Raw genomic sequence first — 112355 nt, 5'->3', positions numbered from 1 at the left:
CTGATCGAGCAGGACGGCGGGCAGGCCTTCCCGGTCTGCGCCGAGCTCGGCGTCCCGGGGGACGCCGAGACGCTCTACGGCCGGTTCGACGAGGCACTGGACGAGCGCGGGGCGCACCCGGGGTTGGACATCCTGGTCAACAACGCGGGTATCAGCCTGCCGGCCGACATCCACCGGGTGACCCCGGAGATCTTCGACCGGCTGGTCGCGGTGAACGCCAAGGCTCCGCTGTTCCTCGTCCAGCAGGGCCTGTCCCGCCTCCGGGACGGCGGCCGGATCGTCAACATCTCCTCGGTGGCCACCAGGGTCGCCTTCCCCGAGGGCGTGGCGTACGCACTGACCAAGGGTGGGATCGAGGCGCTGACCCTGGCGCTGGCCAAGGAGTTGGGCCCGCGCGGGATCACCGTGAACGTGGTGGCCCCCGGGTTCGTGGCCACCGACATGAACGCCCATCGCCGGACGAGCCCCGAAGGTGTGGCGGCACTGGCCGCGTTCTCGGCCTTCGACCGGCTCGGCGACGCCGCCGATGTGGCGGACATCGTCGCCTTCCTCGCCTCGGACGACTCCCGCTGGATCACCGGCCAGCGCATCGACGCCAGCGGCGGATCCCGGCTCTGAGCCGACCCGGAGTCCGTCCGGTCATTCCGGCCGCTCCGGCCGCTCCGGCCGGTCCGGCGTCAACTGCCCTTCAGTACCGGGCAGTCTGCTGGAGTGGCGGGTGGATCCGGTCGACCGCATCGGGCGCACCGAGCGTGTGGCTGGGAACTTCGCACGCACATGCGTCGAACTCGTCTTCTGGTAAGGAAACTTCGGACGAGAGCGAGGTCGAGAGCGAGGCCGCTGCAGGTCACAACCCGGCGGCCCCATGACAGCTGGCAGCGCCGTCACACGGCGAGCGGCACCCGCGCGGCCACCGAGACGGTCATGGTGAAGACGCTCTCTCCGAACTGCTCCCCGCGGATCACCAGGCGCTGGCCGGACGGGTCGTCGCCCGCCACCTCGTCGGCCGTGATCCAGCAGGGTGCCTCGAACTCCACGTACTTGGTGAAGGACGTGTCGAGCGAGGTGATCATGTCCGCTTCCGGTGCCATCACCCGGGCCGCCTGACGGGCGGCCTCCATCAGCACCATGCCGGGGATGTGGTCGCCCGGGTGGTCGAAGAGCACCGGGTGCCGGCTGTCGGCGCGCAGTTCCCAGCGGTTGGCGAGCCCGGTCGGGGAGAGGACGACGTCGAAGCCGATCCGCCGGCCGACGAGGGCTGGTTCGATCGGTGCGGGAAGCACCGTGCCGGGCCGGGCGGTCAGATGGTCGCCGCGGAGGCGGCGGTAAACGGCCGGTGTCATGAAACTGGCCTTCAGGCCGGCGCTGGCCACCTGGGCGCCGTCGCGCAGGAACTGGGCGTCGTAGCGGAGACCGGTCAGCCTCCGGCCGCTGTGGCGCAGATCGGACGCGGTGACCATCAGCTCCAGGTCAGCCGGTGTCCTCCGGACCTCCAGTCCCTCGAGGTCGGAGTCGAAGCGCATGGTCTCCAGCAGGAAATAGCTGTCCATGGGTACGTCGAGCTCGGCGTGAGCAAGTAAGGTACCGACCTGTCGGATGGTTTCCGCAATGAGAAGGGGGTCATGGTGAAAACCGTCGGGAGACGTGAAGAAACTGTGACCTCGGGGCCACTGGGCCGAAGCACTGAAGTGCGTGTCGTCCAGTCGGTGCCAGCGGGTCAGCAGAACCTCGGCCACGGCGGCGCGGTGTACCAGTTCCCTGGGAACAGTGCTGGTGAAGTGCGCTTTTCCCGAGGGTGTCCGGTTGGCTGCGGAGCCGAACGGCGGCTTGGACAGTGCGCAGCCCGGGGCTGCGGCGATGGACGGCGACTCGATCATGTCCCCTCCCCCGAGGATCACGAAGAGCGTGGTTCAGGGCCCCGTTGGCCCTGGCGTCACAATACAGGCCAGCCGGTTTATTTGTGAGTGCTTCGTCCTTCAATCTTGTGAACGAGGGGCGGGACGTAGCAGTGGTACGACAGGAGAGTCCTGATGGCACAGCAGGAGCGCGCGATCCGCACGCGTCAGATGATCTTGCAGGGGGCTGCGGAGGTCTTCGACGAGTTCGGCTATGACGCGGCCTCGATCAAGGAGATCCTGGCCCGCGTGGAGGTGACCAAGGGGGCGCTGTACTTCCACTTCCCCTCCAAGGAGGCGCTGGCCCGGGGGGTGATCCAGGAGCAGACCCTGCATCTGCGGGTGGCGGAGAACGCCTCCAAGCTCCAGGAGCTCGTGGACATCACCATGGCGGTCGCGCACGCCCTGCCGGAGGACGCCATGCTGCGGGCCGGGATCAGGCTCGCGGTGGAGCGCGGATCGGTCGACTTCGGCGACAGCAACCCGTTGCTCGCCTGGACCGAGATGCTCGGCGGGCTGGCCGAACAGGCGAAGCGGCAGGGCGAGTTGCTTCCGCAGGTCGACCCGGTGGAGACCACCGAGCTGATCGTCGGAAGCTTCAACGGCATCACGATGTACTCGCAGGTGGCGTCCGGGCTCGCCGACGTGGAGAAGCGCGTCTCGGTCCTCTGGCAGCACCTGCTGCCGTCCGTCGCCACGCCGTCGGTGCTGGCTCGGCTGGATACGGCGCCGGGCCGGGGCGCTCGCGCGCTGCTCTCCGCGAAAGAGGCCGACGGAGAGCCGGCCGAGTAGGGTGCCGCTCGACGGGGTGCGGCCCTCCCGGCGCCGCGTCCCGTCAATGGGTTCACACTCCGTGTGCGGCCGAGGAGTTGGGATCTTTCCAGGCGCCCTGGCGGGGCTGCTCAAGCGGGCCCGATTCGGGGCCTGGAGATTCTGGCGGAAACAGACCGTCCGGTATTGAACCGGAGGCGTTCAGTCGGTCGAGATGCTCGGGCAATACCAGTGCCGGTAGGACCGCCCACCACATGCGGGTGATCGTCTCCCGGTCGAGCCACCGGGTCTCCTGCCGGGCCAGCAGTCCGACCCCCGCCGCCGCGGCGCCGAGCAGGTCGGCCGCCACCTCCACCGGGGCCCCGGCGCGGATCTCCTGCCGCCAGGCCGCGCGCCGCAGCAGCAGCCGCACCATGCGCACCCAGCTGACCTGCGGCGACGGGCAGACGGACCGGTCCAGGCCGGGGTCGCCGGTCAGTCGGAGGCCGGCCCGGAACACCACGTCGTCGTCGATCCGGCGGGCCACCGAGTGGCACAGGTCGATCAGGTACTGGACGGTCGGGCCGCCGGACGTGCGGGCCTGGCGGACGCACTCGCGCAGCCCGTCCCGGGAGCCTGCCAGCACCGCCTCCGCCAGCTGTTCCTTGGAGCCGAAGTGGAAGTACAGCGCGCCCTTGGACATGCCGGAGAGCCTGGTGACGTCCCCCAGGGCGGTCATGGTGTAACCGTCGGCGTCGAAGGAGGCGGCGGCGGCCTCGACCAGTAACTGCCTGGTGCGTTCTGCCCGTTCCTGGCGGGGCATGACCTCTCCCTCGTGCTGGGTGGTCGGGCTGCGGGTGTGCGCGGCAGACCGGGTTGCCATGGACCCGCCGTTCCGCTGCCCCGCAAACGGCCGGGCGGTCGCGGGAGGGGGCAGGTGTGCGTGGACCGCAGCTTAACAAACCAACTGTGCGGTATTGCGCTTTCGGGGACTTCATCGCAACTCGGCAAAGCCTTCGGCAGGAGTATTTAAAACCAACCAGTCGGTACGGTATTGTCCGTGGGTCAGCATGACACCACGGTCTCCGGCGCGGCGTCCGGAGGGGCGGGTGGACGCAACCGCAGAAGAGGGGACGCGGGCTGTGGATCGGATCGAGAAGGATGTTCCGGACCGGATCTGGGGGGACGTGGCGGACGACTTCGTCACGGACTTCTCCCGCCGGATGCTCGCCTCGCTGAAGCGCCGTGACCAGCGGGCCCGTGGCGAGTGGTACATCGCCGGGCTGCTGTCGGTGCCGGGTCGGAAGTCGATGCGGGCGCTCGCCTCGGTGGCCGGCCGGGGCGCGGCCGAGCAGAGTCTGCACCACTTCATCAGTGACTCCTCGTGGGACTGGCAGACGGTCAGGCACGCGCTGGCCCGCCACCTGGACCGCGTGGTGCTGCCGCAGGCCTGGGTGCTGAGCTCGATGGCGGTCCCCAAGGCGGGTGCGCACTCGGTCGGCGTCGAGGAGTCCTTCCGCACCGACCTGGGCCGGGTGGTCAACAGCCAGCAGGCGTACGGCGCTTGGCTGGCCAACGAGGACCTGAGTGCCCCGGTGAACTGGCGGCTCTTCCTGCCGCAGGGCTGGCTGGACGACCAGGAGCGCCGCAGACGCGCCAAGATTCCGGACGAGGTCGCCGGCGCCAGCCCCGAACTGTGCGCCGTGAGCGCGGTGGTGGAACTCACCGGCACCGACTGGGGGCTGCGGCGCAGGCCGGCCGTGCTGGACGCCCGCGAACTGGACACCGCCGTACTGGTCGAGGAGTTCACCCGGCGGGGCGTGCCGTTCGTGATGCGGATCGGCGGTGCCACCCGGCTGATCGGCTTCGAGCCCGGGTTGCCCGGGCGAGGTGAACGGATGTTCCAGGCACAGCAGTTGATCGAATGGGCGAAGCGTTTCTCCCAGCCGGCGGGCTGGGTCGACCCCGACTACTCGATCACCCGGTCGATCCTGGTCGGCGGCACCCGGGTGACCATGCCCTCGATCCGCCGACACGGCGCACCCGGGATGCCCGAGCGGGCGCTGACCCTGGTCGGCGGCTGGGCCGGCGCCAAGGGGCAGCCGGCCGAACTCTGGCTCTCCAACATGGCGGAGGTGCCGCCGGTGGCGCTGCTGCGGTTGGGCCGGCTCACCCGCCGGGTGGCCAAGGACTTCACCGGGGTCAGCGCGAAGGTCGGCATGCGCGACTTCGAGGGGCGCAGCTACGCGGGCTGGCACCGCCACGCGACCCTGTGCTCGGTCGCGCACGCGATCTCGGTGCTCTCCTCGGCCCGGCGCCAGGGTTTCGACCACTCCCAGGAGCTGTCGGCGTAGCGGAGGCGGGCGGCAGGAGCGATCGAGAGAGCGAGGGGCCCGGCGGCGGGCCGGTTCGGCTCGTGCAACACGCCGGTTGAGCTCGTGCGACGGGCAGGTTCAGCTCGTGCGACGGGCAGGTTTCAGCCCGTACGACGGGCCAGTTCGGCCCGGCCGGCCGCGCGCATGGCGTCGAGCGGCACATCGCTCCGCCCCGTGATCAACTCCACCTGCCGGGCAGCCTGGTGGACCAGCGCGGACAACCCGTCCGCCACCGGGTTCCCGGCGAATCCGGCGGCCTTGACGAGCCGGGTGGACCAGGCGGAGGGGACCACGTCCAGTACGGCGGCCCGGGAGCGCATGATCACGGCTGCGTACCGGTCCGCCACCCCGGGCGGCAGGGTCGAGATGACCAACTCGGTGCCGTGCAGCAGCTCTTCGAGGCGGTCGAAGGTGTGGATGTCCACGGCCATGCCCAGCCGTACGGCCGCCGAAGCGGCTTCGGCCGCGCGCCGGCGCTCGCGGACGACCAGACCGGGTCCCCGGACGCCGAGGTCGCGCAGGGCGGCGAGGGCCGAGGAGGCGGTGGCGCCGCCGCCCAGCACCAGGGCCGAGCCGGGGTCGGCCACCCCGGCCTCGCGCAGGGCGAGGACGATTCCGTGCGGGTCGGTGTTGTCCCCGAAGGTCCGGCCGTCGCGGAAGACCACCGTGTTGACGCCGCCGACGTCCAGGGCGAGGTCGGTGACCTCGTCGATCCAGGGCAGGGCGGCACGCTTGAGCGGCATGGCGAGGGCCACTCCGGCCCAGTCGCCCGTCCCGGCATCGAGCATCCGGTGCAGCATGGTCTCGTCGCACTCGACCGCCTCGCAGTCCCAGTCGAGGCCCATGGCGGTGTACGCGGCCCGGTGCAGGGCGGGGGAGAGGGACTGGCCGACCGGCGAGCCGAGCACCGCCGCACGGGCCGCCGGCCGGGTCGGCCCCGAGTGCTCCGCCACCGGGTGGTGATCCGCGCGCATGGTCGATGGACTCCTCTGGCAGAGGCGGGGACGGAGACCGGTCGGGTACGACCCGCCGTCTCCATCGGTGTTGCTCAGCTTAGGCAGCCGACCGCGCCGCGCAGGGAATCCGCAGGAACGAAGTCAGCTCCGCCGCCGTCGGGTCGGAAGTCCCGCCGTACTTCGTCAGATCGCGAGGCCCTTCCCCGGGGCGGCACGCCGAGAAGCTGCCCGCGCCGTGCGGAGTGCCCGGTTGCCGGAGCGGGGGCGGGAGGGGCAGAGTTCGCCCCGGACCGGATGCCGGGTACGCGTCCGGGCGGACCCGAGGAGCGGAGGCTGTCATGGCTGATCTGGCGGGACGGCTGTTGGAGGGGCTGCCTGAGGCGGCCGTCGTGCTGGACCCGGACGTGACGTCCGCCTACAGCCACGACATGGCGGGATTCTGCGCGGCCGGCGAACCCGCCGTCCTGGTCCTCCCGGAGACCGTCGAGCAGGTGCAGCACGTCCTCCGCACCGCGACCGAACTCCGGGTGCCGGTGGTGCCGCAGGGCGCCAGGACCGGCCTCTCCGGCGGCGCCAACGCGGTGGACGGCTGCATCCTGCTCTCCATGGTGAGGATGAACCGGATCCTGGAACTTGACCCGGTCAACCGGATCGCCGTGGTCCAACCCGGCGTGGTGAACGCCGAGTTGTCACGCGCCGCCGCCGAGCACGGCCTCGCCTACCCGCCGGACCCGTCCTCCTGGGAGTCCTGCACCATCGGCGGGAACATCGGAACCGGCGCGGGCGGCCTGTGCTGCGTGAAGTACGGCGTGACCAGCGAGTACGTCCTCGGGCTCGACGTCGTGCTGCCGGACGGACGGCTGCTGCGCACCGGTCGCCGCACCGCCAAGGGGGTCGCCGGCTACGACCTGACCCGGCTGCTGGTCGGCTCGGAGGGCACCTTGGGCGTGGTGGTCGAGGCGGTACTGGCCCTGCGGCCCGCGCCCGCGCCGCAGTTGGCGCTGGCGGCGGAGTTCCCGAGTACGGACGCGGCCTGCACGGCGGTCTGCGAGGTGATGGCGGCGGGGTTCGTCCCGTCCCTGCTGGAGCTGATGGACGCCACCACCGTCCGGGCCGTCAACGAGATGGCCAGGATGGGACTGCCGGACGCCACCAAGGCGCTGCTGCTGGTCGCCTTCGACGGTCCGGGCAAGGCCGAGGACCTGGCCGCGGTGGCCGAGCTGTGCCGGGCGGCCGGTGCGGGCGAGGTGGTTCCGGCGGAGGACCGGGCCGAGTCCGACCTGCTGCTTGAGGCCCGTAGGCTGGCACTGCCCGCACTGGACCGGCTGGGCACCACGATGATCGACGACGTCGCGGTACCGCGCTCCCGGATGGCCGAGATGCTGCGCGGGGTCGCCCGGATCGCCGACCGGCAGCGGCTCACCATCGGCATGGTCTGCCACGCCGGGGACGGCAACACCCACCCCGTGGTGGTCTTCGACGCCACCGACGAGGCACAGTCCGCCCGGGCGCTGGAGTCCTTCGACGAGATCATGGCACTCGGCCTGGAACTCGGTGGCACCATCACCGGGGAGCACGGCGTCGGTCTGCTCAAGCGCGACTGGCTGGCTCGCGAACTCGGTCCGGTCGGGATCGAGTTGCAGCGGCAGATCAAGGCCGTCTTCGACCCCTTGGGCATCATGAACCCGGGCAAGACCATCTGACGGTCAGCGGATCGTCCGACGCACGGAACGCCGGTGGGCGGTACCGGACTCCGGCACCGCCCACCACCACGTTCACGTCAAGTCGCGCCCGGCCGTGCGGACCCACCGCTCGCGCCGGCCGTACGGACCCACCGCTCGCGCCGGCCGTGCGGCCTACCGCCGACCCGCCAACGTCGCGCCCACGCTGGCGATCACCACACAGGCGATCCCGGCGAGTTGTGCCACCCCCAGCACCTGGTGCAGCACCATAAGCCCGACCAGCGCGCTGACCGCCGGCTCCAGGCTCACCAGCACGCTGAACACACGCTGCGGCAGCCGTCGCAGCGCCGACATCTCCAGCGCGTACGGGATCACCGGCAGCAGCAGTGCCACCCCGGCCACCGCGAGCAGCAGCGGCCAGGGGCTGTCGGCCTCGGAGAGCCCGTGCCAGGCCGGGCCGATCCCCACCGGCAGCATCACCAGCGCGCCGACGGTGATCGAGACCGCCAGCCCCTCGAAGCCCTTGAAGGCCGCGCCGACCTTGTCGGTCAGCAGGATGTAGCCCGCGTAGCAGGCCGCGGCGGCGAAGGCCAGGCCGAGCCCGGCCGGGTCCAGGCCGCCCGAGCCGCCGTCCCCGCCGCCCTCGGCGCCGACCAGGGTCAGCAGCGCGACCCCTCCTCCGGCCAGCAGCGCCCAGACCAGGTGGCTGGCCCGCCGGGCGAAGGCCAGCGCGACGGCCAGCGGCCCGAGGAACTCGATGGTGGCCGCCGTCCCCATCGGCAGCCGGTCCACAGCACCGGCGAAACACAGCGTCATGCCGGCGGAGACCACGCCGAGCAGCCCGGCCGAGGCGAGGTCGCGCCGGCTGCGGCCGCGCAGCCGCGGCCGGGTGAGAGCGAGCAGGATCACCGCGGCGGCCGCCAGCCGCAGGAAGGTCGCGCCGCTGACCCCGAGCGGCCCGAAGAGCGGTCGGGAGAACGCGATGCCGAGCTGGACGGCGAACATCGCGGTGACGCAGAGCAGCGGCGCCGGAACGTTCAGCCGGCGCCGCAGGGGATGGACGGACGAGGGGCCGGGCGAGACCTGGACAGCGGTCTCGCAGGTACTGGCTGTGGACATGGGACGAGTGTGACGTAATACCCGAACCACGTCCAAACTCATTACAATGCTGTTTCTCGGCTGCGGACAGCCGTCACGGACGGGTGAACGGCCATCACCCTCCGGCGCGGCGGAGCGGCCGGTCGATGACGGGTCAGTATCAAAGGACGGTGCGCTACCTCCGTCCGGCCGCGCTATCGGCGGCTTCCCTCGTTCTGCTCCTCGCCACCGACCGAAACGTCCCGCCACCGGGCCAGCGGGTGTTGGACGCCCAGGCGGTCGCCGCGGTCACCCGCTCGGTGGGCGGACGTCCGGCAGCCGGGCGTCCGCCGGGGCCGCCGACCGTGCTCCAGGAGACCGGCCGCGGCTCGGAGGCGCTGCCGAAGCGCTACTTCACCGGCGCCGGCTTCGACGCCTGCAGCGCTCCGCCGCTGGACGCCATGGAGCTGTGGCACATCGCCTCCCCGTACGGCGCGGTCGGCATCTACAGCAGCGGAAGCCAGCGAGCCTGCGACCAGTCCAGGCTCACGGCGGACTGGGTCGCCCGGGTCCGCGCGATGGGCTGGGAGCTGGTGCCCACCCACGTCGGCCTCCAGGCGCCGTGCGCCAAGATCAAGAGCAAGCCCAAGCGGATCGACCCGGCCCGGGCCATCCAGCAGGGCGGCGAGGAGGCCGCCGAGGCGGTGCTCAGCCTGCAGGCGCTCGGCCTCGGCCAGGGCAGCCCGGTCTACCTGGACATCGAGGCGTACCCGCCGGGCGACCAGGCCTGCAGCCAGGCGGTGGTCGACTTCACCCTCGGCTGGACCCAGACGCTGCACTCCGCCGGGTACCACTCCGGCTTCTACTCCAGCGTGAACTCCGGGGTCGCCGACATCATCGCCGCCAGCCGGGCGGGCAGCGCCCCGATGCCCGACGTCATCTGGTACGCGCGTTGGGACGGACGGGACGTCACCGACGGCCAGGACGCGCCGCCTGACGACATGTGGACGCGGCACCAGCGCATCCACCAGTACCGGGGCAGCGCCGACGAGACGTACGCCGGTACGACCCTGAACGTCGACCGCGACCAGCTGGACGGCCTGGTGGCGGTCGGGCCGTAGGCCTCCCGGCGGCCCGGTGGTCACTCCATAGCGCGAACTTCCCTGCCGGGCTCACTCGTTCGACGGAAGCGCGGCTTGGTCACTCCGATCCCGCGTGGTCGGGTGTGAGGCATGACCGCCACCGGGCTCCGCAGGCTCGCCGCCTCCGCCGCTGTCGTCCTAGTCGCCGCCACCACCCTGAGCATCTCCCCGGCTCCCGCCGTCCCCGCGGCCGAGAGCAGCTTCTTCCAGCTGAACGTCGTCCGCGACGCGGACGACTCCGCCGGCGAGGACTACTTCCTCACCTGCAAGCCCGACGGCGGCGGCCACCCCACCCCGGAACGCGCCTGCGCCGCCCTCACCATCGCCGAGGGGGACATCAACCGCCTCGCCGGCGACCGGCACCGCATCTGCCCGGACGTCCAGGACCCGGTCACCGCCACCGCGTACGGCGACTGGAACGGCCAGCAGGTCACCTGGCAGAAGACCTTCCCCAACCTCTGCCACCTGCAGCGCGCCACCAGTCCGGTCTTCTGACGGCCCGGCCGGTGCGCAGGGGCGCCCCACCCTCGGGGGGAGGGGCGCCCGGCACATCAGCCGGTCCTCATTGCCCTGCGGGTGCAAAACTGGAGCGGCTACTCACTCTGGCGGGTGAGGTCTGGGTGCAGCGGCACGTCAGGCGTTCTGAGTGTCGTCCCCGTCGTTCGGCATCTCCTCCGGGACCTGCTCGCCTCGATGGCGCTCGATCCCGACACCCCGTGCCTGCTCCTCTCCGAGCTGCTCGGCAACGCCCTCCGTCACGGCGGCGCTCCGGCGATCGTTCTCGAACTGCGCAGCGGCGCACTGCGGATGGCCGTCGCCGACCCGTCGCCGACGCCCGTCGCGCCGCTGCCGGGAAGCGCGAGCGGGGAGAGCGGCCGGGGCCTGTTCCTGGTCGAGGCGCTCGCGGACGAATGGGGTGTGGAGTCCGACGGCCGGTACGGCAAGACCGTCTGGCCGGCGGTCTCGGTGGCGCCCGGGTGAGCGACTCGTCTCATCCGGGGCCCATTTGCTGACATCGGGACGCAAGCACGCCAGAATCGGGCGGAGCCGGATTTGCTACCAATCAGTAGCGGACCGTGAGTTCAGAGCTCGCCCGGTCAAGGAGGACCCCCTTGTACAGCACCATGCAGGACGTACCACTCACCGTCTCCCGGATCCTCGCGCACGGATCCACCATCCACGGCCGCTCGACGGTGACCACCTGGGACGGGAACCGCCCGGTGGTCCGCACCTTCGCCGAGGTCGGGGCCCGGGCCGCACAGCTCGCGTACGCGCTGCGCGACGAGCTCGGGGTCTCGGGCGACCAGCGAATAGGCACGCTGATGTGGAACAACTCCGAGCACCTGGAGGCGTACCTGGCCGTGCCCTCGATGGGTGCGGTGCTGCACACGCTGAACCTCCGACTGCCCGCCCAGCAGCTGGCGTACATCATCAACCACGCCGCCGACCACGCGATCATCGTCAACGGCAGCGTGCTCCCGCTGCTGGCCGGCGTGCTGTCGCAGCTCAACCCGACGCTGAAGCACATCGTGGTCAGCGGCGACGGCGACCGCTCGCTGCTGGCCGGCTTCGGCGGCACCGTCCACGAGTACGAGGAGCTGATCGCCGGGCGGCCGGCCGAGTACCCCTGGCCGGCCGACCTGGACGAGCGCGAGGCGGCGGCGCTCTGCTACACCTCGGGCACCACCGGGGATCCCAAGGGCGTGCTCTACAGCCACCGCTCGGTCTACCTTCACTGCCTGCAGGTCAACTCCGCGGACACCTTCGCGCTGACCGGCCGCGACACCGTGCTGCCGGTGGTCCCGATGTTCCACGTGAACGCCTGGGGCGTGCCGCACGCGGCCTTCGTGTCGGGCGCCGACCTGCTGATGCCGGACCGCTTCCTCCAGCCCAAGCCGCTGGCGGAGATGATCACCCGGGTCCGCCCGACCGTCAGCGCCGCCGTCCCCACCATCTGGACCGGCCTGCTGGACGAACTCGACCACGGCGACTACGACACCTCCTCGCTGCGCATGGTGGTCATCGGCGGCTCGGCCTGCCCGCCCTCCCTGATGAAGACCTTCGAGGAGCGCCACGGCATCAACGTGGTGCACGCCTGGGGCATGACCGAGACCTCCCCGCTCGGCACCTTCGCCCAGCCGCCGGGCGGACTGACCGCCGAGCAGGAGTGGCCGTACCGGATCTCCCAGGGCGTCTTCCCGGCCTCCGTCGAGGCCCGCCTGACCGGCCCCGGCGGCGAGCGGATGCCCCACGACGGCGTGGCGGCGGGCGAGTTGGAGATCCGGGGGCCGTGGATCGCGGGCGCCTACTTCGGCGGCGCCGGACAGGACCCGGAGCGGCCCGACGACAAGTTCAGCGAGGACGGCTGGCTGCGCACCGGCGACATCGGCACCATCACCCCGGACGGCTTCCTCACCCTCACCGACCGGGCCAAGGACGTCATCAAGTCGGGCGGCGAGTGGATCTCCTCAGTCGAGCTGGAGAACCACCTGATGGCCCACCCCGAGGTCGCCGAGGCCGCCGTGGTCGCCGTCCCGGATGAGCGGTGGGGCGAACGCCCGCTCGCCACCGTGGTCCTGCGCCCGGGCGCCACCGTCGCCTTCCCGGCCCTGCGCGCCTTCCTCGCCGAGCGGGTCGCCTCCTGGCAGCTCCCGGAGCGCTGGGCCCTGGTGGACTCGGTGCCCAAGACCTCGGTCGGCAAGTTCGACAAGAAGGTCATCCGCGCCGACTACGCCGCCGACCAGCTGGCCGTCACCGTCCTCGGCAAGGAGTAGGGCGAGGGTCCGCGGGGCCGGCCGTACACGCGGCCGGCCCCGCGGGTCGGTACCCATTGCAGGACCGTCCCGGTGCACGGGAGACCGCGTCCGGGGCCGCGCACCGCCGCGGCGGGGCCGCCCGCGCGGGCTTCCGCGTTCCGGTCGGTCCCGGGCCTCCGGGCCGCTGAGCTACCGGCCAGCCGTGCTGACCTCGCCCATCGCGCCGATCCGCGCCAGCAGGTCGACGATCCGGGACTGGACGTCCTCGGTGGTGGAACGCTCGGCGAGGAAGAGGACCGTCTCGCCGGTGCGCAGCCGGGGGAGTTCCTGCGGGTCGAGGTCCACCGAGGTGTAGACGACCAGCGGGGTGCGGTACAGCCGGTCGTTGGCGCGCAGCCAGTCGAGCAGACCGACCCGGCGGCGGCGGATCTGGAGCAGGTCCATCACCACCAGGTTGGGCTGCACGCTGCTGGCCCGGGAGACCGCGTCGCTCTCCGAGACCGCGTGCTCGACGTGCATGCCGCGCCGTTCCAGACTGCCGATCAGCGCCGCCGCGATGTCCGGGTCGGACTCGACCAGCAGGACCCGCGCGGCGTGGTTCTCACTGTCGCGCGGGGCCAGGGCGCGCAGCAGTACGGCCGGGTCGGCGCCGTACGCGGCGTCCTTGTTGGCCTGGCCCAGACCGGCGGTGACCAGGACCGGGATCCGCTGGTTGAGCGCCGCCGTACGCAGCGACTGGAGGGCGGTGCGGGTGATCGGCCCGGTCAGCGGGTCGACGAACAGGGCCGCGGGGTAGCCGGAGACCTGGGAGTCGACCTCCTCGCGGGAGCGGACGATCACCGGGCGGTAGCCGCGGTCCTGGAGCGCGGTCTTGGTGGACGGGTCGGGCTCGGGCCAGACCAGCAGGCGGCGCGGCCCGCCGTCCACGGCGGACGACACCATGGTCGGGTAGTCGGGCATCGAAGCCGGCTCCCGGCCCGCCTCCTCGGCGCTGGAACGGGCAAGTTCGGCCACCGGGCGCGGGGGCGTACGCGGCTCGACGTGCGCCGGCGCGTCGGGGGCGCTCGCCAGCGCGGGCAGCGCGGGACGCGCACCGTCCGCCGCCGCGCCCGGCGACTGCGGCGAAGTCTGCACCGGGGACTGGGCGGGTACCGGGGGCACCTGCGCGAACGCCTGCGGGAAGGCCGAGGCGAACCCGCCGAGCGGACGCGGCGGTGCCAGCTCGCCCAGCCCGCTGCCCACCGGCTGCGCCTGACCGCTGCCGGCCCGTTGGTCCGGGGTCTGCGATCCGGGCGCCTGCCCGGTGTCCCGCTGCCCCACCGTCGCCGGCAGAGCGGCGCCCGCCTCGGGGCCGCCCTGCTGCCCGAACGGCACGGGAAGCGCCGACGGGCCGCGCGTCTCGGCGTCCTGCTGCCCGAACGGCGCGGGGAGGGCGAGACGCCCGCCCGGGGCCTCGGGCGCGGCGGGCGAGGGCTGGGCCTGCGGAGCGGCCGGAGCGGGCTCGAGCGCGATCGGCCGGCCCGGCTCCACCACCGGGGCGGACGGGGCCGCGACCGGGTCACCCGCCGGGGCGGACGGGGCCGCGACCGGGTCACCCGCCGGAGCGTCGGGCTGCGGCGGCACGGCCAGCCTGCGCCGGCGCCCGGTCGGCGCAGGCGTGGCCGGTACCGGCGGTGCCTCCGGGCTCGCGGGCAGGGCGTTCTCAAGGCCGGGGTACAGCGGCGTGCCGGGGTCGGGTACGCCGGGCAGGGACAGCGCTCCCGAGGACTCCTCGCCGGCGGGCGTGGCGCGCCGACGGCGGCCCGTGCGGCCCGTCTCCTCCTTGGCCGGTGCGGCCGGGGTCGGCGTCGCGGGCGCGGGAGCGGCCGGGGATCCCGGCGCCGCGTCCGCAGTGGGCCCGCCGGGGCCCAGAGCGATCGGCCCGCGCGCACCGCCGTCCGCCGCCCGGCCGCCCGCGCCGTCACCGGCGGAAGCACCGGCCGAACCGCGTTCGGCGGCAGCGTCCTCGGCGCGTGCGTCACCGCTCGCGGCCGAGCCCGTGGCGGCATCCGCACCGGCCGCGGTGCCCTCGCCGGCGCCGCCCGGCGCGGGCGGGACGTCCGGCAGGTCGGGCAGCATCGCGGTGTCGGTCTCCCTGGGGACGCTCCGCCCACCGTCGGCCGTCGACTTCGCGGCCGCCCGCGCGACGGCCGCCGGGTCCAGCGACAGCTCCACCACGTACGTCGTCCCGGCCTGGCCGGGCAGTTCGTGCCGCTGCAGGACGCCGCCGTGCCGCTCGACGGTGCTGCGCGCGATCGGCAGGTGCACGGGGCTGCTGACGCGCGCGGGGCCGCGCACCTCGATGCGGGCCACCTCGCCGCGCTGTGCGGCCGCCAGCACCACCATCGGCGAGTCGCCGCCCACCGGAGGCAGCACGGGCATGCCGAGCTGGCCGCCGCCGGGCGCGCCGTCCTCGCCGTCCGTTCCGGCCGCCGCAGCGGCCGCCACCTGGTGGCCGATCCCGCTGACGTCGGCCACCAGGTGGGCCAGTGCGCGCGCGAAGCGCTCCCGGTCGGCGGTGACCTCGACGGCGGCGGCGTGCACCGAGTAGCGGACCCGGTCGGGCCCGACCAGGTCGCCGGCCAGTTCGACGGCTCGCTGGACGACCTTGTCCAGGCCGATCGGTGCGCGCTCCAGCGTCCGCTTGCCGGCCTCGACCTCGCGTTCGAACTTCTGGTGTGTCAGCACCCCGTCTATCAGGGTGCCGAAGCGGCGGCACTCGTCGGCGAGCCGGCGCAGCGTCCAGTTGGCCTCGGGCCAGAGCTGTCCGGCCGGGTCGGCCGCCAGTGCGTCGATCCGGCGGTGCAGGGCGGTGAGCGCGCCGCCCAGCTCGCCCTCCAGGACCGCCGTGAGGTGCTCGTTGCGGGCGATCAGGGCGAGTTCCCTGGTCCGGTCGGTGAAGGTCATCACCGCGCCGACCAGCTGCTCGCCGTCCCGGACCGGCGCGGTGGTGAGGTCCACCGTCACCGGGGTGCCGTCCTTGCGCCAGAGCACGGCGCCGCGCACCCGGTGCTTGCGGCCGGAGACCAGGGTGTCCAGCAGCGCCGAGCCCTCCAGGGCCAGCGGGTTGCCGTCCGCCTGGGAGTGCTGGATCAGCGGGTGCAGCTCGCGCCCGCCGAGCTCGCTGGCCCGGTAGTCGAGGATGTGCGCGGCGGCCGGGTTCACCAGGACCACCCGGCCGTCCAGGTCCACGCCGAGCACGCCTTCGGCGGCGGCCCGCAGGATCATCTCGGTCTGCTTGTGCTGCCGCCGCAGCTCCGCCTCGACGCCGAGCCGGCTGGAGAGGTCGCGGACCAGGAGCAGCAGCAGGTCCCGGCTGCTGGTGGGGTCCCGGTACGGCTCGAAGCCGTACGCCGCGCCCGCGCCACCGCTGCCCGCGCCGTCGTCGGTGAAGTCGTTGCCGGAGACCTCGACCGGGAAGGTGCTGCCGTCGGTGCGCCGGGCGGTCATCCGGACCGGGCGGTCCAGGCCGTCCGGTTCGGCGGCCGCCGGGCGCATCGAACCCGGGATCCGGCTCGGGTCGAACTCGGGCAGCAGATCCAGCACCCCGCGCCCGACCAGCGAGGTCCCGGGGGCCTGCATGGCCTGCACGGCGGCTCTGTTGGCGTCCACGACGGTGCCGTTGCTGTTGACCAGCAGCAGCGCGTCGGGCAGGGCATCGAGTATGGCGGCGAGGCGAGCAGCGCCTCGGATCGGCCTGCTGCTCACGTCGACAGGTCTCCTCACGGCTTTCGTCACTGACGGCTGTGCCGTCGCGGCGTACGACTCGCGGCTCGCGCTCTCCTCGGGGGGCTGAAGTATCTCATTCTTCTTTGCGCTCTGGATGACCTGCCTAGTAACGTAAGCGGTGGTTGGTGTCGGAGCCCCTGGCTGTGGCATCATCGCATTCGCACGGAGTGCATCCGGTCCGCCGGTGCAGTCCATGTGAAGGAGGCTTCGCCTAGTCCGGTCTATGGCGCCGCACTGCTAATGCGGTTTCGGGGTTATTCCTGATCGAGGGTTCAAATCCCTCAGCCTCCGCCACCGGAAGGGCCCCGTCGGCAGTACGCCGACGGGGCCCTTCGTGCATCCCGGGGCAATGGATTTCGTCCCAGGTCGCAGGTCATGTAATGTTGTCCCCGCAACGCCCCGCAGGCCCCGGCCGACAGGGCGAGCGCTCATAGCTCAACGGATAGAGCACTTGACTACGGATCAAGAGGTTGCAGGTTCGAATCCTGCTGAGCGCACCAAACCGCCGCGAAGGTGCCCCCTCGGGGGTATCCCTAGCGCTCATAGCTCAACGGATAGAGCACTTGACTACGGATCAAGAGGTTGCAGGTTCGAATCCTGCTGAGCGCACCAGTCGAAGGCCCCGGACGAGAGTCCGGGGCCTTCGTCGTTCCGGAGGAATTCTTCAAGATCCACTCCGTCTGCCCGGGCCGGCTCAGCCCAGCTCGGTGCGGTTGATCCAGGGCACGTCGCGCTGGTCGAGGAACCAGTCGGACGAGGTCAGCGGCCGGCTCCGGTTGAACGTCGGCGGCACGGGGTCGTGCCGGATCAGCTCGGGCTCGGCATCCAGCGCGAGCAGCAGTTCGGCCACGGCCGGCGCCAGGTCCGACGGGCCGCTGAGCCGGATGTCGTGCCCGGCCCAGCCGCCGCACCGATGGGCGCCGTACCGGCACAGTCCCTCGCGCAGCAGTTCGACGGCCTCCTCCCGGTCGGCGCCGTCGGCGGGTGCCGCCAGCACCACCTCCAGCCAGGAGTGTCGGGCCACCAGGGTGCGGACCGCGTCCAGGTCGTACTGGTCGGCGTCGTCCCGGGCGGCGAGGAAGACCGTGGCCCAGGCGGGGGAGCCGGGCCGGGCCCAGGCGGCGCGCTGCTCGACCAGCGACTTGATCTGCGCCCAGCCGGTCCCGCCGGCCACGGCGAGCAGCGGCCGCAGGGAGTGCGGGTCCAGCACGGCGTCGCCGACCGGCGGCCCGAGCAGCAGCCGTTCGCCGGGCACCACGTCGTTGACCAGGGCGGTGCTGAGCAGCCCGTCCGGCACCCGGCGGATGTGCAGCTCCAGCGTGCCGTCGGCGCGGGGGGCGTTGGCGATCGAGTACGGCCGCCAGACCCGGGGCCGCCGTGGCGAGCAGAGCGAGAGGTACTGCCCGGCCAGGAAGGGGTACGGCCGGTCGGGGCACAGGGTGAGCCGCACGATGTCGGGCGCCGCGCGGTGACGTGCCGTCACCACGGCCTCCCAGCGGGCCGGCGCCCCGTCCGGCAGCGCCCGGGTGGCCCGCAGCATCGTCTGGGAGACCACCGTGTAAGCCTCGGTCCAGGCCTTCTCGATCTCCGGCGTCCAGGAGTGGCCGGAGCAGTGTCGGATGGCGGCGATCAGGCTGGCGCCGACGGCGGGGTAGTGCTCGGCCGAAGCCTGGAACTTGCGGTGGTCGCGGCCCAGGGCGCTCAGGTAGTCGGTGAGCCGCTCGCCGCTGTCCAGCCGGAGCACGATCTGGGTCAGCGCGGCGAACAGGCGCTCGCGCTGCTCGGACAGCTCGGCGGGGAAGAGCTCCCGGACGCCCGGATTGTGCGCGAAGAGGTGGGCGTAGAAGTACTTGACCAGGTGGTCGGCGCGGCGCTCGACGACGGCGAAGCTGGCCCGGAGCACCGCAGGGTCCAAGGGCACCGCGCGGCCCTCAGCCGGCGGTGCCGGTCGGCGCGGGGCCCGCCGCCGGCGCGCCGCCCATGACCTCGGTGGCGACCTGGTGCACCGCGTCCCGGGAGGGCGCGGTCCGAGGCGTCCGCGCCTCGCCGGCGGGGTGGTGTGCGACGGCGGGGCAGCGCGTGATGGCGGGGGAGGGCGCGACGGAGGGGAAGTGCGCGATCGCGGGGTGGTGCGCCTGGAGCGCGCTGTGGCCCGCGTGCCGGGCGTGCAGGATGCCGGTGAGTGCTTCGGAATCCTCCCGCCGGGTGAAAGGCGCGCGGTGGGCGGCCCGCAGCCGGTGCTGCCGCTCGTCGGGGTGCGGCACCAGGGGCCTGCGGACTTCGGGAGACCACTCGAAGGGACGGCGGTGGATGCGCACGGCCGCCTCGGGCCCGTGCGGCTCCACCAGGGCTAAGTCGCTGGTGAGGAGAACTGGGTCAGTCGTCACGGCCGCTGACTCTACTGAGCCTCCAACCGATTCGAACAGGTCGAGTTGACGGAGAGTCGACCATTGGGCGTGAAGCTCGGTCGTCTGCGGACGAGATGGCCGGAACGCATCGCTTCCGGCGGCTGGGGGTCGGTGGGAGAGTGGCCGCCGACCGGGTGGCAGCGGGCGGCCATCCAGGTGTCGAGGTATGACGAACGCTCGATCGTGATTCCTTTTTGTCGGATGTTATGGGCTTGTCAAAGCCGTCCTCGGACCGCCGGTTGCGACGGCGGACCGGGTAAGGAGAGCCGGATGAGCCGACAGTCCCCCCAAGCCGCCGCGACGTCCCACTCGGGCCGGTGCGGACCGACCGGGCCCGGACCCCGTAGAGCCGCCAGAGCCAGTGCCGTGACCCTGGCCACCGCCCTGCTGCTGGGCTGGAACTCGACGGTCGGGTCGGGTATCGCCCGAGCGCAGCAGGACCCGGACGCCTGGACCGGCCAGGGCCGTGCGGTGCTGCCGTCGGGCCGCACCGTGGAGCTGGAGTTCTCGCGCGCGCCGGGCGTGAGCTCCACCACCGCACCCGGAGTCCTCGCTGCCCGCACCCCGACCGGCCACGGCATGGCCGCTGTGACTCCCGTGGCGCTGGCGGCTCGCGCGATTCCCGATGCGCGAGTGGATCGGGCGCGGCGTCCGAAGGCGAGCCCGAGTGCGGATGCGGGTCGGGGGTCGCACCCGGACGGGGGTCGGGAGTCGCACCCGGACGGGGGTCGGGAGTCGCACCCGGACGCGGATCGGGGGTTGTATCCGGACGGGGGTCGTGAGTCGCACCCGGACGCGGATCGGGAGTCACGCCCGGACGCGGATCGGGAGTCACGCCCGAGTGCGGGACGGGAGTCGCACCCGAGCTCGAACACCGGTATGGCGAAGGAGCCGTCGCCGGTGCGGCCGGACGCGTCGCCCGGTCGGAGCGCGGATGCTCAGCTGCTGCCGATCGCCATCCCGTCCGAGCCGGCTGTACCGTCCGCACCCACGGCGCCGGCTGCCGTCCTCCCCAAGTCGGCGGGGGTCGTCGGCACGTCCTCGGCCGGGTCGTCCGTGCCGCCCGGGGCCGGGTCCGGGCCGGCGGCCGGCGCCGTCCCCGGTGGCCCCGTGCCCACGCCGGCCCACGCCTCGGCCGTGCCGACGGCCGCGATCCCGCCCGTCGCCTCGGCTTCTGCCGCGCCCGCTTCCTCGGTCGCGTCCCCGGCCGCAGGGCAGTCCGGCGGGCAGTCCGGGGCGAAGGCGGCTGCGGGCGAAGCTCGGGAGTCCGAAGAGCGGCTGGTCCGGGCCCTCGCCGGTCCGCCGGACGCCCCGCCGGCGCTCGTCACGCACCGCACGTCCATGGACGCCTGGCGCAGCGCGCTCTGTACGGCCCTGTTCTTCCTCATCGCCGTAGGTCTGCTGGTCCGCCGGGGCCTTGGTCGGGCAACCGGCCGCCGCCGGCACGGGTGGTAGGCGGGCGGCCTGCACCAGCGCGGCTGTGACTGGGTCTTCAGGGTGACAATTTATCGGAAATGCTCAACTATGCCGGATATGTGCCTAACACGGCATTTTGATGGTCTGTCAGAGAAGTCTGCGTCCGGCGCCGCCCGGCAGATCCGGGCAGGCCCGTCGCGCGACACACCGACCCTGAGGATCCGTGCATGGACGTCACCCGCGATTCTTCGCCACGACCCGACCCCCGGCTGCCGGGCAGGCCCGAGCCGCCGTCGGGCGCCGCTCAGTTCTACCGGGCCATCGCCGAGGCGGCCGCCCGGCCGCCGATCGAGTCGGGCCGGAACCCGGCCGAGGACGAGCTCGACATGGCCGACACCCTGCCGCTGGCCCGGTACCCGGCAGCGGACGGCGCCGACCGGCGAAGGCTGGCCGGTTCGTTCGCCGCGCTCGGCCCCCTGGCGGGGCCCGCTCTCACCGCCCAGCCGGCCGATCTGGCCGACCCGGCCGTCTCGTCCGGCCCCGACGCGCTGGACGAGACGGATACGGCGCGCCGCCCGCCCAGGAGCGACCAGTGGCCGTGCGAGTACCGCGCCCGTACGATTCCCGGCTGGATCGCCCTGCTGGTACTGCTCTCCTCCGCCACCGCGCTGGCCGTGCTGCTCGTCCGGACCGGCGTCCTGCCGACGCTCCCCGGACTGCCGGACCTCCACGGCGGGCACACCGGGTTCGGCATCGTCGAGTGGGCCGCCGCCTCCGCCGCCGGCCTGATCGCGACGTTGGCCGCCTGCGGCCTGCTGGCGAACGCGGGCGGCCAGACCCGGGTGCTCACCCGCTGGGGCCGCTACCGGGGCACCGTCCGCCGGACCGGGCTGGTCTGGGTGAATCCGTTGCTGAGCCGCCGCGTGGTCGACGGGAGGCTGCGCCACTGGCACAGCGACCCGGTCGACGTCACCGACCGGGACGGTACGCCCATCGTGGTGAGGCTGCTGATCGTGTGGCGGGTGAAGGACACGGCCCGCGCCGTGATGGCCGTCGCCGATCACGAGCTGTACCTGCGCGAGCAGGTGCACGCCGTGCTCACCCGTACCGCCAGCGCGCTGCCGTGCGACCGTGACTCCGTACCCGGTCCCGCGCTGCGTGACGGGGAGTGGTTCGCCGGCAAGCTGACCCGGGCGCTGGCCGCCGAGGTCGCACCGGTCGGCATCGAGGTGTACTCGGTGCAGCCGCTCGCCCTCGACTACGCGCCCGAGGTCGCCGAGAGCATGCGCCGCCGCCGGCTCGCAGACCTGGACGCGGACCTGCGTACGGTGCTCGTGGACGACGCGGTCGAGGCCGCCACGCTCGCGGTCCGGCGGCTGGAGCACGCCACCGCGCGCGAGCTGGACGAGGCGACGCGCCGGTCGCTGATGGAGCAGCTGCTGGTTGCCTTCGTGGCACCCGCGGGGGTCACCGCCCCGGTGCCGGGCCCGGCCTTCCGGGCCGAGCGGAAGGAGGCGAAGCCCTAGTGGGGGCGGCCGCCGCACTCCCGGCCGACGTGGCCCGCGCCACCCGTGCGGCGGCGATTCTGCCAGCCGAGGACCGCTGGGTCGGCCGGCACCGGCGGCCCTTCCCACGGCGTCCGGAGACCATTCCGTGCCCCTAGGGGCTGCGGTCCGCCGCCGGAAAGCCCCTTGCCCGTCCACAGGCTGTGGACAGGCAAGGGGAGGGCGTCGCCCACGGCCTGCGGGACTCAGCCAGTCAGGCGGAGACGGAGTCCAGCAGTGCCAGCTCATCCGCCGTCAGCCGCAGCCGCGCCGCCGCCAGCAGCGGAGGCAGCTGCTCGACCGTGCGCGCACTGGCGATCGGTGCGGCGACGGTCGGCTGGGCGGCGAGCCAGGCCAGCGCGACCGAGGCGAGCTCGGCGCCGTGCGCCTCGGCCACCTGGTCCAGTGCGGCCAGCACCTTGGGGCCGCGCGGGTCCTCCAGGTAGCGGGCGGCACCCTGCGAGCGGGCGCTCTCCACCGCGCCGCCGTCCGGCCGGTACTTGCCGGTGAGGAAGCCCGAGGCGAGCGCGAAGTACGGCACGGCCGAGAGGCCGTGGGCCGCGACGGCCTCGGCCAGCGGGCCCTCGTAAGTGCCCCGGGAGACCAGGTTGTAGTGCGGCTGGACCGCGATGTACGCGGCCAGGCCCTCGCGGGCGGAGAACTCCAGGGCCTCGGTGAGCCGCTCGGCGCTGATGTTGGACGCGGCGACGTGCCGGACCTTGCCCTCGCGGACCAGGGCGTCGAGCGCGGTGACGAACTCCTCGACCGGGACCTCCAGGTCGTCCCGGTGGGTGTAGAGGAGGTCGATGTGGTCGACGCCGAGGCGGCGCAGCGACTCCTCGGTGGCGGACCTGATGTTCGCCGCCTTGAGTCCGCTGGCCTCCGGGTGCGCACCGACCTTGGTGGCGATCACGACGTCCGCGCGATTGCCGCGGCTGCGGAGCCAGTTGCCGATGATGGTCTCCGACTCGCCGCCGGTGTTGCCGGGCACCCAGGCCGAGTAGACGTCGGCGGTGTCGACGAAGTTGCCGCCGCCGGCCGTGTAGGCGTCGAGCACGGCGAACGACTGCGCCTCGTCCGCCGTCCAGCCGAACACGTTGCCGCCGAGCGACAGCGGGGAGACGGCCAGGTCCGACGTGCCGAGGGTCACCCTGTGGGGAGCGTCACTGTGATTGTCGGTCATGACCGGATTCAACCCGATTGCCACGCGCTTGCATTCCAACCCGGCCACGTCTTCACGAGCTTGTCGTACGCGCGCCCGACGAGTGGCCGTCAGCCCGGGGTGACGGGCTGGCATGCCCACTACCGGGGGTCCGGGGTGTCCTTTGACCTCGCGGGTTGGCTAGAGTCCCTGCCATGGCTGACAACGACTACGACCCCGCCGGTAGCACCCAGATGTTCCGGGCGTTCGTGGAGGAGACCCCCGCTCCCCAGGCCCCGGGTTCCGTGTCCACCTACGGCAGCGCCTCCAGCAACAACCGCAGCGGTCTGATCATCGGCGGCGTCGTCGTGGCGATCGCCGTGGTGGCCGCAGTGATCTGGCTTGCCGTCAAGTAACCGCACCTGCCGTCGGACGGTTGCGACGGCCTGTTCCCCGTGCCTGGCGGATGGTCCCAGCGGGGCCGCCGCCAGGCATCCAGTTCCAGCCGCCGGACCGGGGCGCTGACACCCGGTACCCGGTGTCCGGCGAGCCAACTGTGCCGCCGTCAGCTCACGTCCGCCCGAGCGGCAGCGGTCCGTCCGTTCCGGCACGCGACAGCGGCCGTACCCGCCCGGCGGAGGCGGCGTGCCGCCCGCACGCGCCGGACTCCCCTCCGGCTCCCGGCGTCCGCCTGGAGCGGTCCACCGCGCTCCGGCACCGCCCCGAAGTCGCCCAATACACTGATCGGGTCGTACGAATTTTCGTACTCCGTCCCCACCAAACCAACGCCCGCTCTCGTACCGCTCACCCGTACGACCGTGCCTCCGGAGGACAGCCCGTGACCCAGCAGACCACCGAGACCGCCCGCAGCCTCGGCCTCAAGGGGGCGGCCAACGCCCGCGACCTCGGTGGCTACCGGACCCGGGACGGCCGCACCCTGCGGTATGGCGTCGCGCTGCGCGCCGACGCCATGAACCGCACCACCGAGGAGGACCGGGCGATCCTCGCCGCGGCCGGCCTGCGCAGGGTCGTCGACCTGCGCAGCCTGGACGAGGTGCGCGAGTCCGGGCCCGACCGGATCCCCGGCCTGCCGGTCGCCGAGCTCGACGGGGCCGGCGAGTCCGCGCTGCTCGAGCCCGTGCCCTCCGCCGAGGCGGACGGCCCGGCCCTGCACCACGTGCCGGTCTTCGCCGCCGACTTCGACATATACATCGCCATGCGCCAGGCCCTCGCCGACTGCGACGCCGAGCGGCAGCGGGCCATCCTCGGCGACGGCAAGGCCGAGCAGATGATGATCGGCCTCTACCGCTGGTTCGTCACCTCGCCGGTGGCCCGGGAGCGCTTCGCCGGCGTGCTGCGCCTGCTCGCCGCCCCCGACGGCGTGCCGATGCTCTTCCACTGCTCGGCCGGCAAGGACCGCACCGGTTGGGTCGCCGCCCTGGCCCTCACCGCCCTCGGGGTCGACCGCGACACCGTGTTCCAGGACTACCTGCTCACCAACGAGCGCTCCGCCGCGCTGATCGAGCACATCGTGGACAGCTTCGGCACCCGCGGTCTGATGAAGGAGCCCAGCCTGCTGCTCCCGGTCTTCCTGGCCGAGCGGGTCTACTTGGAGACCGCCTTCGCCGAGGTCGAGGCCGGCTGGGACTCCTTCGAGCACTTCTGGCGGGACGGCCTGGGCCTGGACGACGAAGTCCAGGTCGGCCTGCGGCACAACCTCCTCAGCGACTGAGACCGATCGGCGCGCGACGCCGCGGGCCCTATTGCCGATCGGTCTAAGCAGCGGGACCGGCCGCCGGGCGGTCAGCTCTCGCTGATCAGCCCGGCGCGCAGCTGGGTCAGCGTCTTGGTGAGCAGCCGGGAGACGTGCATCTGCGAGATGCCGATCTCCTCGCCGATCTGCGACTGGGTGAGGTTGCCGAAGAACCGCAGCATGATGATCCGCCGCTCCCGCGGCGGCAGTTTGGCCAGCAGCGGCTTCAACGACTCCCGGTACTCGACCCCCTCCAGCGCCAGGTCCTCGTAGCCGAGCCGGTCCGCCAGCGGGCCCTCGCCCTCCTCCTCGCCAGGCGTGGAGTCCAACGAGCTCGCGGTGTACGCGTTCCCGACCGCCAGGCCCTCGACCACGTCCTCCTCGCTCACCCCGAGGAAGGCGGCCAGCTCGGTCACGGTGGGGGAGCGGTCCAGCTTCTGGGAGAGCTCGTCGCCGGCCTTGGTCAGCGCCAGCCGCAGCTCCTGCAGGCGCCTGGGCACCCGGACCGACCAGCTGGTGTCCCGGAAGAAGCGTTTGATCTCGCCGACCACCGTCGGCATCGCGAAGGTCGGGAACTCCACCCCGCGCTCCGGGTCGAACCGGTCGATCGCCTTGATCAGTCCGATGGTGCCGACCTGGACGATGTCCTCCATCGGCTCGTTCCGGCTGCGGAACCGCGCCGAGGCGTACCGCACCAGCGGCAGGTTGAGCTCGATCAGGGTGTCCCTGACGTAGGTGTGCTCGTCGCTGCCCATCTCCAGGGCGGCCAGCCGCTGGAACAGCGAACGGGAGAGCGTCCGGGTGTCCAGCGCCCGGCCCTCGGGGACGGCGGCGGGCAGCGGCGCGGGCGCGGGCCCGGACGCGGCGGGCTCGGGCACCGGTGGCGGATCACTCTGCAACACGGGAAACTCGGCGACCGTGGTCGTGCCCTGGATCTCGGCAGCGCCCAGCTCTGCGGACATGCACCCACCCCCTCGTGACTGACAGTACAACGGGCACTACCGAGCGACAGTTCCCGGCTGGGCGGCCCTCCAGCTCCATACCGGAACACGCGTCTCGGCAAACCCGACCGTCGCAAGATGTCACGTCGCAGTAACGCGCAGCAACCCCCCGGCGGGGTTCGGTTCACTCCTCCCAGGAGTTTCCGGTCCGCAGCCGGGTCAGGATCCTCGACAGTAGCCGGGAGACGTGCATCTGCGACATGCCCAGTTCGGTGGAGATCTGGGACTGTGTCAGGTTGGCGAAGAACCGCAGCATGATGATCCGCCGCTCCCGTTCGGGGAGTTGGACCAGCAGGTGGCGGACCATGTCTCGGTGCTCGACGTCGGTCAGTGCGGAGTCCTCGTAGCCGAGCCGGTCCAGCAGGGCGAGTCCGCCCTCGTGCTCCTGTGCGGCCTCCAGCGAGGCGGCGTTGTAGGCCCGCCCGGCGTCCAGGCAGGCCCGGACGTCCTCTTCGGGAATCCGCAGGTTGGCGGCGATCTCGGGCACCTTGGGCGCCCGGCCGTGCAACACCGTGAGCTCCTCCATGGCGCCGCTGACCTGCACCCACAGCTCCTGCAGTCGGCGCGGTACGTGCATGGTGCGGACGTTGTCCCGGAAGTAGCGCTTGATCTCGCCGAGGATGGTCGGCAGCGCGTACGTCGGGAACTGCACCCCCCGGGTCGGGTCGAACCGGTCGATGGCGTTGATCAGTCCGATGGTGCCGACCTGGACGATGTCCTCCATCGGCTCGTTCCGGCTGCGGAACCTGGTCGCGGCGTAGCGCACCAGCGGAATGTTGATTTCGATCAGCGCGGCCCGCACCCGCTCGCGCTCCGGCGCGTCCGGTGGCAGTTCGCTCATCCGCTCGAAGAGGACCCGGGTCAGCGTCCTGACGTCCACCGAGCCGCGACCGGCGCCCGGCCGACCGTCGGAGGACCCGGGTGACCCCTCCTCGCCGGCCTCCGGCGCGCTGTCCTGGGTCCGCACGGAACGTCACCCTCCCTTGATCGACTATTCCGGTCCGAGCCACTGCTGCGCGGTCCTTGGGTCGTCCTCACCACCTCGCCAGGTCCGGCAAAACCGGTCATAGCATCACAAGTCGCTTGCAGTCCGGGCAAGCACCACATTTAGGCGTGTTGGCGGATCATTGGGGAAGGTTGTCGACAGTCGAAGGCCCCCCGGACTCAGTGGCGGCCGGGGGGCCTGGGGATCGTACGGGTACGATCGGTGTTGTCGTCGGGGCCTCAGACCTCGATGTCGGCGATCACCCAGGTGGCGAACTCGCGCCACTGCGCCGCCGCGGCCTGGTGTGCCTCGTGGGTGAGGTAGGCCTGCAGCGCGTCGCGGTCGGCGACCAGGCTGTTGATCGCGTAGTCGTAGGCGATGTCGCGCTCGGTGGTGTTCCAGCCGCACTCCCACTCGCGCAGCTCGGGGATCAGCGGACCGAGTTCCTCGAAGGCCTTGGCTCCGGCGAGCACGCGCTCGTCGTCCTTGCCGACGCCTTCGTTGAGCTTGAAGAGGACCAGGTGCCGGATCACAGTGCCGCTCCTAGCGGTCGAGGTTGGTGAACCCGGTCACCGTACCGGCCCTGGCTCCGGCGGTGCAGCAGGGGGCGGGCCGCGGTCACTTCACCAGCCCCGTCATGAAGGTCCCCACCGCCTTGGCGGCGTCCGAGATCCCCACGAATCCCGACTGCACCAGCTCCGCCGCCCTGGTCGGCGACGTGATGATCGTGTAGACCACGAAGATGAGCAGCAGGTACATGCCGATCTTCTTTGCCTGCGCCATCGCCCCGGCCCGCCTCCCTGCTATGGGCCGCCGGCCTTTCCCCGGGCGCCCCTCCGCTACCTGTTCGGCAGCTTATCCACCGGACGGCCGATCGGGTGAGAGACGCGTTCGAGCGGTGGGACGAAGGTCCCGGCGACAGGGGTCTTTCTCCGGGTGCCCGGGCCCCGGCCGTGCAGCACGATGGGTGGAGCACCGGGGATCTGGCAGGAATCCCGCGGTGCATGGATCCGGAGCTCCCCGCTGTGGGACCGGGTGCCGAGGCTTCCCCGAGTGGCACCGGTTGTGGGACTCCGCCGGGGGGAGCGGCCTCGCCCCCCCCGGCGACCGCTCCCCCCTCGAAGGCCGGTAGCGGTCGCGGAACGGCTCCGCACTCCCGGGCAGTGGTGGTCACCCCCCCGGACGAGCGCGGAGCCGTTGCCGTGCCGGTCGTCAGCTCGTCGTACCGGCTTGGTCGTCGACGGCGGCTCAGGCCTCCGGAACGCCCTGGCCGTGCACCTGGTCCCACGCCTCGGACACGTAGCGCTCGCGCTCGGTCAGGGACAGCGAAGGGAAGTACTCCTTGAGGCGCTCCACCACGACCTGCTCGGGCTCGTTGCAGTCGTGCAGCAGGAATGCGGCCTTGTGAACGATCTGGCTCTCCATCAGCGGGTTCCTCCTGTGTGCACGCCCGCCCTGTGCCGACGATGCGGGGATCAGCATAGAACCCTCGGATGTACGACAAAGGGCCCGGGCTGCTCTCAGCCCGGACCCTTTGCCAATTCATGGCGGTAGCGGTGGGATTCGAACCCACGGTGGAGTTGCCCCCACACACGCTTTCGAGGCGTGCTCCTTTGGCCGCTCGGACACGCTACCGAGGGGAACTCTACCGGACGGTCCCGTCAGGAACGAAATCCGTGTCGGCGGAGGCCTCAGCGCTGGGTGTCGAAGAAGGCGCGCAGCTGCTCGGCGCACTCCTCGGCGAGTACCCCGGGGATCACCTCGGGGCGGTGGTTGAGGCGGCGGTCGCGGACCACGTCGAAGAGCGAACCGGTCGCCCCGGCCTTCTCGTCCAGGGCGCCGTAGACCACCCGGTCCAGCCGGGAGAGCACGATCGCCCCGGCGCACATGGTGCACGGCTCCAGGGTGACCACCAGGGTGCAGCCGCCCAGGCGCCACTCCCCGACCTTCTCGGCGGCCTGCCGGATCGCGACCATCTCGGCGTGCGCGGTCGGGTCGCCGATCGCCTCGCGCTCGTTGTGGCCACGCCCGATGACCGTTCCGTCGGGGCCCAAGACGAGGGCCCCGACCGGTACGTCGCCGGTGGCGGTGGCCAGCGCGGCCTCGGCGATGGCGAGGCGCATCCGGTCCGTCCAGCGGTCGCGTACCGGATCGGGGCGTACGGGGGCCGGGAGGGGAGCGATCTGCATGGCACCAGTGTCGGGCACCGGCGGGACGGTTACCGCACCGCCTCCAGAACCTCGCCGCAGCCGAGCGCCTCGGCGATCTCGGACAGCGCGTCGCCGGGGACGGCGCCCTCGCCGCTGAGCTCGACCAACTCGCCGGCGGTGATCCCGAGATCGGTCAGCAGCTCGAAGTCGCCGAGCGGGCCGACCGGCACCGCGCCGGATCCGGCGTCCCGGTCGTCCTCCTCCTCGTCCTCCACCTCGCTGCCGGCCTCGGCGTCGGCGTCCTCGTCGTCCAGCTCCGCCACCAGGGTGTCGAAGTCGTCGTCGAAGTCGCTGTCACCGACCCGGTCCACCAGTTCGTCGGTGAGCACCGCGCCGTAGGAGCTGCGGGCCGCGGCAGCGCCGTCGGAGACGAAGATCCGCGGGTCGTCCTCGCCGTCCACCCGGATCACGGCGAACCACGCGTCTTCCTGTTCGATGAAGACCAGGACGCTGTCGTCGTCCTGGGCGGCCTCGCGGGCCAGGTCGGCCAGATCGGCCAGGGTCTCGACCTCGTCTAGTTCTGTCTCGCTCACATCCCACCCGCCATCGGTGCGAGCAAGCACTGCAGCGAAGTACGCCACCAGGGACACTCCCAAGTTGGTCTCGGCTGTAGGCGATCACGGGCGAACGCGGCCTGGCCGCCCCCGCGCCGGAGGCGGTCCGCTGTTCGGACCGTCCCTCCGGCATCGTGACAGAAAGGCTGCCGCTGCGGGGGGTGTTCGGCAGCGCGTCTTCGCAGGTCGTGTCGGAATGGCCGGTCGAGGACGGGCGGAGGGGCCGGTGGCTCCGTCAGATCCGGAAGGTTCGCATCCGCATCGCTTCGCGCATTCGGCGCTCCTTGGTGCGCCGGGGCTGCACCCGCTCGCGCAGCTCGCGCGCCTCGGCGAGTTCGCGTAGGAAGACGGCGCGCCGTCTGCGCCGCTCGGCCGGGGTCTCGGGGGTGCCCTGGGACTCGTCCGTCGAGCCGGGCTCGCCCGCCGCGTCAGCGGCTGATGTTCGCGCCGGATTGCTCTTCATATGGTCCGACCTTCCCAGAAGTGTTCGGTTGATACCACAGGAAAGGTCTCGGCTCCGTCATTAAGCCCGCGCTTCCGGCAAGTCGTACGTATGTGCCCAAGCCCGTTATCGTCGGACTATGCGTCTCCATGTCGTCGACCATCCGCTGGTCGCCCACAAGCTCTCCACCCTGCGCGACGAGCGCACCGACTCGCCGACCTTCCGGCGGCTGACCGACGAGCTGGTCACCCTGCTCGCGTACGAGGCCACCCGGGACGTCCGTACGGACCAGGTGGAGATCACCACTCCGGTCGCCGTCACCAACGGCACCCGGCTGAGCTACCCGCGTCCGCTGGTGGTGCCGATCCTGCGGGCCGGGCTCGGCATGCTGGACGGCATGACCCGGCTGCTGCCGACCGCCGAGGTGGGCTTCCTCGGCATGGTCCGCAACGAGGAGACGCTGGAGGCGTCCACCTACGCCACCCGGATGCCGGACGACCTCTCCGGCCGCCAGGTCTACGTCCTCGACCCGATGCTGGCCACCGGCGGGACGCTGGTCGCGGCGATCCGGATGCTGATCGACCGTGGCGCCACCGATGTCACCGCCGTGGTGCTGCTGGCCGCGCCGGAGGGCGTCGAGGTGATGGAGCGGGAGCTGGCAGGGATGCCGGTCACCGTGGTGACGGCGGCGGTCGACGAGCGCCTCAACGACAACGGCTACATCGTCCCCGGCCTGGGCGACGCGGGCGACCGCCTCTACGGCACGGCGGGCTGAACGTCCCCGAGCTCGAAACCAGTGAGCCAGTCGCACCGCTCTGCGGGGTGCGACTGGCTCACTGGTTTCGGCCGGCCTTCGGCGGGCTTCAGCAGGTGCCCTGGCTCGGGGAGGGGGAGGGCTTGGTCGCGGCCTGGAGGGCGGCGGCGGCCTGGGCCGGCTCCAGGAGGGCTGAGTAGGTGTCGCCGATGACGAAGTCGACAGTGGCGTCGGTCCGGCTGTCCGTGGTGGTGGTCGAACCGGCGCTCTGGGAGCCGAGCAGGGTGGCCGCGCCCATCCCGGCCGGGCCGCTGATCACCTGGACGGTGCCGGGCAGCTTGCGGTCCAGGGCGGCCGGGGCGTTGCCGACCTTGCCGATGGTGAAGCCGCGCTTCTTGAGTTCGTCCGCCGTACGGGCGGCCAGACCGGACTTGTCGGTGGCGTTGTAGACGTTCACCGTGACGGCCTGCGGCTGGGGGACGGCGGTGTTGGTCGCGGCCGGTGCGGCGGGGCTGCTCGCCGGGGAGCCGGAGGCGGCCGCCGAGGGGGCATCGGAGGGCGCGGGAGAGCCGGACGGGGCGGGGGAGCCGGAGGCGGAACCCGAGGCGGCCGCCGGTGCCGCCAGGGCCTTGCCATTCGCGGTGGGCGAGGCGCAGGCCCGGGCGCTGGGCGACTTGCCCTTGCCGGTGAAGATCCCCGCCAGCTGGACGCCACCGAGCGCGATCAGGGCGAGCGCCAGCACCGCGCCGACCACGGCCAGTACCTTGCGGCTCCTGCGGGGTGGACGCCGGAGGCGGGGATAGGACTTACCGGTGACCCGGTACTGCTTTCCCTTCAATCCCTGCGGAGTCAACATGCTCACGGTCAGTCTCCCCCTCTTGCCAGGGCAGGCTCGGTGATTGGTGCGGCCAGCGACGGATCCGTACTCAGCAGACTAGTGCCGGAGCGGCTGCGGAGTACTGGATGATCATCATCTGGAGTACGAGGGCACTCGAAAGGATGTACCGGAGCCCCGAGCGTCGGGGCACCGGCGTGCGACTGATGATCAGGACGCGCGCAACCGGGGTTCGGTTCGCGTTCGATTCCTCGGATTTCCCGAGGTCAGTCCATCTCGAGCACGCGCGCGTGCAGCACCTGGCGCTGCTGCAGGGCCGCGCGGACCGCGCGGTGCAGCCCGTCCTCCAGGTAGAGGTCGCCGTGCCACTTCACCACGTGGGCGAACAGGTCGCCGTAGAAGGTGGAGTCCTCGGCCAGCAGGGTTTCGAGGTCCAGCTGCCCCTTGGTGGTCACCAGCTGGTCCAGCCGCACCGGACGCGGCGCGACGTCCGCCCACTGGCGGGTGCTGATCCGGCCGTGATCCGGGTACGGCCGTCCGTTGCCGATGCGCTTGAAGATCACACGGAAAGCCTACCGTCACGCCGCCCGGGGGCGCAGCAAGCGCGACGCAACCCCGAGGGAGAGGACAGGTGCGATTCGTCGGCTTCTGACTCTTTTGTCGTCCCAGTTGTCGCCTTTCGTCTCCTCGTGCCGCTCGGAGGAGGGCGAAGCGCCGGCGGGTGCCGGGACAGCGCGCGGCCCGGGTGCCGTGTCGGGCACCCGGGCCGCGGGGAGCGGGAGCGGACCAGGATCAGGCGGTGATCTTGCCGGCCTCGACCAGGGCGCGCAGGGCGGCCTTCTGGGTGTAGACGAGCAGGGAGACCGTCACGGCGGCCATCACCAGGGCGAACAGGACGTGCACCAGGACCGAGGTGAGGGCGACGCCGATCACGGCCAGCAGGGCGTGGCTGCCCAGGCGCAGGCCGAGCAGCATGAAGGCGACCTTGCGGGTGCCCTTGCCGCGCCAGAGCATCTTCGCCATCTTGAGCCGCTTGCGCATCATGGTGAACGAGACGGTGAGGTTGACCGCGAGCAGGGCCAGCAGCGCGGGCCAGGCCGCGGGGAAGGCGTGCAGGATGTCGTACGCGCCGGCCAGGACGCCCTCGAAGCCGAAGAACCAGGCGGGCAGTCGCATCTCGGCGACCGTCGGCAGCGGCTCGGCGGCGGGCGCGGGTTCGGCGGCGGGGAGCTGTCCGACGATCACCAGCTGCTCGGCGTCGGTCTGCGGCAGGTCGGTGGCGGCGGTGCTGCTCATGGTGTTCCCCCGGAGACTGTGGTCCCGGCCTCGCGTCGCTCGCCCCGCCGGTGATCACGATTCTGCCGTGCGGCCGGTGCGGCACGACAGGCCGGTGCGTCACCGATCCGGCGTGACGGATGTCATGGGCCGGCCGTGCAGGGCCTGGCCGATCCGGTCCAGCGAGGACAGCCGCATCAGGCCGTAGTTGTAGAACTCGACCTCGGGAACCCCGAGTTCGCGCAGGGTGCGCAGCTTGGCGGCCAGGTTGTCCGCTCCGTCGCAGTCCTCGGCCATCGGGCGGAGGACCACCGCCATCGAGTCGGGCCGCACCCCGTGCAGCGCGAAGGCGGCGACCTGCTCGCGGAGCGCCTGCGGGGTCTTCACGTACCCGAGGGTCTCGATCCGGTGGGTGGCCCCGGCGAGGGCGGGCAGGTCGATGCCGGACAGCCAGCCCCTGCCCGGGCCGGCGGCGTCCATGAAGGTCAGCCGCATGCCGTGCTCGGCAGCCGCCCCGGTCACCTCGGCCGCCAGCGCGGTGACCGAGCGGGCGGCCGCGTCCAGGTACGCCGCCAGCGCGCCGTCGGCCAGCCGGTCCAGGGCGGCGGGTTCGGCGGCGCGGCGCTCGTCCGCGAGGCGGGTGCGCAGCTCGTCCTGGACGGCCTGCCGGACCTCGGCGGCCGGGACGCCGGCCGCGGCGGCGGCCGCCCGGCAGTGCGGGCAGAAGCAGATGCCGAGCAGGGCCTCGGCCACCGGACCGAGCTCCTCGAAGTACCGCTCGTGGTGGTAGCCGTGACGCAGACCGTGGAAGTGCAGCGACTCGGCGCGGATCGCGTCCACGCCGTACCGGGCGAACTCGCCGACCAGGGTGGTCGCGTACTCGCGGACCTCGGGGTTGGCCGGGCACAGCTCGGTCAGGTGGCGGTCGCCGAAGGCGTTGGCCGGAGCGGTGTCGGGGTGGCTGAATCCGAGGCGGTCGTTGTGGCAGAAGACCGTCCAGGCGTGCAGCTTGAGGCCGCGCCGCTGCGCCTCGGCCGCCGCCTCGGCGAACGGGTCGCGCTCGCCGATGGCGGCGGCGGGCAGAGGGGCGAGCCGGCGGCCGGCCCAGCGGGCCGGGTCCGGACGGAAGTAGGCGGCGCCGGGCTCCAGGTAGCGGACCACCCGGCGTGGGTTGTGCGGGAAGACGTCGCGGGCCTGGTGGTAGACGGAGGCCAGGGTGACCCCGCCGACGCCGGCCCGGTCGTTGAGGTTGCCGAAGAAGGTCTCGGCGCCCTCGTCGATCAGGTCGGTGACGAAGGCGAGGACGGACGACTCCACGGGGCGGCTCCGGCGGGGTGGTGCGGTACGGGCTGTCACGCTAGCCGGACTGCCGGGATTGGTCTATACCTAGTCGCCCGATTGGCGGTGCTCAGAGGCCCAGGTCGTCGAGTTCCTTGAGCAGCTGGGCGCGGTCCGGGTCGGCGCTCCTGGGCGCGGCGGCCGGTGCGGTGGTCGCGGCGCTGCGGGTGCGGGGCCGGTCGCGGAAGAGCCAGGCGCCCGCGAGGCCGCCGACCAGTCCGCCCAGGTGGGCCAGCCAGCTGACGCCCGGGGTGCCGGGGACGGCGGTGGTCAGGAGGTAGGCGAAGGAGGCGCCCATCACCAGGCCGATCAGGGAGTCGATCAGGTTCCGGTCGAACAGGCCGCGCAGTACCACGTAGCCGAAGTACCCGAAGATCACGCCGCTCGCGCCGACCGTCACCACGTGGTCGCGCTCGAAGAGCCAGACCGCCGCACCGCTGGTCAGCGCGACCAGCAGGGTGAGGCCGAGGAACTTCTTCACCCCGCGGTACGCGGCGAGGAAGCCGAAGACGAAGAGCGGTCCTGAATTGCCCTCCAGGTGCTGCCAGTTGACGTGGAGGAAGGGAGCGGCGAGGACGTCGCCCAGCCGGCTCGGGCGGTGGGCCACGATGCCGTAGTCGATGGTGAGGCGGTAGTCGTCGGCCCAGTTGGCGAGTTGGACCGCCCAGACCGCGCAGAGCAGGACGAACATCGTGAAGAACGCCCGCCGGGCCTCGGCGATCATCCGGGCGGGGTCGAGTGCGGGGGAACTGTCCGTGGCCATGCCTTCGACTCTACGGCCGACTCCTAGACTGCTGGGTGGTTATTCACCGCCCGACCAGTTGAAGAAGGTGCTGTGATGAGCGTCCGCCCGCCCCTGCCGTACGAGTTCCTGCCCCAGGTCCCATCGTTCGAGCTGACCAGCCGTGATCTGACGGATGGTGCCACGCTCGCCGACACCTTCACCTACGCCGGCGGGAACGAGTCGCCGCAGCTCTCCTGGTCCGGCGCCCCGGCCGGGACCCGGAGCTTCGCCGTCACCTGCTATGACCCCGACGCGCCGACCGGCAGCGGTTGGTGGCACTGGCTGGCGCTGAACCTTCCCGCCGACACCACCGAACTGCCGCGCGGCGCGGGTGCGTCGGACGGCACCCTGCCCGGCAAGGCATCCTTCCACGGCCGCAACGACTTCCCCGGCCACAAGTACGACGGCGCGGCCCCGCCGCCCGGCCCGGCCCACCGTTACGTCTTCGCGGTCCACGCGCTGGACGTCCCGGCCCTCGACGTCACCCCGGACACCCCGGCGGCGGCGATCGGCTTCAACATCACCTTCCACACCATCGCGCGCGCGCTGATCACCGGGGAGTACGCCTCCGGCTGAGGCCGCCCGGAGCACCTCGCCGGCCGCCCCGAATTCCCTTATCCGGAATTAAAATTCGGGGCGGTCCGGGTTTTCCTGGATTTCGTCGGGGCGGAAATGTGCGGGAACTGCTCGGCAGGGTCCGGTAGGGCCCGGGGAAGTACACTGTCGGCGCCGAGCAGCACTACCGAGGAAGTCACAGCCGCCATGTCACTGACCGGGAAGCACATTCTGTCCAGCGATATCTTCGACCGGGACGAACTGGAGCGGCTCTTCGAACTCGCCGACGTCCTGGTTCCGGTGGCCCGGGGTGCGCAGGTGACCCGGGTGCTGGAGGGGGCGGTGATGGCCAGCCTCTTCTTCGAGGCGAGCACCCGTACCCGGCTGAGCTGCGAGACCGCGTTCCTGCGGCTCGGTGGCGCGGTGACCAGCACCACCGGTGCCGAGGTGACCTCGATCTCCAAGGGCGAGTCGCTGGCGGACACCGCCCGGGTGGTCAGCGGCTACTGCGACCTGGTGGTCATGCGGCACCCCGAGGTCAGCTCGATGAACGAGTTCGCGGCGGCCACCAACATTCCGCTGATCAACGCGGGCAACGGCGCCGGTGAACACCCGACCCAGGCGCTGCTCGACCTGTTCACCCTGCATCGCGAGTTCGACCGGCTGGGCAAGAGCATGGACGGCCGCCGGATCGCCCTGGTCGGCGACCTGAAGTACGGCCGTACCGTGCACTCCCTGATCAAGCTGCTCTCCCGGTTCGAGAACCTGACCATCTCCTGCGTCTCCCCGGCCGAGCTGCGGATGCCCGGAGAGCTGCTGGAGCTGGTCGCGAGCCGGGGTCACCGGGTCGAGGAGAGCACCCAGCCGAGCAGTGGCCTCAAGGACGCGGACGTCGTCTACGCGACCCGGCTGCAGACCGAGCGCTTCAAGGACAAGCCGCTGCCGTACAGCGACGAGTTCCGGATCGACCGCGCGCTGGTGGACCGGGTCTGCCTCGACGACACGGTGATCATGCACCCGCTGCCGCGCGACAGCCGTCCGGGTGCCAACGACCTGAGCACCGACCTGAACCGTGACCCGCGGCTGGCGATCTTCCGGCAGACCGACGCCGGTATCCCGATGCGGATGGCGCTGTTCGCCTCGGTGCTCGGGGTGGACCGGCAGGTGCGCACGGCGATGCGCCCGTCCACCTGGTACCGGCCGGAGTACATCGGGCCCGACGACGCGCCGTTCTACCGGCACTGAGGCGAACGGGCCACTTCGACGGCGAGCGCCCTCGGGGGGTGCTCGCCGTCAGTCCGTCTCGTCGTCCTGGGGCGGGGCCTCTTCCATGAGGCGTTCGGCGATGTCGTCGACCCATGCCTGGGCCCAGGCGCGGAGTCCGGTCCGGGCGTCCTCGTCCAGACCGAGGGCGGCGAACTCGCGGTCGTCGATCCAGTCCGCCCGGGCGAGTCGAGCCTGCAGTTCGGTGAGGTCGAACTCGCCCCGGGCGTGCCGGCGTCCGAGCTCCTCCAGTTCCGGGTGGCTCCAGTGCTCGGCGGCCGCGTGCACGTCGACCAGGTCGCGGGCCAGGCCCCGGTCGGCCAGCGCGCGGACCCTGGTGCCGACCACGTCCTCGAGCGCCAGCACCGGCCCGTACTCGGTGTGCACCACGGGACGCCAGAACACCTCCTTGAGCAGCTCGGCCTCGCACCCCTGAGCGGTCACCGGATCCGTCACCGCCAGCCGGGCCGACACCGGCCCCGTCCCCAGCCGTCGTACCGTCCAGCCGCACGCGGTCAGCCCCACGACGACCTCCGCCGCGATCTCCGCCATCGGCACCGGGCTCTCGGTGGCCACCCCCAGGACCTCGGCGGGCCGGTCCACCAGGCCGTGCACCCGCACCGCGCAGCCGCCGCCGAGCGCCAGGGCGTACGGTGCGCCGACCGCCAGCAGGTCCGCCAGCAGCAGCTCGTGCACCGGGCTGAGCCTCATGCCGGGCGCTCCGCCGCGGACGGGCACAGGATGGAGGGGTGGTGCGCGATCATGTCGCTTCCTCGTGTCTGCGGTCAGTGGGTTACGACGCCAGGGCGCAGGTACTGGAGCTCGAGTTCGTGAGCACCGCCGTGTACCGGTACGCGGCGGTGCCCCGGCGGGTCCACCGGGAGCTGCTCGACGCCTCCAGCCTGGGCGGGTACTTCAACCGGGCGATCAGGGGGCGGTACGAGTACCGGAAGGTGACCTGACCCGGGCGGGTCAGGCCTTCCGCCGGCCGGCGGGGGGCTGTTTCGCGGCCGAGGCGGCCTTCGCCTCCCGCTTGGCCTGCTGCTTGAAGGCGCGGACCTGCTCCAGCGACTCGGGCCCGGTGATGTCCGCGACCGAGCGGTAGCTGCCCGCCTCCCCGTACGCGCCGGCGGCCTCCCGCCAGCCCTCCGGCGTCACGCCGAACTGCTTGCCCAGCAGTGCCAGGAAGATCTGCGCCTTCTGTTTGCCGTAGCCGGGCAGCGCGGTGAGCCGGTCCAGCAGCTCGCGGCCACAGGCGGCGTCGCGCCAGACCGCCTGCGCGTCGCCGTCGTAGTGCTCCACCAGGTACTGGCACAGCTGCTGGATCCTCTTGGCCATGGCCGCCGGGTAGCGGTGCACGGCGGGCTTCGCCGAGAGCAGGGCCGCGAAGGCCTCCGGGTCGTACGCGGCGATCCGGTGCGGGTCCAGATCGTCCTCACCGAGCCGCTGCGCGATCGCCAGCGGGCCGGCGAACGCCTTCTCCATCGGGACCTGCTGATCCAGCAGCATGCCGGTCAGAGCGGCGAGCGGGCTGCGGCCGAGCAGTTCGTCGGCCTCGGGCTGCTGCGCGAGCCGAATGGTGTCGTCCATGCCCGCGATTCTCCCCGCCCGCGTGCGGCGCGTCCCCGCTCAACACGCGAGCCGGGGGGATGCGCGGGCGCCACTCGGTATGACCGTGATCACACCCGCATCGGTAACCGAGGTGCAGTCCTCACCACGTCTCTGTGTTCGGGGCGGTCTGTCCCCAGGAGTGAATCGGAGACCGGACTGTGCAAGCTCACCAAGGTGGCGGGACCGAGGAGGAGAAGCCCGGACGGCGGCCGCAGGGTCGGCGGCGGCGGGTGGTGTGGCGGCTGGACTACCCGCGCCGGGGGCGGCAGGGGGTCCGCCGCTGGCTGCCTTCGTGGCGGCAGCTGCTCCTGGTGCTGGCCGTCGGGACGAGCGTGCTGACCGGGTGGGCGACCTGGTTCTACCTGACCACCGAGGTGCCGGACGACCTGAACTCCTTCGCCACCCAGCAGAACAACGTCTACTACTGGGCCGACGGCACCGAGATGGCGCGGGTCGGGGAGGTCAACCGGCAGGAGGTGCCGCTCAGCCGGGTGCCGGAGTCGGTGCAGTGGGCCGTGCTCGCAGCCGAGAACGAGACCTTCTACTCGGATCCCGGGGTCTCCCTCAAGGGCATCAGCCGCGCGGTCTACCGGATGGGCTCGGGCGGTGACACCCAGGGCGGCTCGACCATCACCCAGCAGTACGTCAAGAACATCTACCTGAACCAGCGCCAGGACGTCTCCCGCAAGCTCAGCGAGATCGTCATCTCGATCAAGCTGGACCAGCGGATGAGCAAGCAGGACATCCTGGCCGGCTATCTCAACACCAGCTGGTTCGGGCGCGGCAGTTACGGAATCGAGCGGGCCGCCGCCGCGTACTACGGCAAGGACGTCTCGCAGCTCAACCCGAGCGAAGGGGCCTTCCTGGCGGCCCTGTTGAAGGGTGCGGGGCAGTTCGACCCGACGCTCAGCCCGGAGAACCGCCAGCGGGCCGTGGAGCGCTGGTCGTGGATCCTGGACCGGATGGTGAAGGTCGGCAAGCTCTCCCCGGCCGAGCGCGCCAAGTACACGGTGTTCCCCGAGCCCAAGCCCCAGCCGAAGGCGGCCGGGCTGACCGGCCAGGTCGGGTACCTGGTGGACATGGCCAGGACCTATGTGGAGGGCCACACCGACATCACGCCCGCCCAGTTCGACCTCGGTGGCCACCAGATCTACACCACCTTCGAGAAGCCGAAGGTCACCGCGCTGGCCGCGGCCGTGCAGGACGCCACCAAGGACATCGATCCCGACAGCCGCGACTCGGACAGACTCGTCCGGGTCGGCGCCGCCTCGGTGGCCCCCGACGGGCGGATCGTCGCGCTCTACGGCGGACCCGACTACCTGAAGCAGGGGTTCGACAACGCCAACACCTCGACGGTGCCGGTCGGTTCGGCCTTCACCCCGCTGGTGTACGCCGCCGGCCTCGGCCAGGGGGTGCAGCGCCAGCGCGTCGGCAGCCGCACACCGGTGTTGCCGACCAGCACCTACAACGGCGACAACGGTGTGAACGTGATGACGCCGGAGGGGCCGTACTGGGGACGCGACGGCCAGATCGTGAAGACCGTCAACGACGGCAAGCGGAACTGGGGTCCGATCAGTCTGCGGACCGCGGTGGAGCAGTCCGTCAACGGGCCGATGATGCAGCTGGGCATGGACGTCGGCCTGGACCGGGTGCAGAAGACCGCCACCGATCTGGGCCTGCTCCCGGACAGCATCGGCGAGTTGGTGCCGGCCTTCACCGTCGGCAACTCCACACCGAGCGCGATCAGGACCGCCGACGCCTACGCCGCCTTCGCCGCGGGCGGACGGCACACGGACCCGTACTCGGTGCTCAAGATCACCCGCAATGGCGCGCCGATCGCGCTGCGGCTGCCGACCGCCGTCCAGGCGTTGACGCCCAAGGTCGCCGGTGACGTGGACACCGCGCTCAAGGGCGCGGTGCGCACCGGGAGCGCCAGGGAGGCGGCCGCCGCGGGTCCGGACGCGGCCGGCAAGGCCGGGACCACCGCGGACCGTACGGCGGGCTGGTTCGTCGGCTACAACGGCCAGGTGTCCACGGCCGTCACCCTCTTCCGGGCGGACCTGAAGGACATGAAGCTGCTCTCGCTGGAGGGCCTCGGCGGCGCGAGTCCGGACACCCCGGACTCCGCGCTGCCGACTCGGATCTGGACCTCGTACATGAAGGAGGCCGGCGGCCGCTAGGGCCGGGCCGGCGGATCCTTCCGGCCCGGAAGGATCCGCCGGGGACCGGCCCCGGTCACTTGACCAGGCGGGACCAGTCGGCGGGCTGCCCGGGGTCCAGCTGGCGCAGCTTGTCCAGCACCTTGGGGTCCTGGGCGTCCATCCAGTCGGCGACCTGGCGGAAGGAGACGCAGCGGACGCCGTCCCGCTTGCAGACGCTCTTCATCACGTCCTCGATGGCCTGCATGTAGATGCCGCCGTTCCAGGTCTCGAAGTGGTTGCCGATGAAGAGCGGGGCCCGGCTGCCGTTGTAGACCCGTTCGAAGCCGGCGAGGTAGCTGTCGCGGGCCTCCTTCTCCCAGCCGGCGTACTTCTTCGGGTCACCGTTGGTGCTGTCCCCGGACTGGCTGGCGAGGAAGTTGAAGTCCATCGAGAGGCCCTGGGACGACTTGCTCGGGAAGGGCAGCATCTGGAGCGGGAAGTTCCAGATGCCGTCCTTCTTCGAGGGCCAGACCTGGAACTCGCCCGGTGAGCTGGCGTCGTACCGGAAGCCGGCCGCCTTCTCGGCCGGGAGCAGGTTCTTCTGGCCCTCCAGGCAGGGCGCGCGGCCGCCGATCAGCTCCTTGGTGTAGTCGAAGGGCAGCGGCGCGAGGTCGGTGAAGCCTGTGTTGGTCTTCCAATTGGTCACGAAGGAGACCGCCTGGTCGAGCTCGCTCTTCCACTCCTCGGTGCTCCAGTCCTTGCCGCCCTTGTCGCCGCAGAAGTGGCCGTTGAAGTGGGTGCCGATCTCGTCACCGGCCTGCCAGGCCAGGCGCAGCTGCTCCAGGGTCTCCTTGACGTGGGCGTCGGTGGGGAAGTCGATGGCGGCGGCGCCGACGTCGTGCTGCGGCGGGTGGTAGAGCGCCCGCTTGGAGTTGGGCACGGTGTAGATGCCGCTCAGGAAGAACGTCATCTGGGCGTTGTTCTCCTCGCCCAGCTCGCGGAAGCGCGAGAACAGGTGGTCGTCGTTCTCCAGCGCGCCGTCCCAGGAGAACACCACGAACTGCGGCGGCTTCTCGCCGGGCTTCAGCTTCTCGGGCTTGGGCTGCTTGGGCTGCGGCCCGGTGTCGGAGGTGGAGCCGTCACCGAGCACCTTCACCTTGCCGTCCCAGCTCGGCGAGGGGCTCGGACCGCCGGACGGAGCCCCGCTCTGGACGGGGGCCGGGCTCGGTGAGGCGTCGGCCGCGGTCGGTCTGTCCTTGGAGCCGGAACCTCCTGTGGTGGCCAGGGCGAGGGCCGCGACGACCCCCACCGCGAGCAGGACGGCCGCGCCGCGCGCTGTCCGCACCGTCGCCCCCGTTCTCCGAATAGCGGTCAGATGGTGTTCGGAAATTCAGTCATACAGTGTGAATATGAGAACACTTTGACCCTTATGTGTCGAGGGAGCAGATGCGGGGCGCGGGGGGCGGTCGGCCCGGCCCGGCGGCTACTCGTACGGATCCTTCGGCTCCGGGATCCGGGTCACCTGGGCGGCCGTCAGCAGCGGGATGGTGTCCGGCTCGCCCGCCTTGCCGTCCGGCAGCCAGGTCCCGATCACCTCCACCCAACTGCCGGTCGCTGGTGCGGGGTCGGCTGCAGCGCCGCGGATCTCCACCTTGGACGCCAGCGCGTCGGCCGCGCAGCAGCTGATGGTCAGCCTGGTCAGGTACCAGCCGCCGCCCTTCCCGGCGGTGACGAAGCCGGTGAGCCTCACCCGGCGGCCGCGCAGCGGCGCGGCGGTGTCCCAGACGGCGCGGACGTCGAACGAGCCCAGCGTCATGGTCAACGGGTCCCCGGCCGGCAGTGGCGGGAAGGTGGGCTGGGTGCCCGCGGGCTTGACCGTCGTACTCTCCGACCGCTGCGCGGTGTACGAACCCAGCGCCGGGGGTGCGATCAGCACGATGGCCAGTACCGGCAGGGTGAGCAGCCAGGCGATCCCGGGGCCGCCGTGGTGGCCGTGCCCGTGGTCGTGGTCGTCGCCGTGGCCGTGGTCGTCCGGGGCGGCGTGCGCCTGGTCCGGGTCGGCGCGCAGGGCCTGCACGGTGGCGATCGCGCTCGCCACGCCGAGCAGTACCAGGACGGCGCCGGTGGCGATCAGGTACGGCCGCAGGGCCGCCCGGACGTACCTGAGATAGCTGTCGCTGAACAGCGAGATCCGCAGCAGCGCCGTACCCAGCAGCACCAGCAGGATCGCGCGTACCTCACGCCTCAAAGCAGCCACCACCCGATCAGTGCCGAGGCCGCGATCGCGACCAGGAAGGTGGCGGCCGAGAACCGCCATGCGAACGCCCGGCCGAAGGTACCGGCCTGCAGCGCGATCAGCTTGGTGTCCACCATCGGGCCGACCACCATGAACGCCAGCCGGGCGGCGGGCGGGAAGACGCTCAGACTGGCCGCGACGAAGGCGTCCGCCTCGGAGCAGACCGCCAGCACCACCGCGAGCAGCGCCAGCACCAGCACCGAGACCACCGGCAGCCCCGCCGCGCCCTTCAACACCGCGCGCGGCACCAGGACGTTGAGGGTGGCCGCCGTGATCCCGCCGATCACCAGGAACCCGCCGGCGTGCAGCAGATCGTGCTCCAGGGTGGCGCGGAACACCGCGAACCGGCCGGACCCCGGCGGCACCTCCCGCCGGACCTTCGGCCGCAGCCACTCGGGCCGGCCGAAGCGCTCCCAGAGCAGGCCCATCACCACGGCCGTCCCCAGCGAGGCCAGGAACCGGGCCAGCACCATCTCCGGATGCCCCCGGAAGGCGACCGCGGTCGCGGCGAGCACCACGGGGTTGATCGCGGGCGAGGAGAGCAGGAAGGCCAGCGCCGCCGCCGGGGCCACGCCGCGGGCGATCAGCCGGTCCGCCACCGGTACGGACGCGCACTCGCAGCCGGGCAGGACCACGCCGGCGACGCCCGCGACCGGCACCGCGAGCAGCGGGTTGCGCGGTAGCGCGCGCTGCAGGAAGGAGGCCGGCACGAAGGCGGCGATGGCGGCGGAGAGCACCGTCCCGAAGAGGAGGAAGGGCAGCGCCTGGACGCAGATCGCGACGAAGACGGTGGTCCAGGTCTGCATCCAGGCGGGAGCGGTCCAGCCGCCCGTGAGGCGCTGTGCGAGCAGCAGCGCCGTGATCCCGGCGACCGCCAGTTCCAGGGAGCCGACACGGCGTCTGGTCGCCCTGGACGGTGGGGTGGGCCCGCTTTCGGGCGGGTGCTCGGGCGCGACGGTCGGATCGGCAGCTCGGCTGCCCGGGGTAGCCACGCGCCGAAGTGTAGAGGGCGAATCTTTGCGGGAGTTGGCAGGGTTGCGAGGCGGACGGGCGGCCCGCTGTTGCTCACCGACCGCCGGGTCGCCGCGGGCACACCCGCCGCCGCCCGCCGCCCGCGCGGTGGCCGTGGCCGGCACTCCCACCGCCGCGCCGCACGAGGTGTTCACCGCCGCCACCCGGGGGCTCGACCCCGAGGGACGCGGCTGGACCCCGCGCAGGCTCCGACCGGCTCCGGGACGGCCGGATGCTCTCGGTGGCCGGGGCAGGACGTGACCGCCCGCCCGAGGGCAGGACGGACGTCCGCTACCGCTCCGGAGCCGGCGGGTGCGCCACCCCGGCGCGGTCCAGCAGGTGGTGCATGGCGGTGACGGGTACGGCGGGGTTCCCGGCGGCGCTGCGGGCGGCCTCGACGTCGTGCAGCAGGGTGGTCAGCACCCGGGCCGGGAGCCGGGCGTCACCGGCCGCGGCGCTCCGGATCCACTCCTGCGGGTCGTCGAGCAGCCGCACCACCGAGGCGGCGGAGAGCCGGCTGTCCCGAAGCGCCCGGTACCGGATCTCCGGATCCCGGTCCCGGCTGCGCAGTTCGGCCTCGGCCGCAGTTGACTCCGGCTCGGATCCGGCGGGTTCGGGTGTCCGGGAGCACGGGTGGGGCGGCAGGGCGGCCGACTCCCGCACCCGGGAGTCGGGGTCGGCGGCCAGCGCGGCCAGCAGGTGCACCGGCAGCCCGGGGTGGCGCGCGATCGAGGCCCGGACCCGCGGATCCGCGTCCGTCGCGAGGCTTGCGTAACCGTCCTCGGTGAGCGGCTGGCCCATGGTGGCGGTGAGCACGGCGAGGACGGGCCGGTCCTCGCCCTCGGCGTCCGCCAGCAGCCGGGTCCGGTCCGCGGCGCCGAGGTGCCGGCTCTCCACCAGTCGCCGCCGTACCGTCCACTCGGGGTGTGCCAGCCAGGCGGCCACCACCTCCGGCGGCAGTTCCCGGTCGAGCAGGGCGGACCACAACCGCTCGGCCGGATCCTCCGTCAGCAGCCGCAGCAGGACGGAGGCGTCCGCCGCCGGGTTGCCGGCCAGGCCCTCGAGCCAGGCACGGCGCAGGCGGAAGGGAGCGTTCCGCCAGCGGCCGAAGGACTGCCAGCCGTCCGTCCGTTCCTCCTCGCTCTCGGCGGCCTTCACCCGGGCCTCGGCCTCGAGCCGTGCGCCCAGCCGGTCCACGGCGATCAGCCAGACCGAGTACTCCTCGGTCGTCACGCCCAACAGGCTGTCGCCGTCGGGCGAGAGCGTGACGAACTCCGGTCGGCCGGGTCCGGGGCCCAGGACGCCTGCCAGGTCCCAGCGTTCGGTGAGCCGTACCTTCAGCCAGCCGCGCGGGGCGGCGGGGATGTCGATCAGGAACTCCCCGCCGGGGCCGAGCACTTCGTACTCGGTCGCCAGCCGCCGCCACTGCGCGTTGAGCTCGGCGACGAGATCCGGGTGGTCGCTCCGCACCTCGGCCGTCGGTCGGGCGTTCCCGGCCGCGACCGGGCGCCAAGCCGCCTTCGGCGGAAGCACGTTCACGGTCGCCCCGTCGTCCACGAGCTCCAGACCGGTCCGCCGCAGCAGGTCCGCCAGTTCACCGCTCCCAGCCGTCATGCAGCCCATCCTGCCGCACACCCCGGCGGATGCGGAGCTCGATTAGGTACCGGCTACGCGGTCTTGACGGATGGGCGGCCGTGATGCGGGTCAGGGGCCGGTGGTGCGCTCGCCCCGGTCCGGCTGATAGGCATGGGCTGTGCGCTTTGACACCGTTCCGATGCCCCCGACCGTCGATGCCAGGCCCCGCGACATCCGCGGCTATCCCGTTCCGGCCATCACGCCGTGGCACGACGACCAGCCGCAGTTCGCACTCACCGACTACGGGCGCAGCGCAGACTGCGCGCGGGGGCGGCTGTGTTCGGTCTGCAACACGCTGATGCCGCGCGGACCGGTGTGGCGGGTGGTGGGCGCCACGGAGAGCGCCGCGATCGGCGAGGCGTTGGCCGCCGGCCGGCCGTACCGCAACCTCGCGCCGACCCTGGAGGGGCCGGGTCACCGCGCCTGCATGCTGTACGCCTCGATGGTCTGCCCCTACCTGGCCCGGCCCAACGCGCGGCGCGGCACGTCCGCCGCCCAGCCGGACGAGCTGACCGAGCACGTGGTGCGCGGTGCGATCCGCGGCTCGATGGGCGCGGTGGTGGGCTTCGCCGACTACGAGTACGCGATCACCGACACCCAGGTGCTGTTCCGCTTCGTCGACGTGGTCGAGTTCCTTCCGCACGACAAAGCGGACGCCCACCTGGACGAGCTGAGGGCCGAGTTGACCCGGTCGGCCGGAGACTGATCCGGTCGACCGGGCCGACTCGGCCCAGGTGCCGTCGCTGACTGCCCCCCGGCTCGGTCAGCGACGGAAGGCGGGCATCCCGGCGTGGGTGGACACCAGGGCCGGCTTGGCGGAGCCGTCGGCCGGGACGGTGGCGATGCCGCCGGTGGTGCGGGCCGCGATGGTCCTGCCGTCCGGGGACCAGGTCGGCTGGACGTAGTTCCTGGCGCCGGGGGTGAGGTCCTTGTCGGTCGGGGCCTGGCTGTGCAGGTCCCGCTCGAACAGGTGGTTGTGCCCGTCGACGGAGCGGACGAAGACGACCTTGTCGCCGTCGGGCGACAGCGCGGGCTCGGAGCCCTTGGTCAGCGAGCCGCCCTCCTGGCGCAGGTACTCGTCACGGATGTAGACGTCGCCCGTGCCGGTGTTCGCGTAGACGATGGAGCCGAACTTCCCGCCGGCGCCGGGCCACACGTTGCCGGTCTGCGGCAGCTGCTCCTCGTCCGGGCCGGAGTAGTGGCCCAGGGGAAGCTTGACCGGCTTGCCGTCGACCGCGGTGGCCGACACCTTCTGCAGGGTGGCGACGCCGCCCTTGGTCGCGGCGAAGATGAGGTTGTTCTTGGCCGGGACATGGTTCCGGGCGTCGGCGGCAGCGACCTGCCAGGTCGGGTGCGACCAGATCTGGTGGCCCGAGTTCTCGGCGACGACCACCCGGTGGCTGCCGTTGGCCTTGGCGACGACGAGGTTGCCGTTGGCGCCGTCGATGAAGGCGGCCTTGGAACCGTCCGGGGACCAGGCGAGGTCGCGGACGGGGACGCCGAAGTCGACCTTCTTGCCGTCGATCACGACGTACCTGGTGCCGTTGCTGATTGTCAGGCCCTTGGGCGCGGTGGCGGCGCTCGCGGTGGTGGCCGCACCGACCATGAGCAGGGCGGCGCTGGTGGCGGTGAGAGCGACGGCGACTGCGCTGCGGAGCCGGTAGCGAGTGGACATGAGTGGTTCCCCCCGGGGAAGTCGATGGTGCGGTGATCGGCGCTCGCGGGCGGCGTCCACGGTCCGGCAGGCTTCTTCTTCTGGTCTGCCCGTTCGGCTGTCGCTGCTCTGTGCGATGTGAAAATTCTGTCGGGCGAACGTTCACAATCGATCTTCTATTTGTCACTGCCGTGCAACACCGCTCAACTGGGGTTCGGGACAGGGATCTTGCACTTCACTCGGCACCTGCGTGGCGGACCTCGGGCCCGGACCGGGAGATCCGGCTCAGTCGCGACCCGTCCCGCGTCGGCTCCGGCTTGACCCTGACCCCACGTCAGGGCGCAGGCTGAACCCGACGAGAGGTGGATCGATGAGCTACTCGGTCGGGCAGGTGGCCGGCTTCGCGGGGGTCACCGTGCGCACCCTGCACTACTACGACCGGGCCGGGCTGCTCTCGCCCGGCGACCGCAGCCCGGCGGGCTACCGGCTCTACAGCGACGCCGACCTGGGCCGGCTGCAGCAGATCCTGTTCTACCGGGAGCTGGGGTTCTCCCTGGAGGAGATCGGGTCGATCCTGCAGGATCCGCAGGCCGACGTCCTGGAGCAGCTGCGTGAACGCCACCGGCAGTTGACCGAGCAGGTCACCAGGCTGCAGAAGCTGGTCGAGGTCGCCGAGCACGCCATGGCGGTCCAGCAGACGGGAGTGGAGCTGACGCCGCAGGAGCGGTTCGAGGTCTTCGGTGACGTCGTCTTCGACCTCAGCTACGCCACCGACGCCCATCTCAAGTGGGGCCGCAGCGAGGCGCACCGGGAGTCGATGGCCCGGGCCGCGGCCCACACCAAGGAGGACTGGCGGCAGTTGATGGCCGAGGCGACCGCCTGGCGGAAGCGGCTGCTCGCCGCCTTCGACGCGGGCGCGCCGTCGGACGGTGAGCGGGCCAGGGCGCTCGCCGAGGAGCACCGGCAGCACATCGGCCGCTGGTTCGCCCCCTGCCTGCCCGAGATGCACTGCCGGATCGCCGACGACTACGTCGAGGACGCCCGCGCCTTCGCCCTGGTGGTGCCCCCGGCCGAACAGCGTCCCGGGCTGGCCCAGTTCCTGCACACCGCCGTCCACGCCAACGCCGTCCACGCCAACGCCGTCCACGCCGACGCCGGTCACGCCAGCGCCGTCCACGCCGACGCCGGTAACGGCGAAGCGGGTTGAGTCCGCGCCGGCAGCCCACCCGCAAGGAGAACCGTGAAGATCCTGATCATGGCGGCCGGCTCGTACGGAGACGTCGCCCCCTACACCGGTCTCGGCGCCGGTCTGCGGCAGGCCGGCCACCAGGTCGCCCTCGCCGTGCCCGAGGCCTTCGCGCCGCTGGTGGCGTCCTGCGGAGCGGAGTTCCGCCCGCTGCCCGCCGACCCGTACGGCGGGGGCGGCTCCGCGGAGGGCCGGACGGGCCTGCTGGGCCGCGCGGGCGCGTTCATCCGGGCACTCGGCGAGGGGATCGCCGAGGCTGCCGCGCCGGGCGCGGACCTGCTGCTGCTCTCCACCACCACCGCCCCGCTGGGCCGGCACGTGGCGGAGGCGACGGGCGCCGCCTGCCTGGGCGCCTATCTGCAGCCGGTCGCGCCCACCGGGGAGTTCCCGCCGGTGGTCGGCGGCGGGCGGTCGCTCGGACGGTGGGGCAACCGGGCCGCCGGACGGCTCTCGCTGCACGTGGTGGACCGCCTGCACACCGACGCGGTGCGGCAGCTGCGGACCCGGCTGGGCCTGCCCGCCCTGGGCCCGGGCGAGGCACGCCGAAGGGAGCGCGCCCCCTGGCCGGTCCTGCACGGCTTCAGCCCGACCCTGCTGCCCCGCCCGGCGGACTGGCCGGCGGGCCTAGAGGTGGTCGGCAACTGGTGGCCGCACGATGCGGGCGAGGAGCTGCCCGCCGAGGTCGAGGACTTCCTCCAGGCCGGACCGCCGCCGGTGTTCGTCGGCTTCGGCAGCATGGGCGGCGGAGAGGGCGAACGGCTGACCGAGCTCACCGTACGGGCGCTGCGCCGGGCGGGGGTCCGCGGTGTGCTCCAGTCCGGCCGGGCCGGACTGTCGGCGGCGGGCGACGACATCCTGACCGTGGGCGAGCTGCCGCACGCCCGGCTCTTCCCCCGGACGGCCGCGGTGGTGCACCACGCGGGCGCCGGTACCACCGCCGCCGGGCTGCGTGCGGGCGTACCCGCCGTCCCGGTCCCGGTGATGGCCGACCAGCCGTTCTGGGCCCGCCGGGCGGCGGCCCTGGGTGCCGCGACCGCCCCCGTCCCGTTCCGCGAGCTCTCGGCGGACCGGCTCGCCGACGCGGTGCGGCGCGCGGTCGGCGAGCCGTCGCACCGGGCCCGCGCCCGGGCCGCGGCCGACCGGATCTCCTTCGAAGACGGCCTCGCCCGGGTGGTCGAGGCGGTCGCGGCCCTGGGCTGACCGCGCGCGCTGCCCGGCGTCGCCCTGCCTGCCGGAGCGGGCGCTACCCCGCGGGGAGGGCCGTCGGGCAGAGCCGCTGGGGCCGGCCGCCCTTGAGGGTGGCGTCGACACAGCCGGGCGGGAGGGACCCGTACGCGGTGGTGCCGAAGTTGGCGGTGACCTGGAGTACCGCGTCGCCGAAGGTGGTCTGCTGGACCCGGTGGTCAGGGGTGAGCCAGCGGAAGCCGGTCATCGGCGAGGTGCCGGCGGCCTGGTGCAGGGGCGCGAAGTAGCGCTGCAGCTCGGCCAGCCGCTTGCCCTGGGCGGTGATGGCTGGGCCGTCCAGCACCAGGTTCAACGGGGTGTTGTAGAGCATGGCGAGCAGCGCCCGATCGGTCTCCAGAGCGGGGAACTTGGTGTACGAAAGCTCCCAGCGGTCGAGGTTGACCTGCGAGTCGTGCAGCGCGGTCTCGTACAGCGGGATGCGGTACACCGGGTCGAACATGGCCTTGGCGAGGTCGGGCGGCAGGGTGACCGGCTTGAAGAACGTGCCCGGTGCGCCGGCGGGTGCGTAGCCGCCCCAGGCCGCCTTGTCCCGCTCCAGGGGCCAGAGCCCGTCGGCGACCGGGGTGGCCGAGCCGTGGCTGAACGCGATGACCGGGTTGGCCCAGCTGCCGGCGCTCTCCGAGCCGAGGACCAGCTTGTCCGGGCCGGACAGCCGGCGCATCCGGGCCAGCCGGTTGGCCTGGTCCTGCGACTGGTTCATGGCGTGGGCGGGGCTGTAGTCGTCGAACAACTCGCCCGCCGCGTCGACGTCGAGGAAGTAGCTGTCCGCGCCGTTGGCGGTCAGTTGCGCGGTGCGCTCGGCCAGGTACCGCCGGCCCTCGGCGCTCTGCTCGAAGGCCTGCGAGCTCAGGTAGCAGCCACGGTCGTGGAAGCCCGCCTTCACCTGGCCGCTGTGCTCGTGGACGCAGAAGTCCGGATAGACCGGGGACGGCCAGGAGGAGGTCGGCGCGTCGGAGGTCTTCGGGTCCTGGCCGTTGGCGAACGAGTCGTACGGGCCGACCAGGTAGCCGGCGCGCTTGGCGGCCGCGACCGCCTGGGTGTCCATCGGCTGCCCGTCGGCGTCGTAGCCGAGCCAGAGCCGGCTCAGCCCGAGCGCCTGCAGCTGTGCGACGCCCTGGGCGGTCCGGGCGGTGCCCCAGGTGTAGGCGTGGAAGGCGCCGAGGAGCTTGCCGACCTCCGGGTTGGCGGCGATCTTGCTCTTGAGGGTGACCAGCCGGCCGTGGTCGGTGAGCCAGCGCCGGTAGTCCAGCGCGGGCGCGACCGGGGACGGGTCGGTGAGGGCGAACGTGACGGTGTAGTCGGTGGTGTCCGCGCGCCGGGAGAAGGTGTGCGCGCCGGTGCCGTGCAGCCGCCCGCCGTCCGAGGCGAAGGCGACGGAGCTCCCGGCGGGCTGCGGGACCAGGTAGCTGACGCCGTGGCCGGCGAGGGTGTAGCCCCACAGCGGCATGGTCAGGTCGGCGGTGAGGTCGTAGCTGTGACCTGCCAGACCGGTGGAGTCCGAGTTCCAGAACGGGTCCGCGACCGGTACGCCGAGTCCCTCGCCGCGCGGCAGCTGCACCTGCGAGGCGGCCCGGTCGGTACCGGTGACCGGCCAGGAGAGCGTGGAGCCGTCCCGGGTGCCGTGCACGGTGATCCGCAGCCGGCCCTGCTCCGCGGCCGCCGTAACCGACAGGCCGCGTTCGGGCAGCGTCCAACTCGCGGTCCTGCCGGAGATCTTGACGGGTCCGGGGCGGCCGAGCGGCTGGGCGGCGGGCGCGGACAGGGTCAGCTCGCCGCCGTCGTCGGCCCGTACGCTCACGGCCAGCGAATCGGCCCGCACCTCGGCCGTGCCACCGCTGACGGGTATCTCGACCTGCCCGGCGTCCAGCCGGATCTCGGGTCGGGCGCTCGCCTCGGAGGCCGGCGGCCAGGCCACGCCGCACAGCGTGCCGGCGCCGGCCACGACGAGCGCTGCGGCCAGCGCGGTACGGCGGCGACGCCGCTTCCCCGCCGACTGACGGGATGTCATGGAGTCCATCCCGGAATCGTGGCGCGCCGGGTTAAGAGCCTCCCTTATGAGCGGCATCCCGGAGGGGGATCGGGCTCAACTCGCCGCAGAACAGCCCCGGTCCACCACTCCGGCGCCCGTCCGCTCCCCGCGCTAGGACGCGCCGCAGACCGGCCGGACCCGTCGTCGCGGGTGCGCCGTAGCCTCCCGGGCGTACGCCTGTGGGCCGACGACCCGCACAAGATCGCGTGGCTACCATCGGCCCGTGGATGAAGCCATGCCGCGTCCCCCGCTGCTGGGACGGACGTCGAACGCCGGCCGGCCGGCACTCAGCTGGTGCGCGGCCGTGCTGTTCGCGCTGCTGTGCTACGCCAGCCGGCCGGGCGACCCGCCGCCGGGCATCGATTACCCGGACTCCTGGCTGCACCTGGGCAGCCCAGCCTGGGTGGGGATGTCCGTCGCACTGGCGGCACCCCTCGGACTGGCCCACCGCAGGCCGCTCCCGGTCCTCGGGCTGGTACTGGCCGAGTCGCTGGCGGTCACTGTGCTCGGGCCTTGGCCGTGGCTGCTCCTGCTGGCACTGGCGGACGCCCTGGTCTGCTACCACGCCGCCACCCTTCCCCAGTCGGTGGCGGGTGCAACTCCCAGGCTCCGAACCGGCCTTGCCGCGGCCATCGGGGCGCTGGCCGTCGAGCTCGGCGGCTGGCGGATCCTGAACCAGAGCTGGGATCCACGTCACTGGCTGCCCGTCGCGCTGATGACCTCGGGCATCGTCATCGCCTGGCTGGTCGGGAACTCGGTCAGGCTGGCCGGCAACCTGGTCCGCCAGCGCCGCGAGTACGCCCGGTCGCTGCGCGAGCAGGTGGCGGTTCAGGCGCTGACGGCCGAACGCCTGCGGATAGCAAGGGAGTTGCACGACATGGTCGCGCACAGCATCGGCGTCATCGCGATCCAGGCCGGCGCGGCGAGCCTGGTCATCGACACCCAGCCGGCCGGAGCGCGCAAGGCGTTGGACGCCATCGAGGCGACCAGCAGGGAGACGCTGGCCGGACTGCGGCGGATGCTCGTGTCGCTGCGCCGGGCCGACGACGACCCGGCGGCCGTCCTCCCGACGGCCGGCCTGGAGGCCGTCGACCGGTTGGCCGGGACGGCGGCGGACGCGGGGGTGAGCCTCGACGTGCACTGGCTCGGCGAGCGGCGCCCGCTGGCGCCGGAGACCGACCTGGCCGCCTTCCGGATCATCCAGGAGTCGGTCACCAACACGGTCCGCCATGCGGGCGCCCGGCACTGCCGGGTCTCGCTGGAGTACCTGGAGGGGGAGCTGGCCATCGAGATCACCGACGACGGGCGCGGCGCCGCGCACTCCGGTGCCCCGGCCGGCGCCGGACTCGGGATCGCCGGGATGCGCGAGCGGGTGGGCCTGCTGAAGGGCCGGTTCAGCGCCGGACCGCGCCCCGAGGGCGGCTTCCGGGTGGCGGCGAGGCTGCCGGCATGACGATCAGCGTGGTAATCGCCGACGACCAGCCGCTGGTGCGCGCCGGACTCACCATGGTCATCGCAGACCTCCCGGACCTGGAGATCGTGGGGGAGGCCGGCACCGGCGCCGAGGCGGTCCGACTGGTCGGCGAGCTCGGGCCCGACGTGGTGGTGATGGACGTCCGGATGCCCGGCATGGACGGCATCGAGGCGACCCGGCTGATCACGGAGGGCCGGGGGAGCACGCACGTCCTGGTCCTCACCACCTTCGACGACGACGACAACGTCTACGCCGCCCTGCGCGCCGGCGCCTCCGGCTTCCTGGTCAAGGACATGGCGCTGCTCGACATCATCACGGCGATCCGGGTGGTCGCCGCCGGCGACGCCCTGATCGCCCCCAGCGTGACGCGCCGTCTGATCGAGGACTTCGCGGCCCGGCCCGAAACCCTCGTGCGGGGACGCCTCCGCCCACTCGAAGGCGTCACCGAACGGGAACGCGAGGTGCTGACCCTGGTCGGACGCGGGATGTCCAACGCCGAGATCGCCGAGCAGCTCTACATCGGCCCGGCCACCGCCAAGACCCACGTGGCCCGGCTGCTGAGCAAGCTCGGCGCCCGCGACCGGGTCCAGCTCGTCATCGCCGCCTACGAGGCCGGTCTGGTGACGCCGTACCGCTGAACCCGGCACGGCCCGCGGTACCGGACGGTGCCGCGGGCCGTGTTTGCCGGGCGGTCTCGGGGTGCGTGGCGGGCTCAGCGGTAGGCGGGCAGGCCGGAGTAGCCGGAGACCTTGGTCGGAGCGGCGGAGCCGTCGATCGGCAGGGTGTAGACGCCGTCGGGCGTCCGGGCGGCGACCGTCTTGCCGTCGTGGGAGATGGCCGGCTCGGTGAAGTCCGTGGTCGCGTTCGGCGTGAGGTCCTTCTCGGGCGTGCCGTAGCCGGCCTTCTCGAAGAGGTGGTCGTGTCCCTTGACCGACCGGACGAAGACGACGGTCTGCCCGTCGGGCGCCAGCGCGGGCTCGGATCCCTTGGCGATCGCGGCGCCGTTCAGCCTCAGGTAGTCGTCCCGGATGTAGACCTGGCCGTCGGTGGCGTTGGCGTAGGCCGTGGTCCCGTGCGGGCCGCCGGAGTTGGGCCACTGGTTGCCGGTCTTCGGCGGCTGGACGCTGTCCTCCTCGCTGTTGCCGATCTCCAGCGGCTGCGGGGTGCCGTTCGCGGCGGTGGCCGGGACCGACTCCAGCTTGAGCACACCGCCCTGCTTGGCGGCGAAGACGATGTTCTGCTTGCCGGAGTGGCTGTTCTGGGCGTCCGCTCCGTACACCTGCCAGGTGGGGTGGGACCAGGTCTGGCCGCCGGGGTTCTTGGCCACGATCATCCCCTTGGTGCCGTCGGCGCCGACGACCATCAGGTCGCCGTTGCTGTTGACGAACGTGGCCTTCGACCCGTCGGGGGACCAGGCGAGATCCCGGACGTCGGTGGCGAAGTTGACCGAGGTTCCGTTCATCAGCACGTTCTTCGTCCCGGTGCTGATGGTCAGCCGGTTGGCCGCGGACGTCCCGTTCACGGCCGGCTTGCCCTGGCCGCCGCCTGACGGGGCCGCGCCGGACTGGGCCGGAGCCGCACCCGACTGGGACGGAGCGGCGCTCTGCGTGCCGTTGGTGCCCGTGGTGGCGTTCGGATCGCAGGCGGAGAGCAGCATCGCGCCGGCGGTGGCGGCCAGGGTTATGGCGGCGACGGTGCCGAGCCGGTTGCGAGCGGACATGAACGTTCCCCCTTGTTGTTGCGTACGACAGGAGACAGAGTGTCAGACGCCGGTTCGGAACCGGTGCGACCGCTGTCACAGCCGGGCAACAGCCGGCGCCGCTCCGTCCGGCCGAGGTGAGCGAGGGGCCGCGCGCCGGGCGGCCGGCGCGCGGACGCGTCGCCCGCCCCGCGGTCGCGTCCCCCCGCCACGCTCAGGCCCGGTCGACCAGTGCGGCGATCCCGTCCAGGATCCGCTCCAGACCGAAGTCGAGCGGGTCGCCCTGCTGCGGGGCGAAGGCCCCGGCGGTGATGGCGGCGGTCAGCGCCGGGTAGCGGTGCCCGTGGCGCTCCAGAACGTCGGCCTCGAGCCGGTTCCACTCCTCCTCGCCGGCCTCGTCCGCGGCGGCGGACTGCTGGGCGAGGGTCCGGATGTGACCGACGATCAGCAGGAAGGCGTCGTGCTGCTGCGTCGCGGGCAGTCCGGTCCGCGACAGGGCGCCCAGCGCGGCGTCCAGCCAGGCCAGCTGGTTGGGGCCCATCAGCTGCCGGCGCACCGCGGTGGCGGTCAGGATCCACGGGTGGCGGCGGTACTTCGCCCAGCACTGCCGGGCCCAGTCGGTCAGTCGGGAACGCCAGTCGTCCGGGATGCCGTCGGTCGCGACCGGGGTGCCGAGCGCCGAGTCGACCATGAGGTCGACCAGTTCGGCCTTGCCTGGGACGTACCGGTACAGCGCCATGGTGGTGACGTCGAGCTCGGCCGCGATCCGCTGCATGGAGACCGCGTCCAGCCCCTCGGCATCGGCGATCTCGATGGCGACGGCCACGATCCGCTCGGCGGTCAGCGAGGGCTTCGGACCGCGCCGCGGCGGCTCCTGCTCCCCCCACAGCAGAGCCAGGCTCGCCTTCGGATCGCGCTTCTTCTCCCTGCTCCCGGCCATGGCCGGCCCTCCTCGACGTGGTCCTGCGGACGGATGATTGACGGCCGCTCAGAACTGTGTATAACATACACTCAATTGCGTATCAGATAAACAGTTTCTGGGGGTAACCATGTTCGGCATCGCTCTCGCGGCATCCGCGGCTCTCGCCACGCCCGTGGTCGGGGCGCTGGGGTACCGGCGGATCAGGCAGGCCCGCAACGCCCGGCTGATGCGGATCGACACGCCGAACGGCATCGACGAGCGGGGCTTCGTCCGCATCGGCGGCCTCGACCACTGGATCTCGATCCGCGGCGAGGACCTGGGCAACCCGGTGATGCTGGAGATCCACGGCGGCCCCGGCGCCTCCAACTCGCCCTACGGGGCGCGCACCCGCGCCTGGGAGAAGCACTTCACCATCGTGCGCTGGGACATGCGCGGCACCGGCAAGACCCTCGGCCGCACCGGCGTCGACGGCCAGGGCGAGCTGAGCTTCGACCGGCTGTGCCAGGACGCCCTGGACGTCACCCGGCACGCCCTCGCCCGCCTGGGGGTGGACCGGGTGATCCTGGTCGCCAACTCCTACGGCAGCGTCTTCGGGTTGCGGCTGGCCCGCCGGCACCCCGAGCTGTACTCGGCCTACGTCGGCACCGACCAGAACATCAACGACGGCGGCCTGGACGACTCCGTCCGCCAGGCGCTGCTGGCACGGCTGCGCGCCGCCGGCAAGTCCAAGGACGTCGCCGTGGTGGAGCGGACGGGCCCCGACCGCACCGCCTGGACCGCCGAGCAGTTCAGCGCCTACGCCAAGCTGGTCGTGACCAGCGACCCGCTGACCTTCGACACCATGAAGACCGTGGTGGTGCGGTCCCTGCTGTTCTCCCCACTGCACTCGCTGCGCGACGTGAAGTACTTCTTCAAGGGCATGAAGCTGTCCGAGCGGATCGTCCCCGCCACCGCCGCCTTCGACGACTGGGCCGACGGCACCACCTTCGACCTGCCGTTCTTCATCTTCCAGGGCGACCAGGACGTGCTCACCACTCCCGAGCTCGCCAAGCGCTTCTTCGACGACGTGCAGGCCCCGGTCAAGGACTTCGCGCTGATCCGCGACGCCGCCCACTTCGCGTCGTTCCGGCAGCCGGAGCAGTTCCTGGACCTGATGCTGACCAAGGTCCGGCCGGTCGTGACCGGCCGCCGGAGCGTCGCCGTCGGGTGACCGGAGCCGGCCGCCGGACAAGGCGACGCCCTGGTGGGCGGTTCGGCCACGCAAGGCCTCTCGGCCTCTCGGCCACGCACGGCCTCTCGGCCTCTCGGCCTCTCGGCCTCTCGGCCTCTCGGCCTCTCGGCCTCTCGGCCTCTCGGCCTCTCGGCCACGACGGACGCGGCGTTCGCCGCGTGAGGGGCCGGGCCGCCGGCCCGCCCCGAATCCCGCGCGCGGGAACGGGTACGGCGGGTAGGTTGACGGCAACCGGTCCCCGGGAGAGCGATGCCGTCCGTCCAGCCCCGCGTCCTGTTCGTCACCGACCTCGCCTACGTGAAGGCGTCGCTGCACCGGTTCGCCGCCGAGGCCCGCACCGCCCGCAGCCCCCGGCGTAGCCGGGCGGGCGGGACGGCGCGGCCGACAACTGTCCGCCGTGGTACGGCCGGCGGCCCGCGTCGGTCTCCGGGGCCGGACAGGGCCTAGCTCAGCGTCTTCAACGCCGTCGCGTCGTACGGCTTCAGCTCCTCGAACCGGTCCGCCAGGACCTTCGCCGCCCACTCCGGATCCTGGAGCAGGGCGCGGCCGACGGCGACCAGGTCGAACTCGTCACGCTCCAGGCGGTCGAGGAGGTCGTCGATGCCCTGGACCAGGGCGCCCTCGCCCCTGAAGCCGCCGATGAAGTCGCCGTCGAGGCCGACCGAACCGACGGTGATGGTGGGCCTGCCGGTGAGCTTCTTGGTCCAGCCCGCCAGGTTCAGGGCCGAACCCTCGAACTCCGGGAGCCAGTAGCGGCGGGTGGAGGCGTGGAAGGCGTCGACGCCGGCCGCGGCGAGCGGGGCCAGGATCGCCTCCAGCTCCTGAGGGGTCTCGGCGAGCCTCGCGTCGTAGGCCTCCTGCTTCCACTGCGAGTAGCGGAAGATCACCGGGAAGCCGGGCGAAACGGCCTCGCGGACCGCGGCCACGATCTCGGCCGCGAACTTCGTCCGGGCCACCGGGTCGCCGCCGTAGGCGTCGGTACGGTGGTTCGTCCCCGCCCACAGGAACTGGTCGATGAGGTAGCCGTGGGCGCCGTGCAGTTCGACGCCGTCGAAGCCGATGCGTTCGGCGGCCGCGGCAGCCTCGGCGAAGGCACCGATGACGTCGTCCAGGTCGCTCCGGGTCATCGCCCTGCCATGCCCTTCGGTGCCGTCGACACGGAGGCCGGAGGGGCCGACGGCGGGGGCGTCGGCGTAGGGCGGCTCACCCTGCTTGCGCACCATGCCGATGTGCCACAGCTGCGGCACGATCGTCCCGCCCGCCGCGTGAACGGCCTCGGCGACCTTCGCCCATCCCGCCAACTGCTCTTCACCGTGGAACCGCGGCACACGGTCACTCTGCCCCGCCGACTCATGGCCGACGTAGGTCCCCTCGGTGACGATCAGGCCCACACCCGCGGCGGCGCGCCGGGCGTAGTACGACCGCACGTCCTCACCGGGGACGCCGCCCGGGGAGAACATGCGCGTCATCGGCGCCATCACGATGCGGTTGGGGACGGTCAGGCCGTTCAGTGCGACGGGCCGGGACAGGATCCCGGCCGCGCGGGAGGCGGAGGATGCGGTGACGGTCATAGGTGTTCCTCGCAGCTACCAGACGGTGTGTGCACACGCGTTGAATGCGTGTAGATGCCAACCACTCCGGCGGCCATGACATTTCACCTGCCCGATGAGCCGTCATGTGATCCCGGACACATGCCCGGGAGTGGGGGCGGTCGGCGCTCCCGTGGTCGCTTCCGCGGTCGGGCGCTGCGATGGCTGCCCGGTACCAGCGTGTGACCGCAGGCATCCTCCAGGGCGTTGCCGAGCGCGTGGGCGGCCTCATCTGGCAGGTGGCCAAGGGTGCGGACGGGGGCCGACCCAGGGGGTCGTTCTGGGGGTGAACCACCGGAACGCCGAGCTGGGGGAGCTTGCGGTGGGTGGCCGGTTCGGCCAGCCGGGGAGCTCAAGAACGAAATACCACTCGGAGGGGTGCGGGTCCCTTCCTGCATCGGCTCCGGCCGGCCACCCGGAGCCGGAGAGGAGATCAACCGTGCCGAGGCCGCCGCGCGCAGAGAAGAGCGCTGCGGGTTGGGCCAGGAAATCGCAACTGGGACCAAAATTGGAACCACAGGACGATGATGGCCCCGACCGCAGGAGCGGTCGGGGCCATCATCTGCCCAGCTGGGCGAAGGCGGAGGATACGAGATTCGAACTCGTGAGGGGTTGCCCCCAGCACGCTTTCCAATTCTCCCCAGCGTCGTTCAAGTGGGTCCGGCCCTGTCCTGACCAGGGGCGGAGCAGCGCTCGTAGTGCTGACTGAACCCCGGCGGACTGGCATGAATGAGACCAGAATTGAGACCACCCGCGTCTCTCTGCTGGTCTCAGGCTCTACTTGCCGTAGTGGTAACGGCACGCGATGACGCACAGGGTGTCGACCTGCTCGTCAAGGATGTAAACCAGGCGGTGTTCCTGATCGATCCGGCGGGACCAGGCCCCGGCGAGCTCGTGCCGCAAGGGTTCAGGTTTGCCGATGCCCTCGTTGCCGTTCCGGCGGATGTCGTCGATCAGCAGATTGATGCGCTTGAGGAGGCGGCGATCGTCAGCCTGCCAAGATAGGTAGTCGCTCCAGCCGCGCTCGGTGAACTGGACCTTCACGCGCCCTGCTCGGTGAGGTCTTCGGGGTCGATCAGTTCGCGGGTCACCGCACGGCCCTCCCGGTACTCCCGCAGGGAGCGGTGAAGGTGGTCGGCGTTGGCCGGGGAGCGCAGCAGGTAGTCGGTCTCGCGGAGCGAGGCGTACTCGGCCAGGGAGACGACAACCAGCGGCTCGTGGCCGGCGCGTGTGATGACGAGCTCTTCGGCGTCGCTCTCAACGGCATCGAGCGCGGCGGCGAGATTGCCGCGGAGCTCGGTAGCACTCATCGTCTTCATGCTGTACAGAATAACGTACATCTATCGAGCGGGCCAGGGGCGAACGACGAAGGCCCGGACCGCATGGTGCGGTCCGGGCCTTCGATCAAGGCGGAGGATACGAGATTCGAACTCGTGAGGGGTTGCCCCCGACACGCTTTCCAATTCTGCGCGGCGTTGTTTTGGCGAGGTCCAGGCGAGTCCTGACCTGCGGGTCTCCTGTAACTGGGAGAGCGGCTGAACCTGTCTGGACGGCGATGAATGCGACCGAAACTGAGACCAAGGACCAGGCCATGGTCGTTCCTGCAGCGCTCGCCATCAGGCGGGACATCCCAGCGACGGTTAAAGGCGAGATGCTCTCAGCGCAGCGCTCTCGGCTGATGACTCCCCTGGTCTTCTTCGGATCCGACTCCACGGTAGGGAGGGTGGGCGAGACGCAGAATGGCCTTCCATCCTTCCATCTCGCATTCATGTCCATTCATCTTCTCCCTGAGCCTTCGGTGTCAGAAGTTCTGGTGGCCGACGGCGTGGTGCTGGGTGTCGTACTCGTCGAGGGCGTGGAGGTGGGAGGTGGTGGGGACGGGGATGGCGTAGGCGGTGAAGGCGGTGCCGGGGATGGTGGCGGTGGTGGCGGTGGTGGGTGCGGCGTTGGTGAAGGTCATGGTGGCGGTGGCGACGTCGGCGGCGGGTTGGGCGATGAAGAGGCTGGCGCCGTTGGGGAGGTTGTGTTGGCCGTACATGCCGCGGGGGCTGGGGTCGGTGGGGCCCTTGACGCCGGCGCAGTCGCCGTAGCGGCTGGTGGGCTGGTTGTTGATGGTGGTGCGCAGGCAGACCAGTTGTCCGGTGGTCTTCTCGCCGGGCGCGTAGTCCGCGGGGGTGGTCGGGTAGTAGGTCAGCGTGACCGACCAGGAGGAGCCGTCCAGCACACCGCTGCCCACGGTCCGCGACAGCTGGCCCGGGACCGGCGCCGCGGCGGCGGCCGGGGGCTGCGGTGTTCCCACCGGATCCTGCAGGTCCCAGGAGAGCGCGAGGGCGCCGGCCAGTGCGCAGGCCGTGACGCCAGTCAGCGCCCGGCGCCGGCGCGTGCGAAGCGCCCGGCCCGACCGCAGGATCTCGGTGACAGGCGCGGGTGACGGGGTGATCCGGCCGGCCGAACGGGCCAGGGCGTCCTGGAGTTGATCGGTCATGAGGTCGCTCCCCACAGGTCGGCGGCGTGGTCGAGCAGGGCGGGGTCGGAGCGCAGCTTGGCCAGCGCACGGGATGCCTGGCTCTTCACCGTGCCGACGCTGCACCCGAGTTCGTCGGCGACCTGCTCCAGGCTCAGATCCTCCCAGTAGCGCAGTACCACCACGGCCCGCTGGCGTTCGGGCAGCCCGGCGAGGGCCGCGACCAGCAGGTCGCGCCCCTCGCCGGGGTGGGTTGCCGCCGGTGCCGGTCTGTCCGGCAGGAAGGGCGTCAGCAGGTGGCTGACCCTTCGCCGCCGGACCCGGCTGCGGTTGTTGTTCACCAGTGCGCATCGCAGGTAGCTCGTGGCGGTGTCCGGGCGCATCCGCGGCCACTGCGGATACGCCTTCGCGAGGGTGGTCTGCACCAGGTCCTCGGCCTCGTGGAAGTCACCGGTGAGCAGGTAGGCGGTCTGCACCAGTGACCCCCACCGGGCCACCACGAACTCGCTGAAGCCGGCGTCCTCGCATGCTCGCTCTGTGCCGCTGCGCACGGGAATGGGCGTCCTTCGGGTCGGTGCCGGTGTCAGAAGTTCTGGTGGCCGACGGCGTGGTGCTGGGTGTCGTACTCGTCGAGGGCGTGGAGGTGGGAGGTGGTGGGGACGGGGATGGCGTAGGCGGTGAAGGCGGTGCCGGGGATGGTGGCGGTGGTGGCGGTGGTGGGTGCGGCGTTGGTGAAGGTCATGGTGGCGGTGGCGACGTCGGCGGCGGGTTGGGCGATGAAGAGGCTGGCGCCGTTGGGGAGGTTGTGTTGGCCGTACATGCCGCGGGGGCTGGGGTCGGTGGGGCCCTTGACGCCGGCGCAGTCGCCGTAGCGGCTGGTGGGCTGGTTGTTGATGGTGGTGCGCAGGCAGACCAGTTGTCCGGTGGTCTTCTCGCCGGGCGCGTAGTCCGCGGGGGTGGTCGGGTAGTAGGTCAGCGTGACCGACCAGGAGGAGCCGTCCAGCACACCGCTGCCCACGGTCCGCGACCGAGGGGCGGCGGCCGGCGACCCGGCGGCGGGGACGTCCGTGCCGGCGGGCGCGGCGTCAGGGGCGGTGGAGGGCGACGCCTGCGCCGCGGCTTTCGCTGTGGCGAGCGGAACGGCGAGGGCTGCGGGGGCGGAGTCGGCGTTGGCGGACGTGCTCAGGGCGAGGCCGGCTAGTGCGGCGGCCGCCGCGGCGGCTGCGATGAGCTTCTTGGTCCGTGGCGGGGTCATGGTTCTCCTCGATCGCGCAGGGGGTGAACGGTAGGAGTGGCGCCTCTCCACCCGTCAGTACTCCCGCTGCGCCGAAGGGGTTGCATGCGTCGAGGACGGACGCGCTGAGCGCGAAACGCGGACGGGCCCCGGCGAAGACGCTGTGTGAGTCCCGGGAGCGCCTGCAGGGCGACGACGTGGCGGGTCCTCCACCCCACGCGGTGGAGGACCCGTCGCCTGGGTTGCGTGGCGACCTTCCGGCCCAGTGCCGTGCCCGCGACTGGATCGAGCGAACCGGCGCTCGGAAGGCTAGTGACCTGCTCTGGGCCGAGTCCGCCGAGGACTCAGGGCCCGGCGGGGCGCGGTCAGCGAGGCCCAAAATCCCAACTGAGACCACAGCATGACGAAGGCCCCGACCGGCAACCGGTCGGGGCCTTCGTCTGCCCTGGCGGGCAGAGGCGGAGGATACGAGATTCGAACTCGTGAGGGGTTGCCCCCAACACGCTTTCCAACTGTTCGCCCGGGCGTTCGGAGATGGTTGCAGGCGTCCTGACCTGCGGCGGAGCGGCGCGCTTGGCAGGCTTCGGACGGCGCCGGACGAGGCTGAATGCAACCAGAACTGCAACCAGGGACGGCCGCTGACGCTCGCTCTGGCTGTCGCAACTGCGGGGCTGTTGGCGCCGGCTGCGGGCGTGTGGAGATGGTGCAAGGGAGGATCCGTGAGCCGCTCTCCCCGCAGGCTCGGTCTTTTCGTTGCTTTGCGAGGCTAGGGGCCAGGAATTTGAACTGGCGGAGATAGCTGGGGCTCCGTTACGTCCTGATCCGAGACGTCGATCAAGAGGTTGAAGAGCCAGACTAGCCTGAGCGATCGAAGCACTCCAAAAACTAGAATAAATTCAATAACGTAGCCAATTTTGCCTGGCTTATCGTGCATGTCGAGCACGAGTGCTGAAAGGCAGCTGCCGGAGATGATAAGCATGGCCCTCAGAATTCCAGACCAATTCTTTCGCATTCTCAAGCCGAAGCGTCGCCTGATCTCCAGCATTCGCCTGCCATTAGCGGTAGCGTATTGGCTAATGGCCGCAGTTCCAAAGCCCCCCACTAGCGCCGAGACTGACGCCGCAGTCATGTACAGGTTGCTACGGTTGCCCGCGGGGAGCGCCGTCAGCAAGTCTTCGTGGTGGGTGACCGTGCGGTAGGCTGCGTATCCAGCCATAGCAATTGCCGCTAAAGCCCAGTCGGCTAGTGGAAACTCGGCCCAACGGTCCCGGACTCGGCTCATTAGATTGAAAAGTGCCACGGCTCCGTCTCCCCTCGTGAACCCAGGGCTACCACCTTAGAGGGTGGCACTGACAGCAGCGCGCAGGTCGTCCGCGTGTTCTCGAGCTGCATCCAAGATCGCATCGACTGCCGCCTCGTGGCGAGGTCGAGAGTCCTCCGCGCGTACTTGAACGCGCTTTTTGGCCGTAATGTGGTGCTTTAGGAAGTCCAGCGACTCGTCCTTTAGGTCACCTGAGGGCGTAGGAAGGGTCACTACCGCACGCGCTCGAGCGACACCATTCGGCTCGGTTAGCCAGCCAAGCTCGGACATTAGCGCCTGGACATCTTCGCGCAGCCGCCTTTCGCCACGGGCTCTGGCAACTGGGCCAAGGCCACTACCGCGCTTTGGCAGCTCAATGGTCATGCTGATTTTGTGGTCGGGATAGCGTTCGCGGCCCTGGCGTGCGAAGCCTGCGAGCCCGACCCCCTCTGGGGGCATCAGGCCGGGGATGGGCTTAAAGCTGAATTCGAACCTGTGTACCGCTGAGGCCTGTTGTAGTTTCTCCCAGACGCCGCGGCTAATTACGGGCCAGAGGGCGATATCTTCGGCAACCATGCCGCAGCTATTCATCCATCGCTGCAGGGCCGAGGCGCGAGGCGAGGCTTGGCCTGCTTGCATGATGCCGATGATATTTCCGAAATCTAGAAAGCATACCGTGGTTGTGTCAATGAAGCCCCGATTCCCTTCGAGTCGAAGGTCTTCGATGTGGCCGTGGTCCAGGTCGACAGTCTGATGGTCGCCGCTTCCGATGCGTCCAATAAGAAGGTGCTCTTTGCCATTGCCGGACACCACTTCCCCGATGAATTGATCATCTTCGGTGGTGTAAGTCCGTTGCGCTGCGGGCTTGGGTTGGATGCGTGCGAGTGCCAAGGGCCAGTCAACCTGTTCCATTCGTGGATTCTGAGAGTCCTTTGCTCGAACCACTTCGTAGAAGGCGACAGTCCTAATGCGACTTTCGGCCATGGAACCCCCTCCGGTCCACCATCGAACGTCCGCAGTCTACGGCTGGTTAAGGCTTCTCGGAACGACTTTGGTGCAGGTCGTTGTTCCGCAGGCAGGTCCGCGCCTTGGTTGCAGCTGAAGGTGGCTCGGCCAACACGCAGCCACTTCTCTAAATAGAACACATTAGCGAGAGCGTGCCGTCGTAATGGCGGGCGAGCCCGAGACGTTGCTGGAATCAGTGCGGTGAGGCCTGCCGCAGGTGTCCGGCGGCCTTCCCTGTCTGGTCCCGTCGCATGGCGGTCATGGACAACTCGGCGACGCGGGGAAGGAAGGTTAGGTCGAGCTGGTCAACTGGGTGCAGCAGGCCACGTTCGCAGGTCTCTGCCGTCCATACCGTGTAGCCAGCCCGCGGGTAGGAAGTGTTGATGCCGATCTCACCCTTCGGGATCGTGCCGTTGAAGGGCGTCGGGATGCCTTCGGTGTTCCAGTAGGCCCACGCTTCAAGGGCCTTTGCCTGCTCGAAGGCGAGGTAGAGCTGCGGGTATCGGTCGATGATGCGCGTCTCGCGGAAGATGAGTTGGCCCAGTAGGTGAGGCGTGGTCGCGGCGAGGGTGTCGAAGTCCGCGTCGTGGAATGCGAAGGACGCCGCGTCCTGACTGGGCGCCAGCGCCACGCTGGCGAACAGGTGTGACAGGCGCCGCCTGGTGAAGCGGGCTACGCCGGAGGTCAGACCGGCCTCGATTTGCCCGACGAGCTGGAGGAGGCGCTCGTGGCCTGGGTTGAAGCGGGAGAGGTCGAAGAGCTGGTCCATGCCCTGGACCGCTGAGAAGGCCAGCTGCTTGTAGAGGCGATTGTTCATCTCTCCGAGCTGGCCGTACGCCTTGGTCTCGGGGGTCGTGGAGTGGAGCATCAGGTACTCGGAGAGCACCTCGAAGTAGAGGTAACCGAGGAACGGGAAGGTCGGCACGGTGGCGGCGAGCTGGTCGAAGAACTCGGCTTCCAGGGTCGGCTTCCCGGCGGCGTTGGCGAGGAGGGTGCGGAGGAAGGGCGCCGCTGCACGGATCCGGTTCAGCACTGCTTGGCGGAGCTGGGCGTCTTCGGGCCGGGTGAGGAAGCTGCGGTGGGTGAGGTAGGTGCGCAGGTGGATGGCGCCCAACCGGAGGTAGTCGATGCCCTTGGGTGGCACGGGAGCGTCAGGGGTGATCTCGAAGACCAGGGTGCGGGTGTGCTTCTTCGTCTCCAGCAGGTACGTGCCGAGGTTGTGGGGGCGTAGGCCGGCGGGCTCAGGGGTGAGGGGCGCGCAGTAGAGGGCCGCGGCCAGGCAGCCGGTGGAGGCGTAAAGGTGCCCGCTGGCGCGGATCGCGTCCAGGGCGACGGTGGTGTGCATCAGGTGGATGGGGCGTCCGGAGGTCAGCGTTTTGATCAGGGCGTTGCCGCTGAGGAGCCAGCCGTTGGGCGTCCCGTGTTCGAGGTGGTGGCGCCAGTCGGCTTCGCTCTCGGCGAGGCCGGAGGGGCCGGGCCGGGTGACGCTGCTGGTGTGGTCGGTGTGGGCGTGGTCCCACTCGTGGTGCATGGATGGCCTCCTAATGCCGGGGGTTCAGGATCTGGCTGGCGTGGATGAGTGCCCAGTGGTTGGTTGCGCCGTCGAGTCGGGCCTGTTCGCTTCGGACGACCAGGTCGAAGGCGACGGGGTGGAGCCATGTCGGGATGGCGACGCGCAGGTGGGAGGGGTCGGGCCACCAGCGGGAGAGGGGGAGCCGGTAGCGGTCCAGGCAGTCGGCTGCCTTGAGCAGGTCGATCAGGTGGGGCGCGCGCTGGTAGGCGAGGTTCTGCTGCGGGGTGAAGCCCGCGTATGGGACGTCATGCAGGCCGATGGCGCCGGCTGCCTGGTGGGAGAGGTCGGGCGGGAGCTCTCGGCCGAGCATGGCGGTCACGGCGTGCTGGTTGCGGGTGAACCAAAGTGCTGCCCGTCGGCCGTGTCCGGGATCGTCGCGGTCGTCGCGACGCCGGCAGTCGTGGACTGCTGCGGCGGCGCACAGGGCAGCAGTGTGATCGCGGTCGAGCCCGTACTCCTGGGCGAGCAGACCGGCGAGGAGGGAGACGCGGGCGTTGTGTCGAATGCCGTGGATGGAGTCGATGAGCTGGGGCTGCGCGAACCAGGTGACGTCCGGTACCAGCATGAGCGGCGGATGTGGCAGGGTGGGCGGCGCGGCTGAGGCTTCGGGCCGGTTTCTGGCGATCCAGGCGAGTGTGTCCTGGTCCATGACCTGATGGGCGGGAAGGCTCCGGGTCTCGGCGAGTTCGCGGAGCGACGCGGCACCCGGCTTCGGCGGTCGTGAGGTCATCTCTGGTTCCTCGAGGGGAAGAGGTTCGGTGGGCGTCAAGCTGGGTGTGGCGGTGCTGACCATGGGCACGCGGCCGAAGGAGCTGGCCGAGCTGCTGGCCTCGGTGGAGATGCAGACGGTCAAGGCCGCGAAGGTCGTGGTGGTCGGCAACGGGTGCGCGCTGCCGGAACTGCCGTCGTGGGTGGAGGGTGTGGAGCTCGCGGACAATCTCGGGGTGACCGGCGGGCGCAACGTCGCCCTCGAGCACCTGCGGGACGTGGACGTGGTGATCGATCTGGACGACGACGGCCTGCTGGTCGCCGACGACGTCCTCGCCCGGATCGCCGCCCTCTACGAGGCCGACCCCCAGCTGGGCATCGTAAGCTTCCGGATCGCCGACGAGACCGGCCTCACCCAGCGGCGCCACGTCCCCCGGCTGCGGGCCGGTGACCCGATGCGCGGCGGCGAGGTGACCAGCTTCCTCGGCGGCGGCCACGCGCTGTCCTCGAAGATGCTGGAGCAGGTCGGCGACTGGCCAGACTCCTTCTTCTTCGCGCACGAGGAGACCGACATGGCCTGGCGGGCGCTGGACGCGGGCTGGCGGGTGCTCTACGTTCCCGAGCTGCTGCTCCAGCACCCGCGCACCAGCCCGACCCGGCACTCCTTCTTCTACCGGGTGAACGCCCGAAACCGGGTGTACCTGGCGCGCCGCCACCTCCCCGCCCTGCTGGTGCCGGTCTACCTCGGCGTGTGGATGGCCCTCACCGTGGCCCGAACACGGGACGTGGCCGGGCTGAAGGCGTGGTTCGCGGGCTTCGCCGAGGGCTGGCGTACACCCTGCGGCCGGCGCAAGCCGATGCGCTGGCGCACGGTGTGGACCATGACCCGGCTGGGGCGTCCGCCGATCATCTAGGCAGCTGACGCCTGGCGCATCCAATCGGGGATGGCTTCCGGCGTGGCCTTCAACCAGGCCACGTAACGGGCGACGCCTTCCGCCACCGTGATGTTCGGCCGCCAGCCCAGCAGCTCCTCCATCCGCTCGACGAAGGCGTATCCGCCCTCGGGGTCACCCGGCGGCATGGGCGTCTCGACCAACTGGACATTCGGGTAGTGGCTGCGGACGAGCTCGGCGATCTGCCGAATGGAAGTACCATTCCCAGTACCGATGTTGACGGTCTCGTTGTGCGCGCGGGGCGCAACCAGCGCCCGCAGCGTGCCGATGGCGATGTCGTTGACGTGAACCATGTCGCGGATCTGGTGACCCCCGCCGTTGAGGTGCAGCGACAGCCCGAGCGCGGCCCGCATGGCGAACCAGGCGACCACCCAGGAGTGGCTCCGCTCCTTCACGACCTGCGGTTCGCCGTAGACCGAGAAGTACCGCACCACGGCGTACGAGATGCCGGCACCGCCAAGCACTGCGGCGGTCTGGTACTCGCCCCACGCCTTGCTGTTGCCGTACACCGACACCGGCTGGACCGCCGCGCCCTCCACGAACTGCGAGCTGCCGTTGCCGTAGACGCTGGCGGAGGAGACGAACACCATCCTGCGCACCCGGTCCGAGGTGGCGACTGCGTCCAGGACCCGCTGGGTGCCGGTGATGTTGGTGTCGATGGCGTCCAGCGGCCGGCGCGTGCAGGCCGCCACGTCGGCCAGGGCGGCGGCGTGGATCACGTAGTCGCAGCCGGAGATCACCTTGCGCATCAGGTCCGGCTCGGCGATGTCGCCGACGATGAAGTCCGGGTCGGAGGCGTCGATGCCGAACCGCTCGCGGTACACCTCGTGCGGGTAGGCGTCGAGCTTGCACACGGAGATGGGGCGGGCGCCGAGCCGGCGGAGCTGGGACGTGATGCGGCTGCCGACGAGGCCGCCAGCACCGGTGACCAGGACGGTCTTTCCTGAGAGTTGTTCGAGGGACAAGGGAGGTTCTTCCTCTCACACGTGGGATGGGTGGTGCCGCAGGGACGTACGCGTCAGCCGTCTCGGTGCTGCGGGCAGCGGCAGGCGGGCCAGGTGGCCGAGGGGTGGTAGGCGTAGGCGTCGGGTTCCGACTCCACGGTGATGACGCCGGAGTCGTCGTACCGGGTGCCGTCCTTCGCGATCTTGAACGTACGGATGTACAAGCCCTGGTGGCGGTCCTCGGGGAGCTTGAAGTCCGAGGAGTTCTCGGTGCTCACGCCGCCGACTCCCGGTGCCGCTTGCGGCGGTGACGACCGGCAGCGAGCTGACGCAGGACCAGGGCGCGTCGGCGGGCTCGGTCCCGGTTCGGGACGACGACCGTCCGCCCGTCGGCCTGGATGTGGAGCTCGTCGCCGATCACGCGACGCTCCCCAAACGGATGTTCCTGGTCACTCCACAGGGCCAGGGCTCTCGCACCGGACGCACAGTGGCTCCACGGGTGCGGTGTGCGGTCGGCAGTCGTCATCAGCCTCTCCGAGGTCACGAGTTGGCGGGGCGACTTCAATGCCGGATGCACAGCTGGAGCCGCCGCAGGCCGCCGCTCCGCAGGGCCTCAGGGGCCGAATCGGCCCCACCTGGCGGACGGCATGCAGTTAGTGAACCGCCTAATCGCTACTGGGAGTACGGTGTTGGGCACGCTATGCGGTTTAAGCGGTTTAACGGCCCGTCAGGGAGGTGCGCTTTGGCGCCGACGAAGGAACCGAACGAGCGGCTGCGGAAGGTCATCGACGAGGCGAAGCTCTCCGGCGATGCGATCGCGCGCCTGGTCAGGCGGGTGGCAGCCGAGCATGGCGAGCCCTTGGAGACCAACAAGTCGAGCATCACGCACTGGAAGAACGGCGGTCAGCCGGCGGGGAACGTCGGTGCCTTCCTGGCCGAGGCGCTGGGTCGCGCGCTCGGCGGACGGGTCGTAACGCTGGAGGAGATCGGTCTGATCGCACCAGCGCCCCAAAAACCCGACTGGGACGCGGATACGCTGAGCGCGCTGGCCGAACTCGGGAGAGCCGACGTGGACGTGGAACGCAGGCGGGCGCTGGGGGTGGCGGTCTACTCGGTGGCCGCGCTCTCGCTGCCCGGCGAAGACTGGTGGCAGCGCATGGCCGAGCGGGGCAGCGCGCGCAGCGCTGCGGCAACCCGCCGAGTCGGCCCTGGCGACCTGGCAGCCGTCCGCGACATGACCACCTTGTTCTCCCAAGTGGACCAGCGGCGAGGCGGTGGCCACGCCTGGACGTCTGTGGTGCAGTACCTGACGACCGACGTCACTGCCTACCTGCGAGGGAAGTTCACCGACGAGCGTGTCCGCCGTGACCTCTTCTCCGCCGCCAGCGAACTCGCCTACCTGGCTGGCTGGATGGCGTTCGACGGTGGCCAGCACGCGACAGCGCAGCGGTACTTCGCCGAGGCGGTGAAGCTCGCGGCCGAGGCCGGCGATCCGCCGATGGCTGCTCACGTGCTGCGGGCGATGGCTCACCAGGCCATCGACCTCGGACACCACCAGCAGGCTCTCGACCTCGCCGCCGCGTCCGTCGACGGCGACAGATACACGCTCGCCTCCCCACGGGAGCGGGCGCTCCTCGGCGTAGTCCACGCCCGGAGCCTGGCTTCCGTCGGCCGTAAGAACGCCGCCGCCAAAGCCCTGCTGCGCGCCGAGGACGACCTGTCCGCCGCCAGCGACGACATCCCCGAGCCGGACCGGGTGTTCTTCTTCGGCGAGGCCAGCCTGGCCCACGAGACCGCGTGCGCCCTGCGCGACATAGGAGACCTCGACGGCTCGGTCGGCGAGTTCCACCACAGCGTCCGCACCCGCAAGGCGACGAAGTTCACCCGCACCCACGCCGTGACGCTGGGATACCTCGGTTCCGTGTATGCGCAGATGAACAACATCGACCGAGCCTGTGCCACCTGGTCTCAGGCGCTCGATGCCATGGACGGCGTACGGTCCGGCCGCACCCGCCAGGCCGCCGCCGACATGCGCACCCTGCTCTCCCCCTACCGGCGGCGCGGTTCCGCGGCGGTCAGCGAGATCGACGCGCGCGCCGCCGCGTACCTGTCCGAAACAGCCTGATGAGGAGTCACTGATGGCAGACCGTGAGACGTTCGAGGTCGAGGCCCTCGGCCATGTGGTCGGCGGACGGATCGAACCCACGGACGACTTCTGGGGCGGCACCCGAGCGATCATCCGGCTGGACGGATCCCTCTTCACCGCCGATGCGACCAAGGGCCTGGAGGACTTCTCGCACCTGGAGGTCGTCTTCCGGTTCCACCTCACTGACCCGACGGACCTGAACCTCGGCGCCCGCCGACCCCGGGACAACCCGGACTGGCCGGAGGTCGGGATCTTCGGCCACCGCAACATGCGGCGCCTGAACTGGCTCGGGGTCTCACGCTGCCGTCTGCTCAAGGTCGACGGCCTGGATCTCCACGTCGAAGACCTCGACGCTGTAGAGGGCACGCCGGTCCTGGACGTGAAGCCGTGGTTTGGTGAGATGGGCCCTCGCGGAGGGCAGCACCAGGCCGAGTGGACCACCGTCATGCTCCGCGATTACTTCGCGCCTGCAGCCAATGACTGACGGCGGACCGTGAATGTCCGATCGCGAGCATCGGCGGCTCTGCGCCTACCCGCTGGCGCTGGTTACAGGCTTGCTCTCGCACCCCTGGGCGAGGGCAAGTGCGGCGGCGGGCCGTAGGACCGTCCAATGCGACAACTTGCTCCGCCAGGAGCGGCGCCGGGTAAGGAGTCCTTACCCCACAACTTGCTCCGTCCTGGACGGCGCTGGGATAAGCAGTGCTTACCCCACAACTTGTCCCGGTTTCCGGTGGTCTGATCAGGATTCGGATCGCGGTGATCTCTTATTGCTGGTCTACCTGGTTACAGCGGGCGGCGGCTTAGAGTCGCCTCGAAGGCGGGGCGTTCACGGTAGGGCGTACACGCGAGCCCCCTTCTAAAGGGGGGCTCGCGCGTGAACGCTGGGTCGCGTGGACGGCGTGTACGCCTCCGTGATCGCTCTACCTGCGGTTTCTTTGCTCCGCGTGGACGGTGTGAACGGCTTTCGCCGGGCCTTCGCGGGAGGGGTGCGTGTACGGTCCCGTGAACGATCCCGCGTCTGTCTGTCGGTGCCGAGTTGGGTGGGTGATCCGTTCACTGACCGGCCGCCTGGTGGCCCTGGTGGGTGCCTCCGCTGGTCGTTCGACGGGCCGGTCAGCAGGTCGGCGGGCTGCTGGCCTGTGTGGCACTCCGGTCAGTTCGGTCGGTCGGAGTGACCGGCTGACCGGAGCCCCGGTCACTGGGGTAGGTCCGGTACGACGGACTGACCGGGGGGGCGGTCACTGCGGTGCCCCCGGTCAGTCCGGTCACCGTGGTGGCCGTTACGAGACGGCGGTGATATGCCGGGCGGAAGCGCGGTAGCGGGCTTGCTGGCCGCCTCCCGCGCCTCCGGCGGTGCCGTCGGTCTTGACCGCCAGCCCGCTCTTCACGAGGCGGTCCAGGTGGCGGCGGGCCTTCTCGATGTCGGCGCGGTCGGGGTTGGCCTCGCCGGTCAGGGCGGTCGCCAGGTCACGGGTGGTCAGGCCGTTCGGGGTGGCGCGCAGGATGGTGACCGGGTCGAGGGTGGGTTCGACGTAGGTGGTGCCGCGCTGGTGGTCATGGACGACCGGCAGCGGACCGATCTCGCCGGTCACCGTCTTGAGGTGGTGGATGGTGACCGCCGGGTCGCCGGCCTCTCCGGCGATGAAGAGGACGCTGCCCGCTCCGGCGGTCAGCCAGGTCGAGCCGTACACCCGGTCCAGCGTGGGTCGCATCCCTCGTGGAGCATCAGCGGCGGCCTTGCGCTGGTGGTGGAGCTCCATGATCTGGACGCCTGAACGCAGGGCGCGCATGCGGGCGTTGTTGAAGGCGACGGCCAGGGAGTCGTCCACCAGGGTGCTGACTGCGTCCTTGAGGCTGTCGATGACGATGGTGTCGGCGCGGTGGGCGGCGGCGAGTTCGGCGAGGAGGTCGGGTTCCTTGTCGAGGGTGGCGGGAAGCGGGCCCTGCCACACGGCGAGCCGGTCGCGCAGGTGGGCCTCGTCAGCGGGGGTGATGCGACGGGCCATGGCGCGGGCGATCTGCTGGGGGCGGTCCATGGCGAGGTAGAGGACGCGCTCTCCCTCGGCGACGGGCAGGTCAAGGACGGCAGCCTGGAGGCCGAGGCGGGCGAGGACGACCTGGTGGGCGAGGGTGGTCTTGCCGACGCCCGGTGCGCCGACAATCATCAGGCTTTCGCCGGAGGCCCAGGCTGTCTGTTCGCGGGTGCCCCAGAGGGGTTCTTTGTCCGCGCCGGTCTTGGTGACGAAGTCCCAGCCGTTGACGATGTAGCGGGACAGGCGACTGCTACCGGAGGCCAGGGCACGCTCGCGCTCGGCACGGATCTCCGCCTCGACGGCCGTGCGGATCTCGTCCGGGTCAGCACCTGGGGTCAGCGCGTGGTGGACGGTGCGGATGCCGGTGGCGTGCAGGGTCCGCAGTTGGGCGTCGCGGCGCACGATCTGCGCGTAGTAGTCGGCGTTGTCCGTCGAGGGCGGCGCGACGGCGACCAGCGTGTGCAGGTAGGACGAGCCCCCGACGCGGGAGAGATCCCCCTTGCCTTGGAGGTGGTCCGCGAGGGCGATGGGGTCGGTCGGGGCGTCTTCGGCGCGCAGGGCGAGGATCGCGCGCCAGATGGTCTCGTGGGCGGGCCGGTAGAAGTCGCCCGCGTCCAGCGTCCCCCGGACCTGATCCACCGCGTGGTGCTTCAGCATGCATGCGCCGAGGACTGCCTGCTCGGCGTCGATGTTGTGCGGCGGTTCCCCGGAGGTGGTGTCGACGGGCACGGGGTAGGGCTCCGACGCGCGGCGGTCCCGTCGCCGGTCGTGGGCTGACGGGCCCGGCGGCGGAGCCGTAGGCTTGTCCACAGCGGTGTCCTCACTCGGAGGATTCGGGCGGCTACCCGGTTCCTCCGTTGTCGACTGTTCCAGGGATGGGCGGTTTCGAGGTTTCTGCTGTGGCCCCCGGTGTTCGTAGCACTGGGGGCCTTCTTCGTGGCGTCGCCGGGTGGCTGGCCCGGCTGGCCGATGCAGTTCGGCTCAGTTGCGTTTCATCTTGCATCACGTTAACGTCGTGCTCGGCGCATTGCAAATGGGCTTATCGACGATGCATGGAGGGTTGACCGTGGCTGACGAAGACCGGCGACAACGACTGGAGGGGGAGGAGAACGTCGCCCGGCGCATCAAAATGGAGCGCGAGGCGCGCGGGTGGAGTACCGCCACGCTCGCCGAGCGCCTGACCGAGGCCGGCTACCCGCTCAACCAGTCGGCGGTGTGGCGCATTGAGAGCGGCGAGCCACGTCGCAGGGTCAACCTGGACGAGGCCATCGGCTTCGCCAAGGTCTTCGACATCTCCCTGGACAACCTGGTCGGACCACCCGAGATCGCCGCGAACACCCACGTGAAGCGGCTGCTAGCCGATTTTGCCGAGAGCTGGCAGAAGTCCGTCGCCGCCCGCAAGGAGATGGACCTGGCCCGCGAGGCGCTCGACGCCTATGGCCGTGCCCACCCGAACCTCCAAGAGCTCATCAGAGCGATGATCACCCGGGTCGTAGCGGACGCGGCCGGTGATGACTACCGCTCGCCAAACTTCCCGCCCGGCGCCTCCGACGCCGAGGGTCTCGGCGACCCAGGAACCGAGACGTAGCCAGAGCACCCGAGGGCATGCCCCGACCACCTGAGGCCGCCCGCTATCCGTCGCTGCTTCCGCACGCCAGTCCCGTCGCCGATCCGATGATGACCGGCATCATGCCGGGCATCCGGCGGTTTGGTGCGGCCGGAATCTGCGGCTAACGTCCCGTCCCGCCGGTCCGACCACGGGCTTCGCCAGCCAGTGAACCCTCGACCAGCCATGCCCTCCGCAGCCCCTCGGCGCTACGAACGCCGGGGGTCGCCACGCGGACCCGAACCACCAATCGCCCATCCCTGGAACATCGACAACAGTGGCGCATAGCCGAAAGCGCCGCTGGGATAGGACACCCATGTCCGAAACGTCTTTCGAGCTCTCCCGAGTGGCCTACGCCCTCGGCACCACAGAGCACGTGCTCCTCCGCCTGATCGCTGATTAGGACGGGGCTGCGGCCGACTCCACACTGGTCGCGCTCACCGTCGAGGAGGCTGCCCGCCGACTCGGCATCGGGCGAACGAAGATGTACGAGTTCGTCGTCTCCGGCGAGATCCCCTCCGTGAAGATCGGAAGCCTCCGCCGGATACCCGCCGAGGCGGTGGGCGCGTTCCTCGCGAAGCGCCTTCACTCCGCCGGTCTCGACCTTGCGGCCTGAGGGGGCAGACATGGCGAACTCCCGTCAGCCCAACGGCGCATCATCCATCCACCAGGCCAAGGACGGTCGTTGGCACGGCTACGTCACCGTCGGAGTCAAGGACGACGGTCGTCCCGACCGCCGTCACGTCACCCGTAAGACCCGAGCCGATGTCACCAAGGCGGTCCGCGAGCTGGAACGGCAGCGCGACTCCGGCGCGGTGCGGAAGACCGGCCAGACCTGGACCGTCAAGACGTGGCTCACCCACTGGGTCGAGAACATCGCCGCTCTGCATGTCTCCGAGAACACCATCGACGGATACCGCGTGGCCGTGAACCACCACCTCATCCCCGGCCTCGGTGCTCACCGCCTGGAGAAGTTGGAGCCGGAGCACCTGGAGCGCTTCTACAAGAAGATGCGGGACAACGGCAGCGCCGCCGGCACTGCGCACCAGGTCCACCGCACGGTGCGCGCGGCGCTCAACGAAGCGAAGCGGCGTCGGCACATCACCGAGAACCCGGCGACGGTGGCCAAGGCCCCGCGGTTGGAGGAAGAGGAGGTCGAGCCGTACTCGGTCGAGGAGATGCAGCGGCTTCTCATCGAAGCGGAGCGCCAGCGGAACGCCGCCCGTTGGGTGATCGCCCTGGCCCTCGGCCTGCGGCAGGGAGAGGTGCTGGGCCTGCAGTGGACCGACGTCGACTTCGAAGCCAGCGTCATCCGCGTGCGGCGTGGACGGTTGCGGCCCCGCTACCAGCACGGTTGCGGTGACCGTTGCGGGCGCAAGCCGGGCTACTGCCCGCAGAAGATCAGCATCCGTCGCGAGACCAAGGACACCAAGTCACGTGCGGGCAGGCGCCCGATCGGCGTCCCTGATGAGCTGATGAAGCTGCTTGCGCAGCACAAGGTCGAGCAGGACCGCGAACGGCGGCTTGCCCGCGACCTGTGGGAGGAGAAGGGGTATGTCTTCACCTCTCCGACTGGCCAGCCGCTGAACCCCAACACCGACTACCACCGGTGGAAGGACCTGCTGAAGGCGGCGAATGTTCGCGACGGTCGGCTCCACGATGCCCGCCACACCGCTGCCACTGTCCTGCTGATCCTCGGCGTTCCCGATGCAGTCGTCGACGCGATCATGGGGTGGGAGCCCGGCAAGTCCGCTCGGATGCGCCGGCGGTACCAGCACCTGACGAGCCCCATCCTCCAGGAGACTGCCAGCAAGATCGGTGGCCTGCTCTGGCCCGGTGTCTCCGAAATGACCGAATAGAGCTGAACGCAGCGGAGCCGTGCCCTTGACCCATGTCCGGTCGAGGGCACGGCTCCGGTTGTAGGTCCGTTCGGCGCTATCGCAGGTCGCGCGGTGCGGCCGCTGGCGCGGAGTCGCTGCTCCCACCGGGGCCTGTCGCGGGGACGCCGCTTGCCGCGTTAGCTGATCCAGATGCCCTCGGGCGAGATCCGGCGTGCGAGGCGCCGGCCGGCGTCGCTGACTGGTGTCGACCAGGACACTTCGGTGGCCTCGCAGCCGAAGTCGTTTGCGAGGGTCTGTACGAGCGTTGCGCCAACGCCCTTACGGCGGTAGGAGTCTGCCACCCAGATCAGATCGATGCATGGACGCAGGGACTCGTCCTGATCACCGTCCTCCGAGTCGTCGAGCAGGTCCCAGTGGCGGTGCTCTCTGACGTCGTGGGTCGCCAGGTAACCGATGACGTATCCGTTGGCCTGCAGCAGGTATGCACGTACGTTGTCTGGGGTCGGTTCAGGCTCACCAAGGTGCGACCACGAGTTGACGTCGTAGCCGTTCTCTCGCTGAGGCATCCGCCCCACCTGGTAGGTCAGCTTCCGCCAGGCGATCGGCGACTCGGTCGTCACCACTGCCAGGTCGCTCCACCAATCCAAGTTCTTGGGTGCCCGAACGCCGATCGCCCACATCGCATGGTGGGCAGCGTGTTCATTCCCGCCGTCCTCAGGAGCTCGCATGGTCATTCCGCAGGCGCATTTGCTGCCACTCGGTGTCTGTACATGCCGGAATTGGACGGGGGCCGCGCGGTAGCTGAGGTTCTGTCCTCTGCCACCCACCCATGGCCGGTCCGGCGCGTCGTCCGGCTCGACGTATCCGGTCCATCGGTCCACCCAGTCGGGGTACTGCTCGGCAAACAGCTCCCGCTTTTGCTTCTCAGCGAGCGGCAGTGTCGGGCGAACCCACACACTGCCCAGGGAAGCCCGGCCGTTGAGGCGCAATCCGTGCCGCTTGGCCTTGCCGCGCAGGAACCGCAGAAACACGCCAGGTGGTGCGGAAAAGTCGACGCCGCGGACCAGCTCCCGCTCGCCGGGGGCGAGCCAGTCCTCGACGGGAAGCGCCAGTCGGTCGGCGAGGGTGTGAAGTCCGCTGTAGTCGTAATTGAGCTCGGCATCGCACAGTGCTTCGACTGCCGCTCCAACCTGGGCAAAGGGAACAGTCAGACTGACCCAGCTTGGTCCGCTGCCCCAGGAGAGCATGCCCAGGTATCCGTCGCACCGGAGCCGATCGGCAGATGTGTTCTGCGCCCTGGTGACGGCCTCCGTGTAGGCGGCGGGTAGTTCTGGCGAGTCTCCCCGCCAGGTCAAGGCATCGACGTACCCATCGCGGTCGAGTTCGACCGTGACGTACCAACGGCGGGCCCGGACATTGATCTTCCGAGAACTGGGGTCGCGTCGATCGGGGTCGAGGTAGATCGTTCGCTCAGTCATGCGCTCTGCTCCTCGTCAGGTACTCCCGTGCTCGGCTGCTTGTTGGGATAGGGCCTACCGCTCCCGTCCGTGATCGTGGCGTGCGAAGCTGGCTGGACCTCGACGCGGAGCATGGGCCAGGGCGTGCCCTCCTGACCGGAGCCATCGATCAAGAGCATGTGGCGTACGAAGGCGCCCACCAGGAAGTTGTGCTCGGCGAGTCTGCTCAGGTAGCTCTGCAACCCCTTCTCGGCGTCGCGGTTCTCGCGCACACTGTGCAGCTCGGCTGCGATGTCGCAGTAGTCCTGGACCGCGTCCAGGAACTCCAGAATGAGGTCTTCATCCTCCTCGGGGAGACCGTCTGGCAGCGCGTACTCGAAGGTGACGCTGGACTTGATCATGTTCCACAACGGGTTGCCGCGGGTGATCAGCTTCAGGATCCGAGGCTGCGGGAACTCTGGGTCGGGCACCAACTTCAGCCGCCCTGGCGTTGTCTCGCCGAGCGAGCGCATCCATGCGGCGTGCTTGGCCTTGATCTCGCGCAGTCGATCCACCGTGAAGTGGCCTGGCTGGTCATCGATTTGCTTGTGATGCTTGCTACACAGCAGGACCATGTTCGTATGGCTGTCGATGGATGCGTCGTCCAGCAAGCCGGCTCTCGGTCCGCCCTTCGAGCGGGCGACTATGTGAGCCTCCTCGCCGAAGACCGAGGGGTCGTCGCAGTCAGTCCCGGGTGTCACCACCTGCGCCCGGCAGATCGCGCACCTGCCGCCTGCTTCACACCAGATGATCTTGCGGGTCTTTTCGGACACGTCCATGGATTGCACCCTGCCAGAGGAGCGGTTCCCAGCGGGCGCGAATGCGTGGCTCGGTCAGAGAGGCCGTCAGCCGGATGCGGTCGTGCAGCCGCCCCATCCGGTGGATCCCGGCAACTGCAACCAGAACTGCAACCACGGAACGACGAAGGACCCGGCCGCAGTGCGGTCGGGTCCTTCGTTTGCCCTGGCGGGCAGAGGCGGAGGATACGAGATTCGAACTCGTGAGGGGTTGCCCCCAACACGCTTTCCAAGCGTGCGCCCTAGGCCTCTAGGCGAATCCTCCGTGGGAGAGCTTAGTACATGTTGAGGGGTGCTCGCGAACCGCAGTCTCGTAGGCGGTCGAGGGTGGCTGCCTGCGGATCGGAGATCGGTGTGGAGTGCGGGTGGAGTGCGGGGTCCGGGGCCGGGATCCGCTACTCTTGGGGCAGCCCCTCGTGCGGCGTTATCTCTCTGAACCCCCCCAGGGCCGGAAGGCAGCAAGGGTAGGAGAGCTCTGGCGGGTGCACGGGGGGTCCTTGCGTTCCGGGGCGGCTTCGGTGGGACCACGCGTTTGTCCGCGTGTCCCGATATCGTCGTTGGCGTGTCCCTAGCCCTGTACCGCCGCTACCGCCCCGAGACCTTCGCGGAGGTCATCGGGCAGGAGCACGTGACCGCTCCGCTCCAGCAGGCCCTGCGCAACAACAGGGTCAACCACGCCTACCTCTTCAGCGGCCCGCGCGGCTGCGGCAAGACGACGAGCGCCCGAATCCTGGCCCGCTGCCTCAACTGCGAGCAGGGGCCCACGCCGACGCCCTGCGGCGAGTGCCAGTCCTGCCGGGACTTGGCGACGGGCGGACCCGGCTCGATCGACGTGATCGAGATCGACGCCGCCTCGCACGGTGGTGTGGACGACGCGCGCGAGCTGCGTGAGCGGGCGTTCTTCGCGCCGGTGCACAGCCGGTACAAGATCTTCATCCTGGACGAGGCGCACATGGTGACCTCGGCCGGCTTCAACGCGCTGCTGAAGGTGGTGGAGGAGCCGCCGGAGCACCTCAAGTTCATCTTCGCGACGACCGAGCCGGAGAAGGTGATCGGGACGATCCGCTCCCGTACGCACCACTACCCGTTCCGGCTGGTGCCGCCCGGCACGCTCCGCGACTACCTGGCGGAGGTGTGCGGCCGGGAGGGCATCCAGGTCGAGGACGCGGTCTTCCCGCTGGTGGTCCGGGCCGGTGCCGGTTCGGTGCGTGACTCGATGTCGGTGATGGACCAGCTGCTCGCTGGCGCGGGCGAGGCCGGCGTGACGTACCAGATGGCGACGGCCCTGCTCGGGTACACGGACTCGGCGCTGCTGGACGAGGTGGTCGACGCCTTCGCCGCGCACGACGGGGCCACGGTCTTCCAGGTCATCGACCGGGTGGTCGAGGGTGGGCACGATCCGCGCCGCTTCGTGACGGACCTGCTGGAGCGACTGCGCGACCTGGTGATCCTGGCCACAGTGCCGGACGCCGGGGAGAAGGGGCTGATCGACGCCCCCGTCGACCGGGTCGCGGTGATGCAGGCGCAGGCCGACCGGTTCGGGGCGGCTGAGCTGAGCCGGGCCGCCGACATCGTCAACACCGGGCTGACCGAGATGCGCGGGAACGCGGCGCCCCGGCTGCAGCTGGAACTGATCTGCGCCCGGGTGATGCTGCCCGGCGCGTACGACGACGAGCTGTCGCTGCAGGCGCGGCTGGACAAACTGGAGCGGCGGGCTGCGGCCGGAGCCCTGGCGGCGCCGATGGCACCCGTGGCACCCGTGGCACCCGTGGCGCCCATGGCGCCCATGGCGCCCGCAGCGGCGGCTCCGCAGGCCCCGGCGGCACAGGCCCCGGCCGCGATGCCGTCGACCCCGGCGCCGTCCGCCCCGATGGCGCCCGCGCCGCAGCAGTCGGCCCCCGCAGCCCCGGTGCAGGCTCCCGGGCCCGCGCAGGCGGGCCCCGCGCCCGGCGCGTGGCCGATCCCGCGCAGCTTCCCGCCTGCCGGGGGCGAGCCCGCCCCCGTGCCGCCGCAGCCGGCACCCGCTCCGGCGTACGCCCAGCCGGCGCCTGCGCCGGTGCAGGCCCCCGTGCCCGCGTCGCAGCCGTCGGGCGGGCAGCCGTCCGCCGCCGCGCAGCAGGGTGCGGCGCAGGTGCGCCAGCTCTGGCCGCAGATCCTGGAGGCGGTGAAGAACCGCCGCCGGTTCACCTGGATCCTGCTGAGCCAGAACGGCCAGGTCGCGGGCTTCGACGGCAGTGTGCTGCAGGTCTCGTTCATCAACGCGGGCGCCCGGGACAGCTTCGTCAGCAGCAACAGCGACGACGTGCTGCGGCAGGCACTCGCCGACTCCCTCGGGGTGGACTGGCGGATCGAGTGCATCGTCGACCCCTCCGGCGGTGGCGGCGGTGGGTCCTCGTACGCGCCGCCGGCTCCGCAGGCCGGCAGCGGCTGGGGCGGCGGTGCTGGGGCGGCGCAGGCACCCAGGCCGGCCGCACCGGCGGCACCGCCGCAGGCCCCGGCTCCAGTCCAGCCCGCGCCCGGCCCGGTGCCGCCCCCGGTCGCGCCCGCCGTACCGCCGGTACGGCCGCAGCCGGCCATGGCACCGGCGCAGGCGCCGCCCGCCCCGATGGTGGCGCCCGAGGACGACATCCCCGAGGACGACGACCCGGATCTCAAGGAGGACACGTACTCCGGACAGGAGCTGATCATCCGTGAGCTCGGGGCGACGGTGTTGGAGGAGATCCACCACAACAGGTGACCGGCGGTGCCTGCGCGCCGCACGGCGGCGCGTAGGCTCAAGGTGACATTTCCGTGCACAGGCAGGAGTGAGCCGTGTTCCCTGGTGGCCAGCCCAACATGCAGCAGCTGCTCAAGCAGGCGCAGAAGATGCAGGAGGAGCTCGGCAAGGCTCAGCGGGAGCTGGCCGAGACGAAGGTGAGTGGTACGGCAGGCGGCGGCCTGGTCGAGGCCACCGTGACGGGTGCCGGTGAGCTGGTGGCGCTGACCATCGCCCCGGCGGCGGTCGACCCCGAGGACACCGAGACCCTGGCCGACCTGGTGCTGGCGGCCGTCCGGGACGCCAACGCGGCGGCCCAGAAGCTCCAGGCGGACCGGATGGGCCCGCTGACCCAGGGCCTCGGCGGCGGTGTCCCCGGTCTGCCGTTCTGAGGAGGCGGGCCTCCGTTCTGAGAAGGCGGGCCTCGGACCTGACGGTGCGGCCCCGGGCTGACGAGCAGACCTCGGGGCCGGTGGCCTGCCGCCTCGTGCCGTCGCGCGGCCCAGATGGCTGACAGGTAGCAGAAGCGCAGCCACGCTGTGTGATTTATGGGTAAGTCGGGCGTCGGACGGTGTGTCCGGCGCCCGATTCGTTGGATGATGGCACCGCGAGCGCGCGTACGAGCAGGCGTGGAAGCAGGCGCTGCAGCGCGCGCGGAAGCGAAGACGAGAGCACGCGACGGCACGAGGGAAGGCGCGAAGTTGTACGAGGGCGTGGTTCAGGACCTGATCGACGAGCTGGGCAGGCTGCCCGGTGTCGGGCCCAAGAGCGCGCAGCGGATCGCCTTCCACGTCCTGCAGGCCGACCCGACGGACGTCCGCCGCCTGGCGCGCGCGCTGCTGGAGGTCAAGGAGAAGGTCCGGTTCTGCGTGGTCTGCGGCAACGTCGCGGAGTCCGAGCAGTGCCGGGTCTGCCTGGACCCGCGGCGCGACCTGGCGGTGATCTGCGTGGTCGAGGAGCCCAAGGACGTCGTCGCGATCGAGCGCACCCGGGAGTTCCGCGGCCGCTACCACGTGCTGGGCGGCGCGATCAGCCCGATCGAGGGTGTCGGTCCGGACGACCTGCGGATCCGTGAGCTGCTCGGGCGGCTCGCCGACGGCACGGTCACCGAGCTGATCCTGGCGACCGACCCCAATCTGGAGGGGGAGGCAACCGCCACCTATCTGGCCCGGCTCTGCAAGCCGATGGGTCTGAAGGTCACCCGGCTGGCGAGCGGCCTGCCCGTCGGCGGGGACTTGGAGTACGCCGACGAGGTCACCCTCGGCCGGGCCTTCGAAGGGAGACGACTGCTCGATGTCTGACCACACCCGCACCCAAGCGCACTCGCACCTCCGGCACCCGCACACCAAGGCCGAGGCACCGGACGACTTCGCGGTGCAGATCGCGGACTCCATCGAGAGTTTCGTGCTCGCGGTGACCGAGGTCGCCAAGGGGGACGAACCCGGCAGCGCGATCTCGCTGCTGTTGCTGGAGGTCTCCCAGCTGCTGCTGGCGGGCGGGAGGCTCGGGGCGATCGAGGACGTCCTTCCGGAGGACCGGTTCGAGCCGGACACCGGCCCCGAGCCGGACGGGGTGGAGCTGCGCGAGCGGCTGGCCGAGCTGCTGGCGCCGATCGACGTGTACCACGAGGTCTTCGACCCGTACGGTCCGCCCGCGCGTCCGAACGCCTTCCGGATCTCGGACGACCTGGCCGGTGTGGTGAGCGAGTTGCAGCACGGTCTGACCCACTACCGCGAGGGCCGGGTCAGCGAGGCGCTGTGGTGGTGGCAGTTCTCGTACCTGTCCAACTGGGGGTCGACCTGTTCGGCGGTGCTGCGGGCGCTGCAGTCGCTGATCGCGCACGTCCGGCTCGACAGCCCGATCGGCGCGGCCGTGGAGGGTGCGGACACCGACGACGACGGGCTGACGGACGAGCAGTTGGAACAGCAGGCCGGCGACCTCATGGCGGCCGAGCTGGGCATGTGAGCCGTGCTCCGCAGCCCGGCGGGTGCGGGCGGCGGGGCACGCGGAAAGTGTGACGAAGAATTCATTGACCGGCCGGCCGGAAAAATTCCGAGCCCTTCGGCGGCGGCCCCGGCAATTCTTGTCGGCCACCGGTGGCGGGTCCGGAGACCTGACGAAAACCGCTGACCACCAGTCGATATTCGCGTCTCAGCATATGGAATACGGCTGAGGTGCCGAAAGCGCTGGATAGACTGGCTCGGACCGCAGAAGGGGCCACCCAAGTCCCCCTGAACGACACAAGTCGAGGAGCGCACGTGGGCCTTGTCGTGCAGAAGTACGGCGGCTCATCCGTTGCGGATGCCGAGGGCATCAAGCGCGTAGCCCGCCGAATCGTCGACACCAGGAAGGCCGGCCATGAGGTCGTCGTCGTGGTGTCCGCGATGGGCGACACGACGGACGAGCTCATCGAACTCGCGGAACAGGTAACCCCGATTCCGTCCGGCCGCGAGTTCGACATGCTGCTGACCGCAGGAGAGCGGATCTCCATGGCGCTGCTGGCCATGGCGATCAAAACGCTGGGTTTCGACGCCCAGTCCTTCACGGGTAGCCAGGCCGGCGTCATCACGGACGCGACGCACAACAAGGCGCGCATCATCGACGTCACGCCGGGCCGGATCCGCAACGCCCTTGACGAGGGCAACATCGCGATCGTGGCCGGATTCCAGGGTGTCTCCCAGGTCAGCAAGGACATCACCACGCTCGGCCGGGGCGGCTCGGACACCACGGCGGTCGCCCTCGCGGCGGCACTGGAGGCCGAGGTCTGCGAGATCTACACCGACGTGGACGGCGTCTTCAGCGCGGACCCGCGGGTGGTGAAGAAGGCGCGCAAGATCGACTGGATCGGGTTCGAGGACATGCTGGAGCTGGCGTCGTCCGGCTCCAAGGTCCTGCTGGACCGGTGCGTCGAGTACGCCCGGCGCTATAACATCCCGATTCACGTACGCTCGTCCTTCTCGGGGCTTCCCGGGACGATTGTGAGTGGGGCCAACCCGACCAAGCCCGAAGGGGGCGAAATGGAGCAGGCGATCATCTCCGGAGTCGCCCACGACACGTCCGAGGCCAAGGTCACGGTCGTCGGCGTACCCGACAAGCCGGGCGAGGCTGCCCGCATCTTCCGTGCCATCGCGGATGCCGAGGTCAACATCGACATGGTGGTGCAGAACGTCTCCGCCGCGTCCACCGGCCTCACCGACATCTCCTTCACCTGCCCGAAGACCGAGGGCCAGAAGGCGATCGACGCACTGGGCCGGGTCCGTGAGGGCATCGGCTTCGAGTCGCTCCGCTACGACGACGCGATCGGCAAGATCTCGCTGGTCGGCGCGGGCATGCGCTCCAACCCCGGTGTCACGGCGACCTTCTTCGAGGCGCTCTCCGAGGCGGGCGTCAACATCGAGCTGATCTCCACCTCCGAGATCCGCATCTCGGTGGTCACCCGTGCCGACGATGTGAACGAGGCCGTCCGGGCCGTGCACACCGCCTTCGGTCTGGACAGCACCACCGACGAGGCCGTCGTCTACGGCGGCACCGGCCGATGAGCCGTAAGCCCAACCTCGCGGTCGTCGGCGCCACCGGCGCCGTAGGGACCGTGATGTTGGGCCTCCTCTCCGCGCGGGAGGACGTCTGGGGCGAGATCCGGCTGATCGCGTCGCCGCGGTCGGCCGGGCGCCGGCTGACCGTGCGCGGCGAGGAGGTCGAGGTCGTCGCGCTCAGCGAGGAGGCGTTCGACGGCATCGACGTGGCGATGTTCGACGTCCCCGACGAGGTCTCCGCCCGGTGGGCGCCGATCGCGGCGGCCGAGGGCGTCGTGGTGGTGGACAACTCCGGCGCGTTCCGGATGGACCCGGACGTGCCGCTGGTCGTCCCCGAGGTGAACGCGCCGGCGGCCAGGTTCCGCCCGCGCGGCATCATCGCGAACCCGAACTGCACCACGCTCACCATGATGTGCGGCCTGGCCGCGCTGCACGCCGAGTACGGGCTGCGGGAGCTGGTGGTGGCCTCGTACCAGGCCGCCTCCGGCGCCGGGCAGTCGGGCGTGGACGCGCTGCGCGACCAGCTCAAGCAGGTCGCGGGCACCGGTGTCGGCGAGCAGACCGGCGACCTGCGTGCCGTGATCACCGACAACGGGCCGTTCCCGGCGCCGCTGGCGCTGAACGCGGTGCCGTGGGCGGGCTCGGCGGCTGCGGACGGCTGGTCCTCCGAGGAGCTCAAGGTCCGCAACGAGTCCCGCAAGATCCTCGGTCTGCCGGACCTCAAGGTCTCCGCGACCTGTGTCCGGATCCCGGTGATCACCGCGCACTCGCTGGCGGTGCACGCGGTCTTCGAGCGGGAGGTCAGCCAGGAGCACGCACAGGACATCCTGCGGGAGGCACCTGGCGTCGTGCTCTACGACAACCCGGCGGCCGGGGAGTTCCCCACCCCGAACGACGTGGTGGGCACCGACCCCACCTGGGTCGGGCGTGTTCGCCGATCGCTGGACGACCCCAACGCGCTGGACCTCTTCCTCTGCGGGGACAACCTGCGCAAGGGCGCCGCGCTGAACACCGCTCAGATCGCGGAGCTGGTCGCGGCGGAGCTCGGCGGCTGAGGCGGCGCAGGGCATCGTCCCGAGGTGCCGCGGCCGGGGCGCCGTCCGGTGATCTGCCGGCGGGTGGGAACTGCCGTTCCGTCGAGGAACTGTCGCTCGGAAGCGGACGGTCCGAATCCCCCTCCAGGGCGTTGGAGGGGGATTCTGCGTATGCGGGAGAATGTGCCTCCGGCCGGGCAACCATGACAGGGGAGCGAGTGTCCAACAGGCGTGGCGAACGTAGTGGGGGCGGTCTCCGTGGTGCCCATGGCACCCGTAATGGTGGTGCCGGTGGCGCCCGTGATGTCAGTGGTGCCCGCGGTGGCGCTGCCGCCCCGAGCAGGGCTGTTGGCCGATAGCCGGATGGGCACGGCCGCAGAGGGCGCGGCGGGAGCCAGCGTCGACCACCTCACCGAGACGTACCAGGCGCACTACCGTTCCCTGTTGCGCCTGGCCGCCCTGCTCCTGGACGACCTCTCGACCTGCGAGGACGTCGTCCAGGAGGCGTTCATCCGGGTGCACGCCGCCCGCCGCCGGGTCCGCGAACCCGAGAAGACCCTCGCCTACCTCCGGCAGACCGTCGTCAACCTCTCCCGCTCGACGCTGCGTCGGCGCATCCTCGGCCTGCGGCTGCTGCCCAAGCCGATGCCTGACATGGCCAGTGCAGAAGAGGGCGCTTACGATGCGCTGGAGCGCGACCAGTTGAAGACCGCACTGCGAGGGTTGCAACGCCGCCAGCGGGAGGTGCTCGTCCTGCGCTACTACGCGGACATGACGGAGGCGCAGGTGGCCGACGTGCTGGGGATCTCCCTCGGCTCGGTGAAGGCGTACGGATCGCGCGGCCTGGCCGCCCTGCGAGTCCTGATGGAGGCCGAGGATGACTGACGAGAGGACACCCGGCGAGGGGACGGCCGGCGACGGGCCAGCCGACGAAGGCGCGGTCCGCAGTGCAGTGGCCGACGCAGGTGCGATCGGCGACGAGCGGGAGCCGCGGCGGACGGGGGCTACTGACCGGAAGTCAGGCGGTTCGAGCCGCGCCGTTGGTGCCGGGCGTCCGGGACGGGACACCGCCGTCCGGGCCGAAGTGGCCGAAGTGGCCGGACCGGTCGACGAGGTGATGGAGCGACGGCTCCGGGAGATGCTCCACCGGTCCGTCACCGAGGTGCAGCCCGACCCGGCCGCGCTGCTGCGGATCAGGCAGGCCGTTCCGCGGCGTCGTGCCCGGCGGCGCAACCTCTGGACCGGTGCGGTTGCCGTCGTGCTGCTCGTCGCCGCCGCCGTACCGACCATCAAGGGCGTCCAGCACCTCGACCTCTCCGACGGCCCGGCCACCGGTCACACCGTCGCGGACTCGGACGGCCAGAGCCAGGTCCCGCCGTCCGAGGACGGCGGGGCGGGCCGCTCGCACCTGCCCAGGCCGGCCATTTCGGCCGACCGGTCGGGCACCGCCGCGCCCGGCAACGGGGCCAGCTCCGCTGCCGCCAGCCCCTCTCCGGGGACCGACGGCAGCCCGGCGGCCGGGAACACACCGGTGCCCGACTGCGTACGGGCCGACCTCGGTGACGGCAGCTCCCATCTGGCCACCGCGGACGGCAGCGGCAAGGTGTACGGCTGGTTCACCGTGTTCAACACCTCCGGGCGCAGCTGTGAGCTGACCGGTCCGGGGACGGTCGCGGTCAGCTCGGCGGACGGCGGCCCGGCGGCGAAGGTCAGGGTGTTGGTCCACCAGGCCGGCGACCCGGCGATCGGCCTGCCCGACCCGGGCCCGGCGACCGGGCTGCTGGTGCTGCCGCCGAACGGCGGGTACCAGATCCGGTTCGGCTGGGTGCCGGACCTGCAGTGTCCGAACACCGGCGGGGGCCCGGCCAGCCCCGCCGCACCGGCCCCGCAGACGGCGCCCTCGGTCGCGGCCGCGCCGGGCGCCGAGGCCTCGCCCCAGGCCACGGCCTCGCCCAGCGCCGCCCCGAGCCCCAGCAGCTCCCCGCCGCCCAGCACGCCGTCGAGCATCACGCTGGCGCACACGCCGGAGTCCGGCGGCGCGGCCGCCGCGACCGCCCAGGTCAGCGCGGCCTGCACCGGGACGGTGTACCGCACCGCACCCGAGGCCGTTCCGGCGGCGGGTGCGGAGCCGCCGTCCGACAGCCCGGCCTCGGGCTCGGCCGGGAAGTAGCCGGCGGTCGCGGGCCTCGGGCGGGGCGGTACCGCGCTGCGGGGGCGGCGGCCGGGCCGGTCCGCGGCGCACGGCCGCCCGCCGGACCGCCAGCCGGGGCTGCGGCCGGACGCGGCCGGGACAGCGGGCGCGACGGCCCCGGGGGACCGGACGGGTGTGAGGAATGGTTACCGTGGTGGGCGTGTACCGGTTTCTCCTGACTTCGCGCTGGCTGGGTGGCACAGTCCTGGCCCTGGTCGCCATCGCGGTCTGCCTCTGGCTCGGCTCCTGGCAGCTCGGGCGCTTCGAGGACCGGGTCTCCACCCACAAGGACAGCGGCAGCTCGGCGAAGGCGCCGCAGGCGGCCGCCCCGCTGTCCTCGGTACTGAACGGCGGGACGGCCGAGGTCGGCACCGACACGGTCGGCCGCGAGGTCACCGTCGCCGGCAGCTACGACCCGGCGCACCAGCTGTTGGTTCCCAACCGCACGGTGGACGGCAGGAACGGCTTCTACGTCCTCACCCCGCTGCGCACCGCCGACGGGCCGGCCGTGGCCGTCGTGCGCGGCTGGGTGCCCGGCGCGCCGGACGGCTCCGGTACGGGCACGGCGAGCAGTACGGTCCCGGTGCCCGCCGCGCCGGCCGGGCAGGTGACCGTGACCGGCCGGCTGCAGGCTCCGGAGAACAGCGGCAGCGGCGGTGCGGTGGCCGGCGGGCTGCCGGCCGGCCAGCTGGGCACGATCAGCCCGGCGACCCTGGTCAACGTGCTGCCGTACCGCTCCTACGACGGCTGGGTGGCCGCCGACGCCGCGCCGGCCGGGCTCACCGCCGTGCCCACCGTCCAGCCGCAGGGCGGGGACGGGCTGAGCCTGCGGGCGTTCCAGAACCTCGGCTACACGCTGGAGTGGTTCGTCTTCGCGGGGTTCGTCGTCTTCATGTGGTTCCGCCTGGTCCGGCGGGAGGCGGAGCTGCTCCAGGACCGGGCACTCGGCCTCGACCCGGCCCTGGACTGAGGCGGGCCCGGGGGCTCACTGCCGCCCCCGGGGAACGGACCGGGTTCCCCGGGGGCTGAGCGGCTGCCAGGCCCGGGTGGTCACCCTTCGCGGGCGGGCAGGTGCCGCAGCGCGAAGTCGATCTCCAGCCGGAGCTGCTTGATCCGCTCGTCGACCACCAGCGAGCCGTGGCCGGCGTCGTAGCGGTAGACCTCGTGCACCTTTTCGAGCTGCTCCAGCCGCTCGACGTAGTTCTCGATCTGGCGGATCGGGCAGCGCGGGTCGTTGACCCCGGCGCTGATGTACACCGGTGCCTTGACCTGCTCGACGTACGTCAGCGGGGAGGAGGCGTGCCAGCGGTCCGGGACCTCCTCCGGGGTGCCGCCGAAGAGCGTCCGGTCCAGGGACTTGAGCGCCTCCATCTCGTCGGCGTACGCGGTGAGGTAGTCGGCGACCGGGACGGCGGCCAGGCCGAGCGTCCAGCTGTCCGGCTGGGTGCCGAGGCCGAGCAGGGTCAGGTAGCCGCCCCAGGAGCCGCCGGAGAGCACCAGCCTCGCCGGGTCGGCGAGGCCGGAGGCCACCGCCCAGTCGCGGACGGCGCCGATGTCCTCCAGCTCGATCAGGCCGATCCGCTCGCTCAGCGCGTCCGTCCAGGCCTGGCCGTAGCCGGTGGAGCCGCGGTAGTTGACCCGGACCACCGCGAAGCCGTGGTCCAGCCAGGCGGCGGGACCGGCGGCGAAGGAGTCGCTGTCGTGGTGGGTCGGGCCGCCGTGGATCTCGAAGACGGTCGGGAAGGGGCCCTGGCCGTTCGGCCGCTGGACCAGCGCGTGCACCCGGCCGCCGGGGCCCTCCACCCACGCGTCCTCCACCGGGACGGACCCGGGCGGCACCGGCCCGGCGGCGCGCAGCACCACCGTGCCGGCGGTGGACCGCACCGCGGGGGGTTCGGCGGCGCAGGACCAGAGGAACTCGACCGTCCCGTCCGGGCGGGCGGTCGCGCCCGCGACCGTGCCGCGCGGGGTGTCCAGGCGGACCAGCTCGCCCCGCTCCAGGTCGTACGAGAACAGTTCGCTGCGGGCCTCGTACTCGTGCTCCACCAGCAGCGCCCGCGCACCCGGCCGCCACTGCGCGGAGAGGTCGCCGGGGAACTCGCGGCCCTGCTCGTCGCGGAGCGCCAGCTCGGTCTCCGCGCCGGTGGCGACGTCCCAGAGCATCGGCTCCCAGCGGCCCCTGCGCTGGTGGGCGACGAGCAGCCGGGTGTCGCCGTCGGCCGGGGCGAAGCCCAGGCATGTGACACCGCAGGGGTTCCGGCGGCCGGTCACCTCGTCCAGCTCGGCGACGGTGGAGCCGTCCGAGACCCGGACCACCCGGAGCGCCGAGTGCATCGCGTCACCGTGCTCGGTGTGCTCGATGGCCAGCAGCGCGGAGTCGTACGAGAGGTCGCCGACGCTGCCGTACTCGGGGTGCTGGTACAGCCTCTCGACCTCGGTGCCGCCGGGGCGGCGCAGGTAGACGGCGGTGCCGTCGTCGTCCGTGGAGGTGCCGACCACCACGGTGCCGTCGCGGCCGATCGCGAGGCCCGCCGAGTACGCGGCGGGCACGCCGGGGACGGCCTCCTCGTCGGTGCCCAGGGACCGCCCGGCGCCGTCCGCGCCTCCCGTGCGGTCGCTCCCGGTGGCGGCGGTCGCCGGGCCGGTCGGGAAGGGCCGGCGGCGCCAGACGCCGAACTCGTCACCGTCGGTGTCGTCGAACCACCAGATCCACTCGCCGTCCGGGCTCAGCTCGGCGTCCGTGGTCCCGTTCGGGCGGTCGGTGACCTGCCGGTGCTGGTCGGTCGACCGGTCCCAGGCGTAGACCTCGTAGGTGCCGGTGGCGTTGGACACGTACAGCGCCCGCTCGGGGGCGTCCTCGGCCCAGTCCGGCAGCGTTACCCGCGCCGCCCGGAACCGCTGCTCCCACGCAGGTGCTGCGCTCTGCTGCTCACTCATTCCCCCATCCAACCCGATGTCGGGCGCCGAGCGGAATGCCGTGGGAACCGGGCCGGATCCCGGCTCTCCCGGCACGCCGCCCGGCGCCGCCGTCCCCGGGCCGCCGCCGGCCGAGGAGCCGGGCGAGGAGCCGGGCGAGGGCCCGGCGGGACTGCGGCGAGGGACGCGGGCGCAGGGCAGGGGCGGGACGGGGAGCGGGGTCAGGCGGCCGGAACCTTGTCGAGGAAGCCGAGCACCGCGCTGATCCGGCCGTCCTCGTCCACGGTGACGACGTCGAAGCCGACCACCAGCGCCTCGGCGCCGGCCGGACCGAGGTCCCAGGTGAACCGGGCCAGGTGGTGGTGGGCGTCCACCGGGCCGAGGGTGAATGCCAGGCCGGGGAACTGGGCCCGGGCCGCGCCGATGGTCGCGTCGATCGCGTCCCGCCCCCGGACGTCCACCAGCGGATCGGTGTAGCTGCCGTCCTCGGCCCACAGCTCATCGATCAGCTTGCGACGGGCGGCCTGGTCGGTCTCGTTCCAGACGGCGATGTAGCGCTCGGCCACCTGCTGGAGGTCGGTCATCTTCCTGCTCCTTCGGCTCGTTCGGTGATCTCTTCCGGGGCGCCTGCCGGGGTGTTCCCGGTGCTGCGTTCCTCCGATGGCATGAAGGTACGGCGGGGCGGGGTGACGGCGAATCAGTCACGGATGAGTCATCGCGGCGGCCGGTATCCGCACCGGCGTAGGTAGGGTGCAAGCCATGTTGTTCGGGAGGGCGGAGGAGCAGGCGGCCATCGGCCGGCTGCTCGACGGGGCGAGGGCGGGTCGCAGCGGGGTCCTGGTGCTGCGGGGCGAACCGGGCATCGGGAAGAGCGCGTTGCTGGACCACGCGGAGCGCGTGGCGCTGGCGGGAGCGGGCCCGGGGCCCGGCGGGGCGGACGGAGGCGCGGCAGGCGCCACCGGGCCGGGTGTGCCGGGCCCCGGGGGTGCGGGGAAAGGGGTGGCCGGAAAATGGGTGGCCAGCTCGGACCCTTGGTACGAGGGCGAGTTCGGGGCCGGCGGCCCGGCGACGGCGAACGGGCAGCCGCCGTTCCGGGTGGTCCGGGCCACCGGGGTCGAGTACGAGGCGGAGCTGCCGTTCGCCGGGCTCAGCCTGCTGCTGGCCCCGGGGCTCGACCGGCTGGCCGCGCTGCCCGCCCCGCAACGGCGGGCGCTGGAAGCGGCGTTCGGGCTGACCGACCAACCGGCGGACCCCTCGGGAGCCTCGTCCGGGTCGGCCGCCCCGGCGGCCGACCGGCTGCTCGCCGGGCTCGCCACCCTCGCCCTGCTGGCCGAACTCGCCACCGACGGGCCGCTGTTGTGCCTGGTGGACGATGCCCAGTGGCTGGACCGGGCCTCGGCGGAGGCGCTGCTGCTGGCCGCCCGGCGCCTCGGCAACGAGGGCGTGGTGCTGCTCTTCGCCGCCCGTGACGGTGAAGGCTCCTTTCCCGCGCCGGGGTTGCCGGAACTCCCGCTGGCGGCACTGTCCCCGGCCGCCGCGTCCGCACTGCTCGCCGCGCTGCCGCCGGGCCGGGACTCGGACGGAGGGAGCGGGGACGCCCAGGACGCCGCCAGGATCGCCGCCGTCCACCGGCGGGTCCTCGCCGAGGCGCGGGGGAATCCGCTGGCGCTCACCGAACTGCCCGCCGCGCTCGCCGCCGAGCAGTCCGGTGCCGTCGGCGCGGTCCCGCTCACGAGCCGCCTGCAACTCGCCTTCCACGGCCAGGTGTCCAGGCTTCCGGCCGCCACCCAGACCCTGCTGCTGGTCGCCGCCGCAGAGGAGACCGGGGACCTGCGGGTCGTACTGTCCGCCGCGGCGGCTCTCGGCGCCGGCCCCGAGAGCCTGCCGCCGGCGGAGCGGCCGGGGCTGCTCAGGCTGTCGGCCGACGAGCGGCTGGTGTTCCGGCACCCGCTGATCCGTGCCGCGATCATGCAACGAGCCCCGCTGACCCAACGGTTGGCGGCGCACCGGGCCATCGGCGAGGCGCTGGACGAGGGCGACCGCCGTACCTGGCACCTAGCCCTCGCCGCGACCGGGCCCGACGCCGGCCTCGCCGACGCGTTGGAGCGTACGGCCCTGCGGGCCGGAGCCCGGGGCGGTCCCAGCGGCGCGGCCTCGGCGTACGAGCGGGCCGCCCGGTTGACCCCCGACCGGTTCACTGCCGTCCGGCGGCTGGTGCTGGCCGCCGAATCCGCCACCGACGCCGGCGAGTTGGACCGGGCGGCGGCACTGGCCGAGCGTGCACTGGCCCGTACGGACGGCCTGCCCCACCTCGACGGACGGGGGCGGCCGCTCGCGGTGGCGCTGCTGGAGCACATCAGGGCGACCGCGCAGTTCTGGCGCGGCGCCTACCCGGCCGCGTACGAGCTCCTGATGGCGGCCGCGACGTCCGAGATCGAGGCCACGCACGCCGCCCGGATGCTGTTCCAGGCGTTCCACGCGGCCTGGTACCTGGGGGAGGAGCAACTGGCCGCCGTACTGGACCGGTTGGCCGCGCTGGAGCTGCCGAGCGGGGATCCGGCCGGGCCGCCGGCCCGGTACCTGCTCGCCGCCGCGCTGCCGGTGGTCGGCGGTCCGGCGCCGGAACTGCCGCCGGTGGACGAGACGGTGGCGGCGGCCCGGCGGGCGGGCGCGGACGCCGTCAGGGACCTGGTGCAGGTCTGCGGGGCCACCCTGATCCTCGGACGGGACGAGGAGACCTACCGGCTCGCCGCCGCTCTGGTGGCCGAGGCCCGGGCCGAGGGCGCGGTCGGGCAGCTGCCGACCCTGCTGTACTTCCTCGCCGAGGCCGAACTCTTCCACGGACGCCACCGCGATGCCGAGGTCACCGCGACCGAGGGCCTGGCGCTGGCGGCCGACACCGGGCAGCGCCAGTGGGTGAGCCAGCTGAGGAGCCTGCTCGCCCACCTGGCGGCGCTCGCCGGTGCCGACGGCCCCTGCACGGAGCTGACCGCGGCGGCGCTGGACGGGCCGGGCTCCGCACCGGCGGCCGGGTACCCGTGGGCGCAGTGGGCGTCGGGGCTGCTCGACCTCGGGCAGGGGCGGGCGGGGCTGGCCGCCGACCGGCTGGAACGGCTGGCCGGCGGCCGGTTCCGGCACCATGTCTCCGCCACCCGGGCGGTGCCCGATCTCGTCGAGGCGGTGGTCCGGCTGGGCGAGCCGGAGCGCGCGGCCGAGCCGTACGAGCGCTTCGCGCGGTGGGCCGCGGTCACCGGCCGGTCCTGGGCGCAGGCGCTGGTGCTGCGCTGTCAGGCGCTGCTCGCACCCCCGGAGTTGGCGGAGTCGGCGTACCGGTCCGCGCTCGAACTGCACCAGCGGGACCACCGCCCCTTCGAACAGGCGCGGACCGCGCTGCTGTTCGGTGAGTGGCTGCGCCGGGAACGGCGCCGGACCGAGGCCCGCTCCTGGCTCACCACCGCGCTGGAGTCCTTCGAACAGCTCGGCGCCGCCCCCTGGGCGGACCGGGCCCGCACCGAGCTGACCGCCACCGGCTCCACCGCCCCCGCGGGGCAGGCGGCCGGTCCGCTCGCCGCCCTCACCCCGCAGGAGCTGCAGATCGTCCGGCTCGCGGCGCAGGGCCTCACCAACCGGGACATAGCCGCGCAGCTGTTCCTCAGCCCGCGTACGGTCGGCCACCACCTCTACAAGGCCTACCCGAAGCTGGGGGTCGCCTCGCGCGGCGAACTCAGCGATCTGGACGGTGTGCTGACGGGGACGTGAGGTGGTCGGAACGGCCGTCGAGCGCTGCGTCCAGCACGGTCTGCAGGGAGTGTTCGAGTTCCGCCGCGCGCCTCGGGTCGGCCGCGATGGCCGCGTAGTGCCAGCCGGCGTCGGGGGAGACGGATTCGACGGACAGCACCACGCCCTCACCCCGCTCGTGGGAGTAGGCGAGGCCACAGTCCCGCAGCAGTGCCTGGACGGCCGCCAGATCCGTGGGGTGCGGGCCGGGCCTGGTGTCGGTCAGCCAGGCGAGCTCGGAGCGGCCGCTCACCGAGGCCAGCCGTTGCACCATGGCCTGCCTCGTCGTGGTGGCGGTACGGCGGACGTTGCTCTCCACCGCGTACACCGCCGAGTCCTCGGCCACCCCGGCGTCGATGCTGAACCTGCCCCGGTAGTCGAGGTCCGCCAGGTAGCCGCCGAGGGCCATCCCGGCCCGCTCCAGTTCCCGGCGAACTCCGCCGGCCCGCGCGCCGCGGTCCGCGCCGTCGCAGTCCGCAGCGTCGTCGACGGTGCCTTCGCGGCCGGGCCCCGGCTCGGTCAGGGGCGAGGCGAATCCGTGGTAGCTGCAGTCCCGGGTGCGCATCTCGCCGGTGTAGACGACGGTCGGGCCGGTGGGGCCCACCTCCATCTGCACGCTGACGTCGCGGACGAAGGGGACGTACTCCTCGACCACCCACCCCTCGGCCCGCTGCTCTCCGGGCTGGTGGCGGCGGGTCAGTCGTGGAAGGTCCGCGCGGGTGAGGATCCGCAGGCCGTCTCCGCCGGCCGCCCTGGCGGGCTTCACCAGCACGCGGGGGTACCGGTCGAGCAGTGCGCGCACGCCGGCGACGACCTCGGACCAGTCACGGCAGGAGCGGCCCGCCGGCACCCGGATGCCCAGGCTCCGCGCGGCCTGACGGAAGCCGCTCTTGGTGTTGAGCCGGTCCACCGCCTCGAGCGCGCTCTCCGGCACCGCCTCCGCGGCCTCGCCCCCCGGGACGGCGCCGCGGGCCCGGCGACGGTACCCGTCCCCGTACCCGGACACCGGCAGGCCGAGCTCGGCGGCGAGCCGGACCGTCGACCGGTCCAGCACGATGGGCAGCAGTTCGATGCCGGGCCGCTCGGCGACCAGGGCGCGCAGCCGGCCGCCGAGCCCCGGGGTGCGGTCGATCGCCTCGGCGAGCGGCAGCGTCGGATCGGCGTCGGTGCTGATCACGGTGACCGATTCGGGTGCCGTGCCGAGCAGGCCGCAGGCGTACCGCCGGAAGTCCCGGCTCACCGGGAACTGCGTCACCAGGACGTCCCCGGGACGCGTCAGCCAGACCTTCCGGGAGGACTGCGCCATCCCGTGCAGGTTCAGGTCGGCCGCCTGGCGGCCGCAGACCACGTCGGAGACGAAGTTCGCGAACAGCAGCAGCGGCCCGCGGCCTGGGCCTCCTCCTCCGGGAGCCCCGCCGCACCGGTTCTCCTCGCCCGTGCCCTCGCCGCCGCCGGTCGTGCCGTCCCCGCCGTCGCCACCTGCCCTGTCGCGCATGCGCGCAGCCAAGCACGGCGGACGGCTGCCACCCGGTCGGCCACCCGGCTGCGCGGGGGACGTCACCCTTTCGTACCCGTCCGCCGCGCCGGCCGTCCGGGCTGCGGACAGTCTGGGGCCGATGATGCGTGACACCCCGCCCGACAGCGCCCTCACCGCCGTGAACGGGTGGCTCGGCGATCCCGAGCTGTTCCCGTTCGACGCCGTCCTGCGCGAGATCCAGATCACGGGCAAGCACTTCCTCCCGGGGCCGCTGGCCACCGCGCTGGAGGGCGCCCGCGTGCTCTGCCGGAGCGGCGCGGCGCCCGGCGATGCGTGCGGGGGATCCGTGTTGCGGGCCTTCCTGGACTGTGCGCTCGACAAGCAGGACGGCCGCTACGGCTACCGCAGTTACCTCTGCCTGCCCCTGCTGGAGGACTTGGTCCACGGACCCCGGCCGCGGGTCGCCGGCACCGAGCTGGTCGGCCTGCTCATCGCCGACGCACTGCGGTACGAACTGGCCGCGGACGGCGACGGTCCGGCCACCCTGGCGCAGGGGCGCCCGGACGCCACGGTCCGGTACAAGCGGCTGCGGTACGGCCTGCGGCTGTTGAGCGGCTACGCGCCGACCGGGAGCGAGACCCCGGACGTCGACCGGCTCAGCCACGCCCGGGGGCCGGAGCTGCCGGAGCTGGAGAAGGTGCTCGACTCGCTGGCACCGCAGGTGGATCCGGTGGTCGGCCGGCGGATCGCGCTCAGCATGCAGCCGGTCTACGTGCTGCACGACGAGTACCTCTTCCTCCGGGTCCTGCAGAGCTACGAGACGGTGTTCACCGCTCTGGTGGGCTGCGCCCGCCAGGCCCGCGACCTGCTCGGCCGACGTCGGCCCGGCGGTGCGGTGGCGGCGCTGACCGAGGCCGCCGAGCAACTGGACCGGGCGAGCCTGCTGTTCAGCCTGCTGGCCACGATGGACATCGGCGGGTTCCGGCGGTTCAGGCAGTACACCGAGGGATCGAGTGCCATCCAGTCCGAGCAGTACAAGCGGTTCGAGTGGCTCTGCGGCAGCCCGCGCGAGGAACGCCGGCTCTCGCCCGCCTTCGGCAGCGTGCCGTCGGTGGCCGAGCAGGCCGCCGCCGACCCCGGCAGCATCTCGCTGGCCTATCTCGCGGTCCGCGAGTCGAAGTCCTTCACCGCGGAGCAGTGGTCTGCCCTCGATGCCGCGCTGGCCCGGCTGGAGCACAGCCACCAGCACTGGAAGGCGACGCACCACTCGCTCGCCGCCAGGATGATCGGCGACGCGGCCGGCTCGGGCTACACGGCGGGGGTCCCGTACCTGGACGACTGCCTCGGCAACCGGCTGTTCTGGCGCCTGGGCGAGCGGTACCTGCCCATGTCCCGGGAGCCGGACCGCCGCCGCTAGGCCCGGGCAGCCGGGAGCGGTGCTCAGGGGGGTGGTGGCCGCCCGGCGGTAGCGGGAAGCTGAAGACAAGGCGTCCGCACACCCGAGAAGGTGAACACGATGACGTTCCTCCAGCTCATCGAGTACGAGACCACGCAGAAGGCCCGGGTCGACGATCTGTTGGACGAGTGGCTGAAGGCCACCGAGGGCAGGCGCACCGCGACCCACGAGATGCTCGGCCAGGACCGGGACAAGCCGTCGCACTTCGTCAACATCGTCGAGTTCCCCAGCTACGAGAAGGCCATGGCCAACAGCGCCCTGCCGGAGACCCAGCACGTCGCCGAGGAGATGCGCGGGCTCTGCGACGGCGAGCCGCGCTTCGTCAACCTGGACATCGTCCGCGACGAGAAGTGGTAGGAGGCGAGCGGCACAGCCAGAGGAATTCGCGGCGCCGGCAGCAGAGGAGTCCGGTCCATGGCCGCCGATGGGACGGCACCGTGATGCTTCTCGAACCGTTCGCGGGCGCCGAGCCGCCGGGCGCCTCGGCGCGGCCGTCCGCGCCGCCGGCTGATCTCCGGGGCACCGGCTACGGGGCCGGTGCCCCGGCGGCGGGCCGCAGCGAGCTGAACCAGCGGACGATCTCGGCCGTGGCGACCACGTTGGACCCGAGGTGGGTGGAGTTCTGGTAGGGGGCGGCGGGCAGGTCGGTGACGGTGGCCGGCACGCCGGCGGAGTGGAGGGCCGCGGCGCAGTGGTCGGTGTTGGCGGCGGTGGCCTCGGTGTCGGAGCGGGTGGCGAACAGGCGCACCGGGGCGTGCGTCGACCAGCCGGAGCACACGCTGTCGGCGGTCCGGAGGGCGGCGAGGAGCCGGCCGTTCGGGTGGCGCAGCAAGTTCAGGCCCCGTGGGGTGAGGAGCGCGTCGAGGGTGCCGGGGGTGCCCGCCATGAGCTGCTCAGCGGTGTGGTTCCCGTCGAAGAGCCGCTCGATCGAGTCGGTGTACGGCGGGCGGAACACCTCGGAGGGCGAGGCGTAGAGGTGGTGCAGCCGGTTCCAGGACACCAGTAGGTACGCCGCGTACAGCACACCCATCTTCGCGGTGATCCGGCCGCCGGTCAGCGCTGGCAGCTCGACGTCCCGCAGGGCGTACGCGCCGCTGACCGGGGCGACGGCGCCGAGGCGGAACCGCGGATCGGCACCCCGGTCCAGCGCCTCGGCCAGTCCCAGTGCGGCGGAGGCGCCCTGGGAGAAGCCGGTGACCAGTACCTCGCGGTCCAGTGTCCGCCGGGAGTGGCCGCCGGCGGCGGTGCGGGCGCCGCCGCGCACGAAGTCGCTCGCGGCGCGGAGCATGTCCAGCGAGGCCGTGGTCTCCGAGGGCAGGTCCATGTACGGGTGGAACCCCGGTCCGGTGCCCAGCCCCAGGTAGTCGGGCGCCACCGCGGCGAACCCGGCCGCGCCGTAGCTGAGTTCGGGTGAGGTGGCGAAGTCGTGCTGCTGCTCCGACGGCGCGTCGCCCCGGTAACTGGTGGTGCCGTGCTCGAAGACCACGGTGCGCAGGGTGCGCGCTCCGCCGTGCGGCAGGACGAGCAGCCCGCTCGCGGTCGTCGAGCGGCCCTGCGGGTCGACCGTCCGGTACACCAGCCGGTAGGTGTCCACCCCGTACCGGGCGGCGTCGGCGGAGAACCCGGTGCCGGTCAGCTCGGCGGCGGTCTCCCGAGCCGTCAGGGAGCGCAGGTGGCTGTGGGACACCAGCTGCCCCCGGTGGTGGGCGGCCAGGCGGGTCGGGGTGCCCTCGGGTGCGGCCGCCGCCGAGCTGGCACCGGTGGCGAAGGCTCCGGCGGCGAGAGCGGAGGCGGTCGTCAGGGCCGCCAACCTGCCCGGGCCGTAACGGCGTTGGCGCGTACGAGTGGTCTCTTCCGCGAGCGTCGAGTTCATGGCAACCACGGTAGGAGCCCGGCGTCCTGAGGTCGCCCCGGGCAGCCACCGTCATGGGGTGGGGTTATCCCGAAGGGCGGCGGTGGTGCCGGAATCCCGTGCGCGGCGGCCGCTGCCGGACGGCGCGCTCCCGTCGCGTCAGCAACCGGGGCCCCGGCCGCAGTTGCCCGTGCCCGAGGCCGGTCGGTCTTAACCCAGGCTTCCCCTTGGCTTCCCCCGGGCGCCGTGGGATGTTGTCGAACGCTTGATGACACTGTCCCCGCAGCACCAGCACCTCGGACGACCCTGGAGGGCCGGCCCACATGACCGAGATCAACCGTCGACGTTTCCTGCAGCTGGCGGGCGGCACCGCCGCGATGTCAGCGCTGTCGAGCACCATCGCCCGCGCCGCCGAGATACCGGCGAACCGTCGGACCGGCACCCTGAAGGACGTCGAGCACATCGTCGTCCTGATGCAGGAGAATCGTTCCTTCGACCACTACTTCGGCACCCTGCGCGGTGTGCGCGGCTTCGGCGACCCGCGCCCGGTGAACCTGCCGAACGGCAAGGCGGTCTGGTACCAGTCGGACGGCACCAAGGACGTGCTGCCGTTCCGGCCGGAGGCCGACAACCTCGGCCTCCAGTTCCTCCAGGACCTGCCGCACGACTGGGAGAGCGGCCACGTCGCCTGGAACCAGGGACGGTACGACAAGTGGGTCCCGGCCAAGGGCACCACCACCATGGCCTACCTGACCCGGGAGGACATCCCCTTCCACTACGCCCTGGCCGACGCGTTCACCATCTGCGACGCCTACCACTGCTCGCTGCTCGGCCCCACCGACCCGAACCGCTACTACATGTGGACGGGCTACGTCGGCAACGACGGCAAGGGTCGAGGCCCGGTCATCACCAACGCCGAGGCCGGCTACGGCTGGACCACCTACCCCGAGCGGCTGGAGCAGGCCGGAGTCTCCTGGAAGATCTACCAGGACATCGGCGACGGCCTGGACGCGGCCGGCAGCTGGGGCTGGCTCAACGACGCCTACCGCGGCAACTACGGCGACAACGCCCTCCTCTACTTCGACAACTACCGCAACGCCAAGCCCGGCGACCCGCTCTACGACAAGGCCCGCACCGGCACCGACGCCAGGAAGGGCGAGGGCTACTTCGACCAGCTCAAGGCCGACGTGCTGGCGGGCAGGCTTCCGCAGGTCTCCTGGATCGTCGCCCCCGAGGCGTTCACCGAGCACCCCAACTGGCCGGTCAACTACGGCGCCTGGTACATCGCCCAGGTGCTGGACGCGCTCACCGCCGACCCCGACGTGTGGGCCAAGACCGCGCTGCTGATCACTTACGACGAGAACGACGGCTTCTTCGACCACGTCGTCCCGCCGTTCCCGGCCGCCTCCCCGGCACAGGGGCAGAGCACCGCCGACACCACCACCGAGATCTACCACGCGACCGACGGCACGCTGATGACCGGCCCGTACGGCCTGGGCCAGCGGGTGCCGATGCTGGTCGTCTCACCTTGGAGCAAGGGCGGCTTCGTCTGCTCGCAGACCTTCGACCATACCTCGATCATCCAGTTCATCGAGCGGCGCTTCGGCGTGCACGAGCCGAACATCTCGCCCTGGCGCCGGGCCGTCTGCGGCGACCTGACCGCCGCCTTCGACTTCTCCCACGGCGACGCCCGGGTACCGGAACTGCCGGACACCGGCGGCTACCTCCCGCCGGACCGTGGCCGCCACCCGGACTACGTCCCGACCCCGCCGGCCCACCCCGCGCTGCCCAAGCAGGAGCGCGGACTGCGCCCGGCCCGCCCGCTGCCGTACGACCTCACCGCCGACGCCGTCGCCCGGTCCGGCCGGCTGTCCGTCGAGTTCGCCAGCCACGGCGCCGCCGGCGCGACCTTCCACGTGACCTCGGCGACCGACGGCAACGGCCCCTGGACGTACACCGTCGAGGCCGGCCGGGGGCTCGTCGGCGACTGGGACGTCAAGGGTGCCTACGACTATTCGGTGCACGGGCCGAACGGCTTCCTGCGCCAGTTCAAGGGCCAGGCCGGCAGTGCGGGCGTGGAACTGACCACCCGGCGCGGCGGGGACGGCCAGCTCCAGCTGGTGCTCACCAACAACGGTCCGGCGACGGTACGGCTCACCGTCACGGACGCCTACGGCAGCGACCGCCGGACCGAGCACCGGCTCCGCCCGGGCGCGCACACGGTGCACACCGCCAACTCCGGCCGCAGCCACGGCTGGTACGACCTCACGGTCCACTCCGACCAGGACGTGACCTTCCTGCGCCGGCTGGCCGGACACCTCGAGAACGGGCGGCCCAGCACCAGCGACCCGGCGATCGTCGCCGACTGACCGGCGCTCTCGGGCCGTCGTCCGAAGCCGCAGCCCGGTGAGGCGATCGAGCGGCTTCGGACGCCGGCGGGACGCGAGCGGCCCGGTGGCCCCGGAGCGTTGGCGCGCTCCGGGCCCACCGGCCTCCGGTCCGGCCGGCACCGCGGCCGGACCGGAGGATGCGGCGCCTGCCGGCCTCTCGACTACCGCCTGCGCAGCAGCAGATGGCCCCGACGGTAACGCTCCTCCTCGCGCGGCTCGCGCAGCATCCGGCCGACCTCGGCGAAGCCGGCCGCTCGGGCCAGCTCGGCGAGACCGTCGACCGGCCACCGGTAGGCCGGTGCCACCTTGTGGTCGAACTCCACCGCAGGTTCGCCCTCGGACTCGAAGAAGGCGAGCAGAAGGTGACCGCCCGACGCCAGCACCCGGCTGAACTCGGCGAAGTACGCGGGAAGGTCCCGCGGCGGAGTGTGGATCACCGAGTACCAGGACACGATGCCGCCCAGCTCGCCGTCGGCCACCTCCAGGGCGTCCATCGAGCCGACCTCGAAGCGCAGGTCGGGGTAGGCCTCGCGGGCAAGGCCGATCATCACCGGCGACAGGTCGACACCGAAGACGTCCAGCCCCAGGTCTCGCAGATGCGCCGTCACGACACCGGAGCCACAGCCGAGTTCGGCGACCGGGTGGGCACCGGAAGTGCTCACGACCTCGGCGAACGCGGCGAGGATCGAGCGGTCCAGCGGGAGCGGGTCGAGCCCGTTCCGGACGAAGTCGGCGTAGCGGACGGCGACGGCGTCGTAGGCGTTCGCCGTCGCGGTCAGGTGGGAGGAGGGTTCAGCCATGGGGGACCACCCTAGGTGACCGTCACTCAGCGGTGAAAGGCCCCGGGCCGGACGCCGGTCCGCCCCTCCGCGTGCCGCGGCTACCCGTCGCAGCGACCGCTCACTTCGGCCGGGCAACCAGGCAGGGATCGGTGATGCCGTGCGGGCAGGCCAGGGCGGCGATGTCCCAGCCGGCCAGGCGCGCGCCGGCCTGGTAGGCGCTCTCGTAGAAGGCGAGCACGGCTGCCTTGGGATCACTCTGACTGCGGGCGTCGTCGTAGCGCAGGACCGCCAGATGGCTGCCGGCGCGGGGGAGCCACCGGGCCGTGGCGGGTGTCAGGGGTTCGTCGGCCAGGTGCGCCGGCTCGGGCGCGGTGTAGGAGTAGAAGGCGGGTTCGCCGAAGCCGGCGTCGCCGAACCAGAAGCCGAAGCTGATGACCTCGCGCGAGTAGGCCTCCCGGGTGACCGGATCGACCTGCGGTGGCTGGTCGACGTGCCGGTCCGAGAACCGGGTGTGCGCGATGTCGAAGGTGTGCCAGAAGTGGTGGACCGGGCTGACTTTGCCCGAGAAGCCGGCGGCGAATTCCTCCAGGGCCGAACCCACTTGGCTGAGGACCTGCCAGTAGCGGTTCGCCCAGACGGGGTCGTAGCCGGCGTGCTCGGTGTCCTCGGCGAACGGCCTTGCGGCGTCGGGCAGATCGAATGGATGGGGGATCGCGATCTCGGCGTCGATGCTCAGTGAGGTCAGGGCCTCCTGGATCAGGCGGTAGAACGAGGCGACCGACTGGCCGGCCAGCGGGAAGCTGACCGTTCGACCCGCCAGCGTCGTGACCACCAGTTGGTGATCGACGAAGTCGAAGTCGACGGTGAAGACCGGATTGCCGTCCACCTGTCCCATCGGACGGGTCGTGATACCGCGTCCGGTGAGGTGGAAGGGGACGTTCCACCAGTGGTTGCGCCGCATGCTCGCCGCGAGGCGGAGCTTGCCGACGATCTGGGCGAAACGGTGGATGGTCTCCTTGGTGTCACGCCACTCGGTCAGCGGCATGGGAGGGAACAGTTGCATCAGGTCCTCCGGGTCACAGCAGTCGATGTGTCCGCAGGCGCACGGGCAGCAGGCGCAGCCACCGTCCAAGACCCTTGCCCGGGTGCTCCAGGCGCCTTCGCCTGCCGCGAGCCGACGCCGGATCGATCCCGGAAACACGATCAGCGGGCATCGGTGTGCTCCCGTCCAAGGACCCGCACGGACACGACTTCCTCCACCCTCGCGCCGCCCCTGTGGCCCCGCAAGAAAGGGAGCCCTCCACTGGGCCGATCGCGGGGCACCGGGCCGAGTGCGAGCCGCGACGCCGCCGCGAGCCGGACGGGCCCTAGGTGGACCGGGACCGGCCACGCGTCTCCTTCCGCTGCTTCCCGCCCGGCCCGCCGTCTGCCTGCGGCGCCCTCAGCGAGAACCAGCCGACCTTCGTTCCGAACAGCCAGGTCATCCCCAGATACAGGTCCGGACCCACCTGGCGGATCTCGTCACGCACGCCGCCCGCGACGAGGGACGTCCTGGAGTAGTCGATGACGATGCACTCCTGGTCGTCCAGCAGACTCGGTCCCGGAGCCACCGTGGCGAGGATCGCCAGCACGTCCAGCGCGGACAGCCGATTGCTCAGGTAGCCCGCGTCGCGATTGAAGACCTTGCCCCGCCACACGCCCATACGGACCAACGCGGCGATCGGCCGGGTCAGGGCCGTGCCCGCGCCGATGAGGGCGGTGCCCTCCATCGGACCGTTGGGGATGTCACCAGGCATGCTCACCCGGAAGAGTGCTTCCAGCCGCTCGTCATCGGCGCTGAGCAGCTCGTCCTCACTGACTGTCACGATCATCCTCCGGGCGGTCGCCCTGGTCGCCCTGGTCGCCCTGGTCGTTCGCAGCCCGGCGTCGTCGGACCGACCGGCTCTCCGCAGCCGTTCCTTACAGCAGGCCAGTGCGGTGTCCGACTCCGAGGCTGCGCGTCGCAACAGGACCGCGGTATCGAGTCGACTCAACGATGGAGGCTGTCGGCGCGGACCACCTCCGCTGTTGCGACGAACGGCTGACAGCCGTCGTGGAAGCCGGGCTCCGAGGTCGCCGGTGAGAGCCGCCTGCCGGCCGCGCAGCGGGCCAGGGCCGTTCTTCGTGCGCAGTGCCTCGTGGCGGGTCGCGAGGCGTCTTCTGGTGCCGAAGACTACGTCGTCGAGCCCACGCCCCGAGGCTCCCGCCTCACGTGGATCCTCGCCCGCGAACCCGTCCCCGCGCTCAAGCCTCTCTGCCAACTCGCCAGCCCGGTCACCGCGTTCGCGGCCCGGCGCCTGATCGCGGGTATCAACTCGCGCCTTCCGCACTGACGTTTGCCCGCAGCGCGACCGAGTCCATCACGGGGGTCAGAGCCACCTGTACAGCGCACCGAGACATCAGTGTCCACCGGGCCGGTCCATTCGCTCCGGAGAGAGCGCATGAACCGGTCAGCGCCCTGACCTCGCTGAGGATCAGGGCGCTGACCGGTACCACCGGGCCGGGGCGGTGGGGTGCCCGGTATGCGGTGCGCGCCGCACTTCCACCTGGCTGGACTCCTGGTGTCATACCTCGGACATGTCCGAAATGACAGCTATAAGGGCTGTCGTTACGTTCGTCGAAGATCGGTCGCCCGGCCGACATCCATGTGACGGAGAGAAGTGACATGCGCACGCGTACGTTAACTGTGGCCGCTGCCGGAAGCGCGGCGGTCCTTGCAGCCACCGGTATCACCTACGCCTCGACCGCCGAATCCGCCCCGGTGTCCCCGTCTGTCCAGCGAGTGGCTCAGCCCGTCCAGCGAGTGGCCCAGCCCGTCCAGCCGGCCACCCCTGCCGCGGCTGTCTCGGGCAGTGGACGCGCAAGCGGAGAGAAGGACGAGGGCCGCGACCGCGAGGGCGGTGGACGTGCAGGCGGCGACAGGGACGAGGGCCGCGACCGGGAGGGCGGTGGACACGGCCGCGGCCACAGGGAAGAGGGGAGGATCTACTTCAACGAGCGTGTGTACTCCGCCTCCATTGACGGCTGCATCACTGCGGCCAGCGGACTGGGCTCCAGCAGCTTCAGCATTTTCAATGACAGCCGGAAGACCGTCGAAGTCTTCCGCGGCTTCACCTGTGACAACGGCGCTCCGGTCGCCACCGTGGGGCCCCACGGCGAAACCAATGGCGTTGTGACCCGCACCGTCCACGGAGTCCTGTTCGGTGACGACGGCGTCGTGGGCAGCTTCCTGGTGATCGGCGACTACGACGAGTGGTGACAGCGCCGCCCGGAGGGCGGGACAGCTCCCGGTCCGCCGGAGCCGGGCCGACGTTCCCGGCTTTGTGGACATCCGCGGGGTCACAGTGGGCACCTGCCTGGCGGGCTGCGGCGGGTGCCCACTGACGGGAACCCGGGCCGTTTCCCGTCCCGCCGACCAGGGGGTCGCGCCGGCGGACTGCCGAGCCCCCGCGGCGCGGCCGGGGCCTGAGGTTCCGCATCGCGCCTGGGTGGCCCCGGAGAGAGAGCGGCGCCGATCACCGGAGGCCGGGTGGGACGCGCTTGGAGTGGAAGGCGATGGAGCCTTCGAGGTCGGCGACGCGCAGGGCGAGCTGAGCGCAGGACATGCGTGCTCGCAGTCGGCTGACCACCTCGTGGGTGGCTTTGTTCACGAGTTTTGATGTCGCTGGGTACGTGCCGGGGCAGCACCGGGGTACTCCTGGCAGGAGGCCGGGGGATAGCCGCGCGTGTGCACGAGGTCGTGGGTGAGGCGGGTGAAGGCGCGGGTGGCGGCGCTTTGGTAGGCGTCGGCGCGCTGGAGGAGGGCGACGGTGCGGGTGGGGAGGGCAGGGTCGACCGGGACGGGAGTGAGGTGGGGGTGATCGTCGGTGATGGCGTCGGGCAGGACGGTGGCGAGCGGGGTGCGTCGGACGATCTCGGTGAGCGTCTGAATCGAGTTGGCTTCCACTCGGATTCGCGGACTGACGCCGTGTCGAGCGAAGTAGGCGTCGACATGGCTGCGGGTGGCGAAGTCGCCGGTGAGCAGGGCGAGTTGCCGTTCGGCGAGAGCCTGCACGGGAAGCGGTTGGTCTTGGCTGGCGTCGGCGTGATGGGGGCCGGTGACGAGGCTGAGGGTTTCGGTGAACAGCGGGGTGGCGGTGATGCCGGGCTGGTGGGTGCCCGTGAAGGCGATGCCGAGGTCGAAGTCGTCGGCGAGCAGGCCGGTCTCGATGAGTTCCTGGGTCATCTCCCGGACGGTCAGGGTGATGCCCGGGTGGCGGGTGTGGAGTTCGGCGGTGAGGGGGCCGACGAGGTAGGCGGTGAACGTGGGGGTGACCGCGAGCCGCAGGTGGCCGCGGGAGAGGTTCTGCACGTCGTGGACGGCGCGTTCGGCGGTGGCGAGGTCCTGTAGCGCGCGTCGCGCGTGGTGTGCGTACGCCTCGCCGGCGTCGGTGAGTCGCACGGTGCGGCCGGAGCGGTCCAGCAGTTGGATGCCCAGAGTCCGCTCCATCTGCTTGATCTGCTGGGACAGGGTGGGTTGGGAGATGTGCAGGTCTTCGGCGGCGCGGGTGAAGTTGCCGTGTTCGGCCACGGCTAGCAGGTAGCGCAGGTGGCGCAGTTCCAGGGCCATGTCAGAACTATAGATGACACCAATGATTTCTATGGATGATCGATATTGGACGCTATAGGTGGAGGTCATGCAGGGTGGATCTCGCCGGGTCGGACGGGTCGGCAGCCACCGAAGGGAGTGACCCATGCGAGACCTCGCCGAGGGTGTCACGCGTTTCCAGCAGGACGTCTTCCCGACCAAGGAAGACCTGTTCGCCCACCTGGCCGGCAGCCACACGCCGCACACGCTGTTCATCAGCTGTTCCGATGCCCGCGTCGTCCCCGAGCTGATCACGGGGAGCGAGCCGGGTGAGCTGTTCGTCATCCGCACCGCCGGCAACCTGGTGCCCGCCTACGCTCCAGGGCCCGACGGGGTGGCGGCGAGCATCGAGTACGCCGTCGCCGTGCTGGGGGTGAAGGACGTCGTGGTGTGCGGGCACTCGGCCTGCGGTGCGATGACCGCCCTCGCTCAGGGCCACGACCTCACCGCCGCTCCGGCGGTCGCCGACTGGCTGCGGCACGCGGACGCCTCCCGGGCCCGCACCGCGCGGGGTGAGGTGGATGTGCTGGTACGGCAGAACGTGCTGGCCCAGCTGGCGAACCTGGCCACCCACCCCTCGGTCGCCCGCGCCCTGGCGGAGCAGGAGGTCACCCTGCGCGGCTGGGTCTTCGACATCGCCACCGGCCGCGTCGAGGAAGTCCAGGCGACCGGCTCCCCCGCCCCACTCGTGGCCTGACCCGGCTCGCCGGGCCGCTCCTGCCGGCGCGACCCGGGACCACCAACCGCCACCACCCCTGAACCCGCCCGCTTCGCGCACGATGCGCGACGGGCACCCAGTGAAAGGAATCCACCCATGGTGCACGCCCAGTTCGACCCCGCCGCCCGCGAGGCCCTGGCCGCCGCCGCGGTCGAGGCCAAGATGCGCAAGAACCTCTCCTGGCAGCAGATCGCCGACGCCTCAGGACTGTCGGTCGCCTTCACCACCGCCGCCGTCCTCGGCCAGCACCCCCTGCCGGAGGGCTCCGCGAAGGCGGTCGCCGAGCTGCTGGGCCTGGACGATGACGCGGCGATGCTGCTGCAGACCATCCCCACCCGGGGCTCGATCCCCGGCGGCATCCCCACCGACCCGACCATCTACCGCTTCTACGAGATGCTCCAGGTCTACGGCACCACCCTCAAGGCCCTGGTGCACGAGCAGTTCGGTGACGGCATCATCTCCGCGATCAACTTCAAGCTCGACGTGAAGAAGGTCGCCGACCCCGAGGGCGGCGAGCGCGCCGTCATCACCCTGGACGGCAAGTACCTGCCGACCAAGCCCTTCTGACGAACGCCACCCCGGTGGGGCGGGCCGCAGCCGGTCCGCCCCACCACCGCCTCACCCCGCTCCCTGCTTTCCGAGGAGGTCGTCATGGACTTCGTCCAGCGCACCATCGACATCGCCCGCCAGAACGTCGCAGACGGCGGCCGCCCCTTCGCGACCGTCATCGTCAATGACGGGAAGGTCCTCGCCGAGAGCCCCAACAAGGTCGCCCAGACCGGCGACCCGACCGCGCACGCGGAGATCCTCGCCGTCCGCGAGGCGTGCACGAAGCTGGGCACCGAACACCTGACCGGCACCACCATCTACGTCCTGGCCCACCCCTGCCCCATGTGCCTGGGCTCGCTGTACTACTGCTCCCCGGACGAGGTCGTCTTCCTCACCACACGCGACGCCTACGAGCCGCACTACGTCGACGACCGCAAGTACTTCGAACTCGACACCTTCTATGGCGAGTTCGCGAAGGACTGGGACCAGCGCCGCCTGCCGATGCGGTACGAGCCGCGCGAGGACGCGGTGGAGGTCTACCGGTTCTGGCAGGAGCGCAACGGCGGCGACCGCCGCGTGGCCGGCGCCCCCACCGCTTCCTGAGCCAGGTGACCCACGTAATCGAAAAGGTGGCGTGGATCCGGCTCGATGAAGGTCGGCTCCTCGTCACCCGAACCCACGGCCGCGACCGGTTCTACCTGCCCGGCGGCAAACCCGAACCCGGCGAAACCCTTCACCAAGCCCTGGTCCGGGAGATCCGCGAAGAACTCGGCGTCACCCTGGACGCCTCCACCGCCACAGCCACGCTGCTCGTGGAAGCCGGGCCGGACGACAAGCCCGACGGCACCGTGGTCCGCACCGTCTGCTTCACCGCCGAAGCCACCGGGCACCCCGCACCCCACGGGGAGATCGCCGAGATCGCCCACCTCACCCATGGCGATGCCCTCCGCGCCAGCACCACCTGCCGCCACGTGCTCGACCGCCTGGCCGCCACCGGCCAGCTCCTGCGCTGGTAAACAACCGAACGGCCCCAGCTCCCACCCGGTGTGCCACCCCCTCGCGGGGCGCGTGCCGGGTGGGGCAATCCTGAGGCCGAACCGCGCCGCTGGTTGAGGGCCCGATCGGATCACGGTTCGCTGCCAGCGCGACGTCGAGATCCGCCCGGACCACCTCCAAAGCGGCCGTCAGCTCGACATCGTGCGGCTCCAACCGCAACGACGACGGCGAGGGCACCCCGTACGACATCCGCACCGAGCGGGCGGCGGACAGCAGCCGCGCGCTGGCGGCCAGCGCCTCCTCAGCCCCCTCCAGGCCCCGTGGCCACGGCCATCCTCACCCACGTCTTCACCGAACACCGCGCGGGCCCCTGAACGCTGCCCTGCCCGCGCTCCAGCGCGACCTGGGCGCCTCCACGGCCTACCGCCGGCCCGGCTTGGACCTCCTCCGGCTCCGAAGTCTCCTCGCGAGCCGACCACCGATCCACAAAAAGTGACGTCTTGTCAACTCGGCGTGTTCGTTGACCTGCTGGACGCTGTTGACGTCAAGTGAAGTGATTACCCATTAACAAGATCACCAGTGGGTGCTTCTCGCGTCTCCGGAACGTGTTCAGAGCGATTGAACTGACCTGAACTTTGAGGAGGGTTTCATGCTCGGTGGGCGTATGTCGGTCCGAAGGCTGTGGGTGCGGTGGGGGCCCGGGAGGGCCCCCGTGCTTGGTGTGTGGTGGAGACAGGCCTGGGTCCGGGTGGCACTGGCGGTGTCCCTGGGCGTCCTGGGCATGCCGCTCGCCACGGCGGGACCTGCGGCCGCGGCGAGCGGAACGTTCGTCTACGTCGCCAACCTCGGCGATAACACCGTGTCAGTGATCGATGGCGGCACCAACACGGTCATCGCCACCGTCGGCGTCGGTGGCGGTCCGGATGGTGTCGCGGTCACCCCGGACGGTCTGCACGTCTACGTCGCCAACTCAGGCGGAGGCTCGAACAGTGTGTCGGTGATCGACACCGCCACCAACACGGTCACCACCACCATCCCCGTGGGCAACACGCCGAGAGGTGTGGCGATCACTCCGGACGGTCTGCACGCCTACGTCACCAACGCGGGCGCGGGCACTGTGTCGGTGATCGACACCGCCACCAACACGGTCACCACCACCGTCACCGTTCAAGCCGACCCGTCCGGCATCGCGATCACCCCGGACGGCACGCAAGCCTACGTCACCAACATTCTGTCGAACAGTGTGTCGGTGATCGACACCGCCACCAACACCGTCACCACCACCATCCCCGTCGGCGTCAACCCGATCGGTGTGGCGGCCACCCCGGACAGCCTGCACGTCTACGTCGCCAACGTTAACTCCAACAACGTGTCGGTGATCGACACCACCACCAACACCGTCACCGCCACCGTCGGCGTCGGCACCGGTCCGTTCGCTGTGGCGATCAGCCCGGACGGCGCGAACGCCTACGTCGCCAACGACACCTCGGGCACCGTGTCGGTGATCGCCACGTCCAGCAACACGGTCACCACCACCATCCCCGTCGGCAGCAATCCTGATGGGGTGGCGGTCAGCCCGGGCGGCACCCGCGTCTACGTCGCCAACAGCGGCTCGAACACCACGTCGGTGATCGACGCGTCCAGCAGCACGGTCGTCGCCACCGTCCCCGTCGGCAGTGGCCCGATCGGGGTGGCGGTGGCCAGAGTTCCGGTGGTGGCCACGGCCAACTGCCCGAGCGGCAGCGTCATCACCGGTGGGGGATACCAGCAGAGTGGCGGCGCTGTTCCGCCCACGGAAGTCACCAGTCGGCCGGTCGGCAACAGCTGGCAAGTACTCGCCGACAACCAGAGCACCAACTTCACCAACGTCACCCCTTACGCGGTATGCGCGCCGTGACACGGGCACGGATCCCCCGGACACACCATCAGCCGCTGCTCCCATCCGCGTGTATGGCCAGGTGCCTTCCGTTCACCTGTCCACAACATAGGAGACAAACACCATGAGACTTCACCCGCTGGGGCCTCTTCCCCGGCGCAGTGTGCACCGGGCTGTCGGTAGCGCGGCGGCATTGATCGCCGTGCTGTTCACCGGCGTCGTCGACCCGGAAGCCGGCGCTATGCGGCGCATTGACTCATCGTCACACGATGGATGTCACCGGCCGCACTGTGAGCACATTGGCCCGACTGGTGCGACCGGCCCGACCGGTGCGACCGGTGATACCGGGGCCGCTGGTGCGACCGGCCCGACCGGTGCGACCGGTGATACCGGGGCCGCTGGTGCGACCGGGGCCACTGGTGCCACTGGTGCCACTGGTGCAACCAGTGCGACCGGGCCGACCGGGCCGACTGGTATGACCGGGGCCACTGGGCCGACTGGGGCCGCTGGCGCGGCTGGTGCCACCGGGCCGACTGGTGCTGGTGTGACCGGGCCGACTGGTGCGACCGGTGCGACCGGGGCCACTGGTGTGACTGGTGCGACCGGGCCGACTGGTGCTGGTGTGACCGGGCCGACCGGTGCGACCGGGCCGACCGGTGTGACCGGGCCGACCGGTGCGACCGGGCCGACTGGTGCTGGTGTGACCGGGCCGACCGGCGCTGGTGTGACCGGGCCGACTGGTGCTGGTGTGACCGGGCCGACTGGTGCTGGTGTGACCGGGCCGACCGGTGCGACCGGGCCGACCGGTGTGACCGGGCCGACCGGTGCGACCGGGCCGACTGGTG

The 112355-nt window shown here is 71.5% G+C and carries 103 protein-coding genes, 5 tRNA genes and 1 other RNA gene (1 of these 109 running past the window's edge); 51 read left to right on the top strand and 58 right to left on the bottom strand.

Annotated features, from left to right (window positions below; all coding sequences use genetic code 11):
* Positions 1–618, top strand: partial view of an SDR family oxidoreductase gene (locus ACZ5ON_RS21940; protein WP_465595106.1) — the 3' portion only. 147 nt of this gene lie to the left of the window's left edge; 618 of the gene's 765 nt are visible here — the last part of the coding sequence; its start codon lies beyond the left edge, outside the window; the stop codon is at positions 616–618.
* A 266-nt stretch (positions 619–884) separates the two neighbouring features.
* On the opposite strand, the gene ACZ5ON_RS21935 is transcribed toward ACZ5ON_RS21940, so the two are convergent.
* Complete coding sequence (locus ACZ5ON_RS21935) at positions 885–1877, bottom strand: ScbA/BarX family gamma-butyrolactone biosynthesis protein (RefSeq protein WP_465595103.1); 993 nt, start codon at positions 1875–1877, stop codon at positions 885–887.
* A 153-nt stretch (positions 1878–2030) separates the two neighbouring features.
* On the opposite strand from ACZ5ON_RS21935, the gene ACZ5ON_RS21930 reads away from it, so the two are divergent.
* Positions 2031–2687, top strand: a complete 657-nt coding sequence (locus tag ACZ5ON_RS21930) for a ScbR family autoregulator-binding transcription factor (protein ID WP_465595100.1) — start codon at positions 2031–2033, stop codon at positions 2685–2687.
* Positions 2688–2739: 52 nt separating this feature from the next.
* Here the strand turns inward: ACZ5ON_RS21930 and ACZ5ON_RS21925 are convergent, their stop codons facing one another.
* Positions 2740–3528 (bottom strand): ScbR family autoregulator-binding transcription factor, encoded by a 789-nt coding sequence (locus ACZ5ON_RS21925; RefSeq protein ID WP_465595097.1) that lies wholly within the window; start codon positions 3526–3528, stop codon positions 2740–2742.
* A 259-nt stretch (positions 3529–3787) separates the two neighbouring features.
* Between ACZ5ON_RS21925 and ACZ5ON_RS21920 the strand changes: the two genes are divergently transcribed.
* Entirely contained in the window at positions 3788–4999 is a 1212-nt protein-coding gene (locus ACZ5ON_RS21920; RefSeq protein WP_465595094.1) for an IS701 family transposase, read from the top strand.
* Positions 5000–5121: 122 nt separating this feature from the next.
* Here ACZ5ON_RS21920 and ACZ5ON_RS21915 read toward each other — a convergent pair whose 3' ends face one another.
* A complete protein-coding gene (locus tag ACZ5ON_RS21915; protein WP_465595091.1) occupies positions 5122–5994 on the bottom strand; it encodes a shikimate dehydrogenase in 873 nt (290 codons plus the stop codon).
* 320 nt (positions 5995–6314) lie between these two features.
* Between ACZ5ON_RS21915 and ACZ5ON_RS21910 the strand changes: the two genes are divergently transcribed.
* Positions 6315–7679, top strand: a complete 1365-nt coding sequence (locus ACZ5ON_RS21910; protein WP_465595088.1) for an FAD-binding oxidoreductase — start codon at positions 6315–6317, stop codon at positions 7677–7679.
* 153 nt (positions 7680–7832) lie between these two features.
* Here ACZ5ON_RS21910 and ACZ5ON_RS21905 read toward each other — a convergent pair whose 3' ends face one another.
* Positions 7833–8777, bottom strand: a complete 945-nt coding sequence (locus ACZ5ON_RS21905; protein WP_465595085.1) for an EamA family transporter — start codon at positions 8775–8777, stop codon at positions 7833–7835.
* A gap of 149 nt (positions 8778–8926) precedes the next feature.
* Here ACZ5ON_RS21905 and ACZ5ON_RS21900 point away from each other — a divergent pair, with 149 nt between their 5' ends.
* The 4 genes from ACZ5ON_RS21900 (at position 8927) to ACZ5ON_RS21885 (ending at position 12651) form a co-directional block, all read left to right on the top strand.
* Positions 8927–9856 (top strand): DUF1906 domain-containing protein, encoded by a 930-nt coding sequence (locus ACZ5ON_RS21900; protein WP_465595082.1) that lies wholly within the window; start codon positions 8927–8929, stop codon positions 9854–9856.
* Between the two features lie 111 nt (positions 9857–9967).
* Positions 9968–10372 (top strand): SSI family serine proteinase inhibitor, encoded by a 405-nt coding sequence (locus tag ACZ5ON_RS21895; protein ID WP_465595080.1) that lies wholly within the window; start codon positions 9968–9970, stop codon positions 10370–10372.
* An 81-nt stretch (positions 10373–10453) separates the two neighbouring features.
* Entirely contained in the window at positions 10454–10858 is a 405-nt protein-coding gene (locus ACZ5ON_RS21890; RefSeq protein WP_465595077.1) for an ATP-binding protein, read from the top strand.
* Between the two features lie 131 nt (positions 10859–10989).
* Complete coding sequence (locus tag ACZ5ON_RS21885) at positions 10990–12651, top strand: long-chain fatty acid--CoA ligase (protein WP_465595074.1); 1662 nt, start codon at positions 10990–10992, stop codon at positions 12649–12651.
* Between the two features lie 171 nt (positions 12652–12822).
* Here ACZ5ON_RS21885 and ACZ5ON_RS21880 read toward each other — a convergent pair whose 3' ends face one another.
* Positions 12823–16380, bottom strand: coding sequence for a hybrid sensor histidine kinase/response regulator (locus ACZ5ON_RS21880; protein ID WP_465595071.1), 3558 nt, complete (start codon positions 16378–16380; stop codon positions 12823–12825).
* A 221-nt stretch (positions 16381–16601) separates the two neighbouring features.
* Between ACZ5ON_RS21880 and ACZ5ON_RS21875 the strand changes: the two genes are divergently transcribed.
* The 3 genes from ACZ5ON_RS21875 to ACZ5ON_RS21865 all read left to right on the top strand — a co-directional run bounded on the left by ACZ5ON_RS21875 (position 16602) and on the right by ACZ5ON_RS21865 (position 17013).
* Positions 16602–16695 (top strand) — tRNA-Ser (locus tag ACZ5ON_RS21875).
* A gap of 130 nt (positions 16696–16825) precedes the next feature.
* Positions 16826–16901, top strand: a tRNA-Arg gene (locus tag ACZ5ON_RS21870).
* Positions 16902–16937: 36 nt separating this feature from the next.
* A tRNA-Arg gene (locus tag ACZ5ON_RS21865) sits at positions 16938–17013 on the top strand.
* An 82-nt stretch (positions 17014–17095) separates the two neighbouring features.
* Here the strand turns inward: ACZ5ON_RS21865 and ACZ5ON_RS21860 are convergent.
* From ACZ5ON_RS21860 to ACZ5ON_RS21850, 3 genes are all read right to left on the bottom strand, one after another.
* The gene (locus ACZ5ON_RS21860; RefSeq protein WP_465595068.1) at positions 17096–18322 is read right to left on the bottom strand and encodes a globin domain-containing protein; all 1227 of its coding nucleotides are present in this window, start codon (positions 18320–18322) and stop codon (positions 17096–17098) included.
* 10 nt (positions 18323–18332) lie between these two features.
* Complete coding sequence (locus tag ACZ5ON_RS21855; RefSeq protein ID WP_465595065.1) at positions 18333–18788, bottom strand: globin family protein; 456 nt, start codon at positions 18786–18788, stop codon at positions 18333–18335.
* 959 nt (positions 18789–19747) lie between these two features.
* A complete protein-coding gene (locus tag ACZ5ON_RS21850; protein WP_465595062.1) occupies positions 19748–20197 on the bottom strand; it encodes a hypothetical protein in 450 nt (149 codons plus the stop codon).
* A gap of 255 nt (positions 20198–20452) precedes the next feature.
* On the opposite strand from ACZ5ON_RS21850, the gene ACZ5ON_RS21845 reads away from it, so the two are divergent.
* Positions 20453–21751, top strand: coding sequence for an SPFH domain-containing protein (locus ACZ5ON_RS21845; RefSeq protein WP_465595059.1), 1299 nt, complete (start codon positions 20453–20455; stop codon positions 21749–21751).
* A gap of 232 nt (positions 21752–21983) precedes the next feature.
* Here the strand turns inward: ACZ5ON_RS21845 and ACZ5ON_RS21840 are convergent, their stop codons facing one another.
* Positions 21984–22952, bottom strand: a complete 969-nt coding sequence (locus tag ACZ5ON_RS21840) for an aldo/keto reductase (RefSeq protein WP_465595056.1) — start codon at positions 22950–22952, stop codon at positions 21984–21986.
* Positions 22953–23125: 173 nt separating this feature from the next.
* On the opposite strand from ACZ5ON_RS21840, the gene ACZ5ON_RS21835 reads away from it, so the two are divergent.
* Positions 23126–23326, top strand: a complete 201-nt coding sequence (locus ACZ5ON_RS21835; RefSeq protein ID WP_465595053.1) for a hypothetical protein — start codon at positions 23126–23128, stop codon at positions 23324–23326.
* 422 nt (positions 23327–23748) lie between these two features.
* Positions 23749–24642, top strand: a complete 894-nt coding sequence (locus tag ACZ5ON_RS21830; protein ID WP_465595050.1) for a tyrosine-protein phosphatase — start codon at positions 23749–23751, stop codon at positions 24640–24642.
* 71 nt (positions 24643–24713) lie between these two features.
* Here the strand turns inward: ACZ5ON_RS21830 and ACZ5ON_RS21825 are convergent, their stop codons facing one another.
* The 9 genes from ACZ5ON_RS21825 to ACZ5ON_RS21785 all read right to left on the bottom strand — a co-directional run bounded on the left by ACZ5ON_RS21825 (position 24714) and on the right by ACZ5ON_RS21785 (position 29876).
* On the bottom strand, positions 24714–25625 hold the full coding sequence (locus ACZ5ON_RS21825) for an RNA polymerase sigma factor SigF (RefSeq protein WP_465595047.1): 912 nt from the start codon (positions 25623–25625) through the stop codon (positions 24714–24716).
* Between the two features lie 163 nt (positions 25626–25788).
* A complete protein-coding gene (locus ACZ5ON_RS21820; protein WP_465595044.1) occupies positions 25789–26631 on the bottom strand; it encodes an RNA polymerase sigma factor SigF in 843 nt (280 codons plus the stop codon).
* A 257-nt stretch (positions 26632–26888) separates the two neighbouring features.
* Positions 26889–27182: a Dabb family protein gene (locus tag ACZ5ON_RS21815; protein WP_465595041.1), complete on the bottom strand. Its 294-nt coding sequence runs from the start codon at positions 27180–27182 to the stop codon at positions 26889–26891.
* A gap of 85 nt (positions 27183–27267) precedes the next feature.
* Complete coding sequence (locus tag ACZ5ON_RS21810) at positions 27268–27432, bottom strand: hypothetical protein (protein WP_465595038.1); 165 nt, start codon at positions 27430–27432, stop codon at positions 27268–27270.
* Positions 27433–27897: 465 nt separating this feature from the next.
* Positions 27898–28074: a hypothetical protein gene (locus ACZ5ON_RS21805; RefSeq protein WP_344636832.1), complete on the bottom strand. Its 177-nt coding sequence runs from the start codon at positions 28072–28074 to the stop codon at positions 27898–27900.
* Between the two features lie 120 nt (positions 28075–28194).
* Positions 28195–28284, bottom strand: a tRNA-Ser gene (locus ACZ5ON_RS21800).
* Between the two features lie 56 nt (positions 28285–28340).
* Entirely contained in the window at positions 28341–28838 is a 498-nt protein-coding gene (gene tadA / locus ACZ5ON_RS21795; RefSeq protein WP_344636833.1) for a tRNA adenosine(34) deaminase TadA, read from the bottom strand.
* A 29-nt stretch (positions 28839–28867) separates the two neighbouring features.
* Positions 28868–29392 carry a tRNA adenosine deaminase-associated protein gene (locus tag ACZ5ON_RS21790; protein ID WP_465595034.1) on the bottom strand — a complete coding sequence of 175 codons (525 nt, stop codon included), beginning with the start codon at positions 29390–29392 and terminating at the stop codon, positions 28868–28870.
* 256 nt (positions 29393–29648) lie between these two features.
* A complete protein-coding gene (locus ACZ5ON_RS21785) occupies positions 29649–29876 on the bottom strand; it encodes a hypothetical protein (RefSeq protein ID WP_465595031.1) in 228 nt (75 codons plus the stop codon).
* Positions 29877–29994: 118 nt separating this feature from the next.
* Here ACZ5ON_RS21785 and upp point away from each other — a divergent pair, with 118 nt between their 5' ends.
* Positions 29995–30630 carry a uracil phosphoribosyltransferase gene (gene upp, locus ACZ5ON_RS21780; protein WP_465595028.1) on the top strand — a complete coding sequence of 212 codons (636 nt, stop codon included), beginning with the start codon at positions 29995–29997 and terminating at the stop codon, positions 30628–30630.
* Positions 30631–30718: 88 nt separating this feature from the next.
* Here upp and ACZ5ON_RS21775 read toward each other — a convergent pair whose 3' ends face one another.
* The 5 genes from ACZ5ON_RS21775 to ACZ5ON_RS21755 all read right to left on the bottom strand — a co-directional run bounded on the left by ACZ5ON_RS21775 (position 30719) and on the right by ACZ5ON_RS21755 (position 34820).
* Positions 30719–31465 carry a LytR C-terminal domain-containing protein gene (locus tag ACZ5ON_RS21775; RefSeq protein ID WP_465595253.1) on the bottom strand — a complete coding sequence of 249 codons (747 nt, stop codon included), beginning with the start codon at positions 31463–31465 and terminating at the stop codon, positions 30719–30721.
* A 245-nt stretch (positions 31466–31710) separates the two neighbouring features.
* Positions 31711–32007, bottom strand: coding sequence for a type II toxin-antitoxin system VapB family antitoxin (locus tag ACZ5ON_RS21770; protein WP_344636837.1), 297 nt, complete (start codon positions 32005–32007; stop codon positions 31711–31713).
* Between the two features lie 229 nt (positions 32008–32236).
* On the bottom strand, positions 32237–32740 hold the full coding sequence (locus ACZ5ON_RS21765; RefSeq protein ID WP_465595025.1) for a hypothetical protein: 504 nt from the start codon (positions 32738–32740) through the stop codon (positions 32237–32239).
* Between the two features lie 99 nt (positions 32741–32839).
* The gene (locus ACZ5ON_RS21760; RefSeq protein ID WP_465595022.1) at positions 32840–34036 is read right to left on the bottom strand and encodes a hypothetical protein; all 1197 of its coding nucleotides are present in this window, start codon (positions 34034–34036) and stop codon (positions 32840–32842) included.
* A 91-nt stretch (positions 34037–34127) separates the two neighbouring features.
* Positions 34128–34820, bottom strand: a complete 693-nt coding sequence (locus ACZ5ON_RS21755) for a rhomboid family intramembrane serine protease (RefSeq protein WP_465595019.1) — start codon at positions 34818–34820, stop codon at positions 34128–34130.
* Between the two features lie 75 nt (positions 34821–34895).
* Here ACZ5ON_RS21755 and ACZ5ON_RS21750 point away from each other — a divergent pair, with 75 nt between their 5' ends.
* Entirely contained in the window at positions 34896–35417 is a 522-nt protein-coding gene (locus ACZ5ON_RS21750; RefSeq protein ID WP_465595016.1) for a YbhB/YbcL family Raf kinase inhibitor-like protein, read from the top strand.
* 186 nt (positions 35418–35603) lie between these two features.
* Positions 35604–36641, top strand: a complete 1038-nt coding sequence (gene pyrB / locus ACZ5ON_RS21745; protein ID WP_465595013.1) for an aspartate carbamoyltransferase — start codon at positions 35604–35606, stop codon at positions 36639–36641.
* A gap of 48 nt (positions 36642–36689) precedes the next feature.
* On the opposite strand, the gene ACZ5ON_RS21740 is transcribed toward pyrB, so the two are convergent.
* Positions 36690–37370, bottom strand: coding sequence for a nucleotidyl transferase AbiEii/AbiGii toxin family protein (locus ACZ5ON_RS21740; protein ID WP_465595010.1), 681 nt, complete (start codon positions 37368–37370; stop codon positions 36690–36692).
* Positions 37371–37408: 38 nt separating this feature from the next.
* Between ACZ5ON_RS21740 and ACZ5ON_RS21735 the strand changes: the two genes are divergently transcribed.
* Positions 37409–37621 (top strand): KTSC domain-containing protein, encoded by a 213-nt coding sequence (locus tag ACZ5ON_RS21735; protein ID WP_465595007.1) that lies wholly within the window; start codon positions 37409–37411, stop codon positions 37619–37621.
* Positions 37622–37631: 10 nt separating this feature from the next.
* Here the strand turns inward: ACZ5ON_RS21735 and ACZ5ON_RS21730 are convergent, their stop codons facing one another.
* A complete protein-coding gene (locus ACZ5ON_RS21730) occupies positions 37632–38249 on the bottom strand; it encodes an HhH-GPD-type base excision DNA repair protein (RefSeq protein ID WP_465595004.1) in 618 nt (205 codons plus the stop codon).
* 179 nt (positions 38250–38428) lie between these two features.
* Between ACZ5ON_RS21730 and ACZ5ON_RS21725 the strand changes: the two genes are divergently transcribed.
* Positions 38429–40450: a transglycosylase domain-containing protein gene (locus ACZ5ON_RS21725; protein ID WP_465595001.1), complete on the top strand. Its 2022-nt coding sequence runs from the start codon at positions 38429–38431 to the stop codon at positions 40448–40450.
* Between the two features lie 55 nt (positions 40451–40505).
* Here ACZ5ON_RS21725 and ACZ5ON_RS21720 read toward each other — a convergent pair whose 3' ends face one another.
* The 4 genes from ACZ5ON_RS21720 to ACZ5ON_RS21705 form a co-directional block, all read right to left on the bottom strand.
* On the bottom strand, positions 40506–41756 hold the full coding sequence (locus tag ACZ5ON_RS21720; RefSeq protein ID WP_465594998.1) for a hypothetical protein: 1251 nt from the start codon (positions 41754–41756) through the stop codon (positions 40506–40508).
* A 138-nt stretch (positions 41757–41894) separates the two neighbouring features.
* The gene (locus tag ACZ5ON_RS21715) at positions 41895–42668 is read right to left on the bottom strand and encodes a TIGR03943 family putative permease subunit (protein WP_465594995.1); all 774 of its coding nucleotides are present in this window, start codon (positions 42666–42668) and stop codon (positions 41895–41897) included.
* Entirely contained in the window at positions 42656–43699 is a 1044-nt protein-coding gene (locus tag ACZ5ON_RS21710) for a permease (protein ID WP_465594992.1), read from the bottom strand. Before ACZ5ON_RS21710 ends, ACZ5ON_RS21715 begins: the two co-directional genes overlap by 13 nt.
* Before the next feature lie 310 nt (positions 43700–44009).
* Positions 44010–45332 carry a serine/threonine-protein kinase gene (locus ACZ5ON_RS21705; protein ID WP_465594989.1) on the bottom strand — a complete coding sequence of 441 codons (1323 nt, stop codon included), beginning with the start codon at positions 45330–45332 and terminating at the stop codon, positions 44010–44012.
* A 160-nt stretch (positions 45333–45492) separates the two neighbouring features.
* On the opposite strand from ACZ5ON_RS21705, the gene ACZ5ON_RS21700 reads away from it, so the two are divergent.
* The gene (locus ACZ5ON_RS21700; protein ID WP_465594986.1) at positions 45493–46059 is read left to right on the top strand and encodes a hypothetical protein; all 567 of its coding nucleotides are present in this window, start codon (positions 45493–45495) and stop codon (positions 46057–46059) included.
* A gap of 57 nt (positions 46060–46116) precedes the next feature.
* Here the strand turns inward: ACZ5ON_RS21700 and ACZ5ON_RS21695 are convergent, their stop codons facing one another.
* On the bottom strand, positions 46117–47028 hold the full coding sequence (locus ACZ5ON_RS21695) for a TolB family protein (protein WP_465594983.1): 912 nt from the start codon (positions 47026–47028) through the stop codon (positions 46117–46119).
* A 349-nt stretch (positions 47029–47377) separates the two neighbouring features.
* On the opposite strand from ACZ5ON_RS21695, the gene ACZ5ON_RS21690 reads away from it, so the two are divergent.
* Both ACZ5ON_RS21690 and ACZ5ON_RS21685 read left to right on the top strand, forming a co-directional pair.
* Positions 47378–48214 carry a MerR family transcriptional regulator gene (locus ACZ5ON_RS21690; RefSeq protein WP_465594980.1) on the top strand — a complete coding sequence of 279 codons (837 nt, stop codon included), beginning with the start codon at positions 47378–47380 and terminating at the stop codon, positions 48212–48214.
* A gap of 33 nt (positions 48215–48247) precedes the next feature.
* Positions 48248–49453: a glycosyltransferase gene (locus ACZ5ON_RS21685; protein ID WP_465594977.1), complete on the top strand. Its 1206-nt coding sequence runs from the start codon at positions 48248–48250 to the stop codon at positions 49451–49453.
* Between the two features lie 43 nt (positions 49454–49496).
* On the opposite strand, the gene ACZ5ON_RS21680 is transcribed toward ACZ5ON_RS21685, so the two are convergent.
* The gene (locus ACZ5ON_RS21680) at positions 49497–51506 is read right to left on the bottom strand and encodes a glycoside hydrolase (RefSeq protein ID WP_465594974.1); all 2010 of its coding nucleotides are present in this window, start codon (positions 51504–51506) and stop codon (positions 49497–49499) included.
* A gap of 244 nt (positions 51507–51750) precedes the next feature.
* Between ACZ5ON_RS21680 and ACZ5ON_RS21675 the strand changes: the two genes are divergently transcribed.
* Positions 51751–52980 (top strand): sensor histidine kinase, encoded by a 1230-nt coding sequence (locus ACZ5ON_RS21675; protein WP_465594971.1) that lies wholly within the window; start codon positions 51751–51753, stop codon positions 52978–52980.
* Positions 52977–53639 (top strand): response regulator, encoded by a 663-nt coding sequence (locus ACZ5ON_RS21670; protein ID WP_465594969.1) that lies wholly within the window; start codon positions 52977–52979, stop codon positions 53637–53639. The genes ACZ5ON_RS21675 and ACZ5ON_RS21670 overlap by 4 nt, the downstream gene beginning before the upstream one ends.
* Positions 53640–53713: 74 nt before the next feature.
* On the opposite strand, the gene ACZ5ON_RS21665 is transcribed toward ACZ5ON_RS21670, so the two are convergent.
* Positions 53714–54721: a TolB-like translocation protein gene (locus ACZ5ON_RS21665; protein ID WP_465594966.1), complete on the bottom strand. Its 1008-nt coding sequence runs from the start codon at positions 54719–54721 to the stop codon at positions 53714–53716.
* 193 nt (positions 54722–54914) lie between these two features.
* On the bottom strand, positions 54915–55640 hold the full coding sequence (locus ACZ5ON_RS21660) for a TetR/AcrR family transcriptional regulator (protein WP_465594963.1): 726 nt from the start codon (positions 55638–55640) through the stop codon (positions 54915–54917).
* A gap of 109 nt (positions 55641–55749) precedes the next feature.
* On the opposite strand from ACZ5ON_RS21660, the gene ACZ5ON_RS21655 reads away from it, so the two are divergent.
* Positions 55750–56832 carry an alpha/beta fold hydrolase gene (locus ACZ5ON_RS21655; protein ID WP_465594960.1) on the top strand — a complete coding sequence of 361 codons (1083 nt, stop codon included), beginning with the start codon at positions 55750–55752 and terminating at the stop codon, positions 56830–56832.
* 464 nt (positions 56833–57296) lie between these two features.
* On the opposite strand, the gene ACZ5ON_RS21650 is transcribed toward ACZ5ON_RS21655, so the two are convergent.
* From ACZ5ON_RS21650 to ACZ5ON_RS21610, 9 genes are all read right to left on the bottom strand, one after another.
* Positions 57297–58424, bottom strand: a complete 1128-nt coding sequence (locus ACZ5ON_RS21650; RefSeq protein WP_465594957.1) for an NADH:flavin oxidoreductase — start codon at positions 58422–58424, stop codon at positions 57297–57299.
* Between the two features lie 795 nt (positions 58425–59219).
* Positions 59220–59486 carry a Txe/YoeB family addiction module toxin gene (locus ACZ5ON_RS21645; protein WP_465594954.1) on the bottom strand — a complete coding sequence of 89 codons (267 nt, stop codon included), beginning with the start codon at positions 59484–59486 and terminating at the stop codon, positions 59220–59222.
* A complete protein-coding gene (locus ACZ5ON_RS21640) occupies positions 59483–59761 on the bottom strand; it encodes a type II toxin-antitoxin system Phd/YefM family antitoxin (protein ID WP_465594951.1) in 279 nt (92 codons plus the stop codon). Before ACZ5ON_RS21640 ends, ACZ5ON_RS21645 begins: the two co-directional genes overlap by 4 nt.
* A 482-nt stretch (positions 59762–60243) precedes the next feature.
* Entirely contained in the window at positions 60244–60927 is a 684-nt protein-coding gene (locus tag ACZ5ON_RS21635; RefSeq protein ID WP_465594948.1) for a hypothetical protein, read from the bottom strand.
* A complete protein-coding gene (locus ACZ5ON_RS21630; RefSeq protein WP_465594945.1) occupies positions 60924–61457 on the bottom strand; it encodes a SigE family RNA polymerase sigma factor in 534 nt (177 codons plus the stop codon). Before ACZ5ON_RS21630 ends, ACZ5ON_RS21635 begins: the two co-directional genes overlap by 4 nt.
* Positions 61458–61489: 32 nt before the next feature.
* The gene (locus ACZ5ON_RS21625; RefSeq protein ID WP_465594942.1) at positions 61490–62161 is read right to left on the bottom strand and encodes a hypothetical protein; all 672 of its coding nucleotides are present in this window, start codon (positions 62159–62161) and stop codon (positions 61490–61492) included.
* A gap of 1315 nt (positions 62162–63476) precedes the next feature.
* Positions 63477–64352, bottom strand: coding sequence for a hypothetical protein (locus tag ACZ5ON_RS21620; protein WP_465594939.1), 876 nt, complete (start codon positions 64350–64352; stop codon positions 63477–63479).
* Between the two features lie 286 nt (positions 64353–64638).
* Complete coding sequence (locus ACZ5ON_RS21615; protein ID WP_465594936.1) at positions 64639–65976, bottom strand: hypothetical protein; 1338 nt, start codon at positions 65974–65976, stop codon at positions 64639–64641.
* Between the two features lie 10 nt (positions 65977–65986).
* Positions 65987–66748, bottom strand: coding sequence for a hypothetical protein (locus ACZ5ON_RS21610; RefSeq protein ID WP_465594933.1), 762 nt, complete (start codon positions 66746–66748; stop codon positions 65987–65989).
* Between the two features lie 61 nt (positions 66749–66809).
* On the opposite strand from ACZ5ON_RS21610, the gene ACZ5ON_RS21605 reads away from it, so the two are divergent.
* Complete coding sequence (locus ACZ5ON_RS21605; protein WP_465595250.1) at positions 66810–67640, top strand: glycosyltransferase family 2 protein; 831 nt, start codon at positions 66810–66812, stop codon at positions 67638–67640.
* Here the strand turns inward: ACZ5ON_RS21605 and ACZ5ON_RS21600 are convergent.
* From ACZ5ON_RS21600 to ACZ5ON_RS21590, 3 genes are read right to left on the bottom strand one after another with little or no spacing between them, the layout of a single operon-like run.
* Positions 67637–68644: an NAD-dependent epimerase/dehydratase family protein gene (locus ACZ5ON_RS21600; RefSeq protein ID WP_465594930.1), complete on the bottom strand. Its 1008-nt coding sequence runs from the start codon at positions 68642–68644 to the stop codon at positions 67637–67639. The two genes, ACZ5ON_RS21605 and ACZ5ON_RS21600, sit on opposite strands and share 4 nt — an antisense overlap.
* A 53-nt stretch (positions 68645–68697) precedes the next feature.
* Positions 68698–68901, bottom strand: a complete 204-nt coding sequence (locus ACZ5ON_RS21595) for a hypothetical protein (protein ID WP_465594927.1) — start codon at positions 68899–68901, stop codon at positions 68698–68700.
* The gene (locus ACZ5ON_RS21590) at positions 68898–69044 is read right to left on the bottom strand and encodes a hypothetical protein (protein WP_465594924.1); all 147 of its coding nucleotides are present in this window, start codon (positions 69042–69044) and stop codon (positions 68898–68900) included. The genes ACZ5ON_RS21595 and ACZ5ON_RS21590 overlap by 4 nt, the downstream gene beginning before the upstream one ends.
* 321 nt (positions 69045–69365) lie before the next feature.
* Here ACZ5ON_RS21590 and ACZ5ON_RS21585 point away from each other — a divergent pair, with 321 nt between their 5' ends.
* The gene (locus tag ACZ5ON_RS21585) at positions 69366–70748 is read left to right on the top strand and encodes a Tat pathway signal protein (protein WP_465594921.1); all 1383 of its coding nucleotides are present in this window, start codon (positions 69366–69368) and stop codon (positions 70746–70748) included.
* 13 nt (positions 70749–70761) lie between these two features.
* Complete coding sequence (locus ACZ5ON_RS21580; RefSeq protein WP_465594918.1) at positions 70762–71253, top strand: TrmO family methyltransferase domain-containing protein; 492 nt, start codon at positions 70762–70764, stop codon at positions 71251–71253.
* A 796-nt stretch (positions 71254–72049) separates the two neighbouring features.
* On the opposite strand, the gene ACZ5ON_RS21575 is transcribed toward ACZ5ON_RS21580, so the two are convergent.
* The gene (locus ACZ5ON_RS21575; RefSeq protein WP_465594915.1) at positions 72050–73531 is read right to left on the bottom strand and encodes a DnaB-like helicase N-terminal domain-containing protein; all 1482 of its coding nucleotides are present in this window, start codon (positions 73529–73531) and stop codon (positions 72050–72052) included.
* A 337-nt stretch (positions 73532–73868) separates the two neighbouring features.
* Here ACZ5ON_RS21575 and ACZ5ON_RS21570 point away from each other — a divergent pair, with 337 nt between their 5' ends.
* The 3 genes from ACZ5ON_RS21570 to ACZ5ON_RS21560 all read left to right on the top strand — a co-directional run bounded on the left by ACZ5ON_RS21570 (position 73869) and on the right by ACZ5ON_RS21560 (position 76267).
* Positions 73869–74390, top strand: coding sequence for a helix-turn-helix domain-containing protein (locus ACZ5ON_RS21570; protein ID WP_396531476.1), 522 nt, complete (start codon positions 73869–73871; stop codon positions 74388–74390).
* A 445-nt stretch (positions 74391–74835) separates the two neighbouring features.
* Positions 74836–75024 (top strand): helix-turn-helix domain-containing protein, encoded by a 189-nt coding sequence (locus ACZ5ON_RS21565; RefSeq protein ID WP_465595247.1) that lies wholly within the window; start codon positions 74836–74838, stop codon positions 75022–75024.
* Between the two features lie 10 nt (positions 75025–75034).
* Positions 75035–76267, top strand: coding sequence for a tyrosine-type recombinase/integrase (locus tag ACZ5ON_RS21560; RefSeq protein ID WP_465594912.1), 1233 nt, complete (start codon positions 75035–75037; stop codon positions 76265–76267).
* A gap of 158 nt (positions 76268–76425) precedes the next feature.
* On the opposite strand, the gene ACZ5ON_RS21555 is transcribed toward ACZ5ON_RS21560, so the two are convergent.
* The 3 genes from ACZ5ON_RS21555 to ACZ5ON_RS21545 form a co-directional block, all read right to left on the bottom strand.
* Complete coding sequence (locus tag ACZ5ON_RS21555) at positions 76426–77727, bottom strand: GNAT family N-acetyltransferase (RefSeq protein WP_465594909.1); 1302 nt, start codon at positions 77725–77727, stop codon at positions 76426–76428.
* On the bottom strand, positions 77724–78524 hold the full coding sequence (locus ACZ5ON_RS21550) for an HNH endonuclease (RefSeq protein WP_465594907.1): 801 nt from the start codon (positions 78522–78524) through the stop codon (positions 77724–77726). The genes ACZ5ON_RS21555 and ACZ5ON_RS21550 overlap by 4 nt, the downstream gene beginning before the upstream one ends.
* 198 nt (positions 78525–78722) lie before the next feature.
* Positions 78723–78807, bottom strand: a tRNA-Ser gene (locus ACZ5ON_RS21545).
* Positions 78808–78947: 140 nt separating this feature from the next.
* On the opposite strand from ACZ5ON_RS21545, the gene ffs reads away from it, so the two are divergent.
* The 10 genes from ffs (at position 78948) to ACZ5ON_RS21495 (ending at position 89025) form a co-directional block, all read left to right on the top strand.
* An RNA gene (gene ffs / locus ACZ5ON_RS21540) (signal recognition particle sRNA small type) lies at positions 78948–79044 on the top strand.
* Positions 79045–79104: 60 nt separating this feature from the next.
* Complete coding sequence (locus ACZ5ON_RS21535; RefSeq protein WP_465594904.1) at positions 79105–81279, top strand: DNA polymerase III subunit gamma and tau; 2175 nt, start codon at positions 79105–79107, stop codon at positions 81277–81279.
* Positions 81280–81377: 98 nt separating this feature from the next.
* Positions 81378–81689, top strand: coding sequence for a YbaB/EbfC family nucleoid-associated protein (locus tag ACZ5ON_RS21530; RefSeq protein WP_465595244.1), 312 nt, complete (start codon positions 81378–81380; stop codon positions 81687–81689).
* Positions 81690–81998: 309 nt separating this feature from the next.
* Positions 81999–82598 carry a recombination mediator RecR gene (gene recR / locus ACZ5ON_RS21525; RefSeq protein WP_465594901.1) on the top strand — a complete coding sequence of 200 codons (600 nt, stop codon included), beginning with the start codon at positions 81999–82001 and terminating at the stop codon, positions 82596–82598.
* Positions 82591–83262, top strand: a complete 672-nt coding sequence (locus ACZ5ON_RS21520; RefSeq protein WP_465594898.1) for a DUF5063 domain-containing protein — start codon at positions 82591–82593, stop codon at positions 83260–83262. The genes recR and ACZ5ON_RS21520 overlap by 8 nt, the downstream gene beginning before the upstream one ends.
* Before the next feature lie 293 nt (positions 83263–83555).
* Complete coding sequence (locus tag ACZ5ON_RS21515; RefSeq protein WP_465594895.1) at positions 83556–84836, top strand: aspartate kinase; 1281 nt, start codon at positions 83556–83558, stop codon at positions 84834–84836.
* Complete coding sequence (locus ACZ5ON_RS21510) at positions 84833–85885, top strand: aspartate-semialdehyde dehydrogenase (RefSeq protein WP_465594892.1); 1053 nt, start codon at positions 84833–84835, stop codon at positions 85883–85885. Before ACZ5ON_RS21515 ends, ACZ5ON_RS21510 begins: the two co-directional genes overlap by 4 nt.
* A gap of 282 nt (positions 85886–86167) precedes the next feature.
* Complete coding sequence (locus tag ACZ5ON_RS21505; RefSeq protein WP_465595241.1) at positions 86168–86749, top strand: SigE family RNA polymerase sigma factor; 582 nt, start codon at positions 86168–86170, stop codon at positions 86747–86749.
* Positions 86742–88034: a hypothetical protein gene (locus ACZ5ON_RS21500; protein WP_465594889.1), complete on the top strand. Its 1293-nt coding sequence runs from the start codon at positions 86742–86744 to the stop codon at positions 88032–88034. Before ACZ5ON_RS21505 ends, ACZ5ON_RS21500 begins: the two co-directional genes overlap by 8 nt.
* 181 nt (positions 88035–88215) lie before the next feature.
* Positions 88216–89025 (top strand): SURF1 family protein, encoded by an 810-nt coding sequence (locus ACZ5ON_RS21495; RefSeq protein ID WP_465594886.1) that lies wholly within the window; start codon positions 88216–88218, stop codon positions 89023–89025.
* A gap of 80 nt (positions 89026–89105) precedes the next feature.
* Here the strand turns inward: ACZ5ON_RS21495 and ACZ5ON_RS21490 are convergent, their stop codons facing one another.
* Both ACZ5ON_RS21490 and ACZ5ON_RS21485 read right to left on the bottom strand, forming a co-directional pair.
* The gene (locus ACZ5ON_RS21490; protein ID WP_465594884.1) at positions 89106–90992 is read right to left on the bottom strand and encodes a S9 family peptidase; all 1887 of its coding nucleotides are present in this window, start codon (positions 90990–90992) and stop codon (positions 89106–89108) included.
* A gap of 200 nt (positions 90993–91192) precedes the next feature.
* Positions 91193–91555 (bottom strand): nuclear transport factor 2 family protein, encoded by a 363-nt coding sequence (locus ACZ5ON_RS21485; protein WP_465594882.1) that lies wholly within the window; start codon positions 91553–91555, stop codon positions 91193–91195.
* Positions 91556–91730: 175 nt separating this feature from the next.
* Between ACZ5ON_RS21485 and ACZ5ON_RS21480 the strand changes: the two genes are divergently transcribed.
* Entirely contained in the window at positions 91731–94730 is a 3000-nt protein-coding gene (locus ACZ5ON_RS21480) for a helix-turn-helix transcriptional regulator (protein WP_465594880.1), read from the top strand.
* Here the strand turns inward: ACZ5ON_RS21480 and ACZ5ON_RS21475 are convergent.
* Positions 94696–96243: a preATP grasp domain-containing protein gene (locus ACZ5ON_RS21475; protein WP_465594877.1), complete on the bottom strand. Its 1548-nt coding sequence runs from the start codon at positions 96241–96243 to the stop codon at positions 94696–94698. The genes ACZ5ON_RS21480 and ACZ5ON_RS21475 overlap by 35 nt on opposite strands.
* Between ACZ5ON_RS21475 and ACZ5ON_RS21470 the strand changes: the two genes are divergently transcribed.
* The gene (locus ACZ5ON_RS21470) at positions 96242–97642 is read left to right on the top strand and encodes a tryptophan 2,3-dioxygenase (protein WP_465594874.1); all 1401 of its coding nucleotides are present in this window, start codon (positions 96242–96244) and stop codon (positions 97640–97642) included. The two genes, ACZ5ON_RS21475 and ACZ5ON_RS21470, sit on opposite strands and share 2 nt — an antisense overlap.
* A gap of 99 nt (positions 97643–97741) precedes the next feature.
* Positions 97742–98038 carry a hypothetical protein gene (locus tag ACZ5ON_RS21465; RefSeq protein WP_465594871.1) on the top strand — a complete coding sequence of 99 codons (297 nt, stop codon included), beginning with the start codon at positions 97742–97744 and terminating at the stop codon, positions 98036–98038.
* Positions 98039–98207: 169 nt separating this feature from the next.
* Here ACZ5ON_RS21465 and ACZ5ON_RS21460 read toward each other — a convergent pair whose 3' ends face one another.
* Complete coding sequence (locus tag ACZ5ON_RS21460) at positions 98208–99554, bottom strand: alpha/beta hydrolase family protein (RefSeq protein WP_465594869.1); 1347 nt, start codon at positions 99552–99554, stop codon at positions 98208–98210.
* Positions 99555–99856: 302 nt separating this feature from the next.
* Here ACZ5ON_RS21460 and ACZ5ON_RS21455 point away from each other — a divergent pair, with 302 nt between their 5' ends.
* The gene (locus ACZ5ON_RS21455; RefSeq protein ID WP_465594866.1) at positions 99857–101902 is read left to right on the top strand and encodes a phosphocholine-specific phospholipase C; all 2046 of its coding nucleotides are present in this window, start codon (positions 99857–99859) and stop codon (positions 101900–101902) included.
* 182 nt (positions 101903–102084) lie between these two features.
* On the opposite strand, the gene ACZ5ON_RS21450 is transcribed toward ACZ5ON_RS21455, so the two are convergent.
* From ACZ5ON_RS21450 to ACZ5ON_RS21440, 3 genes are all read right to left on the bottom strand, one after another.
* Positions 102085–102723: a class I SAM-dependent methyltransferase gene (locus ACZ5ON_RS21450; RefSeq protein ID WP_465594863.1), complete on the bottom strand. Its 639-nt coding sequence runs from the start codon at positions 102721–102723 to the stop codon at positions 102085–102087.
* 100 nt (positions 102724–102823) lie between these two features.
* The gene (locus ACZ5ON_RS21445) at positions 102824–103768 is read right to left on the bottom strand and encodes a DUF5996 family protein (RefSeq protein ID WP_465594860.1); all 945 of its coding nucleotides are present in this window, start codon (positions 103766–103768) and stop codon (positions 102824–102826) included.
* Positions 103769–104072: 304 nt separating this feature from the next.
* Entirely contained in the window at positions 104073–104570 is a 498-nt protein-coding gene (locus ACZ5ON_RS21440) for a hypothetical protein (protein ID WP_465594857.1), read from the bottom strand.
* 977 nt (positions 104571–105547) lie between these two features.
* Here ACZ5ON_RS21440 and ACZ5ON_RS21435 point away from each other — a divergent pair.
* Entirely contained in the window at positions 105548–106003 is a 456-nt protein-coding gene (locus tag ACZ5ON_RS21435; RefSeq protein WP_465594854.1) for a hypothetical protein, read from the top strand.
* 256 nt (positions 106004–106259) lie between these two features.
* Here the strand turns inward: ACZ5ON_RS21435 and ACZ5ON_RS21430 are convergent, their stop codons facing one another.
* A complete protein-coding gene (locus tag ACZ5ON_RS21430) occupies positions 106260–106394 on the bottom strand; it encodes a hypothetical protein (protein WP_465594851.1) in 135 nt (44 codons plus the stop codon).
* The gene (gene cynR / locus ACZ5ON_RS21425; RefSeq protein ID WP_465594847.1) at positions 106391–107353 is read right to left on the bottom strand and encodes a transcriptional regulator CynR; all 963 of its coding nucleotides are present in this window, start codon (positions 107351–107353) and stop codon (positions 106391–106393) included. The genes ACZ5ON_RS21430 and cynR overlap by 4 nt, the downstream gene beginning before the upstream one ends.
* Positions 107354–107477: 124 nt before the next feature.
* On the opposite strand from cynR, the gene ACZ5ON_RS21420 reads away from it, so the two are divergent.
* The 5 genes from ACZ5ON_RS21420 to ACZ5ON_RS21400 all read left to right on the top strand — a co-directional run bounded on the left by ACZ5ON_RS21420 (position 107478) and on the right by ACZ5ON_RS21400 (position 111531).
* Positions 107478–108068, top strand: a complete 591-nt coding sequence (locus tag ACZ5ON_RS21420; RefSeq protein WP_465594843.1) for a carbonic anhydrase — start codon at positions 107478–107480, stop codon at positions 108066–108068.
* Between the two features lie 117 nt (positions 108069–108185).
* Positions 108186–108656, top strand: coding sequence for a cyanase (gene cynS, locus ACZ5ON_RS21415; protein ID WP_465594840.1), 471 nt, complete (start codon positions 108186–108188; stop codon positions 108654–108656).
* 84 nt (positions 108657–108740) lie between these two features.
* On the top strand, positions 108741–109241 hold the full coding sequence (locus ACZ5ON_RS21410; RefSeq protein WP_465594837.1) for a nucleoside deaminase: 501 nt from the start codon (positions 108741–108743) through the stop codon (positions 109239–109241).
* A gap of 5 nt (positions 109242–109246) precedes the next feature.
* Positions 109247–109654 carry an NUDIX hydrolase gene (locus ACZ5ON_RS21405; protein ID WP_465594834.1) on the top strand — a complete coding sequence of 136 codons (408 nt, stop codon included), beginning with the start codon at positions 109247–109249 and terminating at the stop codon, positions 109652–109654.
* Between the two features lie 692 nt (positions 109655–110346).
* Positions 110347–111531, top strand: a complete 1185-nt coding sequence (locus tag ACZ5ON_RS21400; RefSeq protein WP_465594831.1) for a YVTN family beta-propeller repeat protein — start codon at positions 110347–110349, stop codon at positions 111529–111531.
* Positions 111532–112355 lie beyond the last annotated feature (824 nt).

It is taken from the genome of Kitasatospora sp. NPDC032150, assembly GCF_055579945.1.
This window is presented reverse-complemented; position numbering and strand designations above follow the sequence as displayed.

Coding starts and splice junctions, on each gene's coding strand:
- ACZ5ON_RS21490 (WP_465594884.1), bottom strand. CDS start 90,992: ATGAGTGAGCAGCAGAGCGCAGCACCTGCGTGGGAGCAGCGGTTCCGG.
- ACZ5ON_RS21625 (WP_465594942.1), bottom strand. CDS start 62,161: ATGACCCCGCCACGGACCAAGAAGCTCATCGCAGCCGCCGCGGCGGCC.
- ACZ5ON_RS21475 (WP_465594877.1), bottom strand. CDS start 96,243: ATGCGCGACAGGGCAGGTGGCGACGGCGGGGACGGCACGACCGGCGGC.
- ACZ5ON_RS21750 (WP_465595016.1), top strand. CDS start 34,896: ATGAGCGTCCGCCCGCCCCTGCCGTACGAGTTCCTGCCCCAGGTCCCA.
- ACZ5ON_RS21915 (WP_465595091.1), bottom strand. CDS start 5,994: ATGCGCGCGGATCACCACCCGGTGGCGGAGCACTCGGGGCCGACCCGG.
- ACZ5ON_RS21705 (WP_465594989.1), bottom strand. CDS start 45,332: ATGACGGCTGGGAGCGGTGAACTGGCGGACCTGCTGCGGCGGACCGGT.
- ACZ5ON_RS21785 (WP_465595031.1), bottom strand. CDS start 29,876: ATGAAGAGCAATCCGGCGCGAACATCAGCCGCTGACGCGGCGGGCGAG.
- ACZ5ON_RS21895 (WP_465595080.1), top strand. CDS start 9,968: ATGACCGCCACCGGGCTCCGCAGGCTCGCCGCCTCCGCCGCTGTCGTC.
- ACZ5ON_RS21445 (WP_465594860.1), bottom strand. CDS start 103,768: ATGCAACTGTTCCCTCCCATGCCGCTGACCGAGTGGCGTGACACCAAG.
- ACZ5ON_RS21550 (WP_465594907.1), bottom strand. CDS start 78,524: ATGGACGTGTCCGAAAAGACCCGCAAGATCATCTGGTGTGAAGCAGGC.
- ACZ5ON_RS21485 (WP_465594882.1), bottom strand. CDS start 91,555: ATGACCGACCTCCAGCAGGTGGCCGAGCGCTACATCGCCGTCTGGAAC.
- ACZ5ON_RS21655 (WP_465594960.1), top strand. CDS start 55,750: ATGTTCGGCATCGCTCTCGCGGCATCCGCGGCTCTCGCCACGCCCGTG.
- ACZ5ON_RS21500 (WP_465594889.1), top strand. CDS start 86,742: ATGACTGACGAGAGGACACCCGGCGAGGGGACGGCCGGCGACGGGCCA.
- ACZ5ON_RS21455 (WP_465594866.1), top strand. CDS start 99,857: ATGACCGAGATCAACCGTCGACGTTTCCTGCAGCTGGCGGGCGGCACC.
- ACZ5ON_RS21680 (WP_465594974.1), bottom strand. CDS start 51,506: ATGACATCCCGTCAGTCGGCGGGGAAGCGGCGTCGCCGCCGTACCGCG.
- ACZ5ON_RS21465 (WP_465594871.1), top strand. CDS start 97,742: ATGACGTTCCTCCAGCTCATCGAGTACGAGACCACGCAGAAGGCCCGG.
- ACZ5ON_RS21650 (WP_465594957.1), bottom strand. CDS start 58,424: ATGACCGTCACCGCATCCTCCGCCTCCCGCGCGGCCGGGATCCTGTCC.
- ACZ5ON_RS21930 (WP_465595100.1), top strand. CDS start 2,031: ATGGCACAGCAGGAGCGCGCGATCCGCACGCGTCAGATGATCTTGCAG.
- ACZ5ON_RS21670 (WP_465594969.1), top strand. CDS start 52,977: ATGACGATCAGCGTGGTAATCGCCGACGACCAGCCGCTGGTGCGCGCC.
- pyrB (WP_465595013.1), top strand. CDS start 35,604: ATGTCACTGACCGGGAAGCACATTCTGTCCAGCGATATCTTCGACCGG.
- ACZ5ON_RS21840 (WP_465595056.1), bottom strand. CDS start 22,952: ATGACCGACAATCACAGTGACGCTCCCCACAGGGTGACCCTCGGCACG.
- ACZ5ON_RS21700 (WP_465594986.1), top strand. CDS start 45,493: ATGCCCCCGACCGTCGATGCCAGGCCCCGCGACATCCGCGGCTATCCC.
- ACZ5ON_RS21620 (WP_465594939.1), bottom strand. CDS start 64,352: ATGGAACAGGTTGACTGGCCCTTGGCACTCGCACGCATCCAACCCAAG.
- ACZ5ON_RS21690 (WP_465594980.1), top strand. CDS start 47,378: ATGAGCTACTCGGTCGGGCAGGTGGCCGGCTTCGCGGGGGTCACCGTG.
- ACZ5ON_RS21460 (WP_465594869.1), bottom strand. CDS start 99,554: ATGAACTCGACGCTCGCGGAAGAGACCACTCGTACGCGCCAACGCCGT.
- ACZ5ON_RS21555 (WP_465594909.1), bottom strand. CDS start 77,727: ATGACTGAGCGAACGATCTACCTCGACCCCGATCGACGCGACCCCAGT.
- ACZ5ON_RS21505 (WP_465595241.1), top strand. CDS start 86,168: ATGTCAGTGGTGCCCGCGGTGGCGCTGCCGCCCCGAGCAGGGCTGTTG.
- ACZ5ON_RS21850 (WP_465595062.1), bottom strand. CDS start 20,197: ATGAGGAAGAACAGGGCCGTACAGAGCGCGCTGCGCCAGGCGTCCATG.
- ACZ5ON_RS21450 (WP_465594863.1), bottom strand. CDS start 102,723: ATGGCTGAACCCTCCTCCCACCTGACCGCGACGGCGAACGCCTACGAC.
- tadA (WP_344636833.1), bottom strand. CDS start 28,838: ATGCAGATCGCTCCCCTCCCGGCCCCCGTACGCCCCGATCCGGTACGC.
- cynS (WP_465594840.1), top strand. CDS start 108,186: ATGGTGCACGCCCAGTTCGACCCCGCCGCCCGCGAGGCCCTGGCCGCC.
- ACZ5ON_RS21730 (WP_465595004.1), bottom strand. CDS start 38,249: ATGGACGACACCATTCGGCTCGCGCAGCAGCCCGAGGCCGACGAACTG.
- ACZ5ON_RS21410 (WP_465594837.1), top strand. CDS start 108,741: ATGGACTTCGTCCAGCGCACCATCGACATCGCCCGCCAGAACGTCGCA.
- ACZ5ON_RS21805 (WP_344636832.1), bottom strand. CDS start 28,074: ATGGAGAGCCAGATCGTTCACAAGGCCGCATTCCTGCTGCACGACTGC.
- ACZ5ON_RS21935 (WP_465595103.1), bottom strand. CDS start 1,877: ATGATCGAGTCGCCGTCCATCGCCGCAGCCCCGGGCTGCGCACTGTCC.
- ACZ5ON_RS21810 (WP_465595038.1), bottom strand. CDS start 27,432: ATGGCGCAGGCAAAGAAGATCGGCATGTACCTGCTGCTCATCTTCGTG.
- ACZ5ON_RS21635 (WP_465594948.1), bottom strand. CDS start 60,927: ATGACCGATCAACTCCAGGACGCCCTGGCCCGTTCGGCCGGCCGGATC.
- ACZ5ON_RS21510 (WP_465594892.1), top strand. CDS start 84,833: ATGAGCCGTAAGCCCAACCTCGCGGTCGTCGGCGCCACCGGCGCCGTA.
- ACZ5ON_RS21905 (WP_465595085.1), bottom strand. CDS start 8,777: ATGTCCACAGCCAGTACCTGCGAGACCGCTGTCCAGGTCTCGCCCGGC.
- ACZ5ON_RS21925 (WP_465595097.1), bottom strand. CDS start 3,528: ATGGCAACCCGGTCTGCCGCGCACACCCGCAGCCCGACCACCCAGCAC.
- cynR (WP_465594847.1), bottom strand. CDS start 107,353: ATGGCCCTGGAACTGCGCCACCTGCGCTACCTGCTAGCCGTGGCCGAA.
- ACZ5ON_RS21520 (WP_465594898.1), top strand. CDS start 82,591: ATGTCTGACCACACCCGCACCCAAGCGCACTCGCACCTCCGGCACCCG.
- ACZ5ON_RS21910 (WP_465595088.1), top strand. CDS start 6,315: ATGGCTGATCTGGCGGGACGGCTGTTGGAGGGGCTGCCTGAGGCGGCC.
- ACZ5ON_RS21615 (WP_465594936.1), bottom strand. CDS start 65,976: ATGCACCACGAGTGGGACCACGCCCACACCGACCACACCAGCAGCGTC.
- ACZ5ON_RS21665 (WP_465594966.1), bottom strand. CDS start 54,721: ATGTCCGCTCGCAACCGGCTCGGCACCGTCGCCGCCATAACCCTGGCC.
- ACZ5ON_RS21640 (WP_465594951.1), bottom strand. CDS start 59,761: ATGAAGACGATGAGTGCTACCGAGCTCCGCGGCAATCTCGCCGCCGCG.
- ACZ5ON_RS21755 (WP_465595019.1), bottom strand. CDS start 34,820: ATGGCCACGGACAGTTCCCCCGCACTCGACCCCGCCCGGATGATCGCC.
- ACZ5ON_RS21775 (WP_465595253.1), bottom strand. CDS start 31,465: ATGTTGACTCCGCAGGGATTGAAGGGAAAGCAGTACCGGGTCACCGGT.
- ACZ5ON_RS21695 (WP_465594983.1), bottom strand. CDS start 47,028: ATGTCCACTCGCTACCGGCTCCGCAGCGCAGTCGCCGTCGCTCTCACC.
- upp (WP_465595028.1), top strand. CDS start 29,995: ATGCGTCTCCATGTCGTCGACCATCCGCTGGTCGCCCACAAGCTCTCC.
- ACZ5ON_RS21765 (WP_465595025.1), bottom strand. CDS start 32,740: ATGAGCAGCACCGCCGCCACCGACCTGCCGCAGACCGACGCCGAGCAG.
- ACZ5ON_RS21835 (WP_465595053.1), top strand. CDS start 23,126: ATGGCTGACAACGACTACGACCCCGCCGGTAGCACCCAGATGTTCCGG.
- ACZ5ON_RS21740 (WP_465595010.1), bottom strand. CDS start 37,370: ATGAGGCTCAGCCCGGTGCACGAGCTGCTGCTGGCGGACCTGCTGGCG.
- ACZ5ON_RS21420 (WP_465594843.1), top strand. CDS start 107,478: ATGCGAGACCTCGCCGAGGGTGTCACGCGTTTCCAGCAGGACGTCTTC.
- ACZ5ON_RS21470 (WP_465594874.1), top strand. CDS start 96,242: ATGCGCGCAGCCAAGCACGGCGGACGGCTGCCACCCGGTCGGCCACCC.
- ACZ5ON_RS21560 (WP_465594912.1), top strand. CDS start 75,035: ATGGCGAACTCCCGTCAGCCCAACGGCGCATCATCCATCCACCAGGCC.
- ACZ5ON_RS21825 (WP_465595047.1), bottom strand. CDS start 25,625: ATGTCCGCAGAGCTGGGCGCTGCCGAGATCCAGGGCACGACCACGGTC.
- ACZ5ON_RS21530 (WP_465595244.1), top strand. CDS start 81,378: ATGCAGCAGCTGCTCAAGCAGGCGCAGAAGATGCAGGAGGAGCTCGGC.
- ACZ5ON_RS21660 (WP_465594963.1), bottom strand. CDS start 55,640: ATGGCCGGGAGCAGGGAGAAGAAGCGCGATCCGAAGGCGAGCCTGGCT.
- ACZ5ON_RS21845 (WP_465595059.1), top strand. CDS start 20,453: ATGGACGTCACCCGCGATTCTTCGCCACGACCCGACCCCCGGCTGCCG.
- ACZ5ON_RS21480 (WP_465594880.1), top strand. CDS start 91,731: ATGTTGTTCGGGAGGGCGGAGGAGCAGGCGGCCATCGGCCGGCTGCTC.
- ACZ5ON_RS21610 (WP_465594933.1), bottom strand. CDS start 66,748: ATGACCTCACGACCGCCGAAGCCGGGTGCCGCGTCGCTCCGCGAACTC.
- ACZ5ON_RS21605 (WP_465595250.1), top strand. CDS start 66,810: ATGGGCACGCGGCCGAAGGAGCTGGCCGAGCTGCTGGCCTCGGTGGAG.
- ACZ5ON_RS21580 (WP_465594918.1), top strand. CDS start 70,762: ATGGCAGACCGTGAGACGTTCGAGGTCGAGGCCCTCGGCCATGTGGTC.